This window comes from Peptidiphaga gingivicola (genome assembly GCF_001652275.1).
Taxonomy (GTDB): Bacteria; Actinomycetota; Actinomycetes; order Actinomycetales; family Actinomycetaceae; genus Peptidiphaga; species Peptidiphaga gingivicola.
In genome coordinates, this window is record NZ_LVZK01000001.1 from 864662 (window position 1) to 980004 (window position 115343).

General features: G+C 64.7%; 86 protein-coding genes, 4 tRNA genes, 1 other RNA gene and 3 pseudogenes (2 of these 94 running past the window's edge). 53 read left to right on the plus strand and 41 right to left on the minus strand.

Annotation, left to right across the window (positions count from 1 at the left end; genetic code table 11):
* The 3 genes from A4H34_RS03540 to A4H34_RS03550 all read left to right on the plus strand — a co-directional run.
* A protein-coding gene (locus A4H34_RS03540; RefSeq protein ID WP_082903033.1) for an IspD/TarI family cytidylyltransferase crosses the window boundary here: on the plus strand, nt 1-628 show its 3' portion. The gene continues 326 nt to the left of window position 1, outside the view; only the last 628 of its 954 coding nucleotides appear in the window; its start codon lies beyond the left edge, outside the window; its stop codon occupies nt 626-628.
* 178 nt (nt 629-806) lie between these two features.
* Nucleotides 807-1283, plus strand: a complete 477-nt coding sequence (ispF, locus tag A4H34_RS03545; RefSeq protein ID WP_064231105.1) for a 2-C-methyl-D-erythritol 2,4-cyclodiphosphate synthase — start codon at nt 807-809, stop codon at nt 1281-1283.
* Nucleotides 1284-1647: 364 nt separating this feature from the next.
* Nucleotides 1648-2319, plus strand: a complete 672-nt coding sequence (locus tag A4H34_RS03550; protein WP_009197714.1) for an NAD(P)H-dependent oxidoreductase — start codon at nt 1648-1650, stop codon at nt 2317-2319.
* A 39-nt stretch (nt 2320-2358) separates the two neighbouring features.
* On the opposite strand, the gene A4H34_RS03555 is transcribed toward A4H34_RS03550, so the two are convergent.
* A complete protein-coding gene (locus tag A4H34_RS03555; RefSeq protein ID WP_064231106.1) occupies nt 2359-3723 on the minus strand; it encodes an MFS transporter in 1365 nt (454 codons plus the stop codon).
* Between the two features lie 122 nt (nt 3724-3845).
* Here A4H34_RS03555 and cysS point away from each other — a divergent pair, with 122 nt between their 5' ends.
* Genes cysS through A4H34_RS03575 form a run of 4 tightly spaced genes read left to right on the plus strand, consistent with a single transcriptional unit; the run spans nt 3846 to nt 8388 of the window.
* Complete coding sequence (cysS, locus tag A4H34_RS03560) at nt 3846-5270, plus strand: cysteine--tRNA ligase (RefSeq protein ID WP_064231107.1); 1425 nt, start codon at nt 3846-3848, stop codon at nt 5268-5270.
* Nucleotides 5270-6250: a 23S rRNA (guanosine(2251)-2'-O)-methyltransferase RlmB gene (gene rlmB / locus A4H34_RS03565; RefSeq protein WP_064231108.1), complete on the plus strand. Its 981-nt coding sequence runs from the start codon at nt 5270-5272 to the stop codon at nt 6248-6250. Before cysS ends, rlmB begins: the two co-directional genes overlap by 1 nt.
* Nucleotides 6251-6258: 8 nt before the next feature.
* Nucleotides 6259-7656: a hypothetical protein gene (locus A4H34_RS03570; protein WP_064231109.1), complete on the plus strand. Its 1398-nt coding sequence runs from the start codon at nt 6259-6261 to the stop codon at nt 7654-7656.
* A 60-nt stretch (nt 7657-7716) separates the two neighbouring features.
* Entirely contained in the window at nt 7717-8388 is a 672-nt protein-coding gene (locus tag A4H34_RS03575; protein WP_082903034.1) for an ASCH domain-containing protein, read from the plus strand.
* Here A4H34_RS03575 and A4H34_RS03580 read toward each other — a convergent pair.
* On the minus strand, nt 8367-8582 hold the full coding sequence (locus tag A4H34_RS03580; protein ID WP_064231110.1) for a helix-turn-helix domain-containing protein: 216 nt from the start codon (nt 8580-8582) through the stop codon (nt 8367-8369). The two genes, A4H34_RS03575 and A4H34_RS03580, sit on opposite strands and share 22 nt — an antisense overlap.
* Nucleotides 8583-8799: 217 nt before the next feature.
* Here A4H34_RS03580 and A4H34_RS03585 point away from each other — a divergent pair, with 217 nt between their 5' ends.
* Nucleotides 8800-10161, plus strand: a complete 1362-nt coding sequence (locus A4H34_RS03585) for a uracil-xanthine permease family protein (RefSeq protein ID WP_064231111.1) — start codon at nt 8800-8802, stop codon at nt 10159-10161.
* Between the two features lie 27 nt (nt 10162-10188).
* On the opposite strand, the gene A4H34_RS03590 is transcribed toward A4H34_RS03585, so the two are convergent.
* Both A4H34_RS03590 and A4H34_RS03595 read right to left on the minus strand, forming a co-directional pair.
* Nucleotides 10189-10785, minus strand: a complete 597-nt coding sequence (locus A4H34_RS03590; RefSeq protein WP_040322379.1) for a LytR C-terminal domain-containing protein — start codon at nt 10783-10785, stop codon at nt 10189-10191.
* A gap of 1030 nt (nt 10786-11815) precedes the next feature.
* Nucleotides 11816-12484: a nitroreductase family protein gene (locus A4H34_RS03595; protein ID WP_064231112.1), complete on the minus strand. Its 669-nt coding sequence runs from the start codon at nt 12482-12484 to the stop codon at nt 11816-11818.
* Between the two features lie 1029 nt (nt 12485-13513).
* Here A4H34_RS03595 and A4H34_RS03600 point away from each other — a divergent pair.
* From A4H34_RS03600 to A4H34_RS03610, 3 genes are all read left to right on the plus strand, one after another.
* Complete coding sequence (locus A4H34_RS03600) at nt 13514-13987, plus strand: hypothetical protein (RefSeq protein WP_064231113.1); 474 nt, start codon at nt 13514-13516, stop codon at nt 13985-13987.
* A 484-nt stretch (nt 13988-14471) separates the two neighbouring features.
* Complete coding sequence (locus A4H34_RS03605; protein WP_064231114.1) at nt 14472-15362, plus strand: LamG domain-containing protein; 891 nt, start codon at nt 14472-14474, stop codon at nt 15360-15362.
* A gap of 606 nt (nt 15363-15968) precedes the next feature.
* Entirely contained in the window at nt 15969-16850 is an 882-nt protein-coding gene (locus A4H34_RS03610; RefSeq protein ID WP_064231115.1) for a TIR domain-containing protein, read from the plus strand.
* A 477-nt stretch (nt 16851-17327) separates the two neighbouring features.
* Here A4H34_RS03610 and A4H34_RS03615 read toward each other — a convergent pair.
* Nucleotides 17328-17412, minus strand: a tRNA-Ser gene (locus A4H34_RS03615).
* 367 nt (nt 17413-17779) lie between these two features.
* Here A4H34_RS03615 and ffs point away from each other — a divergent pair.
* An RNA gene (gene ffs, locus A4H34_RS03620) (signal recognition particle sRNA small type) lies at nt 17780-17876 on the plus strand.
* A 203-nt stretch (nt 17877-18079) separates the two neighbouring features.
* Here the strand turns inward: ffs and A4H34_RS03625 are convergent.
* Nucleotides 18080-19444 carry a hypothetical protein gene (locus A4H34_RS03625; protein ID WP_064231116.1) on the minus strand — a complete coding sequence of 455 codons (1365 nt, stop codon included), beginning with the start codon at nt 19442-19444 and terminating at the stop codon, nt 18080-18082.
* A 225-nt stretch (nt 19445-19669) separates the two neighbouring features.
* Here A4H34_RS03625 and A4H34_RS03630 point away from each other — a divergent pair, with 225 nt between their 5' ends.
* The 4 genes and pseudogenes from A4H34_RS03630 to A4H34_RS03645 all read left to right on the plus strand — a co-directional run bounded on the left by A4H34_RS03630 (nt 19670) and on the right by A4H34_RS03645 (nt 26644).
* Nucleotides 19670-23296, plus strand: a complete 3627-nt coding sequence (locus tag A4H34_RS03630) for a DNA polymerase III subunit gamma and tau (protein WP_064231117.1) — start codon at nt 19670-19672, stop codon at nt 23294-23296.
* Nucleotides 23296-23895: pseudogene (recR, locus tag A4H34_RS03635) on the plus strand (recombination mediator RecR); the annotation flags it as partial. The gene A4H34_RS03630 and the pseudogene recR, both read left to right, overlap by 1 nt.
* Before the next feature lie 440 nt (nt 23896-24335).
* Nucleotides 24336-25604, plus strand: a complete 1269-nt coding sequence (locus A4H34_RS03640) for an aspartate kinase (RefSeq protein ID WP_064231119.1) — start codon at nt 24336-24338, stop codon at nt 25602-25604.
* Complete coding sequence (locus A4H34_RS03645; protein WP_009197689.1) at nt 25601-26644, plus strand: aspartate-semialdehyde dehydrogenase; 1044 nt, start codon at nt 25601-25603, stop codon at nt 26642-26644. The genes A4H34_RS03640 and A4H34_RS03645 overlap by 4 nt, the downstream gene beginning before the upstream one ends.
* Nucleotides 26645-26935: 291 nt before the next feature.
* On the opposite strand, the gene A4H34_RS03650 is transcribed toward A4H34_RS03645, so the two are convergent.
* Nucleotides 26936-28300, minus strand: coding sequence for a DUF4032 domain-containing protein (locus A4H34_RS03650; protein WP_064231674.1), 1365 nt, complete (start codon nt 28298-28300; stop codon nt 26936-26938).
* Nucleotides 28301-28572: 272 nt separating this feature from the next.
* Complete coding sequence (locus A4H34_RS03655) at nt 28573-29727, minus strand: ABC transporter ATP-binding protein (RefSeq protein WP_009197685.1); 1155 nt, start codon at nt 29725-29727, stop codon at nt 28573-28575.
* A gap of 265 nt (nt 29728-29992) precedes the next feature.
* Between A4H34_RS03655 and A4H34_RS03660 the strand changes: the two genes are divergently transcribed.
* The 3 genes from A4H34_RS03660 (at nt 29993) to A4H34_RS03670 (ending at nt 33655) form a co-directional block, all read left to right on the plus strand.
* On the plus strand, nt 29993-32356 hold the full coding sequence (locus A4H34_RS03660; RefSeq protein WP_156510243.1) for a serine/threonine protein kinase: 2364 nt from the start codon (nt 29993-29995) through the stop codon (nt 32354-32356).
* A 129-nt stretch (nt 32357-32485) separates the two neighbouring features.
* Nucleotides 32486-33373 carry a DsbA family protein gene (locus tag A4H34_RS03665; RefSeq protein WP_082903035.1) on the plus strand — a complete coding sequence of 296 codons (888 nt, stop codon included), beginning with the start codon at nt 32486-32488 and terminating at the stop codon, nt 33371-33373.
* Between the two features lie 209 nt (nt 33374-33582).
* Nucleotides 33583-33655 (plus strand) — tRNA-Thr (locus A4H34_RS03670).
* Nucleotides 33656-34289: 634 nt separating this feature from the next.
* Here the strand turns inward: A4H34_RS03670 and A4H34_RS03675 are convergent.
* Nucleotides 34290-34958, minus strand: coding sequence for a uracil-DNA glycosylase (locus A4H34_RS03675; RefSeq protein ID WP_064231121.1), 669 nt, complete (start codon nt 34956-34958; stop codon nt 34290-34292).
* 146 nt (nt 34959-35104) lie between these two features.
* On the opposite strand from A4H34_RS03675, the gene A4H34_RS11545 reads away from it, so the two are divergent.
* The 7 genes from A4H34_RS11545 (at nt 35105) to groL (ending at nt 44324) form a co-directional block, all read left to right on the plus strand.
* A complete protein-coding gene (locus tag A4H34_RS11545; RefSeq protein WP_009197678.1) occupies nt 35105-35356 on the plus strand; it encodes a DUF3263 domain-containing protein in 252 nt (83 codons plus the stop codon).
* Nucleotides 35357-35365: 9 nt separating this feature from the next.
* Complete coding sequence (locus A4H34_RS03685) at nt 35366-36028, plus strand: LytR C-terminal domain-containing protein (RefSeq protein WP_197480406.1); 663 nt, start codon at nt 35366-35368, stop codon at nt 36026-36028.
* A 310-nt stretch (nt 36029-36338) separates the two neighbouring features.
* The gene (locus tag A4H34_RS03690; RefSeq protein ID WP_064231123.1) at nt 36339-39248 is read left to right on the plus strand and encodes a leucine-rich repeat domain-containing protein; all 2910 of its coding nucleotides are present in this window, start codon (nt 36339-36341) and stop codon (nt 39246-39248) included.
* A gap of 246 nt (nt 39249-39494) precedes the next feature.
* Complete coding sequence (locus A4H34_RS03695; RefSeq protein ID WP_064231124.1) at nt 39495-41195, plus strand: alpha/beta hydrolase; 1701 nt, start codon at nt 39495-39497, stop codon at nt 41193-41195.
* A 1-nt stretch (nt 41196) separates the two neighbouring features.
* Nucleotides 41197-41877: an LppA family lipoprotein gene (locus tag A4H34_RS03700; RefSeq protein ID WP_064231125.1), complete on the plus strand. Its 681-nt coding sequence runs from the start codon at nt 41197-41199 to the stop codon at nt 41875-41877.
* A gap of 163 nt (nt 41878-42040) precedes the next feature.
* Nucleotides 42041-42346, plus strand: coding sequence for an ATP-dependent protease HslV (locus tag A4H34_RS03705; protein WP_009197672.1), 306 nt, complete (start codon nt 42041-42043; stop codon nt 42344-42346).
* A gap of 349 nt (nt 42347-42695) precedes the next feature.
* A complete protein-coding gene (gene groL, locus A4H34_RS03710) occupies nt 42696-44324 on the plus strand; it encodes a chaperonin GroEL (RefSeq protein ID WP_009197671.1) in 1629 nt (542 codons plus the stop codon).
* 105 nt (nt 44325-44429) lie between these two features.
* On the opposite strand, the gene A4H34_RS03715 is transcribed toward groL, so the two are convergent.
* Nucleotides 44430-46130 carry an HD domain-containing protein gene (locus tag A4H34_RS03715; RefSeq protein ID WP_064231126.1) on the minus strand — a complete coding sequence of 567 codons (1701 nt, stop codon included), beginning with the start codon at nt 46128-46130 and terminating at the stop codon, nt 44430-44432.
* A gap of 138 nt (nt 46131-46268) precedes the next feature.
* Here A4H34_RS03715 and A4H34_RS03720 point away from each other — a divergent pair, with 138 nt between their 5' ends.
* Entirely contained in the window at nt 46269-47069 is an 801-nt protein-coding gene (locus tag A4H34_RS03720) for an SDR family NAD(P)-dependent oxidoreductase (RefSeq protein WP_082903038.1), read from the plus strand.
* Nucleotides 47066-47809, plus strand: coding sequence for a lysophospholipid acyltransferase family protein (locus A4H34_RS03725; protein WP_064231127.1), 744 nt, complete (start codon nt 47066-47068; stop codon nt 47807-47809). Before A4H34_RS03720 ends, A4H34_RS03725 begins: the two co-directional genes overlap by 4 nt.
* Before the next feature lie 214 nt (nt 47810-48023).
* Here the strand turns inward: A4H34_RS03725 and A4H34_RS03730 are convergent, their stop codons facing one another.
* The 4 genes from A4H34_RS03730 to A4H34_RS03745 all read right to left on the minus strand — a co-directional run bounded on the left by A4H34_RS03730 (nt 48024) and on the right by A4H34_RS03745 (nt 53561).
* A complete protein-coding gene (locus tag A4H34_RS03730; protein WP_064231128.1) occupies nt 48024-49796 on the minus strand; it encodes a sensor histidine kinase in 1773 nt (590 codons plus the stop codon).
* 3 nt (nt 49797-49799) lie between these two features.
* A complete protein-coding gene (locus tag A4H34_RS03735; protein ID WP_009197666.1) occupies nt 49800-50540 on the minus strand; it encodes a response regulator transcription factor in 741 nt (246 codons plus the stop codon).
* Nucleotides 50541-50726: 186 nt separating this feature from the next.
* Nucleotides 50727-51482: a PspA/IM30 family protein gene (locus A4H34_RS03740; RefSeq protein ID WP_009197665.1), complete on the minus strand. Its 756-nt coding sequence runs from the start codon at nt 51480-51482 to the stop codon at nt 50727-50729.
* Nucleotides 51483-51515: 33 nt separating this feature from the next.
* Nucleotides 51516-53561 (minus strand): TPM domain-containing protein, encoded by a 2046-nt coding sequence (locus A4H34_RS03745; RefSeq protein ID WP_197480407.1) that lies wholly within the window; start codon nt 53559-53561, stop codon nt 51516-51518.
* Between the two features lie 293 nt (nt 53562-53854).
* On the opposite strand from A4H34_RS03745, the gene A4H34_RS03750 reads away from it, so the two are divergent.
* The 5 genes from A4H34_RS03750 to A4H34_RS03770 all read left to right on the plus strand — a co-directional run bounded on the left by A4H34_RS03750 (nt 53855) and on the right by A4H34_RS03770 (nt 59662).
* Nucleotides 53855-54229: a cold-shock protein gene (locus A4H34_RS03750; protein WP_040322371.1), complete on the plus strand. Its 375-nt coding sequence runs from the start codon at nt 53855-53857 to the stop codon at nt 54227-54229.
* Nucleotides 54222-55004: a DUF3027 domain-containing protein gene (locus A4H34_RS03755; RefSeq protein WP_082903136.1), complete on the plus strand. Its 783-nt coding sequence runs from the start codon at nt 54222-54224 to the stop codon at nt 55002-55004. The genes A4H34_RS03750 and A4H34_RS03755 overlap by 8 nt, the downstream gene beginning before the upstream one ends.
* Before the next feature lies 1 nt (nt 55005).
* Nucleotides 55006-56241, plus strand: coding sequence for a mannose-6-phosphate isomerase, class I (gene manA / locus A4H34_RS03760; protein WP_064231131.1), 1236 nt, complete (start codon nt 55006-55008; stop codon nt 56239-56241).
* Nucleotides 56242-56417: 176 nt separating this feature from the next.
* Nucleotides 56418-57917 carry an NCS2 family permease gene (locus A4H34_RS03765; RefSeq protein ID WP_231870938.1) on the plus strand — a complete coding sequence of 500 codons (1500 nt, stop codon included), beginning with the start codon at nt 56418-56420 and terminating at the stop codon, nt 57915-57917.
* Nucleotides 57918-58285: 368 nt separating this feature from the next.
* Nucleotides 58286-59662: an MFS transporter gene (locus A4H34_RS03770; protein ID WP_064231133.1), complete on the plus strand. Its 1377-nt coding sequence runs from the start codon at nt 58286-58288 to the stop codon at nt 59660-59662.
* Nucleotides 59663-59777: 115 nt separating this feature from the next.
* On the opposite strand, the gene A4H34_RS03775 is transcribed toward A4H34_RS03770, so the two are convergent.
* Nucleotides 59778-61007: an aminotransferase class V-fold PLP-dependent enzyme gene (locus A4H34_RS03775; protein WP_064231134.1), complete on the minus strand. Its 1230-nt coding sequence runs from the start codon at nt 61005-61007 to the stop codon at nt 59778-59780.
* A gap of 117 nt (nt 61008-61124) precedes the next feature.
* On the opposite strand from A4H34_RS03775, the gene A4H34_RS03780 reads away from it, so the two are divergent.
* The 4 genes from A4H34_RS03780 (at nt 61125) to A4H34_RS03795 (ending at nt 64978) form a co-directional block, all read left to right on the plus strand.
* Nucleotides 61125-61847 carry a metal-dependent transcriptional regulator gene (locus A4H34_RS03780; protein ID WP_064231135.1) on the plus strand — a complete coding sequence of 241 codons (723 nt, stop codon included), beginning with the start codon at nt 61125-61127 and terminating at the stop codon, nt 61845-61847.
* A gap of 800 nt (nt 61848-62647) precedes the next feature.
* Nucleotides 62648-63526: a C40 family peptidase gene (locus A4H34_RS03785; RefSeq protein WP_009197652.1), complete on the plus strand. Its 879-nt coding sequence runs from the start codon at nt 62648-62650 to the stop codon at nt 63524-63526.
* Between the two features lie 292 nt (nt 63527-63818).
* A complete protein-coding gene (locus A4H34_RS03790; protein ID WP_064231136.1) occupies nt 63819-64730 on the plus strand; it encodes a universal stress protein in 912 nt (303 codons plus the stop codon).
* A gap of 176 nt (nt 64731-64906) precedes the next feature.
* A tRNA-Arg gene (locus A4H34_RS03795) sits at nt 64907-64978 on the plus strand.
* A gap of 193 nt (nt 64979-65171) precedes the next feature.
* Here A4H34_RS03795 and A4H34_RS03800 read toward each other — a convergent pair.
* Entirely contained in the window at nt 65172-65489 is a 318-nt protein-coding gene (locus A4H34_RS03800) for a hypothetical protein (protein ID WP_009197649.1), read from the minus strand.
* Nucleotides 65490-66119: 630 nt separating this feature from the next.
* On the opposite strand from A4H34_RS03800, the gene A4H34_RS03805 reads away from it, so the two are divergent.
* The 3 genes from A4H34_RS03805 (at nt 66120) to A4H34_RS03815 (ending at nt 73387) form a co-directional block, all read left to right on the plus strand.
* Nucleotides 66120-71279 (plus strand): hypothetical protein, encoded by a 5160-nt coding sequence (locus tag A4H34_RS03805; RefSeq protein ID WP_064231137.1) that lies wholly within the window; start codon nt 66120-66122, stop codon nt 71277-71279.
* A 155-nt stretch (nt 71280-71434) separates the two neighbouring features.
* Nucleotides 71435-71656: a hypothetical protein gene (locus A4H34_RS10910; RefSeq protein ID WP_156510244.1), complete on the plus strand. Its 222-nt coding sequence runs from the start codon at nt 71435-71437 to the stop codon at nt 71654-71656.
* Nucleotides 71657-71830: 174 nt separating this feature from the next.
* Nucleotides 71831-73387 carry a hypothetical protein gene (locus tag A4H34_RS03815; RefSeq protein ID WP_156510245.1) on the plus strand — a complete coding sequence of 519 codons (1557 nt, stop codon included), beginning with the start codon at nt 71831-71833 and terminating at the stop codon, nt 73385-73387.
* A gap of 52 nt (nt 73388-73439) precedes the next feature.
* Here the strand turns inward: A4H34_RS03815 and mscL are convergent, their stop codons facing one another.
* The 4 genes from mscL to A4H34_RS03835 all read right to left on the minus strand — a co-directional run bounded on the left by mscL (nt 73440) and on the right by A4H34_RS03835 (nt 76230).
* Nucleotides 73440-73961, minus strand: a complete 522-nt coding sequence (mscL, locus tag A4H34_RS03820) for a large conductance mechanosensitive channel protein MscL (RefSeq protein ID WP_082903042.1) — start codon at nt 73959-73961, stop codon at nt 73440-73442.
* Nucleotides 73962-73972: 11 nt separating this feature from the next.
* A complete protein-coding gene (locus A4H34_RS03825; protein WP_064231141.1) occupies nt 73973-74560 on the minus strand; it encodes an SAF domain-containing protein in 588 nt (195 codons plus the stop codon).
* Between the two features lie 139 nt (nt 74561-74699).
* Nucleotides 74700-75200, minus strand: coding sequence for an FmdB family zinc ribbon protein (locus A4H34_RS03830; RefSeq protein WP_064231142.1), 501 nt, complete (start codon nt 75198-75200; stop codon nt 74700-74702).
* Between the two features lie 412 nt (nt 75201-75612).
* Complete coding sequence (locus A4H34_RS03835) at nt 75613-76230, minus strand: 5-formyltetrahydrofolate cyclo-ligase (protein ID WP_064231143.1); 618 nt, start codon at nt 76228-76230, stop codon at nt 75613-75615.
* A gap of 850 nt (nt 76231-77080) precedes the next feature.
* Here A4H34_RS03835 and A4H34_RS03840 point away from each other — a divergent pair.
* Nucleotides 77081-78595, plus strand: a complete 1515-nt coding sequence (locus tag A4H34_RS03840; protein WP_156510246.1) for a DUF6667 domain-containing protein — start codon at nt 77081-77083, stop codon at nt 78593-78595.
* A 359-nt stretch (nt 78596-78954) separates the two neighbouring features.
* A tRNA-Ala gene (locus A4H34_RS03845) sits at nt 78955-79030 on the plus strand.
* Nucleotides 79031-79435: 405 nt separating this feature from the next.
* Here the strand turns inward: A4H34_RS03845 and A4H34_RS03850 are convergent.
* Nucleotides 79436-80806 (minus strand): glycoside hydrolase family 18 protein, encoded by a 1371-nt coding sequence (locus tag A4H34_RS03850; RefSeq protein WP_064231145.1) that lies wholly within the window; start codon nt 80804-80806, stop codon nt 79436-79438.
* Nucleotides 80807-81006: 200 nt separating this feature from the next.
* Between A4H34_RS03850 and A4H34_RS10915 the strand changes: the two genes are divergently transcribed.
* The gene (locus tag A4H34_RS10915; RefSeq protein WP_156510248.1) at nt 81007-81171 is read left to right on the plus strand and encodes a hypothetical protein; all 165 of its coding nucleotides are present in this window, start codon (nt 81007-81009) and stop codon (nt 81169-81171) included.
* A gap of 473 nt (nt 81172-81644) precedes the next feature.
* On the opposite strand, the gene A4H34_RS03855 is transcribed toward A4H34_RS10915, so the two are convergent.
* The 8 genes and pseudogenes from A4H34_RS03855 to A4H34_RS03890 form a co-directional block, all read right to left on the minus strand.
* Complete coding sequence (locus tag A4H34_RS03855; protein ID WP_231870939.1) at nt 81645-82109, minus strand: MarR family winged helix-turn-helix transcriptional regulator; 465 nt, start codon at nt 82107-82109, stop codon at nt 81645-81647.
* Between the two features lie 35 nt (nt 82110-82144).
* Nucleotides 82145-83140, minus strand: a complete 996-nt coding sequence (locus A4H34_RS03860; protein ID WP_064231146.1) for an NADP-dependent oxidoreductase — start codon at nt 83138-83140, stop codon at nt 82145-82147.
* 98 nt (nt 83141-83238) lie between these two features.
* A pseudogene (locus A4H34_RS11550) lies at nt 83239-83661 on the minus strand (hypothetical protein); the annotation flags it as partial.
* 177 nt (nt 83662-83838) lie between these two features.
* Nucleotides 83839-84229, minus strand: a pseudogene (locus A4H34_RS10620) (DDE-type integrase/transposase/recombinase); the annotation flags it as partial.
* A gap of 40 nt (nt 84230-84269) precedes the next feature.
* Nucleotides 84270-85406: an MFS transporter gene (locus tag A4H34_RS03870; RefSeq protein ID WP_064231147.1), complete on the minus strand. Its 1137-nt coding sequence runs from the start codon at nt 85404-85406 to the stop codon at nt 84270-84272.
* On the minus strand, nt 85403-85729 hold the full coding sequence (locus tag A4H34_RS03875; RefSeq protein WP_064231148.1) for an ArsR/SmtB family transcription factor: 327 nt from the start codon (nt 85727-85729) through the stop codon (nt 85403-85405). The genes A4H34_RS03870 and A4H34_RS03875 overlap by 4 nt, the downstream gene beginning before the upstream one ends.
* A gap of 107 nt (nt 85730-85836) precedes the next feature.
* A complete protein-coding gene (locus A4H34_RS03880; protein WP_064231149.1) occupies nt 85837-86289 on the minus strand; it encodes a hypothetical protein in 453 nt (150 codons plus the stop codon).
* 886 nt (nt 86290-87175) lie between these two features.
* Entirely contained in the window at nt 87176-87850 is a 675-nt protein-coding gene (locus A4H34_RS03890) for a hypothetical protein (protein WP_197480408.1), read from the minus strand.
* Nucleotides 87851-88354: 504 nt separating this feature from the next.
* Here A4H34_RS03890 and A4H34_RS03895 point away from each other — a divergent pair.
* A complete protein-coding gene (locus tag A4H34_RS03895) occupies nt 88355-89020 on the plus strand; it encodes a DUF7822 domain-containing protein (RefSeq protein ID WP_197480409.1) in 666 nt (221 codons plus the stop codon).
* A gap of 271 nt (nt 89021-89291) precedes the next feature.
* On the opposite strand, the gene A4H34_RS03900 is transcribed toward A4H34_RS03895, so the two are convergent.
* From A4H34_RS03900 to A4H34_RS10920, 4 genes are all read right to left on the minus strand, one after another.
* Nucleotides 89292-90866, minus strand: a complete 1575-nt coding sequence (locus tag A4H34_RS03900; protein ID WP_064231153.1) for a peptide MFS transporter — start codon at nt 90864-90866, stop codon at nt 89292-89294.
* 187 nt (nt 90867-91053) lie between these two features.
* Entirely contained in the window at nt 91054-92025 is a 972-nt protein-coding gene (locus A4H34_RS03905; RefSeq protein ID WP_064231154.1) for a zinc-binding dehydrogenase, read from the minus strand.
* A gap of 242 nt (nt 92026-92267) precedes the next feature.
* Nucleotides 92268-93374 carry a quinone oxidoreductase family protein gene (locus A4H34_RS03910; RefSeq protein WP_231870994.1) on the minus strand — a complete coding sequence of 369 codons (1107 nt, stop codon included), beginning with the start codon at nt 93372-93374 and terminating at the stop codon, nt 92268-92270.
* A gap of 224 nt (nt 93375-93598) precedes the next feature.
* Nucleotides 93599-93904, minus strand: a complete 306-nt coding sequence (locus tag A4H34_RS10920) for a hypothetical protein (RefSeq protein WP_156510249.1) — start codon at nt 93902-93904, stop codon at nt 93599-93601.
* Between A4H34_RS10920 and A4H34_RS03915 the strand changes: the two genes are divergently transcribed.
* Both A4H34_RS03915 and A4H34_RS03920 read left to right on the plus strand, forming a co-directional pair.
* A complete protein-coding gene (locus A4H34_RS03915) occupies nt 93904-94923 on the plus strand; it encodes an aldo/keto reductase (RefSeq protein ID WP_082903046.1) in 1020 nt (339 codons plus the stop codon). The two genes, A4H34_RS10920 and A4H34_RS03915, sit on opposite strands and share 1 nt — an antisense overlap.
* 264 nt (nt 94924-95187) lie before the next feature.
* Entirely contained in the window at nt 95188-96132 is a 945-nt protein-coding gene (locus tag A4H34_RS03920) for an Abi family protein (RefSeq protein ID WP_231870940.1), read from the plus strand.
* A 60-nt stretch (nt 96133-96192) separates the two neighbouring features.
* Here the strand turns inward: A4H34_RS03920 and A4H34_RS03925 are convergent, their stop codons facing one another.
* A complete protein-coding gene (locus tag A4H34_RS03925; protein WP_331711608.1) occupies nt 96193-96831 on the minus strand; it encodes a MarR family winged helix-turn-helix transcriptional regulator in 639 nt (212 codons plus the stop codon).
* A 70-nt stretch (nt 96832-96901) separates the two neighbouring features.
* Nucleotides 96902-97849, minus strand: a complete 948-nt coding sequence (locus A4H34_RS03930; RefSeq protein ID WP_197480410.1) for a hypothetical protein — start codon at nt 97847-97849, stop codon at nt 96902-96904.
* A 251-nt stretch (nt 97850-98100) separates the two neighbouring features.
* On the opposite strand from A4H34_RS03930, the gene A4H34_RS03935 reads away from it, so the two are divergent.
* Nucleotides 98101-98919 (plus strand): MerR family transcriptional regulator, encoded by an 819-nt coding sequence (locus tag A4H34_RS03935; RefSeq protein WP_064231158.1) that lies wholly within the window; start codon nt 98101-98103, stop codon nt 98917-98919.
* A gap of 282 nt (nt 98920-99201) precedes the next feature.
* Here the strand turns inward: A4H34_RS03935 and A4H34_RS03940 are convergent, their stop codons facing one another.
* Together A4H34_RS03940 and A4H34_RS03945 are read right to left on the minus strand one after the other, a co-directional pair.
* Nucleotides 99202-100593, minus strand: a complete 1392-nt coding sequence (locus A4H34_RS03940; RefSeq protein WP_064231159.1) for an FtsX-like permease family protein — start codon at nt 100591-100593, stop codon at nt 99202-99204.
* 12 nt (nt 100594-100605) lie between these two features.
* A complete protein-coding gene (locus A4H34_RS03945) occupies nt 100606-101595 on the minus strand; it encodes an ABC transporter ATP-binding protein (protein WP_331711609.1) in 990 nt (329 codons plus the stop codon).
* Between the two features lie 191 nt (nt 101596-101786).
* Here A4H34_RS03945 and A4H34_RS10625 point away from each other — a divergent pair, with 191 nt between their 5' ends.
* Nucleotides 101787-102734, plus strand: a complete 948-nt coding sequence (locus tag A4H34_RS10625; RefSeq protein ID WP_082903048.1) for an ElyC/SanA/YdcF family protein — start codon at nt 101787-101789, stop codon at nt 102732-102734.
* Between the two features lie 268 nt (nt 102735-103002).
* Here A4H34_RS10625 and A4H34_RS03955 read toward each other — a convergent pair whose 3' ends face one another.
* The 3 genes from A4H34_RS03955 to A4H34_RS03965 all read right to left on the minus strand — a co-directional run bounded on the left by A4H34_RS03955 (nt 103003) and on the right by A4H34_RS03965 (nt 105232).
* Entirely contained in the window at nt 103003-103791 is a 789-nt protein-coding gene (locus A4H34_RS03955; protein ID WP_064231160.1) for an oxidoreductase, read from the minus strand.
* Between the two features lie 73 nt (nt 103792-103864).
* Nucleotides 103865-104449 carry a TetR/AcrR family transcriptional regulator gene (locus A4H34_RS03960; RefSeq protein WP_064231161.1) on the minus strand — a complete coding sequence of 195 codons (585 nt, stop codon included), beginning with the start codon at nt 104447-104449 and terminating at the stop codon, nt 103865-103867.
* A gap of 348 nt (nt 104450-104797) precedes the next feature.
* Complete coding sequence (locus tag A4H34_RS03965; protein WP_082903049.1) at nt 104798-105232, minus strand: MarR family winged helix-turn-helix transcriptional regulator; 435 nt, start codon at nt 105230-105232, stop codon at nt 104798-104800.
* A gap of 107 nt (nt 105233-105339) precedes the next feature.
* On the opposite strand from A4H34_RS03965, the gene A4H34_RS03970 reads away from it, so the two are divergent.
* The 5 genes from A4H34_RS03970 to A4H34_RS03990 all read left to right on the plus strand — a co-directional run bounded on the left by A4H34_RS03970 (nt 105340) and on the right by A4H34_RS03990 (nt 112152).
* Nucleotides 105340-105702, plus strand: coding sequence for a hypothetical protein (locus tag A4H34_RS03970; RefSeq protein WP_231870941.1), 363 nt, complete (start codon nt 105340-105342; stop codon nt 105700-105702).
* A 72-nt stretch (nt 105703-105774) separates the two neighbouring features.
* Entirely contained in the window at nt 105775-106842 is a 1068-nt protein-coding gene (locus A4H34_RS03975) for an LLM class flavin-dependent oxidoreductase (RefSeq protein ID WP_064231163.1), read from the plus strand.
* A 291-nt stretch (nt 106843-107133) separates the two neighbouring features.
* On the plus strand, nt 107134-110022 hold the full coding sequence (locus A4H34_RS03980; RefSeq protein WP_331711610.1) for a 5'-nucleotidase C-terminal domain-containing protein: 2889 nt from the start codon (nt 107134-107136) through the stop codon (nt 110020-110022).
* 460 nt (nt 110023-110482) lie between these two features.
* A complete protein-coding gene (locus A4H34_RS03985) occupies nt 110483-111259 on the plus strand; it encodes a DUF998 domain-containing protein (RefSeq protein ID WP_064231164.1) in 777 nt (258 codons plus the stop codon).
* Nucleotides 111260-111423: 164 nt separating this feature from the next.
* A complete protein-coding gene (locus A4H34_RS03990) occupies nt 111424-112152 on the plus strand; it encodes an alpha/beta fold hydrolase (protein ID WP_064231165.1) in 729 nt (242 codons plus the stop codon).
* Between the two features lie 174 nt (nt 112153-112326).
* On the opposite strand, the gene lysX is transcribed toward A4H34_RS03990, so the two are convergent.
* Nucleotides 112327-115343, minus strand: the 3' portion of a protein-coding gene (gene lysX, locus A4H34_RS03995) for a bifunctional lysylphosphatidylglycerol synthetase/lysine--tRNA ligase LysX (RefSeq protein ID WP_231870942.1). The gene runs 373 nt beyond the window's last position; the window shows 3017 of its 3390 coding nt (coding positions 374-3390); its start codon lies beyond the right edge, outside the window; its stop codon occupies nt 112327-112329.

Below are 115343 nucleotides of genomic sequence, written 5' to 3' on the forward strand. Positions count from 1 at the left end.
TGTCGGCGGCGGGCGGACGCGTCAAGAATCGGTCGCGCGCGGGTTGGATCGCGTGTTTGAGGCGTACGGCCCTGACGCGAGCTCGGATTGCGTTCTCATTCACGACGCGGCGCGCCCACTCGTGCCCGGCGCGGTGATCAGGCGCGTCGTCGATGCGTTGGCCGCCGGGCATCCGGCCGTCGTCCCCGCGCTGCCGGTGGCGGACACGATCAAACGAGTCGAGCGCATCGCCGACGGCGGGCGGGCCCGACTCGGCGCTTCGCTGGGCGGAAGTGGCGCCGGAGCGGCTGAAAACGAGTCTGAAAAGGCCGGAAGCGGAGGCGCTGCATCCGGCGGCGAGGCGGACGCCGGTTTGGAGCGCGTCGTCGAGACCCACGATCGCACCTTGCTGCGCGCCATGCAGACGCCGCAGGGCTTTCACCTCGACGCCATCCTCCGTGCGCACCGGGATTTCGCGGAAAAAGGAGAAGAAGAGGCGAGCGCCGCACCCGACGACGCCGCCCTCGTCGAGGCGGCCGGGCTGCCCGTTGTGCTCGTTCGCGGGAGCGAGCGGTCGATGAAGATCACGCGGCCGATCGACCTCGCGATCGCGCAACTGCTGGCCGACGACCCCTCGCTCGGCGCTTGAGCCTGCCGGGTCTGTTGAGCCTGTTGAGCCCGCCGGGCCTCGGTGCCTGAATCCGCCGATTCGGCTCGGCCTTTCACGGGTCTGTGCCAGTTCCCTCCGGGCGCGGGCCTCTTTTCGCGTTGCCGCCGGCACGATCTAACGCCTTGTCGCATATGCGCCACGAGTAGATAATTTCTGCATGGACATTCGCGTGGGAACAGGAATCGACGTGCACGCCTTCAGCGAGGACCCGTCCCGTCCGCTCTTTCTCGCGTGCCTTCGGTGGCCCGGCGAGCGCGGGCTCGAAGGGCATTCCGACGCCGACGTCGCCGCCCACGCCGCGTGCGACGCCATCCTCATCGCCTCGGGCGTCGGAGACCTCGGCACGGTCTTCGGCACGGAACGGCCCGAATGGGCCGGCGCTTCGGGCAGCGCGCTCCTGGCTGAAGCCGTGCGTCTGGCCCGCGCCGACGGTTGGGCGACAGCCAACGTTTCGATCCAAATCGTCGGCCAACGTCCCAGGTTTCTGCCGCGCAAGGCCGAGGCGGAGAAGGCCATGGGCGACGTCGTCGGTGCGCCCGTCGGCGTCTCGGCCACCACCACGGACCGGCTCGGTTTCACCGGACGGGGCGAAGGTCTGGCCGCTATAGCGACCGCGCTGGTTCATAGGATTTGACGCTGACCCGCAGGGTCTGACCTCGGTTCGTGGGCGACGTCGGCTTGCGACCGCGCTGGTTCATAGTGGGCGACGTCGGCTTGCGAGCGCGCTGGCTCTCATGGAGCGGTATTGGTTTGCGGGGAGTGGCGCTCGTCCGCGAGTGGCGCCTGACTACAAGTGGCGCTCGACCGCAAGAGACGGCGCAGCCCATGGGGACGGCATCGGTCATGGGCAGGGATGGCGCGGCCTATGGGACAGCGCCGCTTATGGGGGAGAAGGCGCCGACCATGGGGAAAGACGCCGTATATTCCGCTATCCGCTGTCGGGATAAAAGCTGCCGCCGTGATTGCTCGCGCCGTGGGTCCGTACGTACTCTCGCTGCATGAGTTCTACGTTTGATGCCAAGAAAGCCTTGATCGTTCACGCGCATCCCGAATCGGCGTCGTTCTGCGCCTCCCAGATGCGGGCGGCCCGCGACGAGCTGGTGCGGCAGGGCTACGAAGTCGATGTCATCGACCTGTACGAAAACAAGCTGGACCCGGTGCTCGACCGCGGCGAGTTCGAGCATGTCGAAGAACCGTTCAAGCCGCAGAAAGAACAGCTGAAGGCTGTCAAGGAAGGCACCCTGGACCCGCGAATTCGCGAGGACATCGATCGAGTGCTGGCCGCGGACCTCCTCGTCTTCTCCTTCCCTCTGTGGTGGTTCTCGGTTCCCGCCGTTCTCAAAGGCTGGGTCGACCGGGTTTTCGTCATGGGCGCCGTTTTCGGCGGGGACTATGGGATTCTCGACGAGGCCGCGCTCGCTGGCAAGCGCGCGGTCGCACTCACGACCACCGGTGGGCCCGAGGCCATGTACTCCGAGGACGGGGCCTTCGCTCCCATCGAGAGCTTCCTCTTCCACGTCAACGAGGGAATCTTCCGGTTCGTGGGGTACGAACCGCTCAAGCCCGTGGTCACCTACGGCCCTGCGCATCTGGATGACGGGCAGCGTGAAAATGCGCTCGGAGCGGTGCGATCCGAATTCGAGACGATCGACGAGCGTCCGCGGGCCTGAGGCACACGCGAAACGCCGGTGCGGCAGGCGGCCGCGGTCTCAGGCAGGCGTGCGCGCCGCCGCGCGCTCGGGTCGTTCAGACGTCTCAGTTTCGGGCCGGACGGGGGCGAACGTCGCCAGGCCGACGAGGAGAATGACGATGATCCCGAGGATCCCATAGATCGCCACGTCGTCTTTGGGCCGGCCGCTCACCTTGCTCGCCAGAGTGATGGAACTCGAGTACATGACCGACGAGAGGAATGAGACGGCCCGGCCCGTCGTGGCGTACAGCCCGAACATCTCGGCTCCGGAGCCCGGCGGCGCGACCCGCGCCAGGTAGGAGCGGGAGGCCGCCTGCGTCGGACCGACGAAAACGCACAGGGCCAGGCCGAACACCCAAAAGACGACCGGGCCGGCGGGCTTTCCGAAGAAGACGATGAGCGCGAGCACGCACATGGAGGCCAACGAGCCGACGATCACCTTGCGCGGGCCGATCCTGTCGTCCAACTGGCCGAAGACGACCGTCGCGACGCCCGCCACGAGATTCGCGGCGATGCCGAACATGATCACCTCTTCCCTCTTGAAGCCGAACGCGACGCCGGCGAGCACCCCGCCGAAGGTGAAGACTCCGGCCAGCCCGTCCCGGTAGATCGCCGAGGAGACGAGGAACCACACAACCGAGCGGCTCTCACGCCACAGGCGGGCGATCGAGCGGCCGAGGTCGGCGTACGAACCGAAGAGCCCGCGCGAGGGCTCGCCCGAGGGAGGGCGGTTGCGCGAGGTCAGGAGCAAGGGCAGGCAGAAGACGAGGGTCCACAGCGCGCACACCGCCATCGAGACGCGGATGTTCAGCGCGTCCTCGCCTGTGACGCCGAAAAGCCCCGCTTCGGGCTGGATGAAGCCGACGAGCAGGAAGAAGAGAAGCAAAATCGAGCCGATATAGCCTAAGCCCCAGCCGAAGCCGGAAACCCGGCCGACGTTTTCGGGAGTCGAAATGTCGGAGACCATCGAGTTGTAGATCACCGACCCGACTTCGAACACGAAGTTGCTCGCGGCGAGCAGAAGAAGGCCGAGCCACGCGTAGTGTTCACTGGGTTTGACGAAGAACATGGCGCCGATGAGCGCTGCGAGCGCGAGGGTCGTCGCCGTCAGGACGGTGTGCGTCTTTCCCGTGCGGTCCGCCCACTGGCCGAGCGCCGGGGCCGCGAGCGCGACGAGAATGCCCGCGAGCGCCGTCGTCCAACCGAGGTTCGCGTTCGCGGACGGCCCGAAGAGTTTCGGAGTGGTGAGGTAGACGGAGAATACAAAGGTTGTGACCACCGAATTGAATGCCGAAGAGCCGACGTCCCAGGACGCCCAGATGACGACTTTGCGCGAAAGGAAGCCGGTGCGACTTTGGCCCCCGTCGTCTGTGTGAGTACTCATGCCTTTTACTTTACGGTGCATTTACTTGCGGCGCACGCGGAATGCGGGCGCAAACCCTCGGCCGCTGGCGTGCGGTGAGCCAAATCGAACCCTTCGCGGCGCTCATTGGATACCCTAGTGGGGTGAGCTTGAAGATCTACGATTCCGCTGCGCACTCGCTGCGAGACTTCGAACCGCTCGAACCGGGCCGGGCAGGGATCTACCTGTGCGGCGCAACCGTGCAGGGCGCCCCGCACATCGGCCATATGCGTTCGGCGCTCGCCTTCGACGTGCTCGCAAGGTGGCTGCGCCGCAGCGGGTACGACGTGCGGATGATCCGCAACGTGACTGACATCGACGACAAGATTCTGCGCAAGTCCGCCGAGGCCGGCCGCCCCTGGTGGGAATGGGCCTACCGCTTCGAGCGGGAGTTTTCGCAGGCATACCGCACGCTCGGGGTTCTTCCGCCCACGTACGAGCCGCGGGCCACCGGACACATCGCCGACCAGATTGAGCTCATCCAAGCCATCCTCGATGCCGGCCACGCCTACGTCGGCGATCCCGGGAACGTATATTTCGACGTCGCCAGCCTCCCGGACTACGGCTCCCTCACACGGCAGTCGCTGGCGAACATGACTGTTGACGAATCCGAGGTCGAGCCTGACAAGCGCAATCCGCACGATTTCGCGCTGTGGAAGGCCCCCAAGCCGGGCGAGCCCGCGACCGCGGCGTGGGCGGCGCCGTGGGGAAGGGGCAGGCCCGGCTGGCACATCGAATGCTCGGCCATGGCCGGCCGCTACCTGGGTAAGACGTTCGACATCCACGGCGGCGGGATCGACCTGCGCTTTCCTCACCACGAGAACGAACAGGCCCAGTCGCACGCGGCGGGGCGCGGGTTCGCCCGCTACTGGATGCACAACGCGTGGGTGACGATCGAGGGGGAGAAGATGAGCAAATCTCTCGGCAACTCCCTGACCGTCGAGGCCGTTGCGCGCGAGGTCCCGCCTGTCATCTTGCGGTTCGCCTTGGGAACCGTGCACTACCGTTCGACGGTCGCCTATTCGCCTGCGACCCTCGCCGAGGCGCAGGCCGTCTGGGACCGTCTGGCCGGCTTCGTCGCGCGCGCCGCTGAAGCCGAGGAGATCGGCCTCGACGAGGTGGCGTCCCTCGGCCCGGACCGCCTTCCCGCCGAGTTCACGGCGGCGATGGACGACGACCTCAACGTCTCCGGGGCGCTCGCGGCCGTGCACGAAGCCGTCACCAAGGGCAACACCGCGCTGAGCGAGCGCGACCCGGCGGGCGTCAGGCGCGCCCAGCTCGAGGTCCGCTCGATGCTCGACATTTTGGGGCTCGATCCGCTCAGCCCCCAGTGGCGGAGCGGCGCGGGGTCCGACGCCGTCGGCAAGGCGCTCGACGCGCTCGTGGCCGACATGCTCGAGCGCCGCGCCCAGGCGCGGGCGGCCAAGGACTGGGCGACAGCCGACGCAGTGCGCGATTCGCTGTCTGCGGCCGGCGTCGTCGTCGAAGACTCGCCCGAGGGCGCACGCTGGCACGTGGAGGGACGCTGATGGCCGACGGCAGGACGAAACGCCCGAAGGGCAAGAAAGGCGCCCTCGTCGGATCCGGCGGAAACAATCGGCGTCGCCTTCAAGGCAAGGGGCCGACGCCGAAGGCCGAAGACCGCGTCTACCATCCCGCGCACAAGCGCAAGCTGGCGGCGGAAGCGGCGCGCCGGGAGCAGGCCAGGCTCGAGAAGGCCAATCGCCTGCGCCCGGAGCTGAGCCTTGCCCCCGGGCACGAGCTCATCGCCGGGCGCAACGCGGTCCTCGAGGCGGTGCGGAGCGGGATTCCCCTCTCTCGCGTCTTCGTCTCGGGAGGCGTCGCGAGCGACGAGCGCCTCGGCGAGGTGGTCCGCACGGCCACGGCCCTCGGCGCGCCGCTTTTCGAGGCCTCGCGCACGGAGCTCGACCGTATGACCGACGGCGCGGTCCACCAGGGGGTGGCCATTGAGGTCCCGCCCTACGAGTACGCGGACGTCGAGGACCTCGTCGAACGGGCAGGCAAAGGTGCGCGCGCCGGCAGGCCCGGGCTGGTCGTCGCGCTCGACTCGGTGACGGATCCACACAACCTCGGCGCGGTCATGCGCTCGGCCAGCGCCTTCGGCGCGGACGGCGTCGTCGTGCCCGAACGGCGCTCGGCCGGCGTGAACGCCACGGTGTGGAAGGTCTCGGCCGGGGCGGCGGCACGCGTGCCCGCGGCCCGCGTGCCGAATCTCGTCGCAGCCCTGGGCAAGCTGAAGGCCCGCGGCTACTTCGCCGTCGGGCTCGACGGACGCGGCGACACGGCGATTGAGGACATTTCCTTCGCCGACGCCCCCATCGTGCTCGTGACCGGCTCAGAGGGCAAGGGACTCGCCCGGCTCACCCGCGAAACGTGCGACGCGATAGCGTCGGTTCCCATCGCGGCCGAGCTCGAATCCCTCAATGCCGCGGTTGCCACCGGAATCGCGCTCTACCAAATCGACCGCCTTCGGGCGCGCTCGCAGTAGGAGGAACAATGGTTACTTGGCGTCCAGTCAGCGGCGACATTCTGCGGCTCGATCCCGCGCTCGCGTCGGTGAACGACATCGAGAACTTCCTCGCCGAGAGGCGGATCCCCGGAAGGGGCGCCGCGGCGGGGGAGGACGGCTACCGCCTCGAGCTCGCGGTCACCGGGCGAAGGAGGCGCATCGCCGTCCTCGACGACGACGGCGTGCCCGCACCCGGCCCGACGCTGGCCGAGTTCGTCGAAGAGATGGACGGGACCCTCCGCAAGCTTCAGATCGACATGGGCGGGATCATCGCCTGGGGGGACATCGACCTCGGCGAAGTCGACGTCGAGGGCGACGACGTGGACGTGGCCTCCCTCCAGGAGCTTGAACGACAGGCTGAAGCCGCAGCCGGCGAAGGCGCCGGCGACGATGCACGCGAAGTGTCAGGCGAGGATGCCGGCGAGGAGGCAGGCGAGGACATTCCCGAGTTTAAGGGCCCGATGCTCGTCGTTTCGGACATCGCTTTGGCGGAGATGCCGGGCCTCGCCGCCGCCAATCGGCGTTCCCTCGCCGTCTTCCGCATGGAGGGCGCGTGCGCCGTGGCGATGGAGCTCGACGGGACGGAGGACGCCCGGAGGGCCGGCAAGCCGGGCTTCGCGATCGCATTGAGCACCGATCCGTCGGGCCTGGACGCCCCGGTGCTGTCCGTGCGCTGCCGCGGGCCGCGCCTCGTGTGGCGCTGGGACGACGAGCTAGAGCCTGTGCCGTGGGCGAAGGCCGACGCCGCCGCCTCCGATTTCGTCGCCCGAGAGCTGGGGCCCGGGGCCATCTCCCAGCGGATCTCCCAGACGGTCGCCTCCGTCGACGCCGCGCGCATCGAGGAGGCACTGCACGCCGACCCGCACGCCGCCCCCGCGATGCTCGTCGCCGCCCTCGGCCTTCCGTCAGAGATCGCCGACTTCCTCTCCGGCCTGCTCAGTGCGACCGCCATTCCGGGCGCAATCGTATTCGAGCCGAAGCCCCTGCCTCAGAGGATTCAGACGAGCGTCGCCTACGGATCGGTCGGGGAATCGAAGTCGAAGACCGGGTACTGGCAGGCGTATCGCAGACTCTTCGTCGACCGTCCGCGCGTGACGGAAATCGTTTCCTCGATTCAGGCAGGAGTCGGCTCGGTCCTATTCGCCGGCGGCCTGCGCTCGTGGCGGCGAACAGGAGGGAAGGTCGCCGCGGCGATCGGAGGCGCCCTCGTGGTCAACGCCGCAGCTCGAATCCTCACGATGCAGTGGATTCAAACCGCCCTGGAAACCGAAGGCTTGACGGTCAAAAGAGCGGAAGCCGAAAACGAGACAGCCGAAGAAGCGGAAGTCGAAGATGCGAAAGCCAAGGGCTTGGCGGTCGGGAACCCGACAAACGCATGCCCGTAGGAAGAAAGCCCCGCGAGCGCAAGCCCCCAGGTCAGACGATCCAACGCAGAAAGGGATCCTATGAGCAGGAATGACAGCGAGGCTGCCGGGCGGGACGACGTCGACCCCGGCCTCCCGGCGGAAGGCTCCGCAAGCGACGCCGCCTCGGACCGCGGCAGATCCTCGGACGGCGGAGCCCCTTCGGACCGCAGCCTCCCGGCGGAAGGCTCCGCAAACGGCGCCGTCCCCGAAGCCGAAACGCAGACGGAGCTCGAGGCCTTTTGGACGCGCGCACGCAACGTTGCCGGGATTGCCCCGCTGGAGGCCGTCCTCGGCCAGGACGACGCCGCGTCCCTCCGGCCTCCCGCCTTCGCCTTCGGCGACAGCCCGGAGATGTCCGACCGCCTCGCCAAGCTCGTGCTCGACGGCGAAAAAAGCGCGACCTCCGCGTGGCTCGCCTCCTACGAGGCCGAGGGAATCGACATCCCCGAGGTCGGCGACCTCTCCATCATGTGCGACGGCGCAGACCGGCCGCTCGCCCTGCTGCGCACCGCGGACGTGCGCAAGATTCCCTTCGCCGACGTCGGCCCCGAGATCGCGCGGGCCGAGGGCGAAGGCACCCTCGACGAATGGAAAGCCGAGCACCGCGACTTTTTCGCGCGAGAATGCGCCGCGCTGGGAATCGAGTTCGACCCCGAGGGCGACGTCGTGGTCGAGTTCGTCGAGGTTCTCTACCGCCGCGACGGCGTCTGAGCCTGCCGTTCGCGATAGACCCTCTCCAGAAGCGAGCACAGGGTCGAATACTCGCTCGGGGACAGCGCGGCGAAGAACTCTTCGCGTTCGGGCGCCAACTTTGCGTGCAAGCGGTTCAACAGCTGTGAGCCGAGCTGCGAGATTTTGAGCATCTTGGCCCGCCCGTCCTCGGGGTCGGGCCGGGAGGCGACCAAACCTCGCTTTTGAAGCGCCCCGAAGAGGCCCCGGCCGAGGTGTGGGCGGCCATAGAATCCCGCCTGGCGGGGCTTTCCCGCTCCTCTCCCGCGTCCGGCCCCACGCCTGCCTGAGACGACAGGCCCGCCGGCGGGGCGAACGCCTCCGGCCGCCGGCATGTTCTACGCTAGATCGGGCGCCCCATCGGGTGCCCGCGACGCGACGGGAGAGGACCCCATGGCTTTAGGTTGGAAACTGCACGGAAACGGCCGCACGATCAAGCCGGGGGAGGTGGTTCCCCCTGAGGAGCGGCTCTCGTGGCCCCGCACCGTCGGCATCGGCGCCCAGCACGTCGTGGCGATGTTCGGCGCGACCTTCCTGGTTCCCATTCTCACGGGCTTCAACCCTTCCACCACGCTCTTCTTCACAGGCGTCGGCACGATCCTCTTTTTCCTCATCACGAACGGGAAGCTGCCGAGCTATCTCGGATCCTCCTTCGCGCTCATCGCGCCCATCGCCGCCGTGACGGGGTACAGCTCAAAATCGGGGATCGCGATCGACTCTCACAAGATGGCGCTCGCCCAGGGCGGCGTGATAGCGACGGGCCTGACCCTCGCCGTCATCGGCCTCGTCGTGCACTTTGCCGGAACCCGCTGGATCGACAAGCTCATGCCGCCCGTGGTGACCGGGGCGATCGTCTCGCTCATCGGCTTCAACCTGGCCCCCAGCGCCTGGAACAACGTCAAGGAGGCCCCGGTCACGGCGATTTCCACGATCGTTGCGATCCTCCTGTTTACGGTCTGCTTCAAGGGGATCGTCGGCCGCCTGTCGATCCTGTTCGGCGTCCTCTTCGGATACGTCGTCGCGTGCGTGCGCGGCGAAGTGGATTTCGGCTCGATCTCCGGCGCCGGATGGCTCGGGCTCCCCGAATTCCACGCCCCCGCCTTCGACGCCGCCCTGCTGGGCCTCTTCGTTCCCGTCGTGCTCGTCCTCGTCGCCGAGAACATCGGCCACGTCAAGTCCGTTTCCGCGATGACGGGCAGGAACCTCGACGGCGTCACCGGGCGCGCCCTTTTCGCCGACGGCGTCTCAACGGTCCTCGCGGGCAGCGGAGGCGGCTCGGGAACCACGACGTACGCCGAGAACATTGGCGTCATGGCCGCCACCAAGGTGTATTCGACGGCCGCCTACGTGGTGGCCTCGCTTTTCGCCCTGGGCCTGTCGTTCCTCCCGAAGTTCGGAGTGGCGGTCGCGACGATTCCCGCCGGCGTCCTCGGCGGCGCCGCAACCGTGCTCTACGGAATGATCGGAATGCTCGGCGTTCGAATCTGGGTTCAGAACAAGGTCGATTTCTCCGACCCTGTCAACCTCAACACCGCGGCCGTAGCGATGGTCGTGGCCATCGCCAACTACACCTGGGTCGCTGGGGACATGGTCTTCGAGGGCATCGCCCTGGGCTCGTTCGCCGCCATTGCGATCTTCCACAGCATGCGCCTGCTCGCGTCCGTGTGCGGAACGCGTCAGGAACCGGCGACGCCGGCCTCGGCGCCCGCCGGAGCCGAGCTGGAAAAAGGGGCGCTGCGATCGGCCCGAACGTAGCGCTAGAGCCTTTCCGGGCCGACGCCGTCACTTGCCGTGGTTGCTTACCTGCACGCAGCCCTTGGCCGCCGTCAGCTTTCCTTTCGGATTCTTGCTCTTGACGTCTTTTGCTTCGAGCACCTTGTCGTAGCCGACGCCGAGCACAACGGAGATCGTCTCGTCGTTTATCGAGGGATCGTAGTGGACTACGGACTCCGGGATGTATTGGGCCGTCGTGTAAGCGGCGTTGATGCCGCGAGGGCCGGTGACGATCCGAGCGGACTCTTTGATCGCCGTCTCGCCGCCCCAATTCTCGGTTTGCGCCACGCTGAAGCCCGACGTTTTGAGAGATTTCGCAACCTCGTCCGCGATGCCCGTGCGGTTCGTCGCGTTGTAGACGTTGACTGTGATCGAGGAAACCTCGGTGGCTTTCGAACCGTCGGCGATGCACGGCGTAACCACCTTGTTGGGGTCTTCGTCTCTCGCGAAGCTAGGCTCGAAGGGCAATGGAATGACTTTCGTCCAGATGAGCATCGCTATGACCATGATGACGGCCAAAGTGGCTGTCAACGTGCTGAAGAGCACCGTTTGGCGCTGCTGCATCTTGCGCCGGTAGGCGGCGCGTGCCGAATTGTCCTCACTCACAGGTTATACGGTAGTCCAGCGACGCCGAGGATGCATATGCGGGAACCGAATTGAGGCTTGGAGGTTCGCCACGTCGGCGTTTTCGCGATCAGGCGCGACTGGCTCCCCGATTCAGGCGCGACTGGCTCTCCGAGTCAGACGGGACCGGCGGCAGTGTGAGAGCTCCGCAAGGGGGAGGCAGGGTGAGGTCAGTGTGAGAGCTTCGCAAGGGGGAGGCAGGGTGAGGTCAGTGTGAGAGCTTCGCAAGGGGGCGGTGCGAGACAGTGCCAGAGCTCCACAAGGGGCATTGCGTGATCCCCGCAAGAGGGGTTGCGTGGGAGTCTCGTGTGAGCGCCCTGAAGAGACACTTCACGCGAACACCGCCCGACGCAGGCGGTGTGACGGATGCAACTAACGAAGTCGTTAAGTTGATTGTCGTGGGGTGGGTAACAGGTTTCGTTTCTTTGCGGTTCGACGGCCGACGGTCGCCGCCACGATGGGAACGCCTTGAAAACGGCGTCACGGCACCGATTGGTCGCAACGGCGCGAAAGGGGCGAAGGTTGTGCGGGGGAGTGCACGATGTGAAAGCTGTGACGAAAGCGAATGTCAAGTTGGGCAAGATGGGTTGGAAGACCCATGCTTTCGGCGTGCATAGTTGAACTTCTCCGCCTACGCTCATGTTATCGAAACGTTATAAAGACTGGTGGCGACGTTCGGGGTGCGTCGAAGGTCGTCACCTGTGGCGGTGAAGTCCACCACCGCCACATTCGGTTGGTCCTGGAAGTACATCGGCTTTGCGCGAAGCTGATTAGTCACCACGACCGCCATCCACGTCTACGAGGGCGTGAAACCGGGCCCGGGGGAATTCGTGTGGGGGTTCTCCCGGGCCCCCTTTATGTGCTGGCCGCTTATCGGCTGATTGGCCTCCTTCGGTTTGCGTGACTTTGAGTTCCCGATCCGCCTGCGGCGGACGGCTCTCGGTTTGGGTTTGTGCGCGACGGCTCCGGCCGGGTGCGGGCCCGGTTCCGCGGCGGCGCGCGTCCCGCCGCGTCAGGCCCAGCGGACGATCTCTTCGAGGTCGCGCCTCGAATGCGCCGGCTGGCCGCCGGCTCGGTACCCCAGAGCGAGCATGACCACCGGCGAGGAGTCCGTGGGGTCAATAAGGCCCCGCTCGGTCAGGATCTCGCGCACTCCGTCGATCGAGAACCCCTCGATCGGGCAGGAGTCGATTCCCCGCTCCGCGGCTGCCAGCATCGCCCCGCCGAGCGCGATGTACGCCTGGCGCGCGGCCCACTGATGCACGACGTCGGCCGTTATCAGCTTGAAGTCCCGCTCGGCCCACTTGGTCCAGAATGCCTTGAAGTCGTCCGCTTCGTCGTCGTCAAGGCCGCGGACGTCCCGCAGGATGTGGTCGATGTGGCCGCCCTTGCGAGTGATCTGCAAGCCCGTCTTTGCGGTGAAGATGAGGAAGTGGCTGGCGTCGAAGCGTGCGGCGTTGTTCCCCGCGAATGCCTTGACTGCGTTCCTCAGGTCCTCGCTCTGGGCGATAATGACGTTCCACGGTTCGAAGCCGTAGGAGCTGGGGGCGAGGCGAATCGCGTCCACGATGAGTTCGACGTCGGGGTCGGGTATCTTCCTGCTCGCGTCGAACGCCTTGCAAGCGTGGCGAAACTCAAGCGCGTTCGCTATCTCGCTCCGAGGGATGTCGGGTGTGGTCATAGGATCGTTCTTTCGCTTGGCTGGTGTGGATTCGGTTGACTGATTCAGTTGGCTAAACGCCCCCGCGGATCTCAAGCGGCAGGCCAGTGCGCCTGAAACGCAGCTGTCGCGTGTGGTGCGTGAAACACCGCCGTCGCATGCCGGCTGCGCGCGTAAGCGCAACTACTTTTCTTGCCATCTACCCTACCTTAAATTGTGGGTGAACCTAAGCTCATTTCTGAGAGGCGCGCCATGCCCGAGGCCGCCTTGGAAACCGAAAGAAATCGGACTTGAGTACCACAATGGGTCAAGCCGCAAATACGATAGCATTGTGCAGCGAACTTGAGGACGGCGTCGTGAAAAGGCCGCGCCCCTGTGGGAGTAAGATGAGACCCCCTCGGTTCCCGACTGCCTGGTCTTCCGATGTCGGCGCGCTTGTTTCCCAGTGTTGCGCCTCAACCGTTTGGCGTGTGGGCGCGTCGTGCGGGGGAGGTACGACGACGTCGCCATCCGTTGTCGTTCGGCGCCCCGGGAGCCTTGCTCCCTCACGCGCCGACGTCCGCAGGGGCCGCGTGAACGACGTCGGCGGCGGCCGCAATCAAGAAAGTGGTGTATGTCATAGGTGTATTGGACTCGGTTGCGCGCATCGAAAGAATTGAGGGCGGGGCAGGGTATTATGCAGTTGGCACGCCTTCACGCACGGAGTGCCGACTTTAGAGGCCTGCGCCTGCGGCTCCTCTCGTTGCCGGGACTTGCTTCGCTCATATTCAGTATTCGGGGCGCTCGTGTTCGGGATCTGCTTCTGTTCGGGACCTGCTTCGCCGGCGCCTGCGATTTGCGCCGCTCGTGCCTGCGACTCATTTGGCCGCCGCGCATCGGCGTGCCTCGCAGTCTGCCTTCGGAGGCGTTGTTCAAGGCGCCTGTGAGTCTTGTACGGGCGTCCGCGTGCTGCGGCGACTCGCGGCTGCGCTTGTCGCTGCGCCTCCGCGCGCCTGCTGCCTCGACTGGGAAAGGCCGCCCAAGTGGGCGGCCCCGACGAAAGGAGGTCCAATGACCTTGGAACGCGCTCCCCAAATCCCCGGCGGCAGCCTCAGAGAGCGTGGCCGCGGCCTCGAAGCGCGCAAGGCAGGCGAGCCCTTTGCCGCCCAGGTCGTGGATGTCCTCGCGGCCGCAGCGGCGAGCGTCGTGTGGGATTGGGCGAAGGTCGCGCTCGTGGCCAACGCGGACGGCGCTCTCCCCGGAATCCAGACCTACACCCTCCTGATTTGGGACGGACGCGGCTTCGAAGGGTGGATGCCCGCCGAGGCGGTCGAGGACCTCAATCGCGTGCTCGCCCGGTGGCGTGCGGGGCTCGAGCGCTTGTCGCACCCGAGGTGGACGGCCCTCTTCGTCGGCGTCGTCAACGACGGCGGGCGACTCCGTTCTCGCTGGGTCGTCGCCGACGACGCCGACTTCGACGCCTGGCGGATCCGGCTGGGGGAATCCAACGTGCCGATGGCCGAGAGGGGCCTCGCCGGACTCTGAGAGCCGTGAGCCTCTGAGGGCGTCGTGTCGAGATCTGTGCCCGAAGTGTCGAGATCCGTGCCCGAAGGCTGTGCCGAAAGCCGATCGTGCCGAAGCGCGGCGTCGAAAGACGGTCCCGCGGAAGCGTTGCGTCGAAAGCGCGTTGCGCCGAAAGCGCGTTGCGCCGAAGCGTCGCGCCGGGCCCGGGGTTTTTCGCGGCAGGTCATGCAAGGCGTCGGGTGGTCCGAGTCTCACTACCAAACTTCGTCGCACATTGTTCGGCAAAATTTACATTCGATAGTGTTGTTTTAAATCAAAATGACTTATTAATAAGTTTACAATTCTAAACGAAGGCCACCGTTAAAATTCGGGATGAACTCCCCTTTCTTGCAGGGTTGTGAAAAGGGATAATTGAGGTGCGGGAATGGAAGATGAGAAGCGAAAGAACGCGCATTTCGACTAGCTCCCCGACGTTGCATATCCTCACACGGCAAAGGAGAAATATATGAAGAGAAGGTATATCGCACTGGCTGCCGCAGTCTGCGCAGCATCCATGGTCTTTCCGGGCGGCCCCGCGAGCGCCGCTGCCGACTCCGCCCAAACTCAGGTGCGGCCCGCGGAAAACGGCGAGCCCCCGTACGGGAAGGCGCCCACGCTCAGGTGGGCCGGGCGCGACTGGTACGTTCGTGACAGCGCTTGGAACGACGGCGGTCCGATGCGGACCGATGAATGGTCCAAGGACAACGCGTCCGTTTCGGGCAATGATCTGGTTTTGAAGCTCAACTACAACCGCGGAAAGCGCTTGATGACCGGTTCGGAGATCGTCAGCGCCGACGCGGTCGGCTACGGAGACTACAGTCTTTCTTTCACGTCAAACGTTCGTGAATTCGATGAACATTCAGTATTCGGCGCTTTCACATATGACTGGGGTTCGAATGCCACGAAAGGCAATAGCGAAGTCGACCTCATCGAGACTTCGCGGTGGCACGAGAAAGACAATAAGATGCGGGCCAAGTTCACGTATTACAGGGACAGCGACAGCAAGGCGTTTGAGATTGGCCCCTACGTGATGCCCGAGGCCACGCGCACCTATCACATGGACGTCAAGTGGGAGCCCGGGAAGGTCACCTGGCGTCTGTGGGACGGCAACCGCACCCGCCTTCTGCGGGAGGGGAGCCGCACCGAGAACGTCCCCGCGCCGACGGCGACCACGCGCATGCACCTGAACGCCTGGTGCTCGTGGCCGCAGACCGGGAACAAGGACGACGACGAGAGGCTCCTGCACAGGGAGACCAAGCCCATCACGGTCAAGGTCCACGGCTTCGACTACACGCCGAAGAGGGCCGCTGACCCGAGGGAGAACTCGGGCTCCGGCTGGCACCGCCTGAGCAGCTGAGGCAGCTGACCCCGGGCGGCTCGGCTTGTGCGGCTGTGCGGCTGAGACGCCCGGGGCGACTGTGCGACTTGTCTGGCTGACGGTGCCCTGGCGGGCATGCGCGGCTTGCGCTCCTGAGGCGTGCACGGATGGCTGCGTACGGCTCATGTCGCTGATGAGATGCGGACCACCCGACTGAGGACCTGGGCTGCTGGCTGTGCACGGCCTCGTGCTGTCGAAGCGTGTGTTGATGCGGTACGCGGCTTAGTCTGCTTGGACGACTGAGGTACTCATGAATGCCTGAAGGTTCGGGACATGCCTTGGTTTGTGATTGCGCCTTTTCTAAGCGATTGAGACGCGACGGTCTTCGAAGTTGTGTGTGGGCACGGCGCTGATGCTTTAGGTCCGTTGCTTGGATCGCCTGCCACACTATCCGCACACATTGCTTGTTTTACGGCCGCCAACTCCAACAATCTTCGAAACACAACCACTGCTAAATTCACAGCCTAATATCACCACTATAGGGGCAAGGTCCGAAGTCCAGGGGTCTGTCTAAGGTGTCTAGGAAGGCAAACGAGTCTACCGCCCTAAATCGACTTTTCACCGCGATGGTGGGAAAATCAGCCTATGTCAAAGATGGAACTTTTCACCTCTAAAACCGAAGCTTCGACTCGACTTGATCATCAAATTCACGTCGGCACGCAGCTTCAGGAGCAAATTGCCAGCCAAGTCCAGTCTCTTAGCGATGTCTGGAATGAATGGCGGACATGGGTCGATGAGACGGAATTCGTACTTAACCAAGTATTTATCGTTAAGGGTAAGTCGAGGCTTGAGCTGACCCCCGCTCAGGATTTTAAGGCAACGCTGTCCGGGCCTATCACTTCAGCAATGTTGCAAGGAGTCAATGATTTGAGTTTTGAGAAACAGAGTGCTTTGTGGGAAGCGCTTAATCAAGAGGTGTCGGAACGGCTCCGGAAACTGAAAAGCTACAACAACCGTGTTGAGTTCTTGACCGAGCCGGATGAACTGCAAACTCCTCCCGGTCGGTCTTCATCTAACTGTCTTTCTAGTAATGCGATTTTTGTTGTTCATGGGCGAGACAAGGCACTGCGATTGGAGGTACAGCAGTTCATTGAGCGATGTACTAACTGTAAGCCAATCATCCTCAGTGACCAACCAAATCAAGGCCTGGATCTATTAGGGAAATTTCAGCGAGAAGCGGAAACTGCTTGTTTTGCAGTTGTTATTATGTCTGGTGATGACGAGGGTCGTTTACGCGCCTCGGAAGGCGAACCACGGCCGCGAGCGCGGCAGAATGTCATCTTCGAACTTGGATATTTTATCGGTTTGCTTGGGAGGGAAAAAGTGGCGGTTCTTTACGAATCAAACGTTGAAATTCCTAGTGACTTCGGTGGTGTTGTTTACATTCAGCTGGACCAAGGTTGGAAGTTTGGTTTATATAGAGAGCTGAAAGAGGCAAAAATCGAAGTGGATTTGAATAAAGCATAAATCGCTGCCTCGTTTGGTTGGTTAAGATTGTTTATACTTTAGTTGAAACCAACCAGACTTTGGATGGTATTGCGCTATCTAACGTACGTTTATATAAGATTTAAATTCAATCTTGAGTTTGTGAAGTTCAATGTTCGTTGGAAATTATGATTAGTATGAGATCGACCATTATTTCTAGCTGATCATGAAGTCTCGAAGCGTGTTGGTGGCCTATTGGCAAAACTGGGTGGTACGCACGTCAGCGTTGAACAGCTCGGCCATCAGCCGTTGAGTCAGCCAGATCGTCTCACCCTTGCGGCGTACCTCAATTCTCTCGCTGCCGTTCTGAACGGTGAAGATGAGAAATTCAGCTGTCGAACTGCGAATAAGGCGACGAGACGAAAAATCGAGGGGATTGAATAGGCGATAGATGTGATTCGCCGTGGCTTATGCGTTCGGGCGGTGCTCGTGACCTCGTCGTGAGTCAAACAGAAACGGCGGAGGATGGGGGATTCGAACCCCCGAGGGCTTGCACCCAACACGCTTTCCAAGCGTGCGCCATAGGCCACTAGGCGAATCCTCCTGGCGCGCAATACGCCCCACAAGCATAGCCGAAATTCTGGACATGCGCCGAATCATCGACGTGACCTCGAACGCACCCCGCAGCGCCTAGCGTTATAACGGGTTCCGCATTGAGGAATGGGCTCGTTGTCGATTTCTGGTTGTCGCATTGGTGTCTGGCTGCTGCGCTGAAAGCCGGTCGATGCTCTGACGCCTGGAACGGCGTCGATGTGCGGTCGGCTGCCGCGTCTGCGCATTGCCCAGGTCGGCGCGGTTCGTCGCCCCGGGGTGATCCGTTGCCCAGGCGCGGTTTGTTGCCCCGGCGCGGCCCGTCGCCGCACCGGCGTCTTTCCCGTTGGCGCGGATGTCGGTTGTGCCGTAGACTTGGGCGCGGCTCCTCATGCGGCGTCACCTCGCAAAACTCCCCCAGGGCTGGAAGGCAGCAAGGGTATGCGGGCTCTGGCGGGTGCGTGGGGAGTCCTTTGTTTCGCCCAATGCAGGGGGCGACTGGGTCTTGAGCGGGCGCACAGGCAATCCGGAGAAGCGAAGAGACCCGGGCAGGATGCCGTCCAATGCGGAGAGGCGATTGACCTGAACGGGAACCGCGCTGCCGTGCAGGGCGTTGAGACTCGGAGGTCTGGCGGCGCTTCAAGCGGAGCGAAACCCGATGCGTCCCTCGGGCCCTCGCCTCACTTCACCTTTACGAGCTGGACGTAGCTGTTGGTGTCGGTCGTGATGAACTCGCCCTTGCGCAGTTCGATCGTCGCGGTGTTCTCGTTGCGGGTGCGGCCGATGTTAGTGAACCAGTAGGTGATCTCAGCGGAGTTGGAGACCATGACGTCGTAATACCCCCGCTCCGTCACGGTCACCTCGTAGGTTCCCTCCGGCACGTCGCTGCCGACCAGCAGCGAGGAGCGCGTCAGCTTTGCGACGTCGGCCTTCGGCTTGTCCGCGGGCACGAGCTGAAGCACCGGCTCGCCCCTGCCCTGCTGGTGATAGCTGGCGCCGGCGTTTAGAGCCTTCGCGTCGACGTTCACGCTCTGCCCGCTCACCAGATGGACGTCCGCAAGGTTCTCGCGGGGGATAGCCGAGCGGTCCGAGTTCTCCACGAGGATCCTTCCCAGCGCCTGGCTTCTGTCCTTGTGCATCGTGAACGTCAGGCTGGCCAGCTGCTCAGGCGCAACCACCTGGATCTTGTAATAGCCGGGCGGGATCCGATTGCCCACTTGGTAGGTGTCCTTTGAGTTGAGCGGGATCGCCGAGCCTCCCGCCCTCTTGGGCGCGGTGTCCTTCCAGCCGAGCGAGGAGGGCGACGCCGTCGCATCCGAGGCCTTGGCGAGTGTGATATTCGCCGTCGGCGCGGAGCTCGGGTCCCCCGCGATCGGGTTGTAGGCGAGGACGTCGCCGTCGTCGAATCTCTGCCTGACGGGGGCTTCGTCCTTGCGCCCCAGCACCCCGCGGAACGTGCGCGAGCCGTCGGCCTTGTAGATCCTCGTCATGGAGGGGGAGGAGGCCTTGATCTTGTAGCTTCCCGCGGGAAAATCGACGCCTGCCACCCATTCGCCGGGGAAGGCGATGCCGTCGCGCTTGGAGGTCATCTGAGGTCTGAACAGCAGCTTGGCCCCGCCCTTGACGTTCACGGTGATGCGTTCGTCTTCGGAGACGTCCAAGGTGTAGGCCGCCACGTTCGGCGCGGACACCGCCGTCTGAGGTATTTCGAAGTTCTGCGAGTAGAAGGGCCGGGCCTCGGAGACGTCCGGGCGGGAGTCCAAAACGTTGATCGGCTCCTGGGGGCTGCCGCTGACGAAGATTCCGTACCTTCCCGGCGGAATGTCCGTGCCGCCGTCGATCCTCACGGGCTTGCCGTCTTGCGGCAGGTCGAAGCTCCTCTGCCTGGCCTTCCTGTTGCCTCTGTCCTCGACTTTCATCTTCGGGCCGTCGTCCGTGGTCGACGGCGAAGGGGCGGGCTCCGAGTTCAAAGTGGCCTGAAGACCGCAGCCTGACGCCGCGCACAGTGAAGCTAAGGCCAAGGCCATGATGCTGCGGATCCTCATTGTGTCCCTCCGATGGTCGATGAACCCGTGTTGTGGCTGATTACAATCTTGCCGCATGCGGGCGTCGACGACCATACGCATGCGCAGGGCGCCACACTTTCTTTGAGAGGGCGTGGCGCCTTCGGTCTGCCGGGCGGCGCGGGCAGACGCAGACCGGCCGGGCGTCAGCTTGGGAAGAACGCTCCACGAAATGTCGGAGGGCGCCCGTAGACTTATGCCGTGAGCATGGCACTGTACCGACGCTACCGTCCGCAGACCTTTCAGGAGGTCATCGGCCAAGAACACGTGACGAGGCCGATCATGGCCGCGCTGCGCGCCGATCGAACGGCCCACGCGTACCTCTTCTCGGGGCCCCGCGGATGCGGCAAGACGACGTCGGCCCGCATCCTGGCCAGGTGCCTCAACTGCGCCGAAGCGCCGACGGACACGCCCTGCGGGGTCTGCGAGTCGTGCCGCGAGCTGTCGCTGGGGGGAGGGGGAAGCCTCGACGTCGTCGAAATGGACGCGGCGAGCCACGGCGGCGTCGATGACGCCCGCGAGCTCATCGAACGCGCCGCTTTCGCCCCCGCGCGCGACAGGTACAAGATCTTCATCATCGACGAGGCGCACATGGTCTCGAATCAGGGGTTCAACGCGCTCCTCAAACTCGTGGAGGAGCCGCCGCCGCACGTCAAGTTCGTATTTGCCACGACGGAGCCCGAAAAGGTCATCGGGACGATCCGCTCGCGCACCCACCACTATCCTTTCCGGCTCGTCCCGCCGGAGACCCTTGAAAATTACATGGCGGGCATCTGCGCCGAGGAGGGAATCGAGGTCGGCGGGGGCGTGCTGCCCCTCGTCGTGCGCGCGGGCGGGGGGTCGGTGCGCGATTCGCTTTCGGTGCTCGACCAGCTCATGGGCGGAAGCGAGGGCGGAGAGCTCGACTACGCCCATGCCATCGCCCTGCTCGGATACACCGACGGCTCCCTTTTGGACGACGCGGTCGAAGCCATAGCCGCGAGGGACGGATCGACCCTCTTCGCGGTTGTCGAGCGGGTGGTCCAATCGGGGCACGACCCGAGGCGTTTCGTCGAGGACATGCTCCAGCGGCTCCGCGACCTCATCGTCATCGCTCTGGCGGGAGAGGGGGCCGACGACGCCCTCGTCTCCGTTCCCCGCGACCAGTATCAGCGCATGGTCAACCAGGCCGAGCATCTCGGGGCGCGGGGGGCGTCCCGCTCGGCCGACCTGACGAACGAGGCGCTCAGCGGGATGGTCGGGGCTACCTCGCCGCGACTCCAGCTCGAACTCCTGTGCGCGCGCCTCCTCCTTCCCGGCCCCGAGTCGCCCGACGCTTCGGCCGCGGCGGGGAGCGAAGGAGGGCGTGCCGAGGGGCGCGCGGCCGGCTCCAGCGGCAACGGACTTGGGACGAATGCCCGCGTCGCCCAGGCAGGCGAGGGACGTCGCACCGCGGGAGCCCGTGCGGGCGGCTCTGTGGGCTCCGACGACGGAGACAGTCGCGGCGGGGGCTCCCGGGACGGAGGCCCTGGCGCGAGCCGGACCCCGCGCCCGAAGGGAGGCGGCGAGGCGGACAGACACGCGGGTGCGCGATTCGACGGCGACGCCGATGAAGCCCGGAGGCCCGCGGGTCCGCCGGCTCGGCCGGCTTCAGCCCAGCGGCAGCCGACGCCGCAGCGCGGGGGATCGGGGCCGTTCTCCGGCCGCGGAATCTCGCCGACGTGGGCGGCGGGCGCTGACGACGGCCCGGACGAGCCGACGCGCTCGCGGGCTCCGCAACGCGACGAACCGCGCGCAGCGGGCCGGAACGGTTCCGCGGCTGCGAACAAACCTGCGGCCGCGGCTGAGGCGGCCGCGGGCGGGAACGAAGCGACTGCGCAAGAAAGAAAGACGGGAGCGGAAAGCGGCGTCCCGCCCGTGCGCGAGAGCGCCGACGCCTCACGCGAGGGCGTGCAATCTGCGAGCGGCGACGCGGCGATCGTCCGTCAGCGCTGGGCCGAGGTTGCGGCCGCCGTCGCCCGGTCGTCGAAATCGACGGCCGCTCTCATCGACGAACGCAACGCGATGGTCGCCGGAATCCGAGACGGGGTGCTCGGGCTCCAGTTCCGCACGGCGGGGCTCGCCACGACCTTCAACGATCGCGATCATGCGCGCCGCGTGGCTTCGGCCCTCCACGACGTTCTGGGGTTGAACCTGCGAGTACGCGGCCTCGTGGGCGGTGATGCAGCCCCAAAAGCGCCTCCCGCCCGTAGCCGGGCGGGGCGACCGGAACAGGCCCGCCGTCCAGCGCCCCAAGCCCCGCCGCCGCAGCCCGCAGCACCGCATGCCCCGTCGCCGCAGTCTGCGCCGCAGGCCCTTCCTCAGCCGGCGTCCGCGGTTCCGCAAAGTCAGCCCCGGTCCGAGCCGGACGAACCGCCGGAACCGGAGACTCCGGCTTTCTCGGAGACGCGGAGTCCGGACGGCCAAACGGATCGGAAAACGCGGAAACCGGCGCCGCGAGCGGCGGAAACGGAACGGGGCGCTGAAAAGGCGCAGCCGAGCGAAGGCGAGTGGCGGCCCTCGCCGGACATGGAGGAGCGCGGCCTGGTTCTCTCTTCCGATCGAGTCGAGATTCCCGAAGGCCCTCGGCCGACCAGAGATCAGCTTGCGTCCGCGCTCCGAGAGCTTGAGTCCGAGCAGGCGGCACGCACTTCCGGGCGTCCGGCGGACGCCTCGAGCCATGAAGGCCACGAGTCTTCGTCTGGCGGCAAAGCGTCGGCGTCCGAGGAAGGCACGCCCGGGTCGCCCATGCCCGAAGCGGCGTCGGATCCGCACGCAGACGAAGAGATCCCAGGTCCAGACACGCCTGACGCGCGAGCGCTCCGGCCAGAAAACCCCGAAGGCGGGGCCGGGGACGACGCCGATGTTGCGTCCACGCCGCACGGCCGGCCTGCCCCTCCGGCGCACCCCAAAACCGCTCCAACCGCGTACCGAGGGTCTGGCTCGACGGCGACCGGCGAACCTGTCCCCGCGGCGCGCGCCGAGCTCGACCCAGTGGCGCGCGCCGACCCCGCCCCTCCGGCGCGCGCCAAAACCTTCCGGGGAAGCGACGACTTCGGAGGCCTGCCCGAGCCGGTCGAGCTCGACGACGAACCGGACCCGTATTTCCCCGTTCCCGAGCCGCAGTTCTTCGGCGGCGCCGCTGCGGCCGACGTTCGAGGGAGCGACGACCCGGCCGGAGTTCTCGCTCAATTGCTCGACGGCGATGTCCGCGACGTCAAGAAGGCAGCGCCCGCTTCGGGCGCTGCCTCCCCGCCTGGATCGGTTTCGTCTTCCGCCGACGCAGCCTCCTCGGCGTCCAGCGCAGCCTCGTCTGCGGGAGGCTCCTCTCCGTCGTCGTCTGGTTCGAGTTCGTCGCCGTCTGGTCCGAGTCCATCGCCGTCCGGTCCGAGTCCATCGCCGCCTGGTCCGGGCTCGTCCCAGGCTGGCGCCGCCTCGCCGTCCGAATTCGACGACGTTCCCTTCTACGAGCAGCGCATGCCGACGCCGCAGCGCCCGCGAAGCGCCGAGGAGCAGGCGGGATCGGGCGAACGCGCGAGACGTCCAGAGCAGCGCATGCCCGTTCCGCAGCGTCCTCGAAGCGGCGGAGCCGCGCCGCGCGGGGCGGCGTCAATCTCGGAACGGATCATGGCCGCGCACGGGCAAGGGCGGCAGAAACCGCGAGTCGAAAGCGCCGCGGTCGACGACGGCGAAAGCGACGTCAGCCAGTCCGACCCCACGATCTCCCAATCGAAGCTGGTCGGCCTCGACGTCGTCCTCTCGACGTTCGACGGCACGATCATCGAAGAAATAGCCCGCACTGACGGAGGGAACTGATGGCTGGAGTGTACGACGGCGCCGTTCAGGAGCTCATCGACGAACTGGGTCGATTGCCCGGCGTCGGGCCGAAGAGCGCACAGCGCATAGCCTTCCACGTCTTGGCCGAGGACCCTGAGGAGGTCAAAGCCCTGGCCTCCGCGCTGCTGCGCGTGAAGGAGAAGGTGCGGTTCTGCGAAATATGCGGAAACGTCACGGAGGCCGAAGTGTGCTCGATCTGCACCGACCCGCGCCGAATGGACTCGGTCATATGCGTGGTCGAAGAGTCGAAAGACATCGTCGCCATCGAGAGAACCCGCGAATACCGCGGGCGCTACCACGTGCTCGGCGGATCGATCAATCCAATCCAAGGGGTGGGGCCGGACGACCTGCGCATCCGCGAACTCATCTCGCGGCTGAGCGACGGCGCCGTCGCCGAAGTCATCATCGCCACCGACCCCAACATCGAGGGCGAGGCGACGGCCGCGTATCTCATCCGCATCCTTTCGTCGATCGGAGTGGCCGTCTCCAGACTCGCCTCCGGCCTGCCCGTGGGCGGAGACCTAGAATACGCCGACGAGATCACGCTCTCCCGAGCCTTCGAAGGAAGACAGCGGATCCTCGCCCAGGCCACGCCCGGAGCGCCGGATTCGACGTCGGCACAGGGCTCGTCGATGGCACAGGGCTCGTCAATGGCGCAGGACTCTCCGACGGCACAGGGCTCGTCAATGGCACAGGACTCCCTGTCGGCACAGAGCTCCCCGACGGCGCGGGGCTCGTCGTCGGCCCAGGCCTCGCACGGCAGCCCCACCGCGGACGCCGGTCCGGCGTCAGGCTTGGCCTCGCCTGCGGAAGCTGCGCCCGCTCCGACGTCGCCCGCTGAAGCGGGGCCCGGCCCGGCGTCGCCGGGGCATTAAACGGCGCGCCCCCAGGGGACGAAAGGCGCGAAGGCACCGAGACGAAGGCAATAGTGTGACGAATGCCCGCGTTCAAATTTGAGAATCCGTAGCAGGCCCGCGGCTGCGCGCAGCTAACATAACGGAGACTGAAGGAGTAACACGTGGCTTTAATCGTGCAGAAGTTCGGCGGCTCGTCCGTTTCGGACGCGGCCAGCGTCAAACGCGTCGCACAGAGGATAGTCGACACGAAGAACGCGGGGAACGACGTCGTCGTGGTCGTCTCCGCGATGGGTGACACCACCGACGAGCTCATCGACCTCGCCAACGAGATCGCGCCGGACGCTCCCGCCCGCGAGATGGACATCCTGCTGACGGCGGGCGAACGCATCTCCATGGCGCTCCTGTCGATGGCGGTCAACTCGCTGGGGGTCGGCGCCCACGCCTTCACCGGCCAGCAGGCGGGCCTGCGCACCGACGCCCACTACGGCAAGGCCTCAATCGTCGGCGTCGTCCCGGAGCGAATCGCACGAACGATCAAATCCGGCGCCGTCGCGATCGTCGCCGGATTCCAGGGGGTCAACGACCGCAACGACGTCACCACCCTCGGGCGCGGAGGGTCCGACACCACGGCCGTCGCGCTCGCCGCAGCCCTGCGCGCGGACGTGTGCGAGATCTACACCGACGTCGACGGCGTGTTCTCCGCGGACCCGCGAATCGTCCCCGCGGCCAGGCAGCTGCCCTACATGACCCACGAGGAAACCCTCGAACTGGCCGCCCACGGCGCGAAGGTCCTTCACCTGCGAGCCGTCGAATTCGCCCGAAAGTTCAACGTGCCCGTGCACGTGCGATCGTCATTCTCAAACAAGGAAGGCACCTGGATCGTGGACGAGAAAACTATGAAAGACAAAGCCCTGGAAGCGCCCGTCGTCGCCGGCGTCGCCCACGACCGCTCCCAAGGGAAGGTCACGATCACGCGCGTGCCCAACGTTCCCGGAATGGCGTCGAAGATCTTCGCCATCGTGGCCGGAATCGACGGGAACATCGACATGATCGTCCAAAACACGGCCGTCGCGGCGCCCGACGTCTCGAACCTGAGCTTCACCCTCCCCAAGGCGGAGGTCGCCGCAGTGGTCGAGGCGCTGAGGAGCCATCGCGGGGAGCTCGGCTTCGGCGAGATCCGAGTGGCTGAAGACATCGGCATCCTGTCCGTCGTGGGCGCCGGGATGCGGTCCCACTCGGGCATTTCGGCCAAGCTTTTCGCCACGCTGGGAGACCTGGGCATCAACGCCGACATGATCGCCACCTCGGAGATTCGAATCTCCGTGGTCGTCGACCCCGAGCGCCTCGACGAGGCCGCTCGCTCAGTCCACACAGCATTCGGCCTCGACAGCGAGTCCGAGGCCGTCGTATACGGAGGTACTGGAAGATGACAACCCTCGCAGTCGTTGGAGCGACCGGACAAGTCGGTCGCGTCATGCGCACGCTTCTCGAGGAGAGGAACGTCGACGTCGACGACGTCCGCTTCTTCGCCTCGGCCCGATCCGCGGGCAAAGTGCTCCCCTTCCGGGGCAAAGACGTCGTGGTCGAGGACGTGGCGACCGCCGACCTTTCCGGGATCGACGTCGCCGTGTTCTCCGCGGGCGGCGGCGCCTCCCTCGAATACGCCCCGAAATTCGCGGCCGCCGGCGCAGTGGTGGTCGACAACTCCTCGGCGTGGCGCAAGGACCCCGACGTGCCGCTCGTCGTCTCCGAGGTCAACCCCCACGCGATCAAGGACCGCCCGAAGGGGATCGTCGCCAACCCCAATTGCACCACGATGGCCGCGATGCCGGTGCTCAAGCCCCTTCACGACCGGTACGGGCTGACCCGCCTCGTGGTCTCCTCCTACCAGGCCGTCTCCGGCTCAGGGCTCGCCGGAGTCAAAGAACTCGAAGGGCAGGTTCGCTCGGCGGTCGAGCAGGACGTCGCCAAGCTCGCCGTCGACGGATCGGCGGTGGACCTTCCCGAGCCCTCCGTTTATGTCGCGCCCATCGCCTTCGACGTGGTGGCGCTCGCCGGCAAGATCGTCGACGACGGGTCCGAGGAGACCGACGAGGAGCAAAAGCTCCGCAACGAATCGCGCAAAATCCTCGAGGCGCCGGATCTGGCCGTCTCTGGCACATGCGTGCGCGTCCCAGTGTTCTCGGGCCACGGCCTGGCCGTCAACGCCGAGTTCGCCAATCCTGTGACGCCCGACGAAGCCAGGGCGATCCTCGCGGACGCCCCCGGGGTAGAACTCGACGACGTGCCGACGCCGCTGCGCGCAGCCGGCACGGACCCCTGCTATGTGGGTCGGATCCGCACCGACCAGTCGGTGCCCGACGGCCGCGGCCTGGCCATGTTCATCGTGGGCGACAACCTGCGCAAGGGAGCGGCCCTCAACGCCATCCAGCTGGCCGAGATCGTCCTCGCCGAGCTGAAGAGCTCATAGCCGCGGGCCGGTTCGCCGGGCCCGGCTGGCTTCGGCTCGCCTGGCAAGGCCGAAGGGCCTCCGATCCGAGTCGGAGGAGCTCGCTCGCCGGCCGATGGCTCTTCGACCGGTGGTCGCCCGCGCTCTTCGAATTGGGGAGGCCGGTCGCATAAAGCGGCCAACTGCAGAGAACCTCCGGTCGCATAAGGCTGCCAGTTGCTTAAAGCGGGGGCGGGACCGCCTTTTAGGCCGTCCCGCCCCCGCTGCGTTCAACCGCTCGGCCAGAGCATCTGCTCGGCCGGGCAACGCGGTTTACGAGTCGTACTTGTCTTCGTCGAATTCGTCGTCGAACTCATCCTCGTCGCCCGATTCCACGGAGGGAGCGCTGTCTCCCGTGATGGGGCTGTCGCCGGTGATCGGGCTGTCGCCGGTGATGGGGCTGGCGCTGGTGATCGGCGTCGCCCCGCTGACCACGATGTAGGAGCGCTCGTCGCGTTGGTGGCGCAAGACGTTGTCGATGAAGCTCGCAATCGCCTCGTCCATGGGGATGTCGCGGCCCGCCTGCTCCGAGATGTACCAACGGTGGTCGAGGAACTGATGGAACAGCTCGGCCGGCTCGAGCTTGCCCTTGAGCTCGCGCGGCACCGCGTCGATCATCGGCTCGAACACGTTCGTCATCCAGTCGTGCGCGGCGATCGGAAGCGACACGCTCTTGTTCGCCGCCACACGGTACTGCTCGATGTCCTGAATGAGCCGCCTCGCCTGGTTCTCCTGAACGTCCATGCCGGTCAGGCGGATGATCTTGCGCGAAAAGTGCCCCGCGTCCACCACCTTCGGCTGGATTCGAATCCTCCGGCCGTCCTCGTCGGCGACGATTTGAAGCTCGTCGACGTCGAAGCCCAGCTCGTTCAAGCGCTTGACGTGCTCGTTCACCCGCCACTTTTCGTCCGTGAAGAACGTGGTCTCTCCGGTGAGCGCGTCCCACAGGGTCGTGTACTGCGCGACCAGCCGGTTCCCGATGTCGATCGTGTCGTAATCCTCGGAAAGGTGGCCCGCCGCCTGCAGATCCATGAGCTCGCCGATGATGTTCGTGCGTGCCACGTCAATGTCGTACAGCCGCTTGCCCTGGGTGATCCCGTCGTAGACCTCGCCCGTTTCGGCGTCGACGAGGTACGCGGCGAATTCCCCGGCGTCGCGCCGGAAGAGCGCATTGGAAAGGGAAACGTCGCCCCAGAAGAATCCGAGGAGGTGAAGCCGCACGAGCAGAACCGAAAGGGCCCGGATGAGCCTGTCGACCGTCTCCGGACGCTGATACTGGCCGAACAAAGCGCGGTAGGGAAGCGAGTACGGCAGATGCTCCGAAACGAAGGCCGAATTGAGCGGGCGGCCCGAACGGGTCGTCCTCCCGGTGATGACGGCTACCGGCTCGACGCAGGGCGCGTCAAGCCGCTGAAGCATGCGCAGCATCTGGTACTCGTGATGAGCCGCCGAATCGCCGATCTCCTTGATGGCCAGAATGCGCCCGTCCAGGTGGACGAATCGCACGACGTGGCGGGAAATTCCCTGAGGAAGCGCAGCCACGATGCTGTCCGGCCATCGGCTCAACGGCTTGTCCCAAGGAAGGTCGAGGAGGGCCGCATCAGGCTTGGCCGCGGTGATCCGCAGCGAGGAGCTCACCGGCCTCGCTTTCTTTGAGGCCTTCGAGCGTCTCGTCGACTTTGACGATACCCGTTCCTTCTTTGGAACCGGTTTGAGTTGTTGAATTGAATTGTCCATGATATTTGCGCGTATTGGTTATATTTTACGTGATCTCCTCGTCTGTTGAGGTGCCTCTATGTAAATATGGGGTACGCCCAACGGGCGAGAAGACGTCTTCTCTCCTTCCGCGGCCCTGCCTCGAAACGGCAAAGGCCGGGGCGTGTTCTTCCATGCCCCGGCCTCGAACGCCATCAGTTGATCCGTTCGCCACCGCTGGCGGAGAAGAAGTGAATCCGATCCGGGTTCGGTTCCACGAGGATCACTTCCCCGGGAGCTGGAACTCTATCAGGTTCGATGCGAATCGTCACGAGGTCCGAACCGTCGCCGGAGCCGAACTTATCGACTTCGCGATCGGCGCCGACCACGTGGCCGTAGACATAAGCGTCCGATCCGAGCTCCTCAACGAGCGTGACCTTGAGCGGTATCTTGCCCAGCGGGGCGCCCTCATCGGAGCCCGGCGTGTACGTGTCGTTCGAGTTCCACGAAAGGGCCTCGGGTCGGAAGCCGACGATGATCTGCCCGTTGTCTTCGCGGGTGACGGAGTTAGCGACGCTCGACGGAACAGGGAGGGAAGAATCGCCGTAGACGGCGGCGTTGCCGACGAGGCGCCAACGCCCCAGGTTCATGGCGGGGGAGCCGATGAATCCGGCGACGAAGGCGTTGGCGGGCGAGGAGTACATCTCATTCGGCATGCCCACCTGCTGGAGCAGGCCGTCCTTGAGCACGGCGATCCGGTCGCCCATCGTCAGAGCCTCGGTCTGATCGTGGGTCACGTACACGGTGGTGATTCCCAGCCGCTTTTGGAGGGAGGCGATTTGGGTGCGGGTCTGGACGCGGAGCTTCGCGTCCAGGTTCGACAGCGGTTCGTCCATGAGGAAGACCCGAGGTTCGCGCACGATGGCGCGGCCCATCGCCACGCGCTGGCGCTGTCCGCCGGAGAGCGCCTTCGGCTTCCGGTCGAGATAGGGCTCGAGGTCGAGGATCTTGGCGGCGTCGACCACGCGTTCGCGAATCTTCTCGCGCGGCACGCCTTGGATCTTGAGGGCGAAGCCCATATTGTCCGCCACGGTCATGTGGGGGTAGAGGGCGTAGTTTTGGAACACCATGGCGATGTCCCGGTCCTTCGGCGGAACGTAGGTGACGTCGTCGTCGCCGATGTAGACGGTTCCGTCGTCCACTTGCTCCAAGCCTGCGAGCATGCGCAGCGAGGTGGACTTGCCGCACCCCGAAGGCCCGACCAGAACGAGGAATTCTCCGTCGTTGATGTCCAGAGAGAGGTGATCGACTGCGGGCTTTTCCGAGCCCGGGTAGAGGCGAGTAGCCCCGTTAAAGGTCACAGTTGCCATATTCAAATGGTCCCTTCACCGGCAGGAACGTGCCGGACGGTCCGAGTGAAGAGTGCCAAAGTGTCGACTCTGACACGGATGCTTAAAACACCCGTGAAAATTATTACACAGAAATGCGCCGAGCGTGCCGCTTTTTGGGGAGGCATGTGCAGAAGAACGCAGAATCGCGGAATCCCAACGCAAATCTGCCTTTTGGCGATTCGTGCACAGCATGCTCAGGGAGCGTAACGAGCGCGCAGGGGGCGTCCTTCGATAGCGTAGAGGCGTGCGTAGGCAGATGAACATCGGCGGATACAGGCTTATCAAGCGAATCGGCGCGGGCGGCATGTCCACCGTCTTCGAGGCGGAGGATGGCGCCGGGGTCCGTGTCGCCCTCAAACTATTGCATCCGGCCCTGGTGGTGGACCACTCGGGAAGGGAGCGCCTTCGCCGGGAAGTCGCGATGCTCCAGAAGGTGCGCGGCCGCTACGTCGCCGAAGTCCTGGACGCCGAGACCGACTCCGACGAAGCTTTTATTGTGACGGAACTCATAGATGGGCCGACGTTGGAGCAAGACGTCGTCGATTCGGGAGTGTTCGAAGGGGAGGACTTGGTCGAACTCGCCGAGCATCTCCGCCAGGCGGTCGAGGCGATCCACGAGGCGGGGGTCCTCCACCGAGACCTCAAGCCGTCCAACGTCATGCTGGGCCCGGACGGGCCCGTGCTCATCGATTTCGGAATCGCGCAGGTCGATGAGGATTCGCGGCTGACCGTTCCCGGCTCGGTTGCGCACACGCCCGGGTACTGCGATCCGCGCGTCATCAACGGCGCCAACCCGGATGAAAGCGCGGACTGGTGGGCATTGGCCGCCGTCCTCGCCTTCGCAGCTACGGGTCGGGCGCCCTTCGGCAAGGGCAATCCGCAGGCGATCATGCGAAGGGTTTTCGAGGGGGTGCCGGACATCGTCGGCATTCAGGGCCCGGTGGCTGCCGCTTTCGTGCGCGCTCTCGCGCCGGACATCGAGGATCGGATCGGGATCGACGAGCTCGTCGAGGTTCTCAAGACCGGCCGGTTCGACGACGACTCTTCCGCGCCGCACGCAGCCTTCGCCGGCATCGCCGGCGTGATGGGGGGAGTCGGAAGCCTCGCCGCCGCGGACTCCGCAATGGGGGAGGGAGACACCTTCGAGCCACTCGTCACGGGCGAGACCGCCGCGCGAGGCGTCGGCGACACCGCTTCGCGGAACGCTCCGGGAGCGACGCCGCAGGGCGCCACCGAGGTGCTTGGCCAGCATCCGGGGAGGCCCGACGGCGCCGCCGAGGCGCTTCGAGCTTCCGGCGCTTTCGGGAACGACGCCGGGTCCGAGGAATACGGCGACGCAGACTATGGCGCCCGGCGGAGCGACGACGCCCGCGGGTGGGACGAGGGCCCGGAAACCGCTCTGCGGATGCGGCGAGCTCAGCTGGGAGGGCAGGCAACGGAAGTCCTCGGAGCGCCAGGACCCGGCGGGGGGCGGACTGAGATTCTTCCGGCCGGCGGCGAATCCGGCGGAGGGCGGACCGAAATTCTTCCCGCCGGGGGGTTCGGCGTCGGCGAGTCCGGCGGAGGGCGGACTGAAATTCTTCCTGCCGGGGGGTTCGGCGTCGGCGAGTCCGGCGGAGGGCGGACCGAGGTTCTTCCTGCCGGGGGCGAGTCCGGCGGAGGGCGGACTGAGATTCTTCCTGCCGGGGGGTTCGGCGTCGGCGAGTCCGGCGGAGGCCGGACCGAAATCCTTCCCGCCGGGGGGTTCGGCGTCGGCGACGATGTTCGGTCCGGCTCCCGAGCCACGCCGCCGACCGAGGTCATCTCGGCTGAACCCCCGATGGCGGCCCCGCCGCCCCAGATGCCGCCGTCGGTCCCCGTCGCGCCGCTTCCCGAAGAGCTAGGGAGCCGCAGGAATCTCGGCCAAGAGTTTGGGCAGGCGCAAGCCAGGCTTCCACCCTCGCAGCCGCAGCCTCCCGGCTCCCTCAATCCGCCGATGTGGAATGAGTTCATTGGCGGGCAGGCGCCCGGCGCGCCGGGCGAAACCCCGGAATGGATGCGTCCGTTGCCAACCGTCCGCCTCATCGTGTTCCTCGGAGCCCTCGCGATTCTCTCCTTCGCCGTGCGATTCCCGATATCGGGGATAAGCGCATATGCCTTTGCGGCGTTCGCGCTCGCGATGATCGGATCGTCTTACCGGAGCCTCAACGCCCGACGCCGAGCCCGCGGCGGCAAGTTCTCGGGCGAGAAATGGGGCGTGGCGCTGAGGCTGCCCGGCGTATTCCTGAAGACCGTCTTCGAGCAGGCGGTGTGCGTCGGCATCGGCGTCGCCCTAGGCGGGGCTGCGCTGTGGGGCTTGAGCCTCGCGGTTCCCTCGGAGCCCCGTCTCGGCACTTTTGCCGCCGTCGTCATAGCGATGACGGTCGCGTGGTTCAACGGCCTCAACGCCCCCGCGAGGCTCGGCGCCCGCAGCCTCATGGCCGCGATTGCCCCGGTCAGGTCGTACAAGTACTTCTGGGGTGTGGTCCTCGTCGCTCTCACTGCACTCGGCGTCCTCTACTCCTCCGCTCGGCAGTATCCCGATTGGACGCCGCTCGACGGCACGCCCTCCTTCATCAAGACGGAGTAGCGCGGCTGAGAGGCGGAGCGGCCCGGTTGGGCGGGGGCTGTCTTCGGCGGCCCCCGCGAGCGAACGGTGACAGAACGATCACGAGGGCTTACTAGTTTCTCCACAGCATGCTCGCCTACAATCGTGCGCATGGCTTCACGAAACACCCCGGGGATGAATTCGCCCTATCTGACGAAGCAGCAGAGGCAGCAGCAGGCCCGCGAGAAAGCCCGCCTTCTCCAGCAGGCGGAGGCAAAACGCGCCAGGCGCACGCGCTTGTTTGTGGCGTTGGGCAGCTCCTTTGCTGTCATCCTCGTCGTCGCGGCCGTCGCCTTCGTCATCTGGAACGGCACGAAGAAGGAGGAGGTGAAGCCGGAGGCAAGTCCGAGCGCGAACGTTTCGGCCGACGGCGTCATCTCCGTCGGGAAGGGCTCTTCCGAAGGCACAACTCGGGCGGGTGCGAAGAACGCCGACAAACCGAGGGTTCGCATCTATTCCGACTACGCGTGCACCCACTGCAACGACCTCGAGAAGGAATACGGCAACAAGCTTGTGAACCTCGCTGGCAAAGGCGAGATCACCCTTGAGATCGTTCCCCTGTCGGTCCTCCAGCAAAAGTTCTCGGACGTAGCCAGCCAGGCCGACTATTACATCGCCGAAAAGGCTCCGCAATACTACGCCGCTTTCCACACGAAGTACTTCGCCGACGTCTCCGCCCCGATCTTCGCGCGGAAGAAGGGCATTCCCTCGGAGTCGCAGCATAAGAAGGTCGCGCTTGACGTCGCAAAGAAAGTCGGTGTGCCCGACAACGTGCTCAAAGGCCTCAACAGTGCCCTGAGCGAGAATCGCTACGCTTCGTTCCTCCAACATGCGGCCAAGAAGTTCGCCGACGCCGGGCACCAAGGCACCCCGACCGTCACGATCAACGGCAAGAGGCTCGAAGACTGGACCGAGGGCAAGCTGCTGACCGAACTTGAAAAAGTCGCCGGGCACAAGCTCGAGGCCTCCGACGCCGAACCGGCGACGCCGAAGGGCTGACAAGCCGGACGGGGCCGGCCTGCAGTTCTCCGAGTCGATGCATAAAGGCGGGGCGACATTCGACGTCGCCCCGCCTTTGCACGTCCCCGCGCGGCGTCGCCGTGAGCGCACTTCGGCCAGACGCCTACGTTGCGGGTCACGCCGTTTCGGCTTGGGCAAACTGCCTGCATCTGGCAAGATAGAGGGGCGCTCGCTCGGGGAGCGCCCGCGCCACCTTAGCTCAGTTGGTAGAGCACCCGCCTTGTAAGCGGACGGTCAAGGGTTCGAGTCCCTTAGGTGGCTCACAGTTTCTTGCGTTTCTTATGTCCTTTGGGAAGCCCATGCGGTCGCAGCCTCTCAATTTCGTGTGCGGTCGCAGCCTCTCAATCTCTCGGGTCCGCCCTTGTTCCGATAGGGCTGCGGGAGGCTCAAACTGTGTACGCTTTCTTCGCAATGCCCGAGGCGGAGGGGAAATCGTGACGAAATCCGCCTCTCGCAGTATGGGTTTACACGGCTTCCTAGTTTAAGATTGAATTACGAGCCGGAAGTCACGCACCGGTTCGGCAAACCGACACCGGTGCGGAACGCGTCGGAGGAGACGGCTGCGATGCCCGCAACCTTTCGCGGCCCCGGCGGTCGCCTTCATTGGTGTCGGTTTGCGCCGGTCTTGCAACCGGGCCCTTTCGTCGTCAGCGACGGAAGGGCCCGCTTTGCGTCGCAGACTTTCCCCGAAGGGCCGGCTGCTTGGCAGGCAGCCCGGGGCGCTCTTTTTGCCGGATCGGAAGTTCGCCGCGACTGTTACCGGGGAACCGGCTTCGCACCGTATGTGTACGCTGCGTCTGCTCCTCGCCTTGTCGCCCGATTTGATGCACTGCGGCAAGCGGGGCGCGGGGCTCTGTCGAAGCGGCCAGTTGGCCTATCGAAGCGGCCAGTTGGCCTATCGAAGTGACCAGTCGACGGGATGCCCGCCGAGGTCGGTGAGGAGGGCGTTGGCTCGTGAGAAAGGGCGCGACCCGAAGAAGCCTCGAGTCGCCGAAAGCGGGGAAGGGTGCGGGGACTCGATCGTCGGCACGTCGCCCAGCAGAGGCTTGAGCTCTTGGGCCGGCCTGCCCCACAGGATGGCGACCAGGGGGCCGCCGCGCCCCGCGAGTCTGCGGATGGCGTGGGCCGTCACCTCTTCCCATCCCTTTCCCCTGTGCGAGGCGGGTTTGCCGGGCTGGACGGTCAAGACCCTGTTGAGAAGCATCACTCCTTGCTCGCACCAGGGGGTGAGGTCGCCGTCGTCGGCGGGGGAGATGCCCAGATCGTCGTGAAGCTCTTTGTAAATGTTGACGAGGGAGCGGGGGATCGGGCGAACTGAAGGGTCGACGGAAAAGCTCAGTCCCACGGGGTGCCCGGGCGTAGGGTAGGGGTCTTGCCCGACGATCAGCACGCGCACGGCGTCGAACGGGTATGAAAAGGCGCGCAGCACTCGATCGCCTGCGGGGAGGTAGCCGCGGCCCGCGGCGTTCTCGGACCGGAGGAAATCGCCCATTGCGTGAATGCGCTGTTCGACGGGTTCCAATTCGCGCGCCCATCCGGGGTCGATGATGTCTGTCAGGGTCATGGCACCAGCCTAGCCTTCTTGTGTGTGAGATTCGCTGACCGAGAGATCCTCGCCGACCGGGCGGGGTAGGATGCCTGAGGAAGCAGGATCGCTTTCGGCTGGAGGCACAATCGCGATGGAGGCGCGAATCCGAGAAAGGCGGAACATTGGAGGAGGGCACAAGGCTGTCCGACGTCGAAAACGCCGTTCTGGACTTGGAGGAAACGTGGTGGACCCGCGGGAGAACCAAGTCTGAGGCCATAGCGACTCTGGGAATGACCACCACCCGTTACTATCTCGTGCTTAACCGCGTTCTTGCCAATCCGCATGCGCGAATGGAACGCCCTGAGCTTGTGGGGCGGTTGCTGCGTTTGCGGGACCGGCGCGCTGGCGAGCGAAGTAGTGACGGCGATTGTTAGGCTATGAACGTGGCAGATAACGAATACCCCGCAGACGAGTTCGATCGGCTGGCAGACGCCCGGACGATTCGAGGAACTCACAGGCGCAAGGAGTCGAACCTCAAATGGTGGCTGGCGCTTGTCGCCGTTGTGATTCTTGCTCCGACCGCGGGATGGGCGATCTCGAACTACATCGGTTCCTCCGAGGAGGAGCCTGCGCCTACCGCCTCCGCGAAGGAGGCCCCTTCGGGCGCCCCGAGCGGCGCCTCTCCGACGGCGGGCCCAAGCGGCGATCCCAGTTCCTCCGGCGGGAACAAGCCGTCGGAGTCTGGCAAGCCAAGCGGGAACCCGTCGACGGACGCCTCTGCCACTCCGTCGGGGCAGGAGAGCAGCACGTCGGCCGACGCCGGCACCGGCCGTCCCGTTCTCGTGCTCAACGGGTCGAAGAAGCCCGGATTGGCCGCCACCGGGAAGCAGAAACTGGAGAAGGCCGGCTACACGAAGGTCTCGGCGAACAACTACAGCGGAGGAAGCCCCGCAGTTTCGACCGTTTTCTACGCGAAAGCCTCGGACGCGCAGGCGGCCAAGCAGGTAGCCGCGGCCCTCGGCATCCGTCCCGGCAACGTCGTCCTTGCGCCGAAGGCCACGGGAGGCGACCAGATCGTCGTCGTTCTTCGCGCCGACGCGAGGTAAGACGCGAAACAAAGCCTGAATCCCCCTCTTGAAGCCCGCCCCTTTTGCAAAAGGAGCGGGCTTGCAAGTTCTTGCGGAAGTCCGCAACCCCTTGTGGACAAGTGTGTGATTGCTTATAAAGCAGGGTGCATGCCTCTCGTAAAGCGGGGGCGCATGCGTCTTAAGGCGGTGTATGCAACAGAAAACGACATGGGTACTTAAACTCATATATTTTTAGGTACATCCTGTGTAAAGTTGGTGGCACCTGGAAAAGGCAGCAATGCCTCAACGCTCACTTTTGCGCATTCGCGCTATTTCCATAGGAGAAACCATGAATATTTCTACTAGAAGGCTGTCGCTCGCCGCCACGGTCGCGGTCGTGGTCCTGGCCGTGCTCATGGTCGTTTCACCGGCTGCGGCCGCAAAACCGGCGGCAGCTGTGAAACCGGTTGAAATCACGAAACCGGCTGTGGCAGGCGAACGGGCCGCGGCCGCAAAACCGGCCGTTCCCAATAATGCGCCGCGGGCTGCTTTGGCCGGCAAAGATGCGGTTTCGACTAAAAAAGGGGTCGCTTCGGCCAAAAAGCAACTTTTGCCCGCGGACACCCCAAGCCCGCGAACCGGAGATTTCGAGATAGACGGCAAGGGCAAGCTGGTGCGGTACAAGGGCTCGGCCAGGGACGTTGTCATTCCCGACTCCGTCAAGGTCATCGGCAAAGAGGCTTTTTATAGAACCGGCGTCGTCAAGGTCAAAGTCCCCGCGACGGTGACCGAAATCGAAGAACGAGGCTTTGCCTACTGCCGCGAGTTGGCCGCTGTCGAATTCGAGGACGCCGAGGCCAAGCCCAGCAAGCTGGTCAAAGTCGGCGAGTCTGCTTTCAGCGGGACGGGAGCTCTCAAAGAAATCGTCCTTCCTCGTTCGGTGACGCACCTCGGGAAAGTGGCCTTTTACGACAGCGGAATCGAGAAAGTTGCTCTGCCTGCCGGGTTGACGGAGATCCCCGAAAGAGCGTTCATGAAGGCAGGTCACTTGATGGACGTCACCGTTTCAGACAACGTGACGAAGATCGACTTCCGGGCGTTCGCCATAACCCATAGTCTCAGGTCTCTGAAAGTGGTCGGGGCAAACGGGCAGATCTCGACGGGATTTCCCTCGAAACTCAAAGTTCTGGGCAAATGGGCTTTTTGGCGTTCGGGGATCAGGCAAGCCGTGCTTCCCTCCGGACTGGAGGCAATCGAAGAATCCGCATTCAACCGTTCGGCGTTGGAAAAGTTGACCCTTCAGGAGGGCCTGAAGTCGATCGGGCACGGAGCGTTCTCCTTCACCAATCTAACCGAACTGACGATTCCCGATTCGGTCGTCCACGCCGACGGCGCGGTGAGCGGCACGAGGAAAATAGCCAAACTCCACATCGGCAAGGGCGTGGGGCCCGACCAGTTTGACGGCTCATTCGCCCGAAACGATTCCCTCAGAACGGTCTCCGTCAGCGAGGGCAATCCAAACTATGTGGTCGTCGGAAGGGCGCTGTTCAACAAGCAGCTGACCAAGCTCATAGTCGTCCCCCGGGGCCTCGCCGGAAGCAGCCGGTTAAAGACCTACAACGTTCCGGCAAGTGTGACGACGATCGCCAGTTACGCCTTCAGCAATTCGGCTTATGAAGAGGTCAACCTTCCGTCGGGCCTCCGAACCGTCGAAAACGGAACTTTCTCTTCTTCAGCACTTAAGAGGATTGTCTTGCCGAGAGGCCTTGAGACGATCGGGGACAGCGCTTTCGCGTGGGCGGCCAACCTGACCGACGTCGATCTTGGCGGCGCCACGACGGTCGGCAGCTATGCCTTCCAGAAGACGCCCGCGCTCAAGGCCGTCAACATGCGGACCGACCTCAACAGGCTCAAGGAGATCGGCTCGGATGCCTTCTATGACTCGGGATTGGTCGAGGCGACGCTGCCCGATTCGGTCACGGCAATCCGCTATGGCGCCCTCTCCGGCAATGAAAGGCTTCTCAAGGTCCGCCTGGGATCAGGACTTTCCACGCTGGAGGAGAACGTCTTCTACAGGACGCCGCAACTGCGCGAAGTGACGGTGGCCCAAGGCAATCAGATCTTCAGCGCCGAGGGCAACATACTCTACGGCAAGCGGAACGACGGCCTGCATCTCATACGGTCCGCTCCGGGCGACCAGACCCCCGAGCGCCATGTCAAGGACGGCGTGACGGCGATCGACGACAGGGCTTTCGCCGACAACGCGAAGCTGGAAAAGCTCCGCCTTCCCGACGGGCTCAAGAGCATCGGGAATCGCGCATTCGAGAATGCGACGGCTCTCAACGAAGTGCGTTTCCCCGACAGCCTCGAGGTCGTGGACGGATTCTTCCACACGCCGTCGCTGCACAAGGCCGATTTCGGCACCCAGATCACTTCGATTGACCGCGCCTTCGAAGGCAGATGCCCCGAGCGGATCGTCGTGCGCGGAGCCAAGAACGGAAAGTTCGTGTACTCCTACGACGAAAGCGACGAGAACTTGACGAACGGCGCGCCCCGGCCAAAGCCCGTCTCCGCGTACTTCGGCGAGGGGATGACGGAGGTCAGCTACTCTGCAGGCCTGTTCCCGAAGGTTCTCGTTCTTCCGGGCACGCTGAAGGAGCTCAACATCGACAGCGAGTCCGTCGATGGGCAATGGAAGGCTTCGGCGGTCTTCTACGTGGCGGCCGAGCCGGGCTCATCCGCCTGGAAGCTCGCGTCCGAGAAGATGTCCGCCTTCGGCATGGATCCGGCCAAGCAGCTTAAGAGGTATACGCCGATGAGTGCGACGGCGCGGCCCGCCGCCTCTTCTCAAGGGAAGTCGGCGGTCACGGTCGATGTGCGCGGAGGCGTGGCAGAGGGTGCACACCAGGCGCGGGTCGTCGCGGTCGGCTCCGACGGGACGACGACGCCGCTGTCCGACTGGGTCGAGGCAAAGGCCGCCGGCAAGGGCTACCAGGCGAGCGTCGAGTACAACGCCCGCGCGGCGGGCGGGAAGGTCAGGGTCGAGGTCCGCGACCACACCGAGCTGACCCTCATGGCCGACGTCTCCGACGGCGCGACGCCGAGCCCAGAGCCTTCGGCGTCCCAAGAACCGACGGCGTCGCCGGCTGCAACGCCCACAGCCGGGCATGCCGCCACGTCCTCGCCGACGGCTTCGACAGGTTCGGCCGCGCCTTCCTCTCCGTCTGAGCCGGAGGCCTCCCGAACCGGCCGAGGCTAAACCGGCCCAGCAGCGCAGGGAAGGGCCCCGGGGACGTCCGATTTCGACGTCGTTCCGGGGCTTTTCTGTTCCTCGAGGCGCGTGTTCGCCGTCGTCGATGCACTTTCCAACCGGTTTGTAGGCTTTGGGTCTTTTCGAACCTCTACTCAATAAAGCAAGGAGCGCTCCTCCTTTGAAGAAATCGAGTTAAACCTGGCATACACGGCATTAATTTGATAGGCTCATTGGGAATCAAAGGAGGATGCGATGGTTTCTTTTCATGATGTCATGCTATGGCGCGGCAGCAAGTTTCGCGACGCGGCGGTGATGCTGCGCGCTGCGGCGAAGCGATTCGGCGAGACGCACTCCGCGATGGCGGGGATAGGCTCTTCCGAGCTCGAGGGCAAGTTCTCCGAGGCTGAGCAGAGGAAGCGCCGGTCGATGGTGGACGATGCTGAGGATCTCGAGCGCACCTTCCAGCGCGCGGCCCAGAAGTTCGACCTGGCTGGCGAGTCGGCGGACAAACTGGCCAAAGAAGCGGCCGACCTCAACGCCGAGGTGCGCGCGAAAGGCGGGGAGGTCGACGACGACGGCACCGTCAGCGGCGTCGATATGGGCTTCCGTCTTGGCAATCCGGGTCCGGTCACAAAGGAGGATCTTCAGGACACGCTCCAGGAGGGATTTACTAAGCGAGGCTGCCTGTGTGTAAGCAAAGCCGAGCAGTTCCTCAAGGTCGTAGAGCAGATCTACTCGCATTTCGGCATTGAAGCCTGGAGCAATGCCATTGAGAGTGGAAGCAATGTGGTCCAATTGGGGACCAAAGGACCGCCGCGCTCCACACTGGGGGCCAAGTACGTCAACGACTGGTGGACGGCGCTCTCGCCCGAAGAACAGAAGGAGATCATCCTCAAGCATCCCGAGTGGATCGGGCACCGCGACGGCATCCCGGCCGACGCCCGAAGCCGCGCCAACACGGTCTTGCTGCACAGGTACCTCGACCGCATGGAGGAGCTCAAAGGAAAGGTCGAAACCGAAGGCGAGTCCGACGCCCTGTTCAAAAAGTACGGCGTGACGCCGGGCGAGTACCGCGCTTACGTTTACAACAACCGAGATCACGTTCTGGCCTTGGCCAAGCGGTTTCCGATGCCGGAGGACGGACCCGAGGCGCTTTTCAACGCGCAATCGGCGCGGCAGAGACTTCTGGTTTTCGATCCTGGGAAGGGCCGTGAGCACGTGCGGGCGGCCATAGGCATAGGCGACATCGACAAGGCCAAGAACGTCATGGTGTACGTTCCCGGCATGACGACGAATGTTCGAGACGGCTTGGTCGGCACAGGAAGCGGAGGAAGCTCCGTGATCGGCCTCGAAAGAGCGCTGCAAGTGTCCGATCGGCAGCATACCGGGGAAAGCGCGGGGGTCGTGTGGCTCGACTACGACGCCCCCAGCTGGGGCGAATCGGCGCCGTATCAGAAGAACGCCGTCTATTACCCCCACGCGGCCAATGAGGCGAAAGAACGCCTGTCCTCCTTCATGGAAGGAGTGCAGCAAACTCATACGGGCGATCCGAATCTCACGCTGAGCGGACACTCGTACGGTTCGCTCACCGCGGCGGTCGCCGCAGGCCGCACCGACGTTCAGGATCAAGTCGCGGTGTGGGGATCCGCCGGGGTGAACGCGACGACCAACGACGAGCTCAACGTCCTTCCTGGAAATACCTACGTCGGCGCCGCGGAGGGGGACGCCGTCGCGGCGAGCGGGCGGTTCGGTCTGAATCCCGACGTCAACAAGAACTTCGAGCATTTCAGCACCGAGAAGTGGACAAGTCCCGAAGGGGAGCGTTACGAGGCCTCTCATGGTCATTCGGAGTATCTTTCGGGGCCCGAGTCCAAGAAATCCGTGGGAAAAACTTCGACGTACAATATTGGACGCATCATGTCGGGCAATGGCATGGCTGCGGAGGAGAAGTGAGATGGTCGGCAAGAAAGCGCTCGCAGCCCTGTGCGCGGTAGCAGCGTGCGCCGCGGGGTGCGACATACCGGATGAGTACCTTGGCGGGGGCGAGGCGACGGCTTCGCCCGTCGAGCGGCCCATTGTCGAGCTTCGGCGCGAAACCCTGGGGCTGGAAATCTCGCTTTATCGGATGCTGAGCCAAGAATACGGGGTGGGCGAATGGAAGCCCCAAGAGGAGCAGATTCAGACGAAGGTGAGTGCGTTTGTCGTTTGCTCGGCCGGATACTCCTCCGAACTGTATAGGTTGGCGACGGCGGCTCCCATTCCGACCGAAAAGTGGAAGGCTGCGACGGCGAGGATATACGAGCTCGCCAAGCCCTACGGATTTGGCAAGCCCGAACCTTATATACACACCGAGGGCAACGCGGGAATCCTCACAAATCCGCGCACCGGCGCCGAGCTTACCGTCATCAGCCACCCGAAGTTCCTTCTGATTGAGATCGACACCGGTTGCGGCAAGGACAACAGCCCCCAGGGTTTTTCCGACTGGCCTCGCGGAACGGAGGTGGTTCCCGACAATCTGCGCAGCACCGGGCGCGGCTTTTCTTTGCCGGAGAAATGGGCGCCCTACGATCCGAACGTCGTCGTCACACCGCCGCCGAGCCCCGCGGCAAAGCGATCAGGCACCGCGGCAAAGTGATTAAGCCCCGCGGCAAAGCGATCGAACTCAAAGGAATAGCGGGGGCCGGCAGCGTGTCCCAGTGGGGAGCCCAAGCACCGGGCTCCAATGAGAAGGCTCGAACGAGACAAGCGAATCCCAAAGGCCCGGCTGCACGTCCCGGGCATCACGCAAAGGAGGAAACATGGGAGAGCTGAGAGTAAACGATGCGGCCCTTCGCAAGATGGTGGCGACGTCGGACGACCTGGCCGGCGTCATCCGCGGCATCGACAACGGCGATGCCATCCGGGAGTCGAACGACGGCGTCGTCAACGGCGGCCTGGGCGCCGCGGCCGAGAAGGCCGCGGGGTATTTCGAGGAAGCGGTGGGCATCTACGCGAAGCGCCTGGAGGCGTATTCGAAGGCCACCAAAGAGGCGGCGGAGGACTTCGCCTCGACCGATCAGGCAAACGCGTCCTCCTTCTTCTCCACGCAGCAGAAGCTGGTGTAGATGGGCAGCCGTCCTCGGACGGCGGCTTAAGCATACTTCGTGCGGCGGCTTAAGCATCCCTCGTGCGGCGGCTTAAGCTTCTCTTGGGCGGCGGCGTCCCGCGTGCAAGCGGGAATCCCGTCCGGGAGCGACCTCCAGACTTGAGCCGTGGAGACTCAGCTTTGGGTGAACGGCGTTGCCTTGCACTCTCCGGGCGCGAGTGCCAGAATCTTAGTTAGCACTCGCAACCGTAGAGTGATAAAACCTCTCAGTCGGTGAGGCGTCGGGCGGGCCGGAAATGGGACCGGTTCGCGCGGCGTCGTCCGTCGCGGGCACCGACCGAGCATCCCATCTGGAGGGAATACTAAGCATGGCAAAAACCATTGCCTTCGACGAGGAAGCACGTCGCTCCATGGAGCGCGGCCTCAACCTTCTTGCCGACACCGTCAAGGTCACGCTCGGCCCCAAGGGCCGCAACGTCGTCCTCGACAAGAAGTGGGGCGCCCCCACCATCACCAACGACGGCGTTTCCATCGCCAAGGAGATTGACCTCGAAGAGCCCTACGAGCGCATCGGCGCCGAGCTGGTCAAGGAAGTCGCCAAGAAGACCGACGACGTCGCGGGCGACGGCACCACCACCGCCACGGTTCTGGCTCAGGCGCTCGTGCGCGAGGGCCTGCGCAACGTTGCGGCCGGTTCGAACCCGATCGCGCTGAAGAAGGGCATTGACGGGGCGGTCGCTCGCATTTCCGAGCAGCTGCTCGCCGACGCCAAGGAAGTGGAGACCGAAGAGGAGATCGCCTCGACCGCCGCCATCTCGGCCGGCGACAAGGAGATCGGCCAGGTCATCGCCGAAGCGATGAGCAAGGCGGGCAAGGAAGGCGTCATCACCGTCGAGGAGTCGAACACCTTCGGCCTCGAGCTCGAGCTGACCGAGGGAATGTCCTTCGACAAGGGCTTCCTCTCGCCGTACTTCGTCACCGACCCCGAGCGTCAGGAAGCCGTCCTGGAGGAGCCCTACGTCCTCCTGGTCGACTCCAAGGTCTCCAACGTCAAGGAACTCCTTCCTGTCCTCGAGAAGGTCATGCAGACGGGCAAGCCGCTGCTCATCATCGCCGAGGACGTCGAGGGCGAGCCCCTCGCGACCCTCGTCGTCAACAAGATCCGCGGCACCTTCAAGTCCGCGGCCGTCAAGGCCCCCGGCTTCGGTGACCGCCGCAAGGAGATGCTCCAGGATATGGCCATCCTCACGGGCGGCCAGGTCATCTCCGAGACCGTCGGGCTCAAGCTTGAGAACACCGACATCGACATGCTGGGCCGCGCCCGCAAGGTCGTGCTGACCAAGGACCAGACGACGATCGTCGACGGCGCCGGAACTCCCGAGCAGATCGAGGGACGCGTCGCGCAGATCAAGGTGCAGATTGAGAACTCCACCTCGGAGTACGACACCGAGAAGCTGCAGGAGCGCCTGGCCAAGCTCGCCGGCGGCGTCGCCGTCATCAAGGCGGGCGCAGCGACCGAAGTCGAGCTCAAGGAGCGCAAGCACCGCATTGAGGACGCCGTTCGCAACGCGAAGGCAGCCGTCGAAGAGGGAATCGTCGCCGGCGGCGGCGTCGCCCTCATCCAGTCCGCCGAGGAAGCCTACAAGGGATTCGAACCCGAGGGCGACGAGGCGACCGGCGCGCAGATCGTCAAGATCGCCATCGAGGCGCCGCTCAAGCAGATCGCTGAGAACGCCGGCCTCGAAGGCGGAGTCGTGGCCGAGAAGGTCCGCAACCTCCCCAAGGGCAGCGGCCTGAACGCCGCGACCGGCGAGTACGGTGACCTTCTCTCCGACGGCGTCATGGACCCGGTGAAGGTGACTCGTTCCGCTCTGCAGAACGCGGCGTCTATCGCCGGCCTGTTCCTGACCACCGAGGCCGTCGTGGCCGACCTGCCGGAGAAGCCCGCCGCGGGCGGCGCCGACGCCGATATGGGCGGCATGGGCGGCATGTACTAAGCCGCGAGGCCGCATCGGCAGTCTCTCTGCCATATGCGAGGGGCGGGAGCCTGAAGGTTCCCGCCCCTCGCGTGCGTCGCAGGGCTGCTGCGCCTCAGCTGTGCCTCACAGGTCGGGCTCGCGCTCCATTCCGCTCGCGTGAGACTCCTGCGCCGCGGCGGCCTCCTCTTCGTCGTCGACCCACTCGGGGGTGGCGGCCGAAAGAACTCTGTAGCCATGCCTCCCTTTTGGAAAGGCCAATCGCCAGGACTCCGCCCCTGCGGCGCTTCCCTGCCCGGCGGCGTCCTCTTCTGCCGAGCGGCTGAGGCTGGAGCCGAGCACGTTGTCCCATTCGCCGGATTCCACGGGGGCGGCTTTCTCCGACGGCGAGTTCGCCGCCTTAAGGCCGTCGGGAGCGTGGGGGCTCGCGGCTGTGTCCAGGCCTCCCACGGCGGCACGGGCGCCTGCGCCCCTCAGACCGTCGGCCTCCGTGTTCTCTGGCTCCGTTTTGCCCGCCTCTGCCTTGCCCTGCATGGCGGCGCCGACGGCGCGGATCGTGCCCGTCTCGGTCAGGGCGCCGCCGGAGCCCGCTTGGGCATCGCCCGAGCAGCGTCCCGCCTGATGGCGGTCCTCAATCCGTTTGCGCACCTGTGCGGCCAGCCTTTCGCGTTTGAGCTGCTTGAGCTCTTCAGGGCTCAGGTCCGTCGGGATCTTCTCGCCCGGTGCGAACCGCTCGCCGCAGGACTCAAGGCTCGAAACCTGCCCCGTAGAACCTGAAACCTGCCCCTGGGCGTCTGTGCGGCCTCCGGCGCCGACGCGGCTTTGAGCGGCGTTGCTTTGCGCGGCCCTGACGTGCCCCGCGTCGCCTCGCCCCAAGCCGTTTTGCCCGTCGTTGCCGTGCGCGACGGCCTGAACGTCCGCGAATGATCCCGTCGCGGGAGACGGGGCGCTTGCCGGGTAGGGAGGCGTGACGGCTGAGAGAGGCGATTGCGCGGAGGCGGGCGTGAAGATTCGTGCGTGAGGAACGAGCGTGGGCCGGGGGTCTTCCTCGACCTCCGGGACCCTGGCGGCCATGGCCTTTCGCTCGTTGGTCGCCGGAGCGCCGTCTTGCTCCGACAAGGCTTCAATTTTGGCGGCGATCCGCTGGGACTCGGCTTGTAGATTCTCCCGGGTGGTCTCTTCCCACTGGCGGGCCAGGGGCGTGATGAAGAGCGCTGAGCGCCCGAGCAGATGGCGAATGATCTCCTGGCGTCCGCGCAGAAAGAGAACGGTGGGGATGTGACTGTACTCTTTGCGAACTCGTTCTATGTACTTCTTGTAGCGCTGGGGCTCGACCGCGAGCGTCCCCATGTGTGCGTCGCGCAGGGCCAGCAGGTCGATGTCGATCGCATCGAGCTTGGCCGTGTCACTCGACCGCGGATCGCACTTTGAGCGGATTCCCCTGACAAGCTCGGCCACGCGGCGGGCGTTGTCCTCAGGAACGCCGAGGCGCAGCAGATCCTCGTATGCGACCTCCGCGGAGGCCGCCTCGTCCTCTCCGCCGTTGCGGGTGTACGTGTCTTTCGCCTCGGTTGAGAAGACGACGCCGTGGTACCAGGCCGCCAGCCGAACCAGCTCGGGGCGGTGCATCTGCGGCGTCAGGGTCTCCACGCTCGCCGCGATGTCCATCAGGTGCTGAAGTCCGTGATAGTGCCTGTCGTCGGACGACCATCGTTGGAGAACGTCGCGACATGCTACGGCGAGCTCCTCCTTCGACAAAGGGGAGCCAGCCGCTTGGACTGCCCGCACGTACGCCTGCGGCAGCCACTGCGGAATGTCGACGTGCATCGAAACCTCCTACCTTAGGTCAGCCATACTAGTCCTCTTGGCTGAAATCGCACATTCGGCGGCTGGGGAGCTCCCTTGCTTTTGCGTAGTTGGCGCTTTGAGTCCACGCAATGGGGCGAAATGCCCTAACGTAGTGATGTGAAGTTTTCGAAGAGATCGGCCTCGCCGTCGCCGCTGCGCGGAAGAGCTCTGGTGACGGGGGGAACCTCCGGGATCGGATTGGCTTTCGCCCGAGCTTTGGCGGCACGCGGATGCGACATCGCGCTCGTGGCCCGCAACGAGGCCCGCTTGGAATCGGTCGCCGCCGAGCTCTCCTCGCTGGGCGTCGACGTTGTCGCGCTTCCCGCCGATCTCTCGCAATCGGAGGGCGTGGCAAAGGTCTGCTCCTACATCGACGAGGAACAAGTCGAGGTCCTCGTCAACAACGCGGGCAAGGGCCTTCGCCACCCTCTCGCCACAACGGACACGGCGCCGCTGCGGGAGGCCATCGATCTCATGGCCTCCGCCGTCGTCGAAGTCGGCGCCGTTGCCGCCGCCGCAATGAAGGCTCGCGGCCACGGCGTCGTCGTCAACACGGCCTCGGTTTCGGGCCTCGTTCCCATGGGCCTGTATTCGGCGATCAAAGCCCTCGTGAAAACGTGGTCGCAGGCGCTCGCGCTGGAAATGCGACCCCACGGAGTTCAGGTTGTGACCTTCATGCCGGGGTGGGTGCGCACGGAGCACCATGCGCGAGCGGGCATCACCACGTCGAACCTTCCCGACGCCGTCTGGCTCGACGCCGACGCCGTCGTCGAGGAGACGCTTCGAGCCGTCGACGCCGGAAAGACCTACGTCACGCCTTCTCTGAAGTTCAAGGTGGCCTCGGCCCTCGCTCGATACGCCCCGCAGCGCGCTGTCGGCGCCGTGACACAGAAGATCGTGAGGGGGCGCGACGGGTGACGGAGAACCTCGAGCCGGTTGACCGATATCTCGACGAGAAGAAGGCCAAAAGGCGCCATCGCGTGCGCAGGTACATGACCCGGCCGGTCATGTCGACCTACTTGAAAACCGAGGTTCTGGGGGAGGAAAACGTCAAGGGCCTGGAGGGCGCCTTCATCTTGGTGCCCAACCATTCCTCGCACCTGGACGCGCCCATGGTCTTCTCGCTTCTGCCCGACTGGATCACGGAAAAGCTCGCCACCGGCGCCGCAGCGGATTACTTCTACCGTAAACGCGGGATCTCCTCCCTCACGTCCGTCTTCTTCAACACCTACCCGATCCTGCGCAAGGGCAAGCGCGAGAGCGTCGAGCACAGCAAGGCCGCGGGCATGACGGGGCGCCTGCTGCGGGCCGGCGTGCCGATTCTCGTTTTCCCCGAGGGCACGCGCTCGCGCAGCGGCAAGATCGGTCAGCCGAAGGCGGGCGCAGCGGCCCTCGCCATGCAGGTGGGGGTGCCGATCGTCCCCATCGCCATGCTCGGCGGGCACGAAGCAATGCCCGTGGGGAAGTTTCTGCCGAAGTTTCGATCTGAAGTGTGCCTGTTCATCGGCAGGCCCATGAACGGGCGCGAAGGGGAGTCCCCGGAGGGCTATATGGCGAGGGTCTTCCACGCGATTGAGCTCATGCTCGAACAGCACACGCCCCACCCCGTCGACGAGGACGGAACGTCTCCCTTCGGGGAGTCCGACGACGCCGCTTGAGTCCTGGCCTCTCCGGCAAGCCAGGAAGACCGCCGGAAGGAACCGACTCTTCCGCGTGCCGCGATCGTCTCCGTGTGAGAAGGCCGGACCGTCGCCGCGCAAAGCCGGCTGGCAAGCCGCCCCTGCCTGTGAGGCCGCCCTTCCGGGTCTTTGCCAGCCGGACCTTGCTGGCTGAATCTCTGCCGGTCGAGCCTTTGATTGAGCCTTTGTCGGTCTAGTTTTTGCTGGCCGGGCTTTTGTCGGTTGGGTCTTTGTCGGTTGGGTCTTTGTCGGTTGGGTCTTTGTCGCTTGGGCTTTTGTCGGTTGGGCTTTTGTCGGTTGAGTCTTTGCTGGCCGAGCCCTTGCTGGCCGAGCCTTTAAACCGCCCGATGCCCTTGCCCTTGGGCTTGGACTCCTGCTCCGTCTCCGACGAGGACGCGACGCGTGCCGCCTCCTCGGCCGCCGTGATGCCGCCCGATGCCGTCGAGGGGGCAACAGGCGGGAAGGTCAGGCGCACCGTCAGGCCGCCGCCCGGCGTCTCGCTGATCCGCGCCGTCCCACCGTGCGCGGCCATGACGGACGCGACGATGGCCAGGCCAAGACCCGACCCTCCGGACGCCCGCGACCGGGAGGAGTCCGTCCTGAAGAAACGCTCGAAAAGCCGCTCGGAATCCTCAGGTTCGACGCCAGGCCCGTGGTCGCGAACCTCGACGACGGCGTCTTCTCCATGTCTGCCCAGAGCTATCTCGACCGGGGTGCCGGCCGGCGTGTGGCTGAGAACGTTGGAGAGCAGATTCGTGACGACCTGGGTGACCTTGTCCGAATCGGCGTAGATCGTGATCTCCGGCGCGGGGCCGCCGTCGAGGCCGATGACGGCGGTGGGGCGGCCGGCGTCGCGGACCCTCAGGTCCATGGCCGCATTCATCGCTATCTCGGTCAATTGCGTGTCTTTCAGCGAAAGCGGGCGCCTCTCGTCGAGGCGGGCGAGCTGAAGAAGGTCCTCGACAAGGCCGCTCATGCGCTGAGCCTCGGATTCGATCCTGTCCATCGTGACGGGGATCTCACAGTCCGGCACGCCGCCGATGCGATAGAGCTCGGCGTAGCCGCGAACCGTGGCCAGCGGAGTGCGCAGCTCGTGCGAGGCGTCGGAGACGAACTGACGCATCTTTTTCTCAGAGCGCTCCTTGACGTCGAAAGACTGCTCGATCTGCTCGAGCATGACGTTGATGGAATCGGCGAGCTTGCCGACCTCGGAGCCCTCCTGGCCCTTGGGGACGCGGCGCGAGAGGTCGCCGTCGGCGATGGCGTGGGTTGCGCTCTCGATGCCGCGAAGGGGCTTGAGCGACGAACGGATGGAAAACAGCGCCGTGAACGCGCCGACGATGACAATCGCTGCGCCTGACAGTCCAATGACCCAGGCGATTCGGGCGACTGTCGCATCGACGGGGGCCAGGGGGAGCGCGATGATCATCGTCCCGATCGTCGTTCCGCGCCGGTCGTTGAGGTTGAAGGCTATTGCGCGCCACTGGGTCCCGAACTGCGTTCCCTTGACGGTCTCGAAGTCTGCGGTTTTCTTCGAAGCAAAGCTCCCGGGGTCTTTGGGCTTGCCGTAGCGTTGATACGTCTGCCGACTGAAGTACTCCGGCCCCGCCACGTCCCAATCGGGCTTCTTGGAGGCGTCGTTGTCGGGAGAGGGGACGATGATCGTGTCCCCCTCCATCTTGACGTAGATGTAATAGTCCGACAGGTTGAGGTGGCCGACGTCGTCCGCGGAGTTGTTCCCCTTCATTTTCGCGATGTTGGCGAGGGTCTTGCTCGCGACGACCTGCCCGGTGGACTTGAGCTGGTCGTCCACGTTGTGGACGAGGTAGGACCTGAGCATCGATATCGTGACGAATCCCAGGGCGACGATGACCAAAGCGAGGAGCGACAGGAACGTGATGAGGAGGCGAAAGGTCAGCGTCCGCCTTTTCATGACGTGGGCGCTGCCCACGGTGCTATCCGTCATGCGTCACTTTGTGTTGCGGAGCACGTAGCCGATTCCACGCTTCGTGTGAATCAAGGGGACGATGGCCTTTGCCTCTTCGGGATCGGTGATGCCCAGGGCTTCGGCCGAGTCGATCTTGCGGCGCAGATAGGAAATGTAGGACTCGACGATCGAGACTTCGCCGTTCCAGTTGTAATCCCACACGTGGTCGAGGATCTGCATTTTCGACACGACCCTCTCGGCGTTGATGAGCAGGTAGCGCAGCAGCTTGAATTCGGTCGGTGACAGCTCGACGATCTGACCGGCGCGCCGTACGTCGTACGTCTCCTCGTTGAGCTCGAGGTCGCCGTAGGTCAGGACGGCGGCGTCGGCGTCGGAGGGATGTGTGCGGCGCAGGACCGCGCGGATTCGAGCCACCACCTCTTCCAGAGAGAAGGGCTTGGTGATGTAATCGTCGCCGCCCACCGTCAGGCCCTGGATTTTGTCTTTGACGTCGTCGCGTGCGGTGAGGAACAGGACGGGAAGCTCGGCGTCGCGCTCCCGGAGTTTGCGCAGGATCGTGAATCCGTCCATGTCGGGAAGCATGACGTCCAAAACGGCGAGATCGAGATGGGCGCCGGCCTGATGGTCGAGGGCTTCTTTGCCGTCGGCCGCGGACAAAACATCGAATCCTGCGAAACGCAAGGACGCGGAGAGCAACTCTCGAATCGACGGCTCGTCGTCGACCACGAGAACGGTTGCTTCGGGAAGCTTGGAGTCGGTCATACTGCCATCTAACAACCCATTCCTGGGAATTGTCTGCAAAAACGCCCCTGCTTGGCAGGCAATGGTTCCTGCGCGGCAGGGGCGCTGCGTCGGCGGCGCGGGCGCGCTTGATGGGCTCCGCCTTGGCGTTCGCTAAGGCCGAAACGACGGTCGGCTGCAGCCGCGGCTGAAGCCGCCGCCGCGACGTCAGTAGGCGTTGAAGTCGCGCGCCTCGATCTGGGCGGGGGCGTCGCCGCTCTTGAGGGCGGCGAGCCTTGCCTCGATCTCGATGTCCTGCGAATGGTCTTCGAGTTCGGCGAACTGCTGGTCCAGGGACGAGACGGCCACCTCGGCCTTGCCCTGAGCAAGCGCCTCCTGGCGGCGGATCTGGTCCTCGTAGCGGCCGAGCTCGGACGTGGGATCGAGGACGTTGATCGAAGAGATCGCATCCTGGACGCGGTTTTGGGCCTCTGCCGTCTTCGCGCGGGCCACGAGCTGGTTGCGCTTCGTCTTGAGCTCATCGAGCTTGCTGCGCATCTGGTCGAGGCCGTCCTTGAGCTTGGCGACGACCTCTTCTTGCGAGGCGATGAGCGGCTCGGCGTCCTTTGCCTCCTTCTCGGAGGCCATCTGCTTCGAAATGGCGATCTTGGCCAGGTTGTCGAACTTCGCGGCGTCCTGCTCGTTGCCCGCCAGGCGCATCTGCTCCGCCTTGTTCGACGCCGCGAGCGCCTTCTGCCCCCACTCGCGGGAGGCCTTGACGTCCTCCTGGTAGTCGGCCTGGGCGAGCCGGAGGTTGCCCACGGTCACGGCCACGGCGTCCTGCGCCTCGGCGATCGAATTCGTGTAGTCGCGGACCATCTGGTCGAGCATCTTCTGAGGATTCTCGGCCCTGTCGAGCAAGGCGTTGATGTTCGCCTTGGCGAGCTGGGTGATCCGTCCCAGGATCGTCTGCTTCTCAGCCATATCTGTGCCTTTCGGTAAGGTGTTGATGAAGTTCTAGAAGGATCCGCCGTCGCCGGAGCCGAAGTCGAAGTCGAAGCCGCCGCCGTCGTCGGAGTCGCCGCCGAAAAAGGATCCCAGGGAAAACCCGCCGTCGTCGGAGTCGCCGCCGAAGAAGGACCCGGTGGAGAAGCCTCCTCCGTGGCGGTCGTCGTTCCCGCCGTTGAAGAGCGACCCGAGCACCATGCCCGCGAGCATGCCGCCCATTGTGCGGCCAATTCCGCCGCCGTCGCGCGCGTCGTAGTCGTACCTGTGCGAATCGCGCTCGCGGAGGTCCATGACCCTGTCCTCCGCCCGGTCGGCCGCGGAAACCGCGGCCTTGTAGTAATCGTCCTTGGCGTCGGGCGATTGCGCGGAGTCGCCCTTGGCGATGTTCTCCCGGGCGGTTGCTAGAAGGGTTCTCGCCTTCTGGTCGGCGTAGCGGCCGTACCCTTCGATTTTCTCCACGCGGTCGATCGTCTGCTGGGCGATGCCTCGGTTGCGCTGGCTCGCTTCCTCTTTGCGCTTCCTGATCTCGTCGGCGTTGCGCACGTCGACGAGCGCTGCGTCGAGCGCATCCTCGGCCGCGGCCAGCTCGGACAACGCCTTGATCGGGTCGACGTCGCCGTTCGAATGGGCGGCGATTGCCTTCTCGGCGTCGGCTTGCTTCGCGGCGATGACGGGGTTGCCGGCGCCGAGGCGTTTCGCGTCGACGACGTCGGAGGATATGGACGCCAGAGCGGCATGCACCTTTTGGAAGGCGTCGTCGAGAGAGCCGTGCGCCTTCTTGATCTCTTCGGCCTTCGCCGCCGCATGGCCCAGCGTCTCCTCGGCCATGCGCGCGAAAGCGACGGCCTCGTTGCGCTTTCCTTCGGAGGCGCTGTGGCGGCCCGAGGCGATCGAGCTGCGGGCGCTCGTGACGAGAGTCGCGATCTGGTCTGGATATGTTCGCAGCGTTGCGAGCGCGGCCTGCGAGTACGTCAAGGCGAGGTTGTCGATTTCGGCCACGAGGATGTCGCGCTGCCCGTCAAGCTCGTCGGCCCTCGTTTGAAGCTCGGCCAAGTGCTGGTCGACCCGCGCCGAGAGGTTTCTCAGGTTTTGGAAGCCCTGCTCCTGCGCCGTGATCGATTCGCGGGCCGAAGCGGTCAGCGCGAGTATCCTCTGATTCATCTCCCACTGCTGCTGAGGGGTTTCGGGAATGTCGTCGTCAAGCTCCTGGCGCACGACGAAGGCCTTCTGCATGGAATCCTGGGCGGAGGCCAGAGCCTCGGCGAACTGCCTGGTGGCCTCGACGCCGAATTCGGCGCGGGCGAATTCGAGTTCCGCGGCCGCCCCGCGCACGCCGTCGTCGGTTTCGAGGAGCTGGCGGGCGGCGCGCTTCGACAGCGAAGCGAGGTCTTCCGCGTTCTTGGCCTCGAGCTCTTTGCCCTTCTTGCGCCTGCGCCAAACGTAGACGCCGCCGGCGGCGCCGGCTCCGACGGCCGGAACTCCGATGAGGAGCGCCGCGGTGCTCCCTGAGATTCCCGACCCTTTCGATTCGCCGGCCCCCTCAGAATCGGCCCCCTCCTTCTTCAAGGCGTTCTCTTCGAGGTTGGAGACGACGGACTTCGCCCCGCCCGCCCAGTCGCCGCTGCGCCATTTGTCGTACACGCCCGAGCCGTCGAGGGCCTTCCTGAGCTCGGTGACGGAATAGCCTGAGCCCCCGGCGAAGAGCGAGAACCTGTGGGTCTCGGTCGCCACGGCGATCAGCGAATCCGAGCGGGACAGGCCGGATTTGCGGAAGGCGTCCCTCGCCCAAGTGTCGGTCGTCTTCGAGCCGAAGTTCTTGACGAAAACGATGTAGACCGACTTGTGGGTCTTGTCCTGGGTCGAGGCGAGCGCGTCGCGAAGGGCCTTCTCGTTGGATATCACGCCTGCCGTGTCCGTCACCGTCGACTTGAGCTCTTCGGGCTCCTCGGCGAAGGCGGGAGCCGCGAGGGCTGCGGGAACGGCCACGAGACCGGCGAGGGCTATCGAAGGCGCGAGGAGTCGTCGCATCGGGCAATGGCGATTCGTTTTCTTCACGGTCTGATTCTCACCTGCCATGTCAGCGTGGGCAACGTGCGGCCGGGGAACGAATCCCCAGGGACAAAGTTACCAGGTCGCCGATGCGGCGGGGCCGATGCAGCGTGATTTCCGCCCGTGGCAATATGACGATTTGACGGTCGGAGGCCCGGCGCGGGGGGGGCAGCGGGGACGGCGCGAGGGCGGCGTGCGCATCTGGCCGGCCCGCTCGTGTGCGCAGCGGCTAAACTACTGCACAGTGGACGGTATGGCCGCGCCTCATGCGGCCGTTTCTATATGAAAGTTGGTGTGACGTGCCTACGGGTAGAGTCAAGTTCTTCGACGAGAAGAAGGGATTCGGCTTCATCGCGGGCGACGACGGGACCGAGGTGTTCTTCTCCGGCTCCGCGCTGCCCGTCGGCTCGCGCGTGAAGGCCGGAACCCGGGTCGAGTTCAGCGTCGCCGACACTCGGCGGGGGCCCCAGGCCCTCACCGTGGCCCCGAAGGCCAAGGTCGAATCGCTCGCACGCAAAAATCGGCGCAAACCGGAGGAAATGGTCGCGATCATCGAAGATCTGATCAAGATCCTCGACAAGGCCTCCAATCAGCTTCGCCACGGCAGGTATCCCGACGGCGGGCGCCGCATCGCCTCGGCCCTGCGGAGATTGGCGGATGATTTCGATGCCTAGCGCGGTTGTGAATCCGACGTCGTCGGCGGGCAAAGAGAAGATCCTGTTCAAGGCGGTCGAGGCGGCCCGCGCGGCCTTGGAGGACGTGGCGAATCCCGAGGAGATCGGGGAGCACGCGGGCGTCGTCGTCGAAGCGGAGAGGCTGCTCACGCACGCCTTCGCCTGCCTGAAGGCCGGATACAGGGGCTGGTTCTGGACCGTCACGGTTTCGCGCATTCCCCGTTCGTCGCGGGTCACCGTCAACGAGGTGGCCCTGCGGCCCGGCCCGGATGCGCTGCTCGCCCCGGAATGGGTGCCGTGGTCGGACAGGGTCGAGCCCTCCGACGTGTCTCCGACGGACCGACTTCCCTACAACGCCGACGATTCGCGGCTCGAACCGGGGTTCGAGCAGACGGGGGAGGACGCCGATCAGATCGACCCTTTCGAGATGGGCCTGGGGCGGCCGAGAGTCCTGTCAAAAGAAGGACGCGACGCCGCATTTACAAGGTGGTACAAGGGGGATAGCGGTCCGGACAACCCCGGAACCCGCCAGGCCCAGGCCAATTGCTCGACGTGTGGCTTCCTCATGCCCATGGGAGGGTCCGCCAGGCTCCTCTTCGGCGTGTGCGCCAACGAATGGTCGCCTTTCGACGGCAAGGTTGTGTCCTTCGACCACGGCTGCGGCTCTCACTCCGAGACCGACGTCTCTGCGGAGGATCAGGAGAGGATGTGGGATCCCGCCGAACCCGTAGTCGACGAGGCCGATATGGAGCTCGCCGCAGGGGTCCGATCCTGACGTGCTGGAGTTGAGGGGACGCGCCCGTCCGTATCAGTGGGGGTCGACGTCGGCCATTCCCGGATTGCTGGGAAAGCCGCCCGCCGAGGGGCCCGTGGCCGAAGTGTGGCTCGGCGCCCACCCGGACGGCCCCGCCTCCGTCGGGGTCGGAACGTCGATCGTCGACGATTCGCAGCTCTACCCTTCGCGGGTGCCCCCGGGGCCGCCCTCGCAGTCGCTTGCCGAATGGATCGCCCAAGACCCCGGGGCCGCGCTGGGCGAATCCGTCGTCGAGAGGTATGGGACGTCCCTGCCCTACCTTCTCAAGGTCATCGCCCCGGCCGAGCCGCTGTCGCTTCAGGTCCATCCGTCGATCGAACAGGCGGAAGAGGGCTTCGCGGCCGAGGAGGCGGCGGGCGTGCCCAGGTCCGCGCCCGACCGGAACTACAAGGACCGCAACCACAAGCCCGAGCTCGCCTACGCGCTCACGACCTTCGAGGCGCTCGCGGGATTTCGAGCACGGCGCCGCATCGGCGAGGTCCTCAAGGGCCTGGACGCGCCCTTGGCCCAGCGCCTGCGAGCGGTCCTCGGCATGGGCGGAGTGCGCGGGGCCTTCGAATACCTTCTGCGCGAGCAGACCCGGCCCTCGCCCGAGGAGGTCGCCGAGGTGGCGGAAGCCTGCGCGGCGCGGCCCGCCGCCGATTCGCCGTCGGCCCGCGCCGACCGCGTGGCCGCCATGCTCTCCGAACGCTATCCGGGCGACCCCGGGGTGGTGGCCTCGCTCCTCATGAACCCCGTGACCCTCAACCCCGGCGAGGCGCTTTTCCTCTCCGCGGGCACCGTCCACGCCTACCTCAGCGGCGTGGCGGTCGAGATCATGGCGGCCTCGGACAACGTGCTGAGGGCGGGGCTCACCCACAAGCACGTCGACGTGCCCGAATTGCTCGCGGTGCTCAACTCTTCCGCCTCGCCGCCCACGCGGATCGCGCCCGAACGCGTCAACGCCGCCGTCTCCACCTTCTATGCCCCGGTCGACGATTTCGAGCTTTCGGAGATACGGCTGAGGGACGCCAACACGCGCGTGCGGGTGCGCGGGATCGGCCCCCGCACGGTTTTGTGCCTCCGGGGCGCCGCCCAGCTCGAGGCAGGCGGCCGCGTCCGAAGCGTCATCGCGGGCCAGGCAGTCTTCGTCCCGGCCAGCGACGGGCAGTTGACAATGCGCGGAATCGGGCATCTTGTGCAGGCGGCCGTGCCCTGAGCCGCGGCGGCCGCGTCCGCGCCTTCCGCCAGAGCGCCGCACCCGTGCGACGCGCTCGCGAACAGCGCAGCTCTTGATCTGCACCGCTTGCGATCCGCGCCGTTCGCGATCCGCCTCGCGCGGCTCGCACAGTTTCGTCTCGCCATTCGGTCAGAATCGCTTCGCATAAGTCTGATATGCGAGACTGGTGTGACGTGAGTACTTCTCAAACGACGTCGGACTCCGCCTCCGGATCCCGGCAGGGCGTCCTCGACCGTTATTTTCATCTCAATGAACGCGGAACTTCGGCGTGGCGGGAGATCCGCGGCGGCGTCGTCACGTTCTTCGCGATGGCCTATATTCTGGTCCTCAACCCGATTATCCTTTCGGGCACGGACTCCGCCGGAAAGTACCTCGGCGGAGGGTCGAAGCCCGACGCAGCCGCGATCGTCGCCGGAACAGCCTTGGTTGCCGGCCTCATGACGATCCTCATGGGCACGGTCTCGAATTTCCCGCTCGCTTTGGCGGCGGGCCTCGGCCTCAATTCGATGGTTGCAGGAACGATCGTCAAGATCCCGGGGATGACGTGGGCCGACGGCATGGGGGTCATCGTCATCGAGGGAATCGTCATCGTCTTCCTTGTGCTGACGGGCTTGCGCGAAGCGATCTTCCGCGCGGTGCCCAAATTTCTGCGCACCGCGATCTCCGTGGGGATCGGACTGTTCGTCACCTTCGTCGGCCTTGTGAACGCCGGCATCGTCCACAAGGGCGGGGAAGGCGAGACGGCGCTCGTCTTCGGCGTCAACGGCTCGGTCTCGACATGGCCGCTCGTCGTCTTCACACTCGGGCTCGCTTTGACCGTCGTCCTCATGGTTCGCCACGTCAAGGGCGCGATCCTCATCGGAATCGTTTCGACCACAGTTTTGGCGGTCGCAGTCGAAGCGGTCAGGCACGTCGGGCCCCACAGCGGCGACAACCCGGGCGGCTGGGGTCTGACCGTTCCGTCGCTCAAGGGGAGCCCGGTTCAAACCCCAGACTTCTCGACCCTGGGCGAGTTTTCGATTGCCGGGCCGTTCGCGAAGATCGGCGTGGTCGCCGTCGCGGTTCTGGCCTTCTCCGTCATGCTCGCGGACTTTTTCGACACGATGGGAACGATGGTCGCCGTCGGCGCGGAAGGCGATCTGCTCGACGACGCCGGCAACCCGCCGAACACGCAGAGGATTCTGCTCGTCGACTCCCTCGCGGCGATCGCGGGCGGCGCCGGCGGAGTTTCCTCGAACACCTCCTACATCGAGTCGTCCACCGGCGTCGCCGACGGCGCGCGAACCGGCCTTGCGTCCGTCGTCACGGGCGTCGCCTTCCTGTTGTCGACGTTCTTCGCCCCTCTCGCTGCGCTTGTGCCCAACGAGGCCGCGGCGCCGGCGCTCGTGGCCGTCGGCTTCCTCATGATGCAGCAGGTGGCGAAGATCGATTGGACCGACCTGGGGATCGCCATTCCCGCCTTCCTGACGATCGTCTTCATGCCTTTCGGCTACTCGATCACGGTGGGCATCGGCGTCGGCTTTATCTGCCACTGCATGGTTGAGACGGCCCGCGGCAGGGCGCGCAAGATCCACCCGCTCATGTGGCTCGTCAGCGCGCTGTTCGTCGTCTACTTTCTGCTCGACCCGATCCAGAGGATGCTCGGCCTCATCTGACGCTGCAGCCTTTGTCTGGGCGGGGGAGCCAGGCCTCGGCGTGAGCCGCCGAGAACGGGTGATTGCCGCGAGGCGCGGAAGGGCCTGCCGCCCTGCTCGTCGTCGAAGGTCGACATGACGAAGCGGGGGCTCGCCGTCGATCCCATCGCGTTCGGCGGGATGCGCCTCCGACCGCGGGAACGCCGATGCGCCGCGTCTTAAAGGCGGCGGGCGGCGCCATTGCCCGTGCGTCTTGCAGGCGGCGCCATTGCCCGTTGCGCTGCGGGGTAGGCGTGGGATCGACGATCGTGCTCCCTCATTGGCGTAAAGTGAAAGCCTCACACTGAAAGCGAACGGAGCCGTCCGCGACGAAGGAAAAGGAGGGGCCAATGGGGCGCACGTTCGCCAGCCTCAAGCACAGAAACTACCGAATCTGGTTCTTCGCCTCCCTCATCGGCAACATCGGCACGTGGATGCAGTTCATCGCGCAGGATTGGATCGTCCTCGCCGAGCTCACGAAGGACAACGCCTTCGCCGTCGGCCTGGTCTCGGCGCTTCAGCTCACACCCACGATGCTTTTCCTTCCGTTCACGGGGCTGCTCGTCGACCGGTTCGACAGGCGCAAGATCCTCCTAATGACCCAGGGCGCGCTCGCATTGCTCGCCGCCGGGCTCGGGGCCCTCGTGCTCACGGGCGAGGTGCAGGTTTGGCACGTGGCCGTTTTTGCCTTCGCGAGCGGGACGGCGGCGTCGGTCGACATGCCCTCGCGAGCCGTGTTCGTTTCCGAACTGGTTCCCGCCGAGGACCTGCCGAACGCCGTCGGCCTCAACTCGACGAGCTTCAACCTGGGGCGGCTCGTAGGCCCCGGCGCCTCGGGTCTGCTCATCGCCGCGGTCGGCTCCGGCTGGGTGTTCCTCGTCAACGCCGCGACTTTCGGTTTCACGATCGCCGCGGTTCTGGCGGTGCGCCCCAGCGAATACTTCACGAAATCGGCCGGCCAGGGCGAGCCTGCACGCGAGGTCGATTCTTCGGCCTCGCGCCGCGGCCGTTTCCGCGAGGGGCTCCGCTACATTCGCCAGCGTCCGGACCTCGCCGTCATCTTCGTCGTCGCGGGAACCGTTTCATGCCTGTGCATGAACTATCAGCTGACGAGCGCGGCCATGGCCAGAACGGTTTTCGGCCTGGAAGCCGGGGAGTACGGCATTCTCGGCTCGCTGCTCGGCGCGGGCTCGCTCGGCGGCGCGCTCCTGGCCGCCCGCCGCTCCAGAGCCCCGCGCGTGCGCACGGTGGCCGTCGCGGCCGCGCTGTGCGGCGTCACGGCGCTGGTCAACGCGGTCATGCCCACATACGCCTCCTACGCCGTCTCGCTCGTGTTCGTCGGCTTCACCGCACTTCTCCTTTTCACGAGCGCCAACACCGCCGTCCAGGTTTCCACGGCTCCAGAAATCCGCGGCCGCGTCATGTCGCTCTACCAGACGGTCATGATCGGCACGGCGCCGATAGGCTTGTTCATCGCCGGTTGGGTGTGCGAGAACGTCAGCCCGCGCTGGGGCGTGGGGATCGGCGCCGTCGCGGCCTTCGTCGTGGTCCTTGCGGCCTTCGTGTGGGGCAGGCGCCACTGGGGAGTGGAGGTCCGCTACTCATTCACGCCGCGCCCGCGCGTTGAGATTATCGGCCCCGTCGAGCGGGAGCGGCTCAGGGAGCAGGAGCTCGCGCGCGAGGTGGCCTCCGCCCAGGACCGCCACACTCCCGGGGTCGTTCTTTAAAGCTTCCGGGGCTGCTCCGCAGACGGTCCGCGTCCGCCTGGCGAGGTCTCCGCCCGGCGACAGGCCGCATCGGCCCGCAGGGGCTCGCGTCCGCTCGCGACAGCCCGCAAACGGCTCACATGCGCTCTACGACGTAGTCGACGCAGGCTGTGAGCGCTTCGACGTCGTCGGCCTCGACATTAGGGAAAGTCGCCACGCGCAGCTGATTGCGCCCGAGCGAGCGGTACGGGTCGACGTCGAGGATCCCGTTCGCGCGGAGGACCCGGCGCAGGGCGTCGGCGGGAATCGCCTCGTCGATGTCGATTGTGGCGACCACGGGGGAGCGCCATTGCGGCGAAACGAAGGGCGCGGCGAAGTCGGAGCGCTCCGCCCACTCGTAGAGGATTCCCGAGGATCGGCGGCAGCGGGCGTCCATCGCCGCGAGGCCGCCGCTTTCGAGCATCCAGTCGATCTGCGAGGCGAGAATTGCGAGATTGACGATCGAAGGCGTGTTGAGCGTCTGATCGGCGCGTGAGTTCGCCGCCGCCAGATGGAGGTTGAGGATGTCGGGGACGTACCGCTCGCCGGCCAGTTTCTCGAATCGCGCGAGCGCGGCGGGGGAGGCGAGGGCCAGCCACAGCCCGCCTTCGGCCCCGAAGCATTTCTGGGGGGAGAAGTAGTAAAGGTCGGTTTCGCCGACGTCGACGGCGACGCCTCCCGCGCTCGACGTCGCATCGACGAAGGTTAGCGCCTGGCCGCGGCCGAACCGGCGAACGGGGCTCATCGCGCCTGTCGAAGTCTCGTTGTGCGCGTACATATACGCATCGACGGCTTCCGGTTCGGCCGTGTCCGCGAGGCCGTCCGCGCCTGGGAGCGAAGTGCGCGAGAGTCCCGCCGCCAAGTCCTCGGCCGCTGCGCTGTCGCCCGTTGCACCCGCCTCCGCGCCGTCGCGTCCCCTGTCCGCTGCGCCGTCGTCGCACAAGGCGACCTCGCCCGCAGCCGCTTCGACCGTTGAGCAGTCTGTCCACGGGGCGCGCGCTGCCGCCGCGGCGGCCTTTCTTGTGAATTCGCCGAAGACGGCGGCCTGGGCTCGGCGTCGCACTCCGGTGAAGGCGATCGCGTCCCATACGAGCGAGGCGCCGCCGTTGCCCAGGATGACTTCGTAGCCGGCGGGGGCGTCGAAGAACTCTGCGAGGCCTTCGCGGATGCGGCGGACCAGCGCCTTGACCGGCGCCTGCCGGTGCGACGTCCCGACGAGGCCTTCGGCGCCTCCGAGGGAAGCGGGCAATCCGATTCTTGGGCGCGAAGGGCCCGATCCGAATCTGCCTTCGCGGGGGAGCAATTCTGACGGGATCTCGATATTCATAAGCCAATAGTGCCTTTATTCCGGGCGATATTGCAGCTTAGGTCCATTATTCTGGATGCAGACGCCAATTTTGGATGCGGGCGCCAGGCGAACCCCACCGGTTAATCGAGGAGAATCATGAGTCACTTAGTCGACACAGCTGAGATGTACCTCAAGGCCGTGTACGAGCTCGAAGAAGAGGGGATTCCTCCGCTGCGCGCCCGTCTTGTCGAACGTCTCGAGCAGTCGAAGCCGACGGTGTCCGAGACCGTCGCCCGCCTCGAACGCGACGGCCTCATGCACGTCAAGAACAACCGCGTCGTCGCGCTGACGGAAGAGGGCAAGCGGCAGGCCACCAGGGTCATGCGCAAACACCGGCTGGCGGAGCGCCTGCTCCTCGACGTCCTCGGCATGCCCTGGTCCGACGTCCACGAAGAGGCGTGCCGGTGGGAGCACGTCATGTCCGACGCCGTCGAGGAGCGCCTCGAAACGCTCCTCGAGCACACCGACGTCGATCCGTACGGAAACCCGATCCCGGGAATCGAAGGCGTGACGAGCAGCGCCGTGCAAAGCGACCTTCACTCGGTGAAGGACCGCGTCGCGCGAGGCGACCTCGGGGAGGCCGTCATTGTCAGGATCGCCGAAGGCGTGCAGACCGACCCGGACTTCCTCGGCCGGCTCTCGGCTGCCGGCGTCGTCCCCGGGGCCCGGGTGAGGATCGAGGACGACGGCGGACGCGTCACGATCGCGGCCTCCGGCGGAGGGGAAAGGCCCGGCGAAGAGGAGTCGAATAAAGGCGCGCAGCCCGGCCGCGAAGTCAAGCTTTCCGACTGGCAGCAGGCCCACCTGTTCGCGAGGTAGCGAAAACGGAGGCTTTGGCTCTTTCGCTGCAGGCCGGCAGCCCTGTCTGTTTGTGAGGCAGAGCGGCGCGCGTTGTGAGGCAGACACGTTGCGAGGTCGAGCGGCGCACGGGCCGTTGTGGGCGGGCGCGGCACGAAGAGCCCGCCGCCCCCACCCGCCCGCGCGGCGTCGCGGCCGCGACGCATGCCGGAGGCGGCTCTGTATTGCGAGCACTCCGGCGTTGCCGCAGTGCAGCCGCGCCGCCCGCCGGAGGCGGCGCGTTTCGCTTTGGCGCGGTGCGCGTCGGCGGCTTCGCGCGCTGGGGAACCACCCCTAGGTTCTCCTGCGGGGATGGCGTCCGAGCTCCAAAGCGCAAGAATGTGGCGGAAGGCTCGTTCTGAGCCTTCCGAATGGGAAATCGTTGCAACGACGCGACAAAAACGTGATCTCTTCTTGCAATCTCGCTGAAATGTGACATAGGTCCTAAAACTGGAGTAGTAGTTCCGGCAAACAGTCCGATATTGTGAATAAGTCGCGCAAATTCAAGGGTTTTGCGAGGGATGGGTAATGTTCTCCATTTCTTCGCTTCCCCGTTTGTCACGATCGCCGATAACAAAATCGAAACGTTTGCAGCACGGACTTTTCCCTTCCGCGCCAAGGAAAAATACGGTTACTGCAAAGGAGGCGAAGGTGAGTTGCGCCTCGTTCCGTTATCTAAATGTGACAATCGGGAGACGGCCCGTTATTGTTTTACGTGGACAAACAATCCGGGGCTCGCAAGGCCTCGAATTGAATGACGATACGTTTAGGAGAAAACCGAGATGACCGGACGCCATTCGCTCAACCGCGAGGTCGCCCTCAGCGCTCTGAATTCCCCCGCCGGCCGCAGCGTGGCAGCAGCCATGGCCGTTGGAACGATGCTTGGCGTGGCACTGCCCTCCGCCAACGCCGACGAGGGATCGGCCAACGCCGACCTCGCCCCCGTTACCGACCTCAGCGCCGACGAGACGATCACCGACACTTCGGCAGTCAAGGCCCCCGCCGACGCCAACTGGCAGCTCGAGCAGGTCCAGGTTCAGGACGCGCAGGCTTCCGACCAGCCCGCCACCGCTTTCCAGGTCAGCGTTCAGAAGAAGGCAACCCCGGTTGCCGCTCAGCCCGCTGCCGCACAGCAAGCCGGTGGGACGGCGCAGAAGGCAGCTGGCAGTCAGGAATCCGGAAACGCCCAGGGGAACATCCAGCAGACGAACGCCACCATCACTCGCGGTGCGCGCCCCGCCGCCGTCAACAACGTCAGGCAGCAGCAGGCCGCTGCTCCCGCCGCCCAGGCGGCGCCTGTCGCCCACACCGCATCCGGAAGCGGTTCGTCGGTTCTTTCGACCGCGATGTCCTACGTCGGTTCGCCGTACCGTTGGGGCGGCACCACTCCTTCCGGCTGGGATTGCATCGGCTTCGTCCGCTACGTCTACGGCAAGTTCGGAGTCTCGATCGGCGGATACACCACTTCCGTCCTTTCCGCCGGCACGAGGGTTCCCTACTCGCAGGCGCAGCCTGGTGACATCCTCTACTGGCCCGGCCACGTCGGCATCTACGCCGGAAACGGCCAGAACGTCGGCGCATGGAACCCCTCGATGGGGACCCGCGTCGGACCCAACTCCTGGGTCGGCGGCACGCCTACTGTGATTCGCGTGCTCCACTGAGCAACTGAGTGTGTCGAAGAGGCCGCCTTTTAGGGCGGCCTCTTCGCTTTGCGTCTTCGCCCTCGCAACCTCGGCGTTTCTCCCCGACGCCGCCACGCTTCTTCAGGGCAGCCGTTTTTCGCGGCCGCGGCGCTTCTTCCAGCGTCGCCGCCCCGCCCTTTGCATTCGCTGCCGTCTTTTCCTTCGCTACTGCCTCTCCATTCTCAATCTCCTCGAATTTGGCGGGCCGCGACGCTTTACCTGGCCACCGGGAACGTGGGAAACTGTAAGCACCTAAACGGAGGTGATTACGGTGGCTTATCAACACGACAACGTGGTTGTGTGCGGCGTCGATGGTTCTGACGCTTCTTTCAACGCTCTCAAGTGGGCGGCACAAGAGGCGAAGATGCGCAACGCCGTGCTGGAGATTCTTTGCTGCCATCAGGAACCGACATATCCGGGACACCGAGGCAACGCCGGCCTGACCAAGGACGATGCGCGGAAGGTCATCGACAAGGCGCTGGAGAAGACGGCCGACGTCGGCGTCGACGTCCAAACCTCTCTCGAGGCAGACGACCCGACCTCGGCGCTTTTGGCGCGTTCGAAGAAAGTGGCGCGAGTCGTCGTGGGGGCGCGGGGCGGATCAGGCGGATTCGCCGACAGGCTTTTGGGATCGGTGGCCTCGGCCCTTTCCGCGCGCGCATTCTGCGCCGCCGTCGTCGTCCCGTCGACGGCGGCGAGGGACGTGCTCCCGGTCGAGCACATCGTGTGTGGCGTGGACGGCTCGGAAACGTCGAAGATCGCCCTGGGGCTGGCCGTGCGAGAGGCCGCGAGGTGGAAGGCCAAGCTTTCCTGCGTCTCCGCCATCAACCTCAGCGGGTCGATGTGGGTTCCGGGGCCCGGATACCACCAAGAAGTGCTTGACGACGTCCGCGCCGGCCTCAAAGACACCGTCATGAAGGCGGCCGAGGGGTACGACATCGACGCGCACTGCCACGTGATCGAGGGCAATCCGGCCGCGCTGCTCGCCGAGTTCTCGACGGCGGTGGACATGCTGGTGGTCGGCACTCGCGGACGCGGAGGCTTTGCCGGCTTGCTGCTCGGATCGACGAGCCAGGCCATCCTCCATCACTCCGTGTGCCCGACGATCATCGTTCCTCGCCGAACCAGTGAGAACGAGGACGCCCCGTGGGGCAACGTCCCGTGGAGCCGCACCGCCAAGTAGGGGCCCGCAGGCTCGACTGCGAGCACGCACGCCGCGGTCCGCCGGCGGTGTATCCGTCGGATGAGCAGGCGCAGTGCGGCGTCGGCTGGCCGCGCCTGTCGGCGGTGACCGGAGGCAGCGTACGCCGCCCGGGCCAACGTGCTTGAACCCGCCGACGCAGGTAGACTAGGCATGTTGCCCTCGTAGCTCAGGGGAAGAGCGACCGCCTCCTAAGCGGTAGGTCGAAGGTTCGAATCCTTTCGAGGGCGCTAGATTGCCCCGGTGCGGCGACCGACAATCCGGCCTCGTCCGGGGCGCGCATGGGAACTTTGCAGGCGCTTGCATTCTGGTGCTAGACGCCCATTCTGGTGCTAGACGCCGCTGCTCTTCTCGTGAGGTCGCAGGTGTTCTTTGAAGGGTGCCGTCGCTTCTCGAAAGGGCGACGTCGTGGCCCTCCCGCCGTCACTTCTCGAAGAGGCGTCGCAGATCTTCGTCCATTTGCTCTCTGTCGCGGATCTTTTCCAAATAGGGAATAAGCGGATGGATGGCGCCCAGGGTTTTGCCCGTGGTGTCCATAAGCTTGTCAAGCGCATGCGCCAGTTCTTTGCCGCTCAATGACAACTGTTTCGTCGTCGAAAGCAAACTCGTAATGGTTTTCTGGGACAACTCGTTGTATTTCTCCGCCCGTTTTAGGCGCTCCTCGAGGTCGTTCACGCGCTTTTCAAGCCGCGCCAGCTTCGCCGTGAGGCTTTCGTCGTCCTGCTTCGACCCGCCGTTCATCTTTTCTGTCCTTTCCCCGATCTTGAGCCATCCGGTGGCAGGGCACGCTCCGTCCCCGTTCGCCTTTGGCTAGGTGTTGGCCCTTGCCGGCGCCTGCCGGTCGCCGCCGCCCGACGATCACCGAGGCGCCGCGGCGCCCCAGGCGGAGAAACCGTGGAAGCCTCGCTCCTTCGGAATAACCCATGCTCTTGTGACGCGTTGCCGCCGTCCTCGCAGGAAGGCCGACGGCGCTGAGCCGCGCCTTCCATTTCGATCTTACTATCGTCGGAACCGATTCTTAAGGGGACAATCCAGGTTCCTCTTGTCGCAGCGCGCATGATGAAATGGAGCGGCGCCGAACACGTCGACTGGGGCGGCGCCGAACACGTCGACTGGGGCGGCGGGATGCGCCGCACGAAACCGTGCCGAATGAGGCCGCACGAGGCCGCACGCGCCAAAATGAAACGGCCTCGCACGTGCCGAACGAGACAGCGACGCAGGCCCGAGTGAGACGGCAACGCAGGCCCGAACGAGGCGGCGCTTCACGTGCAGCATAGTCAGTCCTGGGCGCGGACGTGTGAGGGCGGCTTCGTTTACGGGCGATCGGCGCGGTAAGCGGAATTTCGGTTGCAGTACCGATACCGTGGATACGTGAGCCCTTTCTTCAAGCGCAGTCGCAAAAATGACAAGGCCGCGCCCGCGGCCGAGTCCCCCGCGCCGTCGCCGGAAGCCGCCGAGGCGGACGAGAATCGCCCGTCCGTTTCCGAGCGCGCAGAACGCTCAGGAAAGCGTTCCTTCATCGCGCGCAAGCCCAGGGAGATGAAGGAGCCGGACTTATTCGCCGAGGCGCAGCCGGCTCCGGCCGACGACGTCGACGGACCGTCGCGCGGCGAACGGCTTTCCCGCGCGTACTCGGATTGGCACAGGGAACTCGCCGTCGTCGCCGACGAGGCCGCCGTGCCCATCAGGGCCGGCGACCCGGCCGTTGTCGACCTCACCCACCCCCATCCGACCGGGGCTTCGCAACTGTACTCCGGCAAGCCGACCCTGCTGACGTCCGTCATTCGAGAGGAATCCGCCCAGCGCGAGGCACAGGCTCACTTGGCCTCGCTGCGCACGCGAATGGAGGGCCTTTCCGAGCAGTACGGGTACGCGCCGGTCACGCTCGCGATCGGCCACATATCGTGGACCGAGCTGCCGGCCGCATCCTCGCACGGCCGCGAGAAAGGCGGTTCGCCGGGCGCTTCTTCGGGGAAGGCGTTGGGCCGCGACGCCGTCGAGCAGATGGCCATCGGCGCGGCGCGGGCCGACATGCACGACGTCGCCCTGGGCGAAGAGCTGTCCGGGCGCCCGGGCGCCGGCGGCGGAGCGGCCGACGACGCGAACGGAGGCGACGGCGGCAAAGGATCGACGGGCAACGGCGAGGCCAACGGCGGCGACGTCGCCGGAGCGGGATCGCCGGGTGGAGGCGCCTCCGAGGCGCATGACGACTCACCCCGGCCGTTTGGCAGCGCGTCCGGCGATCTCGCGAACATGCCGGGGAAGCTCGCAAGCGCGCCCGGCGAGCGTGGCAAGGCGCTCGAGGCCCTCGAAAGCGCGACATTTGAAAGTACTGAGGAGCTCGCCGCGACCAGGTCGGCCGATTCGGTCGAGGACGGAACCTCCGGGAGCGACGCAGCGGCCCCCAAGATCCGCGAAATGTACGAGGCCGGGCTCATGCGTTCGGCCAGGCTCGACGAGGCCGGCCCCGACGACGCCTACATCACGCTCACCGCCCGCTGCGACGTCAACCCGACGGTGCTGCGGGCTCTGCGTTCCCACGGAATGACCGCCGAGGAGGGATCGAGGCTGCGCGCCATGGCGGCCGACGTCGCCCGTCACGAGGCGGCCATCGCCTATCTGCGCGAACTCGGACGCGTGTACCTGCCCGGGTTTTCTTACGAGGACGGGGCCTTGCTCGGCAGTTTCACGCATCCGGGCCTTGTGCTCCTCGCCGACCTCGAGGCGATGAAGCCCTACATCGAAACTTCCGGGATCATGGCGGCGCTGGCGGGCGACGAAGAGACCCGTCGGCTCACCGCGTTGCCGCTGCCTCCCGCCGAGATGCGCGACCGTTCGCCGGAAGCCGAACGCGGCGCCGGCGACCGCGACCCCGCCGAGCTGGCGGTCATCGAGGCGATCGCGTCCGGGCGGTCGATCGTCGTCGACGCGCCGCCCGGATCTCAGGCCGTGGGCACCCTCGCGGCGATAGTCGCCGACGCTGCGGCCTCCGGCAGGTCGATTCTTTACATTCCGGGGCGCGCCTCCTCGGCCAGGGCGCTCGTGGACGAGATGGGACGCCTGGGCCTGGGCGACCTCGTCCTCGACTTTTCGGACCTCGACACGGTGGCGCGCCGCATCCGCACGGGCATGCGGCTGCGCGGGGACGAGGAAGACCCGGCCGACGTTTTGGAGCTGCGGGCGCGCCTCGTGGCCGTCAGGCGCGAGCTCAGCGAGTATGTTGCTTCGCTGCACGACGTCGATCCCCAGTGGGGGCACTCGGTGCACTCGCTTCTGGAGAGGCTGGCGCGGCTGACCGAGGGCAAGGGCGCGCCGCGCAGCAGGGTGCGACTGGATTCCGACACCGTCCACGCCCTGCGGGGAGAGCTCTCGCACGTGCAGGCCCAACTCGAAGACGCCTCGGAGCTCGGGGCGTTCGTGGGCATGGCAGACTCGCCGTGGGCCGGCGCGGACATTCACACCGCCGCGGCGGGGGAGGAGGCCATGGCCCTCGCCAAAAAGCTCGCCTCCAAGACGATCCCCGCCGTCAAGGCCCAGGCCGAACGCGCGGCGGAGGAGACCGGGCTCTCGGTGGCGGAGACCTTCGAGGACTGGCGCGAGCAGATTGAGATGCTGCGCGGAATCTCCCACTCCCTCGACATTTTCCTGCCCCAGATTTTCGAGCGCTCCGTTCAGGACATGGTAATCGCGACGGCGTCGAAGGAATGGCGCGAAAGCCACGGCGAGGAGATGAAGGGCTCGGAGCGGCGCCGTCTGACGAAACAGGCGAAAGACTACGTGCGGCCGGGGGCTGTGAGCCACGACCTTCACCGAGACCTCATCACCGTGCAGCGTCAGCGCGAGGTGTGGAAGCGCTACAGCGCCGAAGCCAGTTGGCCCAAGCTTCCCGAGGGCATGACCCAGATCCGCGAAAGCGAGCGCGAGGCCGGCGGGCAGCTCGAGGAGCTGGAGGGGATCCTTCCCGGCAGGAAGCTCCGCATGATGCCGATGGGCGAGCTGCTGGACTTCCTCCTTTCGCTGTCGATGGACGAAGGCACCATGTCGCGCCTGCCCAGAGCGAACGAGCTCGTCGCCAAGCTGAAGGCGGAGGGCTTTGGCGGCGTCGTCAAGGACTTTTCCGAGCGAGGCGTGCGAACCGAACAGATCCCCGCCGAGCTCGACCTCATATACTCGGCCTCCCTTTTCGAGCAGCTCGTCGGGCGCTCCCCGGCCCTTTCACGCACGACGCCGGCCAACCTCGCGGTCCTCGCCGCCGAGGTGCGCAGGCTCGACCGGGAGCACACCGAGACGCTGGCCGGGCCGGTTTCCCGCGCCGTCGTGCGGATCATGCGCGAAACGATCTCGAAGCGGCGTGAGGACACCCTCAAACTCGACGATCAGCTCGAACGCTACTCGACGGGCGCCCTGCGCGACGCGATCGCCACCTATCCGAGGCTCGTTCAAGCGTCCCGCCCGGTGTGGGTCATTCCGTCGATGATCACGGCCGAGTTTGTGCCTCCCATGCCCTGGGCCGACATCGTCATCATGGACGAGCAGGACGCCGGCGGCCTTTCCTCGGCCGTTTCGATGCTCATGCGCGGCCGTCAGATCGTCGTCATGGGCAATCTTCGCCGCGCGCGGGCCGAGGGCGGGGATTCGACGATCGCAGCCTTCGCGGACATTCTGCCCGTGTGCGAGCTTCCCACGCTGCGCGCCCAACATGACGAGCTGGCCACCCAGACGCTGCGCGAACAGGGGTATGCGGACGTCCTCGAGCTCGTGCCGTCGGCCAAGCGCGGCCGCAAGCCAAGCCTTGTGCTCGTGGAGGGGCGCGGCGTGCCGAATCCGCAGTCGGGCATGGTCGAGGGGCCGCAGGTCGAAGTCGACGCGGCGGTCGACGCCGTCGTCGACCATGTGTTGACGCGGCCCGGCGAATCTCTCGCCGTCGTTTGCGTCTCCCCGGCCCACGCGGTCCGCATACGCGAAGCCCTTGCGCGGCTGGCCGCCGATTCCCCCCAGCTGGCCGAGTTCGTCTCGAAAGGCGGGGTCGAGCCTTTCGCCGTCCTCGAGCTCACGCAGACCGGCGGCCTGCGCCGCGATTCCATCATTTTGACCGTGGGCCTGGGCAAGACGGTGCACGGGCGAGTGCTGCACACCTTCGGGCCCCTCTCGACGGCCGGCGGGCTCACCGGCCTCGTCGACGCCATGGAGGCCGCGCGCTCCGAGCTCAAGATCGTCTCCTCGCTCGGCCCCGGCGAGATCGGCGCGGACAGGCTGTCCACGCCCGGCCCGCGGCTTCTGGAGAAGCTCATCGACAGGGCGGACGGCCGCGAGGTCCCGCTCGACCCCTCCAGTTCCGACGAGCCGATAGGCGCCCTCCTCACGGACCTGCGGGACAGGCTCGTGCGCGCCGGGTACGCCGTGGCCTCCGATTTCGGCTTCGACGACGGCGTGAGGATTCCGCTCGTCGCCGGCGACGTCGAGCTTCCCGGCACGTGGCGGGTCGCCGTCTTGGTCGACGACGAAGCCTACGTAAACGAGCCGTCGGTGCGGCGCAGGGACCGGTATTGGCTGGAGCGGCTGGAATCGCGCGGCTGGGCCGTGATCAGGACTTTCTCCACCTCGCTGTTCATCGATCCGGAGGGCCAGGCCTCGCTCGTTGTCAACGCGATCAAGCGGGCCCGCGCGCTCGAGCTTTCCGACAGCGTCAGGGTGCCCGTGCTCGGCGACGAATGGGCCGCGCCGGCCGACGGCCCTGGCGGCGAAGCCGTAACCGGCGGCAAAGTCGTAGCCGAAGGCGAAGTTGTCACTAGCGGCGAAAATGTTGCCGGCGGCGAGACCATTCCTGGCGGTGAAACCGTCACCGGCGGAGCAGCTCTTCCGAGGGACCCGAATTGGGCCGAAAAGCTGAGGAACGAGGCGGCGGTCAAGCGCGGCCCCCGCCCGGACGTCGCGAAGGGTCTCTCCCTTGCCGCGTATACGGACGATCAACTGGACGAGATGGTCACATGGATAGCCGCCGACGGCGCCGAGCGAAGCCGCCCAGAGTTCGTTGACGCTCTGCGCAAGGAGCTGGGCATTGAGGGGCGCGGCATGCAGGTCGATACGATTCTAGGCCACGTCGTGGACCGATCCGGCCTGGCGGTTGGCTTGGGTCTCGGCGATTCCGGCTCCGACGCGCTTTCCGATTCCGGCGCTTCCCCCGACGCCGTCTCCCGGCTCTCCGGCTCGAACTCTTCTTCCGAGGCTCTTTCGGAGACGGGCTCGCTTCCCGCTCCCGGTTCCCGTTCGTCTTCGGCTACGCCCCAGCGGTCTTCCGAGGCAGCTCAGCATTCCTCCGAGTCTGCCCTGCGGTCGCCCGAGGTCTCTCAGCGGTCTCCGTACTCCGCTTCTGAAGCCTCCTCTAAAGCCGTGTCTGGAGACGCTCGTTCTCCTTCGGATTCATCCAAGGCGGCTTCCGAGGCGGGCGGTTCGGCCTCCAGCGCCTCTCAGTCCGCTCCCGGGGCCGGCCGTTCGGCTTCACGCTCCGCTTCCAGGGGCAAGAGAAAGTGAACGCGTTTCAGGCTGGCGAATCGGACTTAAACGGCGATCCGAATCGCGAGTCGCTTGCCGGTGTCGGCGGCGATTCGCCAACGTCAGATCCAGCTGACGGGGCTCCGTCGCAGAACCGATCTCTCGAATCGGCAAGGCGGGGCTCGCCTGGGAGCTTGCAGGCACCGAAGCGCAAGCGTCGCGCGGCGGTGCGTTTGTCGAGGGTCGACGCCGAGCGCCTTGCCCGCGGCGAGATCGCGAACCCCGAGGAAGCATTGCATCTCAACGACCTGCGTGAGACCCGCTCGCTTCAGCGCGAGGAGCCGGCCGTCGCCGCTCGCGACGCCAATGAGCGCCGCCTGCTCGGAGACCGACCGCCGCATTTCGGTTCGCTGTAACGGAGTTCTCATAGACCCGCTTTGATCGCCGTTATACGTGCGACGACAATGCCAGTTTCTTCAACGTTGAAAGGAAACGATATATACCACGCTAGACGAATGGGGGTGACTTGACTATTCTCAGGTTTGGATTTGACCTGAAAATCCCGTTTGAGGCACGCCTACTTTTACGAAATGGGGAACACTATGGGTGAATACAGAGACATCAAAAAGTTAGTATGCAATCTTAAGGTTGCTGCTATAGATGCCATGATGAAAGACTACGGTACTGAGTATCATTTCGAGGTAGAAGATGACAATTATTATTGTAAGGAAGTGAAGAACAGGTCTCTCTTAGCACCGGACGTTTCTGTTCGCGTGGAGAGGCCGAACTCAAAAGGGGAAGGTGGTGGAAAGGTGACGTGTGGGTCCTCACTTACAAGCTTGAGTGATATTCAAGATGAAAATGAAGTTCTTGACGACTATTCGGAAAGGTTTGCCGAGTGTCGATCGGCAATAGACGCGATCGTTTCACCTTGGATAGGTCTGCCTAACCCATATGGCGATGGGTTCGAGAATGCCATAAATAATTATAGGAAAGGGGTTGTCGCGAAGTTGTCTACAGTGCCCGTGAAAGGGTTTGATGCAAAAGGCCTAACTGGAGACGGTACCGATCAGGGTGCTGTAAACATCCTAGCGGTCAAGCCTGGCAGTATGCAGCGGTACTTTGATGGAATGATGTCCAATGCTGCTTCGCTCCAGGGGGCCACAATGAACGCTTTTCGGGAGTCTTTTTTGGGCACTATGCCGTCAATTGTACGTAATCTTTCTGTGCTTGCTCATATTCACGGTGAGACATTGGCTGCCGAACAGTTAATTTTTAAGCAGGCAAGGAAGAAAGTGGTTGAAGCTATTGAAGGGGCGATGAAGGCGTTCGCGGAGATTCCTGGGGGCGGGTCTGGTTTTGACATGCTAATAAATATACTGGTTTGGGGGTGCATGGCTTTAAGTTTGCCTTTTGGCGGCGCGGGTGCGAGTACTGCATCTATAATAGGTGGTGTAGGAAATTTGGCTTTAACTGCAGTCAAGGACGTCAAAGCCGAGATGAAGCATTATGAGGCAGATAGCTATGAGGGAATCATGAATGAACTGGAAAAATCTTTTAAGGACATAAATAGTAATCTTAAAAAAGGCGAGCAACGTATCGAGGACAACCTTGCCGCTAACCTGAAAGCGGTGCTTGGGGATCGCAATAACAATGATTTCAAGACTACCAGTTTCCATTTACTGCCGGCGCCGATTAGGGACACGGCGGGGCAAACCAAAATGGATAGAAATGCGGTTGATCAGCTAACGATAGGTGATGGGTCAACAGGAGGGTATATGTCGGATATAGCTGCCGATCTCGAGTCGGCGGCGAAAACCTTGCGTGGCATATCTATGCAGGATCTTATTCGACGGGATGAAGAAGTCGGTATAAGGTATGGTATTGGTCCTAGTTCGACTTTTGCCGATCTTCGTGAGGTTATATATGAACTGCTGATCGATCTCAAATGGAGGGTTGATGAAGGGAATGTAAACCTTCGAGCGGCAATGCATGACTTTGAAGAGCAAGATGCGCAATCCCAGCAACTAATGGATAGGATCACGAACAATATCGAGCAAGGGAGTGGAATGGACCCCTGGGATAGGAAGCACCCCCAAAAACTTGAAACGTTGAGGCCAAACACAGGTCAAGAAGCTGTTGGGTAGACCCGGAATGATGGCGACTCAGACTGCTGAGCCGCCATCATTCCAAGGTTGACTACTGGCGATAACCGCCACCCGTGTAGCCGCCACCCGCAGTGCCGCCGCCGTTCATGTAGCCTCCGCCGGCGAGCGCATCGCGAATCTCCGTCAGGAGCCTGACTTCGTCGCTGACCTCTGCTTCCTCAGCGTTGAGGCCCTTCCGCCTCGCCATGCGCTCATTGAGCTTATTCATTGGATAGACGAGAACGAGGTAGACGGCTGCAGCAACAAGGAGAAAGCCGATAGCAGCTGTCAAAACAGTACCGGGTCTAATTAGATCGCCGTCCCCTATATGGAACTGGCCAATCGAATTGAAGTTTGGTTTGCCAACCAGGCTCCCGAGGAGGGGGTTGATGACGCTATCCACAAGATTCTTTACGATAGAGGTGAAGGCGTCGGCGATAACAACAGCGACGGCAAGTTCGATGACGTTGCCGCGCATGATGAATTTCTTGAAACCCTGAATCATGGTGAATCCATCTCTTTCTTTTGGGTGGATGGCCCGCGCGCCCTTTTGCAACGCGGACGTGATGGTCACGCGCCATGGGGTTAACGAACGACCACAACCCGCATGGGCATCGTTGAGCCATAACCGATAACCAGGCTAATGGTGTTTTGAGGCACAGCAACGTACAACACTGACGTGTGAGAGGAATCACTAACAAAGGGTGTTGATTCATTCTTTGGCCCCACTCCGACGATCGTTGCTTTATCCACGATTTTCACTGCTTCGCGATCCTTGCTGTACTCTCCGGGTGGTGCGTAGAGGGCGACGGCGCGCCCCGGAGTGAGGAGCTTGTCGGCTCCGCCGACATCAGCGATCACAGGGGCGATTTCGGTTCCTTCGGGGGCAGAAGCGAGAAAGTCGTCCGAAAGGGTCATCTTTCGCGTCACGGGTGCGCCCTTGGGCACGGAGGTTATGAGGACTCGTTCGTTGAGGTCTTCGAGGGAGTGGGTCAATCCTTCGGGAGCGAGCTCGGCGGACACTTCTGCAACCGTGAGATTCGACGAGCCGAGAGCGGTTCCCGGCGTCAAGTCTTTCTTCGCCACGACGATGCTGACCGTCGCAGGGGCCAGCCCCCGTATCGTCGAGAGGATCGCTGCCAGCGAGGTCAGGACCGCGACAGCCAGTAGCATGTGCCGCAGTTTCCAAAGGGTCGCACGAATTCGGGAAAGGTTCATGCCGTCAGGCTACGGCGATGTACGCCGTCGTCGTTCCCGGAAGAGGCGCGCCTGTGGACGAGGAATACGTCCGTACAAGCTGTGGGCCCGAATTCTACGCAGGCGAGCCGACTTTCTTGGAGGAGGAGCTTCCCGCGCCGCGCTTGCCAGAGGCCGGGCCTGCTTCGTGACGCTTCGATGCAGAGACGCTTGTCGAAGTGGAGGCGCCCGTCAATGCGGGGGCTTCCGCCGAACCGGCTGCTCGACTGGAGTCTGCACTCCCGCTTTGTGAGCCCGTCTCTCGTGAATGCGCGTTCGCGTTCCCCGAATGTGGGTCCGCATTCCCGTTTTCGGAGCTCGCCCCCTCCCCGGACCCCGATCCGGCCGAATCAGAAGCTTCGCGCCCTTCCGAATTCTTCGAGTGGAGCGTGCTAGAGGAGGACCGCGCATCGTTGTGATAGAAGCCCGAGCCCTTGAAGACGATGCCGACCGAGTTGAAGAGCTTGCGGAGCGAGCCGCCGCACGCTTCGCAGACCTTCAAAGGCTCGTCCGAAAACGACTGGCGAACGTCGAACTCGCTGCCGCACTCGGTGCAGCGATACGAATAGGTGGGCACGAAGCGCCTCCTGCTAGAGCGAACTTTATCCGAGGTTCAAGATTACTCCGCGGCACCATGGCGCGCCACGCGTTTCGCTTCAGGGGAAGGCGCACGGTTCGCTTGATGAAAAAGGGGGCGTCAACCGGAGGCACAGCTCGCGTCGGACAAACAGGGGCGTCGGCCTCCCAATGGAGAGCCGACGCCCCTGCGACGTTATGAGTCTCGCGCGTTGCGAGTTATTTCCACGTGATTTCTTAAGTTTGTTCTCGATTGGCTATGCGTATGCGTGTACATCTATGTGAAACCCGCTCACGTTTGCGTCATTCAGAGCTCTGGGCCGCTTCGAAGGGCGTTGGTCCGCCTCGAAAGGCGTCGCAGCCTCGATCAGTGCGTGAAACGACGTCGGCAAAGCGGCGCAGACGACGCGGGCTTACTCTGTCGACGTCCAATACTCGGGCAGCACCACAAAGGGTATCCGCATGTCCATCTCGTCCTGCGGAAGTTCCATATCGACCACCTCGTCGGGGTAGACCATCGCGCCGACCCTGGCATCGCCCTTAATCTGCTTGAGGATGCGGTCGTACCAACCGCCTCCCTGGCCCAAGCGCGTCCCTCCGCGGCCTATGAGAAGGGCGGGGACGAGCAGGGCGTCGACCTGGGAAAGGACCTCCGGGCCAAGCGCTTCGCCGCTGGGTTCGGGCGGGCGCCCCGGGGCGAGGACGTCGAGGTCGTGGGCCCCGGTGTACCAGCCCCAGGCGCGCGTGAGCCCCGGGCCGAGTTTCGGCAGCAGCAGGCGCTTTCCCGAGGCGGCGATGGCGTCACACAGGGCGAGCGTGGGCGGCTCCTCCTTGATCGACACATAGGCCGCCACGACCTGCGCGTCGCCTAGGAAGTCCAAAGCCGTCTCAACCCATGTGCTGGCGAAGTCCTCGCGTGCCTGCAACGACCTTTTGCTCCGGTTTTTACGCGCGACCTTGCGGAGTTCCTGTTTGGCGTCCTCGACATCCAGGTCGGCGACGTTCGGAAGAGTCACCGTCTTTGTAATCATGGCTCAATTCTTTCATGACGACCCTGGGAAAAGATAGAGAGATCTTTGGCGAAACAAGACACGTCTGCGCGGCAGAGGGCTGGCGTTGCGAGGCTTGCCAGGCCGACGTCGCCTCGGTCGGGCACGGAACGACGCCGCAATCGCGCCGTCGCGAGCCTTTACCGACGCTGGAAAAGTCTTTTACGGAAACATGGTGAAATGCCTTGTTGCCTGCCGAGGCGACGCCGCTGCTTGCCGGGGCGACGCCGTTGTTTGCCGGGGCGTCGGCGTCCATGTGGCTGCCCCGCGAACGGATCGAATGTCCCGAAGTCCGCGGCATCCGGCCGTTTAGATGCGTTGTTCCCGGGCGTTCCGGGCGGCGGAGGCCGGCGGCGGGTGCGACGGGAGTCTCGGCACGCGATTGCCGCACTCCGGCGTCGGACGTAAGCGAGAGTTTTGACGTCGTCTGGCGTCGGCGTGGGCTTGCACGAAAAGACGACATCGCGCCGAAACGACTCGGTTGGGAGCAAATCGGGAGCGGCGGGCGTCGAAGCCGGCTCGGGCGAGGGCCGACGAAAGTCATACTTTCGTCGGAGTGGCGCGTCGCGTGTCGCGCAACTCTCAGTGCGATCTGCGCCGATTGGGCGGATCCTGCGCTTCCGGGCGGTAATCTTAAGCGAACGCGTCCGCGAGGCGCGGAAAACCGCGCGAAAGGGGAGGCGCCTGCCGTGCGGAACGGGTCCTACTTAAAGGAGTGGTAATGCGATTCCAGAGTTACATGCCACATGGGCATCTACACCCATGGATGGATTTTGGGAACACGCGGCTCCTCCTCATGGTGCGCGATCCATCCTGCCGTTAGCGTGGTGCCGTGGGTTTCGAGGGGTATTTCGTACTGGGCGCAACCGTCTTGTTGATCGCCTTCGTCATCCCTGCTCTGTCAAAGCGCAGGGAGATTCTTGCGAACGCACCGCTGGAGGATCGTTACTCCGAGGACCTGAGAATGCTCAAGGTGAGCGACGCACCGGGCGCCGATCGTCCCAATGACGACGGCCAGCGCGGCTCGGTGTTCTTCAAACGGCCGGAGGTTGACATGGCTGGGGGGCGAGTGACGAAGGATGTGCGTGAGCTCGCGCGCGACCGCGCCCGCATAAGGGCGCGGATGTCGAAGCGCGCGGCTAACCTTCAACGAGGTTTTTTCGGCGGGGCGCTTGTAGCCGCGCTCGCCGTTCTTCTCTGGGTAGGGGCGGCCGTCGGCTTTGCATCCCCCTTGTTCGCGGGAATCGCGACGGCGGCCACGCTCGCATACGGCGCCGGCTTCGTCTACATCTACCGCAAGGCGGCGGAGGCCGACGCCGCCGACCGCGAAGAGCTTGCGGACATCGTCGCCGAGATCGGCCCGCGGCGCGCTCAAGGGCGCAAGGTTGCCGCCGACGCCGCGCGCAGGTCCGCCAAGAAGAGGGCCGACGTCGAAGCGCGCGCCTCTCTGGCCCAGGCCGCTCGCGGGGCTCGCGTCGAGGTCCGCGAAAGCGACGGGGCCCGCGCGGCTGCCCGGCGCGCGGCCGCCAGGAAGGCGGCCGCGCAGAAGGCCGCAGCGACCGCCCGGATCGAGGGCGAGCTTCGCCGGCGCTTTGAGCGTTCGAAGGCGGCATCCCGAATCTCGGATGCGGCCGGTGCGGGCGGCAAAGCGGGCGCAGGCGCATCGGGCAAGAGCGGCGGCTTCGGCGCGTATGGCGACGGTCAGTCCGCCGACAGGGCCGCCGGTCGCGTCGGGTCCGACGCCTCGAGCGCTCCCAGAGTCGGCGCACGCAAGGGCGTCGCCTCGAACGCCGGGCTTCGAGCGGGCTCCGGCACGGGCTTCTCTTCGGCCAGTTCGAAGGGCTCGTCCGCTTCCAATGGCTCGTCCCACGATTCTTATGCAGGGGGCTCCGCCTCGCGCAGCGCTCGCGGCGGCGCGACCGTGCGCGGGAACATCGGCCCTGCTGCGAGGGGCGCGGGCGGCGTCGTCGGCAATGCTCCCGCCGTCGGCGACGCTCCTGCCGGTGCCGGTGTTGGCGCCGGGGCTTCCAGCCGTCGCGCCGAAATGCCTTCCTACACGCTCAAGCCGGGATCGGTCGATCGCAAGGTCGTCAAGCCGTACACGGCACCCGCCTCGGCGACGGCGCCCGTTCCCTATCGCCCGCAGGTGATCGGCGAGAGGTACGACGTCGCAACCGGCGTGGTCATGCCCAGTGCTCCTGGCGAGGTGCCGCTGAGCCCGGCCGAGGCGAGGGAAGCGCAGGCGAAGGTCGAGCGCGCGGTCGAGGCCTCGGTGGTCAGCCACTCGTCCGAGGTTCTGAGCGGGGGCTCGGTGCTGGACGCGCTGCTGGAGCGCCGTCGGGCCTAGTCGCCCCGCCAAAGCACAACTCCGTTTGGCAGGGCCGCGTCGTCGGGGCGCATGCCTTTCCCGACAGGGCCTGTCTGCCCTACCAAAAACGCGCACCTCGATCCCGACAACGCCGTCCGCTCTCTCAAACGCGCACCACGATCCCAACAGTGCAGTCCGTCCCGCCAAACGCGCATCTCGGTTACTGCGGAGCATGTCCGTGACCAGCCTGTCCATCCCACCAACAAGAACGCATGCTTGCCTCGTCGAAAGCATCCTGCCGCCTCGTTCGAGTCGCAGGCACCCCCGCGACTGCGACAGACCCAACACTCGCGCGTTGGAACTGAAGCGTCCCTAGGTGCTAAGCTACTGGAGTCCTAGGGGCTATGGCGCAGTTGGTAGCGCGTCTCGTTCGCAATGAGAAGGTCAGGGGTTCGAATCCCCTTAGCTCCACCACAAGCTCCGTATATGAACCCTCGACCTGAGTAGCAAGGTCAGGGGCCGAATTGTTACTTGAATTGCATCGACGGTACCCGTCCACATTGTGGACGGGCGTTCTTGTTGTGGGTACTCTGCAGTCTGCCTTCTAGCCGGGTGCTGTGCCGTGCGCTCTTGCTGTTTTAGGGCCGTCCGCGGCTTGGCCAGATGCGTCGTGATGGTTGTCTGTGCTGTGTGGGGTGGTCGTGACTGGCCGTGCTGTGCCCACCGCTGCCGCTTCGAATGCTGCCGCTGCCGCCTGCTGTGCCGCTCGCTTTAGCTGCTGGCTAACGAGTGGTTAGCAGGATGCGGAACGGTTGCTCGAGCGCGTGAATGAGCAAATCCTCACCAGCGGTCACCGACGCTTTACTTTCTAAACTATTGTCAACGCCGTGCCACGCGCCGACGGCGCCAAATATACACCGCGCCGCCAATTCCACCCAGCACAATCGGCGCCGCTCCGCCATAATATGGCGGCGGAACATTATCACCAGCAGCTGCCAATGCAGCCTCGTGCTGCGGTTGGCTTGGCTGCGACTGTTCGGCCTGTGAGATATGCATGGCCTTCGGCGGCAAGGTGGTATTCTGCGGATGGTTTGACTGCTGCTGGGTCGATGATGTCGCAGCGCTGCCATGCAGCGTGCGGTCGAGTTGCCGCAGTAACGCATCATTACTCTGTGGGTCGGAGAGATAACGCCACACAATGATCCCCTGTAGGTTGTGCTGCTGGATATATTCTGCCTTATACTTCATCGACTCCGCATCGTCGTAGCTAATAAACTCACGCCGCGCGGCATTGTAGAGATAGGGCGCTTTGCTTGCGTTGTCCCAGTAGCGAGTGTAGCCATTCTTGTTAATATACTCTCGCTCGAGCCGGTCATACGTGGTGTGGTACTCGCCAGCCTTTTGGGTGTCCCCAACGGGCTGGTGCAGCCCATGATTCACCCCAGGAACTGAGGTAAACCGCCGGCTATACCACGCCGCCCCGATCATCAATTTGTTTGTTGGCGCGCCGTGAGCTTGGTAGTGCTTCACTGCCGAGTTGGCACTTTGGTCGAGCGGGTCATCAGGTGCGGTATAGAGCCCAGCATGGTGCCCAGCGTACGTCTTGAACGAGCCAAACCCACGCATGTCATACGTCATAATTGCAATCTGATCAAGATACTGCTGGTACTCAGCAAACTTATTTTGCTCGGCATACCACTTGGCTGGTGCACCTGTCATCGAGATACTTGGTTTGCGTCCACTGGTGGTCGTTGCCGTGCGCAATTCGCGCAAGAGAGCAATCAGGTCAGCCTGCTGGCTCCCCTTTGGAAACTCCCAGTCGATATCCACCCCGTCTAACTGATGAGCGTGCAGCGCCTCCTTGACAGAGCTCACAAAGGCATGCCGGGTGCTTGCTTTGCGCACCATCGCATCGAACTCACTCCGCGCGGCATCATTGCCGCCACCAATTGAAAGAATAATGGAGATGCGCGGATTAACCGCGTGAATCCGCTGCAGCGTAGCCGCCTGCTTAAGATGCGGCAATTTGTCAAGTGTTAGACGCCCATCGGCCGCAATGCGCCCAAAATGGACAATGAGCCGATCGATCATCTTCAGATGTTCGTCAGTCACTTTTGGGAGATTCTCGTCGCTGACATAGACCGAGATTGTCTTCCGCTCAGCAGCCTGGGCTGGCAGTGGAGTCACCAGCTGGCATCCGACTGCTATCATTATGACACTGAGCATGTATTTCACAATTGCCGTCCGCATATCGCCTCCTTGCTTTTGCTGCCTGCTTCCTTCTAGCCTATACGGTTTGCCAGAAACGGCAAACCGTTGGCAATTCAGCGCCATGTCGATGCAGTCTCCCAGTCCTACGTCGTCGATCTGGGTGAGGCGGCTGCATCCCAGGCGAAACCAGTGGTCGTCTCGTTTGCGTTCCACACCCGAGTGCCCGAGGCGGGCACGTCGTGCACATCAACATCGACCGGCCGACACGGGGCTTGGCCGTCGACATGCGTTACGACGAGACGATCTCCCGCCTGCGCCTGATGGATTTCGCCTCCCGTGGGGACGGCGGCCACGTCTTTGGCGACTCTGGCGCACGCAGCAAGTCTGATAAGGCGCTTGTCTAAGGCTCCTTACGCAGATCGCGTCTGGTGCGATGTATGCCTGATTTTCAGCAGCCGCCCATGGTGACCACCCCCTTGGCTATTCGGTTCTAGCAGAATACGTAGTCTTGGGATACATGATCTCTGGATTGTGAGAACAGCGCATGAACGTGTAATTCTACTGTATGGTTGAGGTTGGCGGCAGCTGGTCCTGGTTACTCGTATCGGTGGTGAGATGCTTGCTCGCATTCGGTGAGCTGATGTGTCATAGATTGAGTGGATATGGTCTGACCCCGAGGGAACCTGCTGGGCCGTGGCCGTTCGGTCCAATGCACAGTGACGCCGACGGCAATGGCGTTGATCTCTTCGCGGCCTTAGAGAACCGAACCGATGTTTCCCTTCCCTATGGCAGGGAATCGCCGAGGAAGGACTTCCAGTGGCCGGAGCCGATGCGGATGCGGTACCGCACATAGGGGAGTGTAGGAAGCGGTGTGAGGTCAGGAGTCGCTGCGGTCCTTGGTCGATAGCTGCTCCGCCGACTCGTGAATTACCTTGGTGGCATCCTCCAGGAACTCAATGAGCTGATCGACCTGGCTCTCAGACCATCCCTCCACCAGAGCGGTCAGCTTCTGGTTGGCGGGCAGGAATATCTTGGCAAGACGATCAGCACTTGTGGCGTGAATGGTGAAGGAACGCAGGTCCGTCTGGCTGAGGCGACGCTCAACCCAACCATCGCGGGTGAGTCGCCGCAGCACGCTGGCCATGGTTGTGGTTCCCATCCGGGTGCGGCGGGCCAGAGAGGTGGGGGTCTGTGGGCCGTCGCGGTGCAGGACGTCAAGCACAGCCAGATCGCTGTCGTTGAGGCCTGTTCGTGCCGCAATGGCGCGGTTGCTGGCGGCGAGTTCGCTGTTCATGGCGCGCAGCGCCCGGATGAGACGCTCATCGTGAATCCGTTTGCTCAAGCGAGCCTCCTGATCGGGGTGAACATGGATGAGTGTCAGGATAGATTGACGACGAGCTTGCCGCGGACGTGCCCCGTCGCCAGCTTGATGTAGGCGGCGCGAACCTGCTCCAGCGTGAAGGAGTAGGTGTGGGCGATCTCGATCTTGACGGCGTTGTCCGCCACCAGCTGTGCAACCTCCTCGAGGTCGCTGCGTCCATTGCTGTGCCGTGAGCCGGTGAACTGTGCGCCCTTGAGGATCGCCGCGGGTGAGGGGACTAGAGTGCCGATGGAACGGCCCGTTAGCCCGAGATCACGGCCAAGTTGCACGTAGCCGCCGCCATAGCAGTCAAAGAGCTTGGTGACGGGCGACGGAGCCGCATCGCGAACTCGGCTTGTCAGGTTCTCGCCGTACGTGACTGGAATGGCTCCCAAGGATCGGAGGTAGTCCGTGTTGCGGGTGCTGGCGATGCCGATGACGGTGGCTCCTCGGCTCAAAGCAAGCTGCGTTGCAACTGATCCTACGCCGCCCGCTGCGGCACTGATGACAACCACGTCGCCGCTGTGCAGGTTCAGCTGCCTGAATGCGCCGCACGAGGTTTGCGAGGCAACACCCAGGCAGGCTGCCTGAGTAAATGACAACGGGTTAGGCTTCTTGACGACGTCGTCGGCGGGTGCCACCAGCTCGGTGGTGAGTGCCCCGCGGGTGTCAGCCTGTCCGGGTGCGCTTCGCAAGGTACCCAGCACGGCGTCGCCCACTGCGAGGTCTGTGACGCCCGCGCCGACAGCGTCAATGACGCCTGCGAAGTCCCGGGCCACGCCCCTAGGGAAGCGGGCTGATGTGCCCTCGAACCAGCGCCGAGGATGGATGAGGCGCTGAACCCGTTCAAGCCGTCGCAGGTCGCCCTCGAAAGTCTTGAAGTCGAGGGGGTTAAGTCCGACGGCGCGTACCGCGATGCGTATCTCTCCGTCGCCGGGTGCTTGCGCCGGGCGCTCGACCTCCTCCAGAACCTCTGGTTCGCCAAATCTCCGGTACTCGATCGCTCGACTCATGGAAGCCTCCTCGGGCTCGCTCGGTAGTGAGGCAGCTAACTGTCTCAAATAATTCACATAATGAATATTATTATATTCGTTGTTCTTGTGTCAACTTTTCAATATTCCAAATAATTCAATTTATCATATTTTTCCCTTTCTTTCTTTCTCTCTACTGCATCTTTTTGCGTCCTCGTCGCCCAATACCGTGCCTCATACTGGTTGGGCGAGGGAAGGCCACAATGTTGGCGGAGGCGGGTAGTATTGTAAAAGTCGTCAATGTAGACATAAACAGTCTGCTCGGCGTCTGCTTGACTCGCCAGAACCCGCCCCCGTAAGCCACTCCCGCTTGAGGCAGGCATAGAAGGTATCAATGCAGGCATTATCCCGTACCGCACCGGGTGCGCGGTGGCGTAGTCGAGCATCTCTTGGAGTGCGCGTCGTTGGACGGTCTTGGCGGACTCGCTGGGCTCGATGAACTCCTTGATGATGACTGCGCCGAGCTGTTCGGCCTTGCGCTGCGCGGCTTCGCGCTGGGCTGGGGTCGTCGTAGTGGTCGTCGGGTTCGGAGACGTGAGTGCTCATGATCGGTGCCCCGGTTACATGCTGAGGCTGTCGGCAGCGGGCGTAGTCTGCTGGTGCTGGGGCAGATCGAAGGCCTGACCAGCCGCTTGGCGTTCGAGTGCTTGGAGGGTTGTGAGGTCGACATCGTAGCGGGTGCGGGCGTAGACCCAGCCGTCGGCCAGGGTTCGGTGGGAGCGCTCGATCTTGCCGTTGGTCTGGGGCCGATACGGCCTCGTGCGCTTGCGCTTGCACTTGTGCTTGACGCCCAGCTCGTGGCAGGTGTCTCTCCACAGGTGTGAGCGGTAGGCACCGCCATTGTCGGACAGGACTCGCTCGACGGCGACCCGCGATGGTTGAACCACTCGACGGCCCGGACGAGGACGGCGGCGGCTGTGAGGCGGCTTCGTCGTCGTGGATCTCTGCGTAGGCGACGTGGGAGTGGTCGTCCATGACGGTGTGGACGTAGGCCTTGCCCATCAACGGGTCGTGCCACTTGCTCTTCGGCTGATCAGCCAGCCCTCCTCGACGGCCAAGCGCGCGACGACCAGTCAGTGTCGCGGTGTAAGGGCCGCGTTGGGATGCACGCCTACGCCTTGGAGCTCATGCGCTGTCGAACAACCTGGCAGAGCAGCGCGAGCGCGGACACGGCCGCGGCGGAACCACACAGCACAGCCGGCGCCGCGTGTGCGGCGACCAGCAGCGAGCCGATGGCGGCACCCAGCGCCGAGCCCAGATAGTTGGCCGAAGCATTCGCAGCCACAGCCGTGGCACCGTCAGCCGGGTTCGCCTGTAGCAGGACATGCTGCTGGGGCGCGAGGGACGCCCAACCACACATCCCCCAGACGAACAGACTTGCCACCGTGACCCCCGCGGCATGAACCTGGGTCATGCCGAACAGCGCGCACACGAGGCCAGTGAGGATGACAGCGCTCAGGCGCAGCGGATCACACCGGTCGACGAGCGGCCCGATGCCCAGCGCTCCCACCGCCCCGCCGAGCCCCCAGAACCAAATCGCCATGCTCTGATGCGACGCAAGGCTTCCCGCGGACAGCACGACAGTCAGGTAGGTGTACAGGCCCAGAGAAGCGACGCCGGTCAGCAGGGTCACGGTGACCGTGAGCAGATTCTTGGGACGCGCGATCGACCGCAGCCGATCAGCGGGGCTAGAAGCTGGGATCGCCGGCAGTTCCCCGCCGCGCAGCGCGATGCCCGCCAGTGCGGCGCCGCCGATGGCCACGATCAGCAGGATCGCGGCGCGCCACCCCCAACGCTGCGCCAAGGCCAAGCCGATCGGCACGCCGAACACAGTGCCGACCGCCAACCCAGCAAGGACCAGCGCCACCGCACGCCCTCGACGTTCCTGTCCCACGAGCTTGGCGGCGACCGCGGACGACAGCGGCGAGTAGACGCCAGCTGCTGCGCCAGCCACCACACGAGCGCCCAGGAAGACCCCCACCGTCGGTGACAGCGCCGTGGCCAGGTTCGCCGCCGTGAACACCAGCAAGGCTGTGACCAAGCTGCGTCGTGACCGCTGCCCTGCCCGCCCAGCCAGCAAAGGTCCCGCGACCGCATAGGAGCCCGTGAATGCCGCAACACCCAGACCGACAGTGGCTTCCCGCGCACCCAACGACGAGGCAACGGAGGGCAGCAGACCCGCTACGACGTAGGCATCCAGGCCGAGCGCGACACTGCCCACCACGAAGGGCCACAGCCGACGCATCATGCCTGCGCCACCCCAGGGCCCGTGTTGGCGACCACGGCCGCTAGCACACCCGGGAACAGCCGGTCCAGATCGTCGCGCCGCAACCGGATTAGGCATGCGCGACCCTCACCCCGGGTCCACGTCACCCCTGCCTCGCGCAACATGCGCGTGTGGTATGTCAGCGTCGACCGGGGCAGATCGTCCGCGAGCTCAAGGCTGTCGTGCTCCTGCCCGTCGGCCAGCCGGCGGATCATCTCCAGACGGGTGGGGTCGCTCAAGGCTGCCAGCACCCTGGCCAGAGTGAGCTCGTCAGTCTTCGGGTGGTGATAGTCCCGCGGTGTCATCGAACCTCCTTGGATTGTGCAGTGATTCCTGCATAATAATCGTGCAAGAATCACTGCACAAACGCGAAGGCCGTCAGAGCCTCGATCAACGTCCCCGGTCAGTGCAGTTAGATGGCGCGCAGCTGCGGACGCCCCGCAGGCTCGTCGACCCTCTCGTCGTTGACATCCACAGTGCCGGAGGCGGTGGTGCCGCCCGGTTTGGTGAGGGCTGATTGGAGAGCGTCGGCGAACGCGACGGTGTGTTCGACCACGCGCAGGAACGTGGCGAGGTGCTCACCGGTGAGTTTGACGGCGAGCGCGGCCGGGTCGTAGTGAGTCCGCCGCTGGTCCAGTTCGGTCCACGTCGCCACGAACGTCCGCACCGGGTACTGCACCGACGCGTCTTCGGCGCCGTCTTTGGGTTTCTTGGCCGGAGCAGGCTCCTTCGTGGCGGTGGCGTGGATGCGGGCGAGGGCGTCGGCGACGTGATCCGCCCCGGCCTGTGCAGAGGCTTCCGGCCAGCCCGGCAGCACGAACAATCGGGTCGCGTCCGCGACCGCTGCCTGCACCGTCGCATCCACATCCTCGCTTGACTCCGCATCGTCACGGAGGTTGGGGCGGTGAGCCGGAACGCGGAATGGTACTCGTACAGGGGTGTCTCGCGGTCGGAGAACTGTTCCTGGTCGTGGTGGGCGGAGATATGGGCGCGGGAAAGCATGTTCATGTCGAGAGACGAGCTTGCCCGGGCTGCAGGAACCTCTCAAGCGCGAATGGAGACGTTCGAAACGAACAATGCGATGCCGACGCTTAGACAGCTCGGCCTCTTAGGAAAAACTCGATAGAACTCTCGCTTTCTTCTTCACGACGCCGCCCGCCGAGTCCGGCGTTGTTGACTTTAGCGGCCGCGGTGAGGACACAGTTTCGCCTCTGCTGGCGCGGGAAATGCGTCGGGCGAAGCAGTATCGAGAGGCCGTGCTGGAACTGTAGGGGCCCACGGGGCGCCGTCTCTCGGATGCTCGAAGAGGAGAGGATCACAGAGCAGGCGTCCGACGTCGTCGAAGATCCTTGGGGCGTGGCGGAAACGGTGGCCGAAAACTTCAAAGTCAGCACTCTTGCCGTGGGCGTTCGTTTGAAGGCGATTGGCTTAATCTCCGACGCAGATTCGGAGGGTGTTCGCGTTGAAGTGATCGGCAGTGGGAACCTAGGAGGGAAGAACGGAAGAAGGCGAAAGGAGAGCCGCCTGCTTGGAGGCTCCGTTTCCGAGACCCGGACTCCGGTTATTTCTGCACGATCGTGCGAGCTTTGGAGGACGAGCGCGTAGGTTGGCTTGATGCAAGCTACCTGCCCGACGAGAAGACTCCCATGGCTCAACGGATGATCGACGAGTACTACAGGATCGAAGTCCAATAAACTTGCGGGCGGGTTGAACTGCCATGCTGCTAGTTCAACCCGCCCGCAATGGTTAGTTTAAAGACTCGCGTACCCAATAACGTCTGATGATACCTGGGTCAATGTGCTGTCGGGGATCTCCTCAACTGCGATTGTCCATGTCTTACCCAAACGGGGATTGACTATGCCGAGTTTCTCTATGGTCTGAAACTGTGGGTGTATGGAACGGCGTCCCATAATCCAGTAAACAAGTATTTGCAGAGTATTCTTAGGTTGCGGCTTCGTTTTCGAGACTTTTATGTCCCAAAGCGTGTCCTTTGTCAAGATATCGCCGTCACCGATGCGAATGAGGTGTGTATAGGCACCAGTAAACTCAAACTCTTTCAAGGTAGGAGGATTCGCTTCGAAGAAAAGCCTCATCCTTTCAGTCATAATGCGAATGTTCTTAATGGTTTCATCGTCCGGATTGATCTGATTCACTGGTTTATACGAGGAGTGCCCCGCTCGGTAGACAACGTCGAAACCAGAAAGCTGGCATGCGGCTCTAATTGAATCGTCAGTCAGGCCGTTTAGACGGTTCAATAGTCCGCGAGCAGTGGTCTCTTCGCCAATGAGTCGGGCACCTTGAAGTGATATGTTAAAGGCCTCTGCACGGGTAGAACCAGTGATGAGACGGGTGAGGTAGTCAACCGCCATCCCAACAGTACCTGCGTGGATGTTCTCTGGTGAAGTTACCTCCCCCAGGGTGTCCATGTCCTTAACTGTAAAACTTCGTAGTGGGAGATATCCTCCTCGGGGTTGCTTGATTTCTTTGATACGCCCTGTCACCGTTGACATGTGAAACCTTCTTTCAATTATGAAGTTGTGACGTTATGTAGCAGGATGGTGAGTTTACCTGCACGTATAAGTGTACAGCGGTCCACTTCATGAGTGGCAAGGTGCAGGTTGAACACCATCGGGGTTACAGCTATAACTGCCCGCTAGTTTACGGCTCTGGACAAGTTCTCTGTCTTAAAGATCCGCGGCTTAAGTCTGTAATGTAAAAGCGTCGGAATCATCCGTCATACTGGAGACATGGGCGGTTTCAGATCGCGGATGCCTGGGGAGCCGGGGCATCGCGCTGCCGGGTCGCTTCCGCGCCGCGGACTCCGAGTTTGAGCAGCCGGGGACGGAACGCCAGACGAAGGGACGCACGTAACCGACGAAGGAAGTAACACGGTCCAGAATGGGACGCACATGCTTCAGAAAGGAACGCACGTGGTCAATCGCGCATACCTGTACAGCCTCGACAATCGGCCGGTCAGCTACTTCGACCGCCCGGAGAGGGCCAGCGGGCTCTCCGAGTGGCCCGACACCGTTCCGATCTCCTACCGCATCCTCGCCTCGGGAAACACGCAGATCTGCTCGTCCCTCATCGCCAACGGCCTCGAAGGCGCCCCCGACGTCAAGGTCTACGCCATAAACGGGGAGTACGACGTCGGGTTCGCCCGTTTCTTGAGGTTCATCGACGTGATTCGCTTCGTCTCGGGCAGCTCGCACTTCGAGGCCCCAAAGCTGCTCGACGAAACGATTTCAACTCGGTCCTTCCTCGATCTGCACATGAACAAGTACGTGCAGCTCGAAACCGTCGAACTCGACATCCTCTCCGGCGGCGACGAGGCGATGATGAAAGAGATGGTCGAAGCCGAAGCCTCGATGTGCACGTGGATAGGCGAATCCATCGACGCCCTTCCGAGCGACACGAACGAAGCCGCGGCGGTCGTCTACGAATCCAGCGTCAAGGGCGCCGGTCCCTTCGCGGGCCTGCGTTTCGACGACAAGTACGACGCCGGCCGCAGCCCCCTCGGATTCCGCTGGAGCGAGACGCTCAACTTCGACATGCCGACCCGCGCCGAATTCGAGGAGACGGAAGGCCGCGACTAGCCCGGTCCGCCGAGACTTGCCGGGTCCGCCGCGACTGGCCGGGCACGCTGTGAATGGCCCGGCCCGGCGTCGACAGCCGGGCTGTCGCCACTAACCCGGTCCGCCGCGACTGGCCGAGCCTTTGCCGATCTGGCGCGCTGGCGAAACCGATCTGGCACGTTGGTGAAACCGATCTGGCACGTTGGAAAACCTGCTGCAGCCGCCTCGCCTCTCGCCTGTGACGGCACCGCGAAGCCGGCGGAGTTCAGTCCATCAGAGGCGCGGAGCCCCGCTACTCCTGAGAGAATGCGCCGACGTCGGCCATCTGCCGCTTGGTCCACGGGGCGACGGCGAACAGGATGACCGCCACGGCAACCGTGACCGCGCCCAGGCCGTAGTAATACGTCGAGTTCGGGATGTCCCTGGTTTGAGAAATGATGAAACCGGCGAGCCCCTGGCCTGTGGCGGTCGTCAGCAGCCACAGGCTCATCGCCTGAGAGGCGAAGTTCTTGGGCGCCAGCGCCGAGGTCGTGGACAGGCCCACCGGAGACAAGAACAGCTCGCCCACGGTCTGCACGATGAACACTGCCGCCAGGAACCACCATGGCGCAAGATTCTTGCCGCCGGTCCACGTTTGGAACCCGAAGCCTAGGATGAAAGCAGACAAGCCGACTAAGAGCACTGCGATCGCGAACTTCGCGATGGTCGACGGGAACCTCCCCGCCCGCCGTGTGAACAGCCAGCCGACCAACGGCGCCAGCACTACGATCGTGGCCGGGTTGATGGACTGATAGGTCTCAGGGCTGAGGACCCAGCCGACTACGGGGATTTTCCCGTCGGTGTTTTCCTTGGCAAAGGTTGCCATTTTGCCGGCGGCCTGCTCGGAGATCATGAAAAACAGCACCGCGCCGATCCACAAGGGGATGTAGGCGCGCAGATGGGTGCGTTCGCGGGAGGTGACCCTCGGGGAACGGAACATGAGCATGAAGTAGCCCAGCGCCGCCGTTGCCGGGACGACGAGCATTGTGGCGGAGAGGGCGTTAAGCAAGTTGCCGGTGAGGTAATACAGGGCTGTGACCAGCGTCGCCGTTCCTGCGATCGCGGCCACAGCGGATATAACAAGCTTGCGGCGCTCCCAGGGGCGGATCGGGTTGGGGACGGTGAATGCGAAGGCAGAAAGCCGGTGGCGGCCGTAGACGAAGGCGGCCAGCGCGAACCCCATGCCGACAGCGGCAGAGGCGAATCCCGCGTGGTACCCGTAGTGTCCTCGCAGCCAGCCGGTCACTATGGGAGAGGCAAGCGACCCGACGTTGATTGACATGTAGAACAGTTGGAATCCGGCGTCGCGCCTGGGGTCGTTATCGTCGTACAGGCCTCCGACGATCGTCGACAGGTTCGGTTTGATGAAGCCGGTTCCCACCGCGACCAGGATGATCCCAAGCCAGGAAACGACTGGCACGGGGATCGACAGGCAGACGTGGCCCGCCATGATGACCAGCCCTCCATAAAGGGTGGACAGCCACGGCCCTATGACGCGGTCGGCGAAAATGCCCCCGGGGATGGCCAGCAGGTAGACAGCCGCGCTGTAGACGGCAAGGATGACCTCGCCGGAGTTATTGCTCAACCCCAGGCCGCCGTTGCCGACGGTGTCGACGATGAAATACAGCAGGATGGCTCGCATCCCGTAATAGGAGAAGCGCTCCCACATCTCCACGTTGAGCATCCAGGGCAGGCCCCGGGGGTGGCCGAACAGCCCGCGGTCCTCGCGCGACGGGGTTGTTCGCAGGGTGCTGGGGCGCCACCGGCTGGTGATCAAGCGTCCGGCACCGACGACGTCGTCCTCGACGTTAGTCGGGGAATTTGGCATAATAGCTCTCCCTTTCTGTGGGCGGGCACGGCAAGCAACCGAACCGTTGGCGCCTGATGCATGAACAGGCGTTATTCGTGTACCCTACACTGATTGCGCGGTCGGCCGCTCGGCGATGCCGAGGCAATCGGGCGGCAAAGCCGAGAAAAGGGAGTTTTCGACGGCGGCGACAGCCCTTTCCGCCGTGTCAGTCGCGCTCGTGCACCAGGATGAACTTCCCGATGGTCCCTCCCGAACGCAGCGCCGTCAAGGCCCGCGCGGCATCGGCGATTGGAAGCCTTTCCTGGACCGGGACGGTGACCTGACCCGTTGCCACTAGCATGAGGGCGCGACGGAGATAGGAACCGACGACATCGGGGTGGGCGTCTCCCAAGCCGCCGATGTTGAAGCCGAGAACGCTGACGCCCTTCGACCACAGCGTGTTGGTGCTGATTCGCTGATCCCCGGCCTGCGCGGCGTCGCCGAGCGCAAGAAGCCGGCCCTCGAAGCGCAACAGCCTCAGGCTCTCCGGCCGCGCGGGGCCGGAGACGGGATCGACGATCACGTCGAACTGGCCGGAATCCCTGCTGGGAAGCGTGTCGCGGAGCCACACCTCGTCATACCCGAGGTCGAGGGCAACCTGGCGTTTTTGCTCAGAGCCGACCACCCCCACGACCCTGCCCGCGCCAAACAGCCGCGCAATCTGGCCGAACTGGGTGCCGAGCCCTCCCGCCGCGGCCTGCACCAGCACATGCTCGCCCGGCTGAATGCGCACGGTCCGCTCCAAGGCGGCCAGGGCGGTCGTGGTGTTCGAGGGGACGACCGACGCCAGCGCGGGATCCATCCCGGGAGGCAAAGGGACGGTGAGCGGAGCCTTCGCCAGAGCCACCTGCCCGTAGCCGCCCGCGCCCAAAATCGTGATCGGCGCGGCCACCGGTTCGCCGACCGTCAATCCTTCCACGCCTTCGCCAAGCTCGCGGACGCGCCCCGCCGCTTCGATCCCCGGAGTCCAAGGCAGCGGCCGAGAGGCCAGACCCTCCGCGAACAGCGCCTCGACATAGTTCGCCCCCGCATATTCGACGTCGATCGTGACCTGACCCCGCGCCGGCCTGGGGACCGGCGCCTCCTGATACACGAGGCCCTCGGGGCCTGTGTAGCTCGTGATCTGAAGAGCCTTCATGATTGTTCCTTTCGTAGGCCGGCTGCTGTTGTTTTAGAGCCGACTCGTGTTTTTGGGGCGGATGCTTTTGATTTTTGAACGCTGGACTCCGCCGTCGCGAGGGAAGGCGGCGATTTGACGGTGGGAGAGTCCTGTTGTTTGCGAGAAGAGCTGGCGGTTTGGGAGCGAGAAGAGCTGGCGGTTTGGGCGCTAGAAGAGCTGGCGGCGTGGCCGGGAGCGACCGCAAAGTCAGTCCGGCAGCGTCATCGCTCTCTCTCGTGCACCAGCACCGCCTTGCCGACGGTTGCGCCCGCGGCCATATCGGCCAGGACCCGCGGCGCCTCGCGGATTGGGGCGCGTTCGGCTATGTGCACCGCCACTTCGCCCGAGGCTGCGAGGTTGAGCGCCCGCCTCAAGTAGACTCCGGTCGTCCGTGGATTCGCCGCCGTGAACGCCCCCAGATTGAAACCGAGCACGCCGACGCCTCGGAGCCACAGCGAATTGCTCGAGACCATCGGGTCGCCGGCCTGGGCGGCGTCGCCGACCGCCAAAAGCCGCCCGCCAAGCCTCAACAGGTCGAGGCTCGTTTGCCGCGCCGGTCCCGCGACGGGGTCCACGACGACGTCGAACTGCCCGCCGGCCGCATCGCCCAACTCGCTGCGCAACCAGACCTCGTCGTAGCCGAGGTCGAGCGCGGCCCCTCGCTTGGCCTCGCTCCCGACGACGCCGACGGTCCGGGCCGCGCCAAGCAACCGCGCGATCTGGCCGAATTGCGAGCCCAGCCCGCCCGCCGCAGCGTGCACCAGCACGTGCTCGCCGGGCTTCAAATGGGCGACGCGCTCGAGCGCGACGAGCGCCGTCGTCGTATTCGCGGGGACCGCCGCGGCCAGCGCCGGATCCATGCCAGGCGGCAGGGGCGCGACCAGATTGGCGTGCGTGACCGCAACCTGGCCGTAAGCGCCGCCGCGATTGATCGTCAGCGCGACGACGGGGTCGCCCGGCTTAAGGGGTGAGTAGAGACCCGGGGAAGAGAAGCCTGCTTCGCCGTCTGCATCTGGGCCTGCGTGGCCGTCCGCGTCTGCCTCGCCGTCTGTGTCTGCCTCGGCCTCGACGCCCGCATGCGCGTCCGTCTGCGAACTTGCGTCCGCTGTCAGCGAGCCGAGCGAACGGACCCGGCCGACGGCCTCCAACCCGGGAACGTAGGGGAGCGGCAGATCGATGAGGCCGCCCGCGAGCAGCGCCTCGATGTACCCGACGCCGGCATATTCGACGTCGAGCGCGACGTCCTCCGGCCCGGGCTCAGGCGCCGGCGCCTCGGCGTACTTCAGGCCGGCGGGGCCATCGAAACTGGTGATCTGCATGGCCTTTATCGTGGCCTTCTGGGGTGCCGCCTCCGGCGCTCCCTTATGGCGTGCGGCCTCCCGGGGGTCCTCTTTGTGCGCGGCATTTCGGGGGTCCTCTTTGCGCGCGGCCGTCGCGGCGTTCTGCGTCGCGGCTCCTTGGAGCGGCGTGCGGCTCGTGTTCTGATTCATGGCGCCCTTTCGACGTTAGTTTCAGTTGGCTGTACAATATAAGTAACCTTAAACACGGGTGGCTAGATGCGCAAGCCTGGTGCGCGGCCTTCGAATCCTCGGGCGGGCGCGACGGCGCCAATCGTATGCGGCCTGCCGCTGTGCTGAGAGATGCGACGGCTCGTCCCAGCAAGCGCGGAGGCCGCGCATGTGTCGTCGGAGACCTCTTCGACGACGGGTCTTGGCCCCGCGGGTGCGGAGGCTTTGTGCAGCGGCGTCGCTGGATCTCCGCTCGCCCGAGCGTTGCCGATGCGCATCCCATCGCCGACGCGCATCCCATTGCCCACCCGCATCGCGGAAAGGGCGGAAAGGACAGAAAATGGATCCAATGGAAAACGCAAGGAAATCAGACGGCGCCCGAGAACTGGGAGCCGGAGGCCCGCGCGTAGCGCCCATCGGCCTCGGCTGCATGGGCATGAGCTGGATATACGCGGAAAGCGGCCGCGACGACGCCGAGTCCGTCAGGGTCATCCGCGAGGCGCTCGACTCCGGTGTCGGCCTGCTCGACACCGCCGCCCTCTACGGCGACGGACACAACGAACGGCTCGTCGGCAGGGCCGTCGCGGGCAGGCAGGACGGCGTCGTCGTGGCGACAAAAGGCGGGCTGGTCGTCGACGATCTGGCGACCAAGAGCATCCACCGCGACGGCCGGCCCGAGGCGTTGCGGCGGCATGTCGAGGGCAGCCTCGAGCGGCTCGGCGTCGAACGGATCGACCTGTACTATCTGCACCGCGTCGACCCGGACGTGCCGCTTGAGGAAAGCTGGGGCGCGCTCGCGGAGCTCGTCGCCGAAGGGAAACTGGCCCGAATCGGGCTTTCCGAAGTGACGGTGGCCCAAGCGGCCGCAGCCCATGCCGTCCATCCGGTGGCGGTGATCCAGTCCGAGCTGTCGGTGTGGACGCGCGACCCGCTCGGCGGGGAGGCGCCCGGTGATGCGGGGGCCGGCACCGAGGCCGACGGCAGCCTCCTCGCGTGGACCCTGGCCAACGGCGTCGCCTTCGTGCCGTTTGCTCCGCTCGGGCGCGGCTACCTGACCGGAACGCTCGCCCCGGGCACGTTCGAAAGCGGCGACATTCGTTCCGTCAATCCGCGGTTCACGGCCGAGGCATTCGAACGCAACCGCGTGATCGGCGAGGAGATCGCCCGCATCGCTGAGGCGCACGGGGCGACGCCGGCCCAAGTCTCCCTCGCGTGGCTTCTAGGCTTGGCCGACAACGTCATACCGATTCCCGGGACCCGCAGCGGCAAACACCTGGCCGAGAACCTGGAAGCCGCCAGCCTGCGGCTGTCCGACGCCGAACGCGAGCGCCTGGACCGGCTCCCTCAGGCCTACGGCTCACGCTACTGACCCACGTGGGACGTGACATTGGGAGCGTTCTTCGAGCGCTCTTTGAATGTCTACATCCGCTCCGAGGCGGTGCCTACAGGCAGGGTCTTCTGTCTGCTAGGCGTACTGGAGAATTCCTTGCTCCAGCGCCAAGGCAGGCCTGCCTCGACACGTTGTTAACCTTGACTACTTCGGATATAGTAAAAGTATCACGACCGGTTCCGCTGCTTCTCGGAGCAGTCCAGGGCCGGTCCTCTTTTTGCGATCTGTGTTAAGAGGTGGATCGTGCCGCAGCCATCTAAGGCGTTCAAGACGCATGGCGAACAAATCGCACTGCTGCGCTGTCGCGGCATGCAGATTAATGACGTTGCCTACGCTCGGCGAGTCTTGGAACGCGTTAACTACTACAGGTTCTCTGGCTACTGGTATCCCTTCCGGCAACTAGATGCTGATGGCCGCCACCGGCTTGATGTCTTCGTCGACGGTGCCAACTTCACCGATGTCGCTGCGTTGTACGACTTTGACGAACGTCTTCGCTCGGCCGTGTTCGACTGCTTGACTCCAGTGGAATTGGCTTTAAAGGCAATGCTCGGACACGAGCTTGGGCGTCTTGACCCGCTCGTCCACCTGCGCCCAGCGTTGTTAGGGCCAGGAGCCCGTCAGAAGCGTTCGGCCGCAAAACCGTCGCAGCAATATCAGATGTGGCTAGACCGATATAATAAAGAGCTGTCCCTTTCTCGCGAAGACTTCGTCAAGCACCACCAGCGGAAGTATGGAGGGCAGCTCCCAATCTGGGCAGCGGTGGAAGTTATGGGCTGGGGTTCGCTGGCTTATTTGTACCGGTTGTCACCAATTGCTGTCTGTGATGTTATCGCCGCTCGCATGAAACTGACCGCGGCGCAACTTGGGTCATGGATTAGGGCACTTAACATCGTTCGCAACTACTCGGCTCATCATGCCCGCATGTTTAACCGGGTCTACACACTTAAACCGCGCTTGCCCAAAGTAGAAACGCATCCCGAGTTGGCTGCGGCAAAAAAGGCGCTCAACCGATGCTTCGGTCAGCTCACTCTCATTCAGTACCTGCTCACTGTTCTTGGCATCGGGGATCGAACATTGCTTCCGCGCACTCTGTCAACCTATCCGGATATACCTGCGCTCCCCATCAGCCACATGGGAACACCCAAAGATTGGCAAACGCTGCCTCTATGGCAAGGTTGGACCCTGTGACAGTATCCGCACTTACAGCCTTCGGTTTCGAGCTGCAATTTGTCGGATCTTCAAGAAAGATCAGTCGTCGGGATCAGACTCAGTGTTAGCTGCGCTCACCGGAGGATCCGACTCTTCAAGAGCGGCGCTTACGCGCTTGAGCAGCTCGCGCAGCTGTGCGCGTTCGTCTGCGCTGAACGCCTGGCCGATGCGCTCTTCGACGGCGCGCGCGGCGGCGTCGGCCTTGACGAGCAGCTTCTCGCCCTTGGGCGTGAGGGTCACGACCAGCACTTTGCGGTGGAGCTTCGAGGGCTCGCGCGTCACCAGGCTCTTGGAGGCGAGCTTGTCGAGCGTGGCGCCCATCGTCTGCGGGGTGACCGCCACGGCCCGTGCGAGCTGCGAGGGCGACTGCCCGGGAACGTAGTAGAGCGAGAGCATCGCGCCGTACTGAGCCACCGTCAGGTCGAATGGGCGCAACGCCTCGGCCTTCGCGGACATCATCGCCTGCTCGGCAAGCTTGATGTGCAGGCCGAGGCGAAGCTCGGCGTCGGCTGCGAGCTCTCCCTCGCCGCGTCGGGGAGCCGGAAGCCTGAAAGCCGGATCGCAGGGAAGGCTCGGTACGCGTGCGGGTTCGACGTCGTCGTGGGTGCCGTCGGCGGAAGGCGAAGCGCCGTAGGGCGACGAGGCGTCAGCCGTCCCAAGAGAAGAAGCATCGGTCACCCCACCAGAATAGGGCACGGCGTCAACGGCTCGGGGAGAGACCGCAACGCGCAGCGGTTGCGACAGGCCGTCAGGCCCGCACCAGTTCGACGTCGTCCAGGTTCAGGAAGTAGACGCATTCGGGCGACCATCCCGAGAGCGTCGTGAAACCCAGCTCGGTCTCGATCGGCAGCCAGGCCCCCGTGAAATAGGTTTCTGCATTGACGTACACCGCGTCATACTCGGCTGAGGCTGCTCGCCAATCGACGAGCACGTCGTTGGGAACCGCAAAGATCGGCGACCTGAGGTGGTAAGGAGTGTGCCCTCCTCTTTCCCGCCGCGCCTTTGCCGGAACGAGGAGGGGATGTTGTTCGACGAGCTTGGCATAATCTTCGATGGTCTCGATCCGATACAGTCTTGCAGGCAAGCGTGCCGCGGATTTCTCTTTGACGGACAGCCGGCAACCGTTTGTCTGTTCGATCGCCTGTCCGATCGCTTCGTGGACTTCTTTGTTCGAGTCCTCGCTCAGAAGGTCGTGCGACAGCACCGACGCCGGAATTCCGCATCTGGCCGGAACGAACGGAGCTCCGGCCACGATCTGCGCGTTCCACAAGACGCCGGGGTTCTGTTTGAGCGGGGCCGTCCACCACACATCGGTTCCCAGCGGCGAAAAGACGGCATTCTTGTAAGCTTCAATCGGAACGCCGGTCAGCCGTGCCGCATACCGTTCTTCGCCGAGGCAACTGCGGAGCCAGTCGCAGCAGCGCTGCAGCAGGATGCGAGCGGCCTCTTCATATTCTTGTGGAATCCGAAACGGGTTCTGCGTGCTGAATCCGAAGGCAGACCCGACCTGTTCGGCCAGAATAAGCAGGCGAAACAGATTTGGCAGCCTGCTGCAGTGTTCGCCGCGCTGGCGGAGTTGGCCGCGCTCGCGATGTTCGTCGATGCCGAGGCGCTCGAACAACTCGGGCAGAAACCGCTCGAATGCGGGGGAATCGTCGCGATATTCCTGAGCAATTGTCTCTTCCAAGTCACCCACAGGGCCAGCTTCGGAGAACAGCGACAGGCCCCGATGCCAGCACTCGCCGATCCATGTGGCGAAAGCATGTGTAAATGTTGCGATCATCGTATCCCGCAGTTTACTTTAAGAATGTTCGTTGGAAGTCTAGTGACGTCGTAACGGTAATTTATTTCATTGTATTTCTAGAATGCGTGCCTAGATCGTCGCGTCATCATCTGATCAAAAGCGCGGTTTGCCTTTGACACGGTGTCAAGCCGGAAGATGGAGCCATGACCGAGACGAGACTGCTTCGCATCGGTGAGTTTTCAACGCTCACACGATTGTCTGCGCGGATGCTGCGCTACTACGACGCCAACGGCGTTCTGATCCCGGCGGCCACGGACGACGTGACCGGCCACAGGTTCTACGCCGCCTCGCAGGTGCGCGAAGCGACGCTGATTCGCCAGCTTCGCGACGTCGGCTTCTCCGTCTCCGCCATAGCCGCCCTGCTTCCGCTGCGCGAGAACCCAGAGGCTCTGGGCCGCGCGCTAGCCGTTCAGCGCGATCAGCTCATCGCCGACGCCGAGGCCGCCCGCCGCCGCATCGCCGAGATTGACCGACTCATCTCACAAACGAACAGGAGGGCCATCATGGCCGAAATCACCGTCACCACCCATCCGGCGCAGCGAGTGGTCGCATTGCGCACGACGATCGACACCTACGCCGACGAGCACAAGGCGTGGATCGCAGCCATGGAAGCGATCAGGGCCCAGGGAATCCCGCTTGCCAGTGGGCTCTGCGGCGCCACCTTCCACGACCTCGAGTACCGCGAGGCCGACGTCGACATCGAGGTGTGGGAACCCGTGGGGCCCGACGCCGTCGCGGCCGACCCGCTCACAATCCGCGAGATCCCAGAGCAGAAGGTCGCCGTGGCGACGTTCCGCGGTGGCTACGACCAGTTCGGGCCCGTCAACGAGGAGTTGGCCGAGTACATCGCCGCCTCCGGGCTCGAGTTCGCCGGGCCGATGTACAACCGCTACCTCGTGGGCCCCGCCGACACCCAAAACACGGACGAGTACGTGACGGAAGTCTGCGTGCCCGTCGCCTGACGGACCCCGCCGGCGAACGGAGGCTGGCCCGGCTTGACTGGGCCAGCCTCCGGGGCCGACGTCGCAGGCGTCGACCCCGGTCAGCGGGGCGCACTGTTATCACTGCCGCTGCAGAGGAACCGTCGCGTTGGCCGGCACGGGTCGTCCGTTGCTCTGTCCGGTATGAACGGTCCGTTAGTCTGGCCGATGCGGACCGTCCGTTGTTCTGGTTCGCTCAGATCGTCCGTGGCCGCGCCGACCGGCTCAGACAGCCCGTTCTTGTGCCGGTCGGCCGATCGTCCGTCACACCGGCCGGCGCAGATTGTCCATCAAGGCGCGGCGATCGAGCCGCGCGGGCAGCCACGTGGTGGCGACAGCCAAAACCAGCGACGCTCCCATGGCCGCCAACAGGAACTTCACGGGAATGGCGGAGGCGAACATCTCTGCTCCGCCTCCCGACATCGCCGTAGCGCAGACCGCGCTGAGCAAAGTCGTCGCCAATCCGAAAAGGATCCCGGTTCCGGCGTATATCGCCCCTTCGAGGGCGGTGGACCGCAGAACGGCGCCCGGCCGCGCTCCAATCACTCCGAGCAACGCCCCCTCCTGACGGCGCGTTCGCCCGACCATAGCGATGTTCGCCACGCCCCCGATCCCGGCTATGAAGAAAATCGGGACCATGATCGTGAGAAAACCGTTGACCCCGTTGCTCATTCCGCCCGAGCGCGCCGCGCCGCCCGTGGCGTGGATGGTGCCCGTCATGGAAACGGCGATGGCGAAGGGAACGATCGTGGTCATGCTGAGAGCCGAGCGATGGCGCGCATTCGCGCGTGCCGAAAACCAGGCTGGGCTGCGGCTTGGAATCAGGCTCGTCCAGAAAACCAACAGGGGGCGGAGCGTCCAATTCGGGATGAACAACGCCGCCAAGGCGGCGATAAAACCGATGCCTCCGCCCATGATCGCCCGGCCGCCCGGGGATTTTATCTCAGCCACTTCCGCTTTGCTTGTGCTGCCCCCTTCGAGAACGTCGGCGGGAAGATTGACGAGTATAGGCAGCATAACCACGCCGATCAGCAGAATTCCGGCCGCGATCCACTGCCACAGTCTCGTGCGCGTGGTTGGGGCGGCCGCCTCGCGCAAGGCCTGCATCTCGGGCACATTGGCTGCCCGCCGTGCTGCCCCGAGGCCTCCGAGCACGCTGAACAGAGCCGTGACGAACACCGTCGCCGGTATGCAGAAAACTGGCATCGACAGGGGAAGATCCCGCGGGAACAGATCGAATTCCCGCCACGTGAGCAGATAGATTCGCGCCAGCGGCAGGGCGAGCAGCCCGCCCAGCAGGCCCCCGATCACTCCGACGGCGCCAACCTGCCACAGGATGATCGCACGGATGCGGCTGCCGGGAATTCCGAGCACCTTCCACAGGGCGTGCGAGCGCTGCTGGGCCGCAACCGTCAGACCCAGCGTCGTCGATATGACGATCGCCGTCGCGGTGCCCGCGTATCCCACCAGGTTGCTGCCGATCAGGCTGCTGGCGCGCAAATGCTCTCCATTGCCGTGTTCCAGGGACCACTGGGTGGCGCTCCACCACGCGATGACGATTATCCCCACGACGGCGGCGCCCGCCGTGGCCACCAGCAGCGACCACAGCCATTGGCGAGCATGGTGACGCAGGTCTTTCCACATCAAGGTCGACATTTTCCCCTCCCTTCAGCGTGCGCGGGCGGCGTGGACGAGGCCGGCGATTCGCTGGGCGTCGCGGCAGTTCGACCACGTCGCCAGACGTCCGCCGCTCATGACCGCGACGGAGTCAGCCAGGGCTGCGGCTTCGACGTCATGCGTGACCATGACCACGGTGGTTCCCCGCGAGGCGAGCTGGCGAAGCCAATCCAGGACGACGCCGCTGGAGTCGAGGTCCAATGCGCCGGTGGGCTCGTCCGCGAAGACGATGCGCGGCTCGCTGGCCATCACGCGGGCGATGGCCACACGCTGGCGTTCGCCGCCGGAAAGCTGGTGGGGCTTCAAATTCGCGCGATGCCGCAACCCCACCGCATCGAGCGCCGCGTCGATCTGGCCTTTGGAAAGCGTCCGCCCGGCAAGCCGCGAAGGCATCGACACGTTTTCCGCGGCCGTCAAGGAGGCGATGAGGTTGTACTCCTGGAACACGAATCCGACGTGCTGCGCCCGGAACGTCGCGCGCTTGGCCGGCTTCATCTCGGAGGTCGCGCTTCCCAGCATCGTCACGCGCCCGTCCGTGGGCTCGTCGAGTCCCGCCATGCAGTGCAGAAGAGTCGATTTGCCCGAACCCGAGGCTCCGACAATCGCGGTGAAGCTGCCTTCTGGGAAATCGGCGTCGACGCCGTCGAGGGCGAGAACCCGGGCGTCTTTTCGCCCCGGCACCTCGTACACGCGCGTGAGTTGACGGACGGAAATGGAGGCGCTGGCGGCGCCTGACCGGCCGGCCCCAGAAGGGTTGCGCTGTCCGGTTCCTGGTTGGTTCGGTCGGGAAAAGCCCTGTGGGACTGCGCCGGGTCTGCCGGCCTGAGAGCCTTGCCAGCCGACGTCGGATTGCCCGACGTCTCGGCCCCAGCGTCCGGTTGCCTCATTTCGCGTCTTGGCTCCTGCGCCTCGCGTGCGGCGGGAAACGTCGGGCCCTGTCTGCTCGTCGCCGCGCGACTCGTTTCGATTCTCGAATCTCATGCTTCAATGTTTTCAGCGTCGGTTTCGGTTTCACATACCGCGGGCTGGCCAGATCGCAGAAGGCTGGCAGGAGTGTGACTAGGGGGCTGGCGCGAACGAAAGAAGAGGGCTGACGGGGTGCCACGGGCCGTGCAGCACGGCCAAAGTGAAAGCATGCGGTTAAAGTGAGAGCATGCGGTTAAAGTGAAAGCATGCTGCGCCGCTTCCTGATCGCCGCCTCCGCCCTGCTTGCGTGGGGCGAACTCGTGCATTGGCGGGCGAGCAGGAAGTGCTTGGGCCGGGGCGACGCCGCCAAAGGGCAATCGCTCGGGCAGGCTCGTCGGCGATCACGCGCGGAAGTACTCGGCCGAGCTCCGGAAGCGCGGCAGAGAGACGTCGGCGAGGCCGACGGAAAGCGCGAGGCCGGCGTCGGCGAAGAGGATGCCGTTGGGGCGGGCGTCGGCAAGGCCGTCGTCGTGCTGGGTTTTGCGAACCGGGGCGCCCGCGCGAACTTCGTCAACCGGTACCGTGTGCGCGCCGGGCTCCGTTCGCTTGGATCCGAGGGACGGCGAGGCGCCAAGCTCCGCTCGCTCAAATCTGACGGGCTGCGGGCCGCTGCCTCTCGGCGGGCATCGGCGGTTCGCCGCGAATCGACTATTCGGCAGAGTCCGGGCGATGTGTCCGTTTCCGAAAGCCGGGCCGCTTTCGCCGATGCATCCGTTGCGCGCATTGTGCGCGCCTCCGCAGTTTCAGGCATCGCGCATGCCTCCGCAGCTGCGGAAGTGCTTGTGCTATGCGGCGGCGCGGTGTCTGGTCCCGTCCCTGAGGCCGAGGTCATGGAAAGCTACGCGCGAGCCCGTGGATATGAGGGGCCAATCCGCCTGGACCGCGAGAGCCGATCGACACTCCAGAACATCGAAAATGCGATCCCTCTGATCGAGGACGCCGCCTCCGTCGCGATCGTCTCCAATTCGGTGCACGCGCTCAAAGGGAGAATTCTTCTGCGCGGGCTGCGCCCAGACCTCGCCGACAGGCTCGTGCGCGGGGCGGATTACCGCTTCGGCGAGCAAATTCTCGTCAAACCGATAGCCGCCGTGGTGGGGCTCGCCGACCTGCGGGCGCTGCGACGTCGGATGCCCAAACCGAACTCGGCGGCCTGAACGGCGGCGTCGCAGCGGCACATGCCAGGCGCATTCGCTCCCGGTGTCGTCCACAAGAACGTGGGCGTCGCGGCGCATGCGTTTGCGGGGCGCGCGGTTTTAGCCCGGTCGGCCAGAACCGCGCAATCCTTCCAAACTCCGGCAATCTCTCCAAACTCCGGTGATCCTTCCGGACCTCGGCGATCCTTCTGAACCCCCGCGATCCTAGCGAGACTGGGCGAACTGACCCGAGCCGCCCGGGCCTTACGAACCCCGTGATTTGGGCGAATCAGACCGTCTTGACCGTCCCGCCGTCAATGACGATGTTTGCCCCCACGAGGTATTCGGCGGCCGGCGAAGCTGCGAATACGATGAGCGCTGCGATCTCCTCGGGCTCGGCTATGCGCCCAGAAGTGACGCCGAATGCGGTGGGCATCGCCGAGAGAAGGTCGCTGTGGGACATGCCCATCGAGGCCGCCACGCGCGAACCGAAACCGTCCGGGTCGCGCCACAGCCCGGTGCCGACCCCGCCCGGAGAGACCGTGTTCACGCGCACCCCTTGCGGCCCGAACTCTTCGCTCAAACGCTTGCTGAAAGCCACGAGCGCGGCCTTGGCCTCGCTGTAGCCGACCGGCCCTTGCGCGGGCACGAGGGCGTTGATGGATCCAGTGTTGACGATTGCGCCGCGGCGTTCGAGGAGGCTCGGAAGGGCTGCGCGGCTCGTCCACACTGCGCTGAAGAAGTTCAGATTGAACAGGTCGCGCCACTGGGCGTCGTCGATTTCGAGGAAGCCGCCCAGCTTCATGACGTCGGGGTCGCCCGCGCCGACGTTGTTGACGAGGATGTCGATTCCTCCGAGCTCTGCCAGCGCCGCTTTGACTGCTGCTTCGGCACCGCCCGGCGTCGATAAATCGGCCGAAACGGCGAGTGCGCTCGCATCTTCGAGCTCCGGGGTGACCGTGCGGGCGACGCCCATCACGCGAGCGCCCTCTTCCGCGAGTTTGCGGACGACGGCGAGGCCTATCCCGCGGCTGGCTCCCGTGACGAGAGCGGTTTTGCCTTCGAGGTTGAGATTCATATTTCTCCTTTGTTCTCAGCCACTGACGTGTGTGGCGATCAACCCTGTGAGGGCGATCCTTTGTGTGTGGCGATCAACTCGTTTGAAGTGCCGCCAGGGCCATGTCGATCACTCTGTAGAGTGATTCGGCTTCGTGCGTGACGGCCATGACGCGGAGGCCGGCAAGCGTCGTCGCCATCTGCTCGGCAAAGGCCGTGGCGTCGAGGTCCGGGCGGACGTCGCCCTCGCGCTGGCCGCGTTCGACGCGTCGGGCGAACCAAGCGGTCGATTCGCTCTGCATCTTCCGTATTTTTCGCGCCAAATCAGGGTCATCGCCCGCTAGCTCGACGGCGGTGTTGCCGATGAGGCATCCGCGGCGGCGCACCTGAGCCAGATCCGAATCGACGACCGCCCGCAACGCGTCCCTCAGACACTCGCGGGTAGTGCCGGGATGGTCCATCAGGCCTTCCGCAAGTTTCGCGATCTGTTGCTGGTACTTGTCGAGGCATCGTTCAAAGAGCGCGCGTTTGCTCGAAAACGCGTTGTACAGGCTCCCTTTGGCGACGCCGGTGGCCTCGGCCAAACGCGCGGGGGAGGTGGCGGCGTAGCCGTTCGTCCAAAACTCTTCCATCGCGCGTTCGACGACGTCGTCCTCGTCGAACTTTCGAGGTCTGCTCATAGGACGAGGCTACCCATTTTTGACTTACAGGTCAAAAATGGGCGTGCTTTTCGGCGCTTGCGTCGGGCCTTGTCTCTTCTTCGGGTCGGCTTCTTCGCGTCGGCTCCGCGTCTCCTGCTGTTGGGTCCGCGCTTCCTCCCGTCGGCCCCGCGCTTCCTCGCCGGCGGCTGTCGAAGTGTTGCGGTTGGCTGCCGAGCGCTGCCGGTGGCCGTCGGGCTGTCTCCGTCGGCCATTGATCTTCTGTATGTGTGCGTCAAGGCGCGAACGTCGGCCCTTGAACCGTTGTTGTCATCGGCTGTTGGGGCGTTGCCGCGGGCCGTTGAACCGTTGTCGCCGTGCGTCAATTCGTCAGTCGGAAAGCTCCAACTCGTCGAGTGCCGTAGCGAGCGCTTTGCGGCCGGCGGGGGAGAGGCGGGCGCGCAATTCGGCGTCGAGCTCCTCTGCCGCCGCGGCGCTTTCCGCCAACAGCTCCCGCCCTTTCGGGGTGAGGGTGATGACCTGCACCCGCCTGTCGGCGGCGCTTCGCTCGCGGCCGACGGCTCCGAGGTCCGCGAGCTGATCGACGAGGGCGACGACGAGGCTGGGTGCGACGTTGAGGCGAGTCGCGATGTCGCGTTGGGACGAGGCGTGGCCCGCGTCTACGGCTGCGAGCAGTCCAACTTGTTTGTGGGTCAGGCCCAGCCGCTCCACACGCTGGGAAAAGGCTTGTGTTATCTGGGATCCGGCCATGCCCAGGCGGAAGCACGCCGCCTGGAGGATCGTCATGCCGTCGACGTCGTCCACGTCAAAAGGGTAACATTGTGATTAATTCAGAAATGAATGATTAAGGACAGAATGACTTGAAAGGAGGAGCGACCATGCCGTTATGGCTGAGTGTCGCAAATTCGCTGATGGCGCTGGGGTCGGCCGCATTCGGCGTCCTTGCGTTGATTCGACCGGAGGCGTTGAACGGGCCTCGCGGCGGGGGCAGGGCATTGGGGGAATGCGGCGGCTCGGGCGTGCGCGGCGATGTCGAAGCCGCGCGCCTCTATGCCGCCATGTATGCCGGACGCGCCGTCCCGCTCGGTTTGGCCGTGTCCGCCGTCGCGTGGGCCGCCCCCGATGGGCGGGCGACGGCGCTGCTTCTCGGCGTCGCCGTCGTCGCGCAAATCGCCGACCTCGTAGCTGCCGTCGCGAACCGTTTGAAAGGAATGGCCGTCGGCGCCGCCTTCGCCGCCCTTGTTCATGCGACCGCGCTCGCGGCGACGCTGTGAGTCGGCGCCTTGGAGCGGAACCGTGGGCCACCGCATATGGACACGGGAACGAAGATGATTTAATCTTCAACTATGAAGTCATTCGGATTCCTCAGCTTCGGCCATCATTCGCTCGACGGCAAACACGGGCCGCTCGCCGGAGAGGCGCTCCGCCAGCAGATCGAGCTCGCGCGGGCCGCGGACGAGATCGGCGTCAACGGCGCATACTTCCGCGTCCACCATTTCGCTCCCCAAGGATCCTCGCCCATGCCGATTCTCTCGGCGATTGCGGCGTCGACGAAGAACATCGAAGTGGGCACGGGCGTCATCGACCTGCGCTACGAAAATCCCCTCTATCTCGCGGAAGAGGCGGCGGCATTGGACCTCATCGCCGAGGGACGCGTGGCGCTTGGCGTTTCGCGCGGTTCGCCCGAGCCGGCGGAGCGCGGATGGGAAGCCTTCGGATATCGCGGCGGCCAAGCCAACGGCGCCGACATGGCCCGGCAGAAGTTCGAACTGTTCATGGCGGCCGTCCGCGGCGCGGGAGTGGCGCGATCGGCGCCGCTGGAAGAACAGTACCCCGCCCTGTACAGACCGGGAATTCCGCTGCCCGTTTTCCCGCAGTCCCCGGGTCTGGAGCGGCGTATTTGGTGGGGTTCCGGGTCGCACAAAACGGCTGAGCAGGCCGCGCGCGACGGCGTGAACCTCATGAGCTCGACCTTGGTGCAAGAATCCGACGGCGCTTCCTTCGGCGAGATTCAGGCCGAGCAGATCGCCAGATACCGCGCCGCATGGAAGGAGGCGGGCCATGGCTGGACGCCCAGGGTCTCGGTCTCCCGCACGATCTTCCCGCTGGTCGCCGAGGAGGACCGGCAGCTTTTCGGCATCCGCGGCGAGGGGGAGGACCAGGTCGGCTATCTCGAAGGTGCCACCAAAACGACCTTCGGCCGGACGTACGCCGCCGAGCCCGACGCGCTCGTCGAACAGCTCAAGGCCGATCCCGCGATTGAGGCGGCCGACACCCTACTTTTGACGATTCCCAACCCGCTCGGGGTGGACGTCAACTTCAGGATTCTCAAGAACTTCGCCGACTACGTCGCGCCCGCCCTCGGCTGGATGCCGGCGACGGAGGGTCCCGCCGAGGGCCGTTCCGTCGGCTGAGGAACGGTCGGTCGGATCGCGCTTCGCAGAATTGCGCGGCGGTTGGAGCCCGAGGGCTCTGGGCGGGCCTGACGGCAGGTCGGAGGCCTTTCAAGATCCGTGTGCCGCTTCGCTCTAGGCCGGCCTGACGGAGGTCCGAGACGGTGCGGCAGCGGGGTTCCAAGTCGCCCGGCGGCGGTGCACAGGCTCTAAACGCTGCCTTCTTGTCCACAACTCCTCGTGGCAAATCGACAGCGGTCTTTCGGTGTGATCAAATGTTACTCAAACAACATATTCACGCGAGGAGATTCGATGACGAAGACACGGCTGCGTTCCCTTTTCGGCGGCGCGGCAACGTTATCACTGCTGATTGCACCGATTGCGGCTCACGCCGACGGGCGCGGAACCCCCGGGGGCTCCTCCGATTCGCAGATTTCCGCGGACGGCCGGCCGACGTACAAGCCGACGCCGCCTCAACCGGCGCATACTCAACCGGCGCAGCCGCGAGTTCCCAAGACGGCCGCCCCGAACCCGGGCGCCCCGGCTGCGAGCGCGACCGCCGCCCCGAGCCCGAATGCGCCTGCGGCCCCGCGCTCGAACGCGCCCGCCGAGGCGAACGGAACCGTGACCCTCGATCTATACAACCTGACCGACGTCCACGGGCACATCGAGAAGGCGAGCAAGAACGGGGCCGTCACCGAATCCGGCGTTTCGGCGGTCGGCTGCTACCTCGACAGGGCCCGCTCCGCCAGCGGCGACTCGTCCTTCACGCTGCTTGGCGACAACATCGGAGCCTCGCCCTTCACATCCGGCTCGCTGCAGGACAATCCGACCATCGCCGCGCTCAACGAGCTCAAACCCGTGGCCTCGACGATCGGCAACCACGAGCTCGACCTCGGCGTCGACGTCTTCAAGCATCGCATCGACGGAACCGGAGGGTACACGAAGGTCGGCTTCCCGTACCTCGGCGCGAACGTGGACGGCATGGGCCGGTACCTTGGCGACAAAGTGATATGGACGTCGGCCTCCGGCGTCCGGGTCGCCTTCATCGGGGCCATCGCGGGCGACGTGCCCTACAAGCTCAGCCCGGGCGCCACGGCGGGGTTGACGTTCAACGACCCGATTCCCAAGATCAACACGATGGCCAAGGAGCTCAAAGACTCCGGTCAGGCCGACGTCGTGATCGCCATGCTCGACGACGACGTCAAGAACAACTACCCGAAAATGGGCCCGTCCGTCGACGGGATCATGGGCGGCGACACGCATGTGCCCTACAAGTTCTCGATGGTGGACGGGGCTCGGGGCAACAAGCTCTCGGCCATAGCCTCCGGATCGTACACCGACAACCTCGGCAACCTGCAGATCACCTATGACAAGGCGGCGAAGAAGGTTGTGCGCTCCGAGGCCAAGCTCATTCCCGCTTCGGAAGTGGCCCAATGCGGCGAAAAGCAGTCGATCAAGCAGATCGTCGACAAGGCGGTGGAGGATTCCAAGGCGGCCGGCGACAAGGTCGTGGCCACGGGCTATGGCTCGGCGTTTTCCCGCGGCGTCTTCTCGTCGAACGGCGAGGCGCCCGATCCCGGTTCCAACCGCGGCATCGAGTCCTCGCTAGGCGACCTCGCCGCAGACTCACTTCAAGGGACCGTGACAACGAAAGAGGGCAAGCCGGTGGACATCGGCGCCATCAACGCCGGAGGGCTGCGCGCCGACCTCGTCCCCTCAGCGAACGGAGACATCACCTACCGTCAGACCTTCGCCGTCCAGCCCTTCTCCAACCAGCTGGGGTATGTGACGATCACGGGCGCGGACTTCAAGAAGGCCCTCGAGCAGCAGTGGAAGACCAACCTCAATACCCAGAATTCCCGGCCCATGCTCAAATTGGGCTTGTCGCGGAACGTAAAGTACACCTTTGACCCGGCAAAGCCTTACGGCAATCGCATCACGTCCGTAACGGTCAACGGAAAGCCGCTCGACCTCAAACGCAAGTACACAGTCGGCTCGGTCACCTTCCTGCTTTCCGGCGGCGACTCGTTCGACGCCCTGACAGCTGGCGGCGCCCCCGTCATCACCGACAATCTCGACCGCGACAAGTTCAACTCGTATCTGGCTGCCAACCCGGGCCTCAAACCGCGCGCCGCAAAGTCCTCCATCGGGGTCACCCTTCCCTCGGAGCCGGTCAAGGACGGCCAGACGATTGACGTTTCCCTTCGCGGGCTGTCCTTCTCAGAAGGGCCGTCGGTGACGAAGAACGTCAAGGTGAATGTGGGGGAGGCATCCACGACGTCGCCGGTGGACAACTCGTTGGCAGACCCGGACGCGAACAACGAAAAGGCGACGATCACGGCCGACGGCGCCGGCCGCGCAGTCGCCAAGGTGAAGGTTGACGGCAAATGCGCCGCGAATCCGGGGAAGCAGATCAAACTTCCCGTCACTGTGAGGACCGATTTCGCCGAAGTCGTGGGGGCCGAGCAGGGGCTGACCGTCACCGTGGCGTGCGGCGGATCGGCGCAGCCGACGGCTTCGCCTTCGTCCGCCGCCCCCGGAGCGCCTTCGACGCCGCCTTCGACCGCTGCCCCGGGAGCGCCTTCGACCAGCCCGAGCGGCACGGCAGCGCCCACCGCCACCGGCAGCGCGAAACCGACCCCGAGCGGCAATCCGAGCGACGGCGGCAAGCCAAGCGCGAGCTCGAAGCCGAGTTCCACCTCTGCTCCAAGCGCCACGGCGAAGCCCAGTGGCACGGTTAAGCCCAGTGGCACGGCGAAACCCGGCGGCCCCACGGCCTCGCCCAGCGCCACGGTTAAGCCCAGCGCAACCGCTGAGGCCCCGAGGCCCAGCGGCAACGCCTCGCCCAGCTCCGCGCTTCCGAGCGCAGTGGACCCCGGCGGCAACGGACCCAGCGACGGCAACAGGCCGGGAGACGACCTTCGGCCCAGCTCCACTGGGGATCCAGGTCCTGCGAAGGGCAATGCGCGCAAGCGCGGCGAAGGCTCTGTGCCGCATGCCTCCGCGGCGAGCCGCAACGCGGACGGGCCCGATGCAGACGTGAAGGCCAAGTCGACGGCGTCCAAGCGCAATCTGCACACGCCGGGTCTGGCGTACACGGGCGCCGAATCGCTTCCGCTCCTTATCGCGGCCCTTGTGCTTCTGTCCCTCGGCGGCTTGCTTGTGGCCCGTCGCCGGGCGGCCCGGGAAGACAACTGAAGCGACAGGCGGACGGCCGACGGTTGGGCGCCGAACTGGGCGCCCAACCGCGGACGCGTCTAACCTCCTCCCAGCCGATCGAAAGCGTATGCTGAGTAAAGCGCTTGCGCCGATCGCATGCGCCGATCGGACGGAGCGCCCCTGATGCGCCGCGGGTCGAACTATTATCCTCCCAACGAGTCGCGGCGCGTCAGTCTGCCCGGCGGCTTCATTTCCCTGCGCGGCGCGCAAAAGCCTTCCATTAGCGGAAAGCCCTGCTGCGCCGTCGTGCCTGTGCGGCACGCCTGAGTCCGCTTGGCGGGCGCCTTCTGACTCTTCCTGTCGATCGTTTTCTACTTATTCGCAGCGCGCGATTTTATGGCCGCTGTGATAAATTTCGACTTGTTTCATCCGTCTTGCGGCGATGTCGAGGCGGGAGCGCTGTGTCCTTGGGCGTCGTTTGAGAGGCAGGGAACTGTTCATGGTTGATGCCCGCCCGTCGCCGCGCAGCCTCAAACGCCTTGCGACCCTTCTTCTGTGGCTCGGCGCTCTGGCATACATCAGCACGATAGGCGAGGCGATCGTCGGCTGGCCTTTCGACATCCATGATTCTTACCTGTCCGAGTTGGCGGCTCGGCAGTATCCGAGGAGCTGGCTCTTCCGCCTCACAGATTTGCTCAGCGGCGTCGCTATCTTCTCCGGCACCCTGCTCTTCGTTCGGCAAGCGGGATTCCAAGCCGGACTCCGTCGATCCGCTTCGATCGAGCAAGGCAAAGGAGCCCTGCGCGCAGGCTGGGGCTCCTTTTGTCTCTTCCGCCGGGCCCTTGCCACGGGGCTTTCGATCTTCGCCCTCGCGACGATCATCGACAGCACAGTGACCCCTTTGGATTGCGCGTTGTCTCTGCCGGAATGCCGCGAGCAAATCAAGGCCGGGGAGGTGGGACGATACGAGTGGATGCACGACGCCTCAAGCGTAGCTGTGGGAGTGGGCACGGTGACGGTCGCTTGCAGCCTCATCCTGATCGTCCTTTTCCGTCATCGTGCCCGCTACTCGCTCGGGATGCGGATTGCGGCCTCCTCGCTTGCGGCCAGCGTCGTTCTCCTCGTCGGCTTCCTCACGGGCGCCGAACTTTTGGGGGTCGGCCCCGTCGGCGTCGTCCAACGAATCCAGGTTTCCCTGACCGGGGTTCTCATCGCTTTCGCGCCGGCGGGATTCGACCCGGAAGGAGCGTTCGCCGTGCGGCGACGCCGCGAGTGACGCGCCGTGTTCAATCCCGCCGCAATCGACGATCTCACAAAAATTGCACGCAGAAAACAGTGACCTTATAGAAATTTCACAAATATCTGTGATGTCATAGACCAGAAAACGGGGCTCAAAGGAGTCCATGCAGCTATGCTGCGCGACGAGCGAGGTGACGCGATATGACGTGGTTGATTCTTCCAGGGTGGGGGCTCCCCCCGAAAGACTACGAGAAGCTGGCGGGTCTCTTGGGGCCGGACACCCGCACACTCGATTCTTGGAAGGTCCCTCTGACGGCCGACACCGACGACATTCGCGCCGAGCTTGGAGCCTCGGACTCGCCGAAGGTCGACCTCCTCGGCCATTCGCTCGGCGGCCTCGCCGCGATCGAGTGGGCTCTTCGCCGCCCCGACCAGGTCAGACAGCTGGTTCTCATCGACCCCACCGCTCCAGACGAGGTCCCGTCGCGCTTCCATGTGGAAGGGAAGCTTCGACGGGGAATGGACAAGCTGGCCGGTGCGGCCGTCGAGGCCCTGTGGCGCGTGGGCCCCAGGATTCGCCGATGGGGAATCCGCCAAACCACCGGAAGCGAAGACACTCTTCCGATCGACGAGGCGCGTGCACGTTACGGGACGCGGGAAAACAGCCGACGCCTGGCCGAGCAGCTCTCGACCAGTTGGGAGCATGCCGCCCGGGTCGACGCTCTGCTCGACGCCGACGTCGTGCGACGTCGCAGCCCGGCTCCGCTGCTCCTCGTCGGCGCGGGCAACGGCAAGCAGCGCCGATTCCTGCGCAGCCAGTGGGATCTGGGGCGCAAGCTGCACGCCCGAACGATCATGCTGACCGGCCAGAATCACGTTTTCCCACTGACGAGGCCGGATCTAGTTGTGCGCCACATTCAAAGCCAGTAAACCGCGACGTCGCCCGGGCTCGGTCCGCACGCGCCCATAGCCCGCCTGAGCTCGGCCGGCGCCGCACCGCACGCTGCTCTGCCCTCAGAATTGTCCAAGCGCAGAAGAGCCGACCGCTTGCCAGGCGACAACACAGCCTCTGGCCCTCAAGTTGGCGAGGCGGGCTTCCGATCGTCAGCGGGCGGGGCGAGCCTCCGGGCGGACGAACGGGAAAGCGAGGGTCTCGCGAATCGAAGCGCCCAGCAGGAACATCGCTATCCGGTCGATGCCCAGGCCGAGGCCGCCGGTGGGGGGCATCCCGAATTCGAGGGCCGAAAGGAACTCTTCGTCGACCTCCATGGCCTCGGGGTCGCCGGCCGCTGCCCGCAAGGACTGCTCGGTGAGCCGCTGGCGCTGATCGACCGGGTCGGTCAGCTCGGTGTAAGCGGTGCCGAGCTCCATGCCGAATGCGACGAGGTCCCAGCGCTCGGCCAAGCGCGGATCGTCTCGATGGCGCCGCGTCAGCGGCGAGGTCTCCACCGGGAAGTCCGTGTAGAACGTGGGGGCGGTCGTACTGCCTTCGACGAGCTCCTCGTAGAGCTCGCTCACGAGGTCTCCCGCGGTCATCGAGGCGGCGTAGCGGATGCCTCGCTCCCGGCACAGCCGCTGAAGCTCGTCCGCGGGCGTGTCCGGGGTGACGTCGGCGCCGACGGCCCGCGAGACCGCCGCGTGCACGGATACGACCGGCCATTCGCCGTCCAGGCTCACGACGCCGCCGCCGGGTGCGGGCGCGACGGCCTTTCCGTGGACCGCCCACGCCGCCGTCCGAATGAGATCCTCGGCGAGCCTGCGCATCGTCGTGTAGTCGCCGTGCGCCTCATAGGCTTCCAGGGCCGTGAACTCGGGGTTGTGCGTGGAGTCCGCGCCCTCGTTGCGGAAATTCTTGCCGATCTCGAAGATCTTCTCGAATCCGCCGACGCACAGCCGCTTGAGATATAGCTCGGGCGCGATCCTCAAGGTCAAATCGAGGTCGTAGGCGTTGATATGCGTTGAGAACGGCCGCGCGTTCGCCCCGCCGTGGATGCGATTGAGCATCGGCGTTTCGACTTCGACGAAGCCGTGCTCGGCAAGCCTTCCCCGGATCGCCCGCACGGCCGCGCTGCGCGCGAGAAGGCGGCGTCGCGCCTCTCCGCCGAGCGCAAGGTCCATGTGGCGTTGCCGCACGCGTACTTCGGCGTCGCGCAGCCCCCGGTGTTTGTCCGGGGGAGGGGTGAGGCATTTCGCGGCCATGCTCCAGCTCTCCGCATGGACGCTGAGCTCGCCGGAGCGGCTGCGGCAAGCCGTGCCCGCAACGCTGACGAGGTCGCCGGGATCGACGGTCTCCCTCCAGAGCGCGAGTCCGGCTTCGGGGCGGTCGGCGGTGAACATGACCTGGAGTTCCACGCCTCCCTCGCGCAGGTCCGCAAAAAGAACGCCGCCGTGGTCGCGCACTCGCACAACGCGTCCGACCACCGAGACGGCCCCCGAATCGTCCCTCACGTCGCTGAGCGCGTGGCTTCTCGGCACGCTGGCGGGATAGGGGTCGATGCCGGCGTCGATCAGGCGCGCCAACTTCTCCCTGCGAATACGCTGCTGCTCGGAAAGCCGCCGCTCCGGCACGGTCGGCGTGAAAAGCTCCTCTTCCTGTTTGCGCACGGCCTCGGCCAGCTTTGCCGCCGTCTCCGGGAGGTTGAGCTGCGATGCTCGGGAGCGGCGCTGGAAGGTGCGGGGAAGCTCGGGGACGAAGCCTTCGGCCTGCCCGACGGCGATGAGCACCTGGGTCAGCTGCGCCGTGCTGCCGTAGCAAAGCAGGCGCGGGCGCCATTGCGGCAGGTACTTTTCGTTCGACTGGTAGAGAGAGTGAAGCTGCCACCAGCGCGAGGCGAAGACCAAAACCTTCCGGTTGAGCTTCTCCAGCGGGGAGGCGCCGATGCGCTCGCCGCGGGCGAAGGATTCCCGGAACATCGCGAAGTTCAAAGAGATTTGCGTGATTCCGAGCCTGTCGGCATTCGCGATCAGCTGGGTGACCATGAGCTCGGTGACGCCGGACACCGCGGCCGGGGAACGCCGCATAAGGTCCAAAGAGACGTCCCGGCGGCCCCACGGGACGAAAGACAGGAGGCCGCACACATGGCCCTCGGCCGTGTGCGCGGTGACGATCACCGTGCGCCCGTCGCGCGGATCGCCGATCCGCCCGGACGCCATGGAAAAACCCCGTTCCGGGCCGCCGCGCCGCCACACGTCGGCGATCTCGACGAGCTCCGCCAGCTCGTCCGCGGGAATCTCCGACTGACGTCGAACCTGCACCCGGTATCCGGCGTTCGTCGGCCCCGCGATCGCCTTGCGGACGGCTCGCAACTCCGGGCTTCCGAGCCGGAAGGAGGCGACGTCGATGACGGCTTCGTCGCCCAGGACGATTGCCCTAAGCCCCTGGGCGCGGTACGCCCTCGCCCCGTCTTCGCTGGCTGAGATGACTCCGGGAACCCAGCCGTAGGAACGCGCGTGCTCCAGCCATTTCGCAATTGCCTGGGGCCATGACTGCCTGTCTCCGATGGGATCGCCCGCGGCCAAGCACACGCCGAAGACCACGCGAAACGACAGGGCGGCCTTGCCGTCGGGGGAGAAGACCGTTCGCCGATCGTCCCGAGTCGCGAAGTACCCGAGCGAATCCGCCGAGCCGCCGACGACGAGGAGCCGCCGCACCGCCAGTTCGTCGTCGTAATCCCTTTGGGCGTTCTGCGGCGCGGCGCGGAGGAAGACGGCGATGGCCAACACGAGAGTCGCAACCGAGATGACTCCCGATGCCGTCTCCACCCAGTACGGACCCTCGATGGGGGAGCGGAAGGGGCGCTGGTCGGACGGAAGGCCGAGCGCCACGGAAATGCTCCAGTTGACCGCGTGGTGGAAGGGAAGTCTGCCGAACCCTGCCGTTTCCAGGGCAAAAAAGGCGAATCCGGCCGACGTCGCGAACCCCAAAACGATGACGAGGCACGCCCGCCGCAAAGCTCCGGGGGCCAAGCGGGCCGGAAAGGCGCTGCGCATCCAGAAGGCGCTCGCGACGACGAACAAAGCGAATGCGACGGACACGAGATAATGCCAGCCGTGCGGGCGGAATCGCTCAGAAGAGCCCGAGTTGATGTGAGAAAGGACGGTTGCGACCGCCAGTGTGACGA

Excerpts from the sequence above, each read along its gene's own strand:
- A4H34_RS03870 (WP_064231147.1), bottom strand. The coding sequence starts at position 85,406 with ATGATGCGTCGGCTGTGGCCCTTCGTGGTGGGCAGTGTCGCGCTCGGC.
- A4H34_RS03655 (WP_009197685.1), bottom strand. The coding sequence starts at position 29,727 with ATGGCAACTGTGACCTTTAACGGGGCTACTCGCCTCTACCCGGGCTCG.
- A4H34_RS03975 (WP_064231163.1), top strand. The coding sequence starts at position 105,775 with ATGAAGTCATTCGGATTCCTCAGCTTCGGCCATCATTCGCTCGACGGC.
- A4H34_RS03825 (WP_064231141.1), bottom strand. The coding sequence starts at position 74,560 with ATGCTACTGGCTGTCGCGGTCCTGACCTCGCTGGCAGCGATCCTCTCG.
- A4H34_RS03775 (WP_064231134.1), bottom strand. The coding sequence starts at position 61,007 with ATGAATATCGAGATCCCGTCAGAATTGCTCCCCCGCGAAGGCAGATTC.
- A4H34_RS03690 (WP_064231123.1), top strand. The coding sequence starts at position 36,339 with ATGAATATTTCTACTAGAAGGCTGTCGCTCGCCGCCACGGTCGCGGTC.
- A4H34_RS03835 (WP_064231143.1), bottom strand. The coding sequence starts at position 76,230 with ATGATTACAAAGACGGTGACTCTTCCGAACGTCGCCGACCTGGATGTC.
- A4H34_RS03770 (WP_064231133.1), top strand. The coding sequence starts at position 58,286 with ATGGGGCGCACGTTCGCCAGCCTCAAGCACAGAAACTACCGAATCTGG.
- ispF (WP_064231105.1), top strand. The coding sequence starts at position 807 with ATGGACATTCGCGTGGGAACAGGAATCGACGTGCACGCCTTCAGCGAG.
- A4H34_RS03915 (WP_082903046.1), top strand. The coding sequence starts at position 93,904 with ATGGAAAACGCAAGGAAATCAGACGGCGCCCGAGAACTGGGAGCCGGA.
- A4H34_RS03740 (WP_009197665.1), bottom strand. The coding sequence starts at position 51,482 with ATGGCTGAGAAGCAGACGATCCTGGGACGGATCACCCAGCTCGCCAAG.
- A4H34_RS03605 (WP_064231114.1), top strand. The coding sequence starts at position 14,472 with ATGAAGAGAAGGTATATCGCACTGGCTGCCGCAGTCTGCGCAGCATCC.
- A4H34_RS03705 (WP_009197672.1), top strand. The coding sequence starts at position 42,041 with ATGGGAGAGCTGAGAGTAAACGATGCGGCCCTTCGCAAGATGGTGGCG.
- A4H34_RS03970 (WP_231870941.1), top strand. The coding sequence starts at position 105,340 with ATGGCGCTGGGGTCGGCCGCATTCGGCGTCCTTGCGTTGATTCGACCG.
- A4H34_RS03585 (WP_064231111.1), top strand. The coding sequence starts at position 8,800 with ATGGCTTTAGGTTGGAAACTGCACGGAAACGGCCGCACGATCAAGCCG.
- A4H34_RS03645 (WP_009197689.1), top strand. The coding sequence starts at position 25,601 with ATGACAACCCTCGCAGTCGTTGGAGCGACCGGACAAGTCGGTCGCGTC.
- A4H34_RS03900 (WP_064231153.1), bottom strand. The coding sequence starts at position 90,866 with ATGCCAAATTCCCCGACTAACGTCGAGGACGACGTCGTCGGTGCCGGA.
- A4H34_RS03985 (WP_064231164.1), top strand. The coding sequence starts at position 110,483 with ATGGTTGATGCCCGCCCGTCGCCGCGCAGCCTCAAACGCCTTGCGACC.
- A4H34_RS03990 (WP_064231165.1), top strand. The coding sequence starts at position 111,424 with ATGACGTGGTTGATTCTTCCAGGGTGGGGGCTCCCCCCGAAAGACTAC.
- A4H34_RS03630 (WP_064231117.1), top strand. The coding sequence starts at position 19,670 with ATGGCACTGTACCGACGCTACCGTCCGCAGACCTTTCAGGAGGTCATC.
- A4H34_RS03665 (WP_082903035.1), top strand. The coding sequence starts at position 32,486 with ATGGCTTCACGAAACACCCCGGGGATGAATTCGCCCTATCTGACGAAG.
- groL (WP_009197671.1), top strand. The coding sequence starts at position 42,696 with ATGGCAAAAACCATTGCCTTCGACGAGGAAGCACGTCGCTCCATGGAG.
- A4H34_RS03625 (WP_064231116.1), bottom strand. The coding sequence starts at position 19,444 with ATGAGGATCCGCAGCATCATGGCCTTGGCCTTAGCTTCACTGTGCGCG.
- A4H34_RS03715 (WP_064231126.1), bottom strand. The coding sequence starts at position 46,130 with ATGCACGTCGACATTCCGCAGTGGCTGCCGCAGGCGTACGTGCGGGCA.
- A4H34_RS03945 (WP_331711609.1), bottom strand. The coding sequence starts at position 101,595 with ATGAGATTCGAGAATCGAAACGAGTCGCGCGGCGACGAGCAGACAGGG.
- rlmB (WP_064231108.1), top strand. The coding sequence starts at position 5,270 with ATGGCCGACGGCAGGACGAAACGCCCGAAGGGCAAGAAAGGCGCCCTC.
- A4H34_RS03600 (WP_064231113.1), top strand. The coding sequence starts at position 13,514 with ATGACCTTGGAACGCGCTCCCCAAATCCCCGGCGGCAGCCTCAGAGAG.
- A4H34_RS03555 (WP_064231106.1), bottom strand. The coding sequence starts at position 3,723 with ATGAGTACTCACACAGACGACGGGGGCCAAAGTCGCACCGGCTTCCTT.
- A4H34_RS03980 (WP_331711610.1), top strand. The coding sequence starts at position 107,134 with ATGACGAAGACACGGCTGCGTTCCCTTTTCGGCGGCGCGGCAACGTTA.
- A4H34_RS03860 (WP_064231146.1), bottom strand. The coding sequence starts at position 83,140 with ATGAGTCGAGCGATCGAGTACCGGAGATTTGGCGAACCAGAGGTTCTG.
- A4H34_RS03610 (WP_064231115.1), top strand. The coding sequence starts at position 15,969 with ATGTCAAAGATGGAACTTTTCACCTCTAAAACCGAAGCTTCGACTCGA.
- A4H34_RS03850 (WP_064231145.1), bottom strand. The coding sequence starts at position 80,806 with ATGCGGACGGCAATTGTGAAATACATGCTCAGTGTCATAATGATAGCA.
- A4H34_RS03550 (WP_009197714.1), top strand. The coding sequence starts at position 1,648 with ATGAGTTCTACGTTTGATGCCAAGAAAGCCTTGATCGTTCACGCGCAT.
- A4H34_RS03765 (WP_231870938.1), top strand. The coding sequence starts at position 56,418 with ATGCGAGACTGGTGTGACGTGAGTACTTCTCAAACGACGTCGGACTCC.
- A4H34_RS03755 (WP_082903136.1), top strand. The coding sequence starts at position 54,222 with ATGCCTAGCGCGGTTGTGAATCCGACGTCGTCGGCGGGCAAAGAGAAG.
- A4H34_RS03940 (WP_064231159.1), bottom strand. The coding sequence starts at position 100,593 with ATGTCGACCTTGATGTGGAAAGACCTGCGTCACCATGCTCGCCAATGG.
- A4H34_RS03700 (WP_064231125.1), top strand. The coding sequence starts at position 41,197 with ATGGTCGGCAAGAAAGCGCTCGCAGCCCTGTGCGCGGTAGCAGCGTGC.
- A4H34_RS03735 (WP_009197666.1), bottom strand. The coding sequence starts at position 50,540 with ATGACCGACTCCAAGCTTCCCGAAGCAACCGTTCTCGTGGTCGACGAC.
- A4H34_RS10625 (WP_082903048.1), top strand. The coding sequence starts at position 101,787 with ATGCTGCGCCGCTTCCTGATCGCCGCCTCCGCCCTGCTTGCGTGGGGC.
- A4H34_RS03730 (WP_064231128.1), bottom strand. The coding sequence starts at position 49,796 with ATGACGGATAGCACCGTGGGCAGCGCCCACGTCATGAAAAGGCGGACG.
- A4H34_RS03935 (WP_064231158.1), top strand. The coding sequence starts at position 98,101 with ATGACCGAGACGAGACTGCTTCGCATCGGTGAGTTTTCAACGCTCACA.
- A4H34_RS03785 (WP_009197652.1), top strand. The coding sequence starts at position 62,648 with ATGACCGGACGCCATTCGCTCAACCGCGAGGTCGCCCTCAGCGCTCTG.
- A4H34_RS03695 (WP_064231124.1), top strand. The coding sequence starts at position 39,495 with ATGGTTTCTTTTCATGATGTCATGCTATGGCGCGGCAGCAAGTTTCGC.
- A4H34_RS03780 (WP_064231135.1), top strand. The coding sequence starts at position 61,125 with ATGAGTCACTTAGTCGACACAGCTGAGATGTACCTCAAGGCCGTGTAC.
- A4H34_RS03960 (WP_064231161.1), bottom strand. The coding sequence starts at position 104,449 with ATGAGCAGACCTCGAAAGTTCGACGAGGACGACGTCGTCGAACGCGCG.
- A4H34_RS03815 (WP_156510245.1), top strand. The coding sequence starts at position 71,831 with ATGGGGAACACTATGGGTGAATACAGAGACATCAAAAAGTTAGTATGC.
- A4H34_RS03800 (WP_009197649.1), bottom strand. The coding sequence starts at position 65,489 with ATGAACGGCGGGTCGAAGCAGGACGACGAAAGCCTCACGGCGAAGCTG.
- A4H34_RS03675 (WP_064231121.1), bottom strand. The coding sequence starts at position 34,958 with ATGACCCTGACAGACATCATCGACCCCGGATGGGCGCGCGAATTGGAA.
- A4H34_RS03875 (WP_064231148.1), bottom strand. The coding sequence starts at position 85,729 with ATGACACCGCGGGACTATCACCACCCGAAGACTGACGAGCTCACTCTG.
- A4H34_RS03575 (WP_082903034.1), top strand. The coding sequence starts at position 7,717 with ATGAGCAGGAATGACAGCGAGGCTGCCGGGCGGGACGACGTCGACCCC.
- A4H34_RS03955 (WP_064231160.1), bottom strand. The coding sequence starts at position 103,791 with ATGAATCTCAACCTCGAAGGCAAAACCGCTCTCGTCACGGGAGCCAGC.
- A4H34_RS03595 (WP_064231112.1), bottom strand. The coding sequence starts at position 12,484 with ATGACCACACCCGACATCCCTCGGAGCGAGATAGCGAACGCGCTTGAG.
- A4H34_RS03890 (WP_197480408.1), bottom strand. The coding sequence starts at position 87,850 with ATGGACACCCTGGGGGAGGTAACTTCACCAGAGAACATCCACGCAGGT.
- A4H34_RS03570 (WP_064231109.1), top strand. The coding sequence starts at position 6,259 with ATGGTTACTTGGCGTCCAGTCAGCGGCGACATTCTGCGGCTCGATCCC.
- A4H34_RS03905 (WP_064231154.1), bottom strand. The coding sequence starts at position 92,025 with ATGAAGGCTCTTCAGATCACGAGCTACACAGGCCCCGAGGGCCTCGTG.